This is a genomic window from Chryseobacterium sp. NFX27 (assembly GCF_049887855.1).
GTDB lineage: Bacteria > Bacteroidota > Bacteroidia > Flavobacteriales > Weeksellaceae > Chryseobacterium.
The window spans coordinates 115,344-230,686 of sequence record NZ_JAGEKK010000001.1 but is presented as its reverse complement, the minus strand read 5'-3'; the positions used below and the strand labels follow the sequence as shown (position 1 = coordinate 230,686).

Sequence of the window (115,343 nt, the reverse complement as noted above, 5' to 3'; positions counted from 1 at the left end):
TTCATTCAAAATAATGAAAAAGAAAATAGTATTCTTCCTGTTGATTTCGGGCTTATGTTTTTCTCAGCAGAAAAATGTAAAGATCAGTGATTTGCAGCCGAAATCTGAAGATACTGTTTTTCCGGTGGTTTCCTATCCTGGAAATCCTTTGGTTGAAAATAAGATCAATACCTTTCTGCAGGTCAGTGAACTGGAATATGTACCGAATTCCGGCTCTGATCCTTTTAAAAAGGCTTCCACTGCGACAAATTCCTATACCAATTATCTCTATTTTTACAGTTGGGAAAAATTAGAAACCCCTAAAAATATTCTAAGCATAGGTATGGATGGCGAGGCCTCGGGAGCTTATCCGGAAGGTTTTTCCAAATGGATTAATTTTGACCTCAGAACAGGGAATTTTATTAATTGTCCCGATTTATTTCAGCCCAATGCTGTTAAAACGATTGAAAACTTAATCAACCAGAAAATCAGGAAAAGAGTTGATGATTTTCTTAAAGAATTAAAAGCAGATAAACATCCTACAGAAGAAATTCAGGAGCAGATTGCAATGTATGAAGACTGTTTTTTAGAACATACCCTGGAATACATTGAGTTCTATTTTGGAAAGGATCAACTGACTTTCGTTGCAGGAAGATGTTCCAATCATGCGATGAGGGCATTGGATGATCTGGGAAGTCACAGCATTGAAATTCCTTACAAAGACCTTGAGAAATACTGGAGTCCTTATGCAAAAAACCTTCTGTCAGGCTCTGAAAAAACTGATACAACAAGTTTCCGGTATAAGCTGTTGAAAGGAAAAATTGCTCAATATCCCATTACGGTTCTGATTAAACATCTTTACACGGATCAGCAGGAAAATGCTTTTTCCGCGATGTATTGGTATGATAAAAATAAAAAACTGATAGCATGGGATGGGAAGATGAACGGAGATCATATTTCCATCACGGAGAATGATCACTACGATGAAGAATCGGGAAAATGGATTCCGAGGGCTTTTATTGAGGCCAATAAAAAAGGCAGCAAGATCACCGGAACCTGGCAGGATTACAAAACAAAAAAATATTTAAATCTAGAATTAGAAGAATTATAAAAAATGAAAACAATTACTTTAATTTTCGGTGCTGCGTATGGAATGCTGTCTGTTATTCTGGGAGCCTTCGGAGCACATGCTTTAAAAAAAATACTGTCTGTGGAAAGACTTGAAAGCTTCGAGACAGGGGTGAGATACCAGATGTATGCCGCATTTTTCTTACTGATCATCGGATATATTTTAAAATTTGAAACTTCGTCTGAAAAATGGACTTCCATTCTGATGATTGCGGGAACCATGCTATTTTCTTTCAGTATTTATTTCTTGAGCCTGCAGGATTATTTAGGAATGAACCTTAAATTTTTAGGACCTATTACTCCGCTGGGAGGTCTTTTTATGATTCTGAGCTGGGGGATGCTTATTCTTTACTTTGCTAAAAACAGAATTTAGACTTTTCCTCATTCATTAGTAGATGTCAATTGTCAATTGTGAATTTTAACAGTTTTATTATTCACCATTCACTTGTGAAACAAAATTGACCATCGAGCAGCAATGTATAAAATCAATTCAAATGAAAATCAATCGGAGAAGACGGTTAATAAAAACATTCAATCTCCTGGATCAACCGATAAGATTCAATCCTTTTGTATTCAGCCGGACTTTTTTCATGTGGGCTTTTACAGGTCTTGTGGGAGGAGCTATTGCAGGAGGATACTGGATTGTGCTGGAACATTTTACAGAATTTTTAGCTGAGTTTCAGGGGTGGATGGTAATTCCTACCATGGCTGTCTGCGGTTTGCTGGCAGGACTTGTGATCCATTTCATCGGAGATCCCGGAGAAATCCATCTGATCGTTAATAATATCAGGTTTAATAAAGGTAAACTAGAGCCAAAGAACAATCCTTCCATGATCCTTTCGTCCCTGTTTTGTGTAGCGTCAGGCGGAAGTCTCGGTCCTGAAGCACCCTTGGTTCAGGTCACCGGATCTACCGGAACCTGGCTTGGGAAGATCTTCAGACTGAAAGGAGAAGAGCTGCGTTCTCTGAGCATTGCGGGAATGGCTTCAGGGTTTACTGCCCTGTTTGGGGCTCCGCTTGGAGGAAGTCTCTTTTCACTTGAAATTCTGCACCACAAACATGCGGTGGAATATTATAAAGCTATTATTCCTGCACTGGTAGCGAGCTGTTTCAGCTATGTTATGTTTGCTCTTATTATTCATCTGGGTATTGGGGCAACATGGGACCTGAAAGCTTATCATTACTCGGGAGTGTATGATTTTATCTATGCCTTTTTATTCGGGGTGGTGGCTACCATTTTCGGATGGATCTTCATTTTCGTGGTGAAATTCTTCAAAAAAGTTTTCGAATACAGATCGTTTCCGATTTATATAAAAACACTGACGGGAGGAATTATCTTAGGAATTATTGCTTACAATTTCCCGATCACCAGATACTTTGGTCATCATGAGATCAACGAGCTCATTAACGGGAATTTTGCCCTGAATTTTTTGATCCTCATCCTTGTTTTTAAAATCATCGCCATTGCTGTTACCGTAACTTCAGGATGGAGAGGCGGTTTCATTATCCCATTGTTTTTTGTGGGAACCACTTTAGGACTGATCATTCATCAGCTGTTTCCTTCAGTTGATACTACTTTAGCGATTGTAAGCTGTATGGCCGCAATTAATGCCTGTGTAACCAGAACACCAATGAGTACCACAATTATTCTGGGAACCTTAACAGGATTTACTTATTTCGTTCCGATACTTTTTGCCAGTCTGACAGGTTATTTCCTGGCCCCGAAGATACCGTTCATCGGTTCGCAGTCTGAAAAATTGTCCGAAGAATAGAGCAAATTTCGTAAACATGTTAAAAATCAAGTTCACTGTACTTTAATTTTTAAGTCAATAAACTTGAACTTCCATGTCTTTTTAGTAAATTTGTCAACCTTTAAATTTTAAAATAAAATAATAAAAATAATATGAATCTTCACGAGTATCAATCAAAAGAGATTTTATCAAAGTATGGAGTAGCTATCCAACGCGGTTTCGTAGCGAATAATGTGGACGAAGCTGTAGCAGCTGCAGAAAAGCTTACTGCTGAAACCGGAGCTCAGGCTTGGGTAGTAAAAGCACAGATTCACGCAGGTGGTCGTGGTAAAGGTGGTGGTGTTAAGTTCTCTCCAAACATGGATAAGCTTAAAGAAAATGCACAGAACATCATCGGAATGCAGTTGGTAACTCCACAAACTTCTGCTGAAGGTAAAAAAGTACACTCTGTTTTGGTTGCAGAAGACGTTTATTATCCTGGAGAATCTGAAACTAAAGAATTTTATGTTTCTATTCTTTTAGACAGAGCTGAAGGTAAAAATACAATCGTATATTCTACTGAAGGAGGAATGGATATTGAGCACGTTGCAGAAGTAACTCCTCATTTGATCCACAAAGAAATCATTGATCCTGCTTTAGGTCTTCAGGGATTCCAGGCTAGAAAAATTGCTTTCAACCTAGGTCTTGAAGGAAATGCGTTTAAAGAATTCACAAAATTCATTGCATCTCTTTACAATGCTTACACTGGAATTGATGCTTCTCTTTTCGAAATCAACCCTGTGTTGAAAACTTCGGATAACAAAATTATCGCTGTTGATGCTAAAGTAACTTTAGATGACAATTCATTGTTCCGTCACAAAGACTTAGCTGAACTAAGAGATACAAGAGAAGAAGATCCAATGGATGTTGAAGCGGGTGAAGCAGGTCTTAACTTCGTGAAACTTGACGGTAACGTTGCCTGTATGGTAAACGGAGCTGGTCTTGCTATGGCAACGATGGATATCATCAAATTATCCGGTGGTAACCCTGCCAACTTCCTTGACGTAGGTGGTACTGCTGATGCTCAGAGAGTTCAGACCGCTTTCGGAATTATCCTTAGAGATCCTAACGTAAAAGCGATCCTGATCAACATTTTCGGAGGTATCGTAAGATGTGACAGAGTAGCTCAGGGTGTTGTGGATGCTTACAGAGCTATGGGAAGCCTTCCTGTTCCATTGATCGTAAGATTACAGGGAACTAATGCTGTAGAGGCTAAAAAATTAATTGACGATTCAGGTCTTCCTGTACATTCTGCAATTACTTTAGAAGAAGCTGCCAACAAAGTAAAAGAAGTTTTAGCATAAGCCTGAACTTTTAAATAATACAGAAAACCGTTTCATTTTTTGGAGCGGTTTTCTTTTTTTAACCACAAAAGTCACAAAAGCTTTTTGAAACTTAAATATTAAAGTTAAAAGAATGGTGTCGATAAGAGCACTTAAGTTTTTTAATCTTTGATTTTTCTCCCATTAAAGGTGAAAATAATTAAGGCATAAAAAAACCGCTTAAGAAAGCGGCTTATATTATTTATCCTGATTTTCTGAAGGAGAAGGTTCACCATTCGTAATACTGATGCTTGTAGGTGTTACAAGCTGTATATGATCAGCATCCAGGCGCTGCTTGATCTTAAGATAAGCGTCGCTTTTCAGCTGAAGCATATTGGCACCTACTTTCATCCAGAATTTTGCCTGAAGGTTAAAATTACCCTGCTTTAGATCTGTCAGGATAACTTCCGAAGTATCGAGACGATCTACACCATCCAGGGTTTTAATGACCTCCAGCATTCCCTTCTGGGCTTTTGTAATATCTTCATCTGCAGGAATTTCAAAATTCAGAATAATCCTGCGTTGTGGCGATGCCGTAATATTATAAAAAGGAGCATTGAAAATTACCTGATTGGGAATATAGGCTTTCTTCCCGTCATCAGTAATAATTTTTGTGGTTAAAAAACCAATTTCCTGAACCGTTCCCGAATGATTTCCAATAGTAATATAATCACCCACTTTAAAAGCTTTATCAATTCCGATCAGCATTCCTGAAAAAATACTGGATACCAGGTCTTTCAAAGCCACCCCGGCAATCACCCCGGCTACTCCTAAACTTCCGATAAACTTCCACAGAAAACCGCTGAAGCCCATGATTTCGAGCGCAATAAAGGTTCCCATCAGCATAATCAGAAATCTGAAAATACTGATCAAAGTAACAAGAGAGCCTTCTTTTTGGCTTTTCGGGAAAAATTTATGAAATAATTTTACAGCTCCTAGACTCAGGTATTTGCTGGTAATAAGAAAAAAAGAAAATACTAAAATTCCGACGATAAGTTTCGGTGTAAGCTCGGCAAACCTCATATACCAGCTCTCCAAAACCCTGTAAATAACATCTACGTAGCTGTATCCATTGTTCTGCATGAAAAAAAAATTTATTAAATATAAATAAAATTCAACAAAAATTTTGCCAGTCTCAAAAAGTCTACTAAATTTGTAGACTAACAAAGCAGAATATTATGTCACTTAAACTAGGAGATACAGCACCGGACTTTCAGGCCGAGACGTCTTTAGGCGATATTAAATTTCATGAATTCTTAGGGAATTCGTGGGGGATTTTATTCTCACACCCTGCAGATTATACTCCGGTATGCACTACAGAGCTGGGATACACATCAAAACTGAAATCAGAATTCGATAAAAGAGGAACAAAAGTTATCGCCTTAAGCGTAGATGGAGTAGAGGACCATCAAAACTGGATTAAAGATATTAATGAAACTCAGAATACGGATGTTCAGTTTCCTATTATTGCAGATAAAGACAGACAGATTTCGGAGCTCTATGACTTTATTCATCCGAATGCTTCAGCTACGGCTACCGTACGGTCTTTACTCATTATTGATCCTGATAAAAAAGTGAGGCTTATCATTACTTATCCTGCATCTACAGGAAGGAATTTTAATGAGATCCTCAGAGTGCTGGATTCTCTTCAACTGGTTGATTCCTATCAAGTAGCTACTCCTGTCAACTGGGAAAACGGGGATGATGTTATTGTTCCTCCTGCTATTTCAACAGAAGATGCCAGAAAGATATTTCCGAAGGGAGTTACAGAAATAAAGCCGTATCTGAGATATACGCCTCAACCTAATACATGATTTATTTGATTTTTTATAGTTTAGTTTTAATTTGTACGAAAATCGCCCCGAAATAATTCGGGGCGATTTCATTTTTTTATTCAAGTGATTATAAAGTGATTATTTTAAATCATTAGCTACATCTTTAGCTTTTGAAGTTGGTAAATAAATACTGAATCCTACGTTGAATGTAATATTAGAATTTAATCCTTCACTACCAAATCCAGCTTGACCCTGATATTTTACCAGTCCTTCTAAACCGATATTTGGAGTAATAAAGTAAGAGTAACCTGGGCCTACACCAAAGTCAAGACCTGTTGTAGAATTACCGTTTTCAACAGAAGATCCTCCGATTCCTACATTACCCTCAAAGAACCAACGTCCGTGATTTAATAAGTTATCCACTCCTTTTTCTCCCGGAGACAGATAATAACGACCCAATCCACCTACTGCATAATCAAATCTTGTCGGGCTGCCATTAGTAACTTTGCTAATTCCTAAATTAACATATCCACCCACTGCAACATTGTCTTCTATAAAATAAGCACCTTTAGGCTGAATAGCAATGCTATATCCTCCACCAGTATTTAAACCAAAATTACTTGATAAAAGGCTACTTCCTACCAGCCAGTTACCTTTTTGAATTTGAGCGTTAGCTGTTGCGGTTAAACCTGTTGCTGCCAATATTCCTGCAAAAATTAGTTTTTTCATAATTTATTATTTTAATAATTAAATGTTATCATTTGTAGATTAAAGAAAAAACAAGAAATGTGCCAAGCTTCTTAATTTTAGATAAAAACTCTGAATAAATGTTAATTTCCGGGTAATCGAAATGTGAATTATCTGGCTGTTTTTTTGATGATTTTATAATTTAAATACACAAAAGAATCACCGATATAATAAGGCCTGCAATAGTGAATTTTATTCCGCGTTTAAAAGCTTTTGTTTTGGGATTAAACATCCAGAAACTGGAGATCACAAAGAAAAATAAAGAGATCCCAAAAAATGTATTCAAAGGAGATAGGGTCTCTTTTGACTGGGATTTATGAAGTTTAACCATTTTGTCCAGTACAAAAGGAAGCTCTTTTTTTGAGTATTTTGCCTTTCCTGTTGTGGCATCATAAGTTCCCTGCTTAAAATAGAGAACAGTCCCTTCTGTTTTTTCTACTTCAAGGCCTTTGATCTTCAGTTCTTTTCCAAGTTCTTTTTCTTTAAGATTGACAGCAATGGTTTTATCATATTTTTTTTCTTTTTTAAGGAAATCGGTGTCCCTGTAAACAAGCAAAATACCGCTCACCGAATATACCGCCATTATTCCTGCAAGAAAAAACCCCAGATAACGGTGTGTAATCCTCATAAAACTTCTTGTGTCTTTGATCTTATCCATATCGTAATGTTTGTTTTTTATATTTAAAAATGGAAACTGCAAAAATGCAATTTCCACTTTGAATGATGAAATTATTTTAGTATTTAATTCTAAAGTCTGTAAGTAAGCGTAAAATAATAGTTTCTTGGCGTAATAGGGTTTACAGAATAATTTTCATGTACGTTGTAATTAACTACATCAAAAAGGTTACCCACTTTCCCCTGGATGGAGAATTTATTCCATTCGTAGCCTATAGATACGTTTACTGTTGTATAATCCTTTAATTCAAATACTCTGCTTACTCCGTTTCTGGCAGCTAAACTGTTGCTTCCGGTTTTTGTGTCGTTCCACCCTGCTAATCGGTCACCAATGAAATAAGCACCTGCCCCTACTTTTAGTCCTTTAGCAAAACGCGTGAATTTATAAAATACCGATGCATTAGCTGTTGTAGCGGGAGTTCTTACCAGTCTCTGCTCTTCTACGTATCCAAATTGTTCAGGAGTGTCAAGATATACTGAATTGTTGTAAGAGAACCCTCCGATAATTGATAGATTTTCTGTAGGATTTCCTGTGATATCCAGCTCCACACCGCGGCTTCTCATTTTTCCTGCAAAATCTTTTAAAAGTCCGTTAGGATCCAGCGGTGTTCCTTTATCATCTAAAGCAACCTGATAGTAATTTTTGTAAAGAATCTGGTAAACAGTAAGATTAATAGCCAAGGCATTATTCCACAGATTTTTCTTTGCTCCTACTTCATACTGATCAATATAAGTAGGTTTAAGAGCTTGATTTTGATCAAGTCTATTCAAGCCAACATTATTGGAGAACGAATTGGTATAGGTTGCGAATACAGATAAATTATCATTGGGCATATATATGATACCTGCTTTTGGTGATATAGCCATATCGGAAGAACTTGAATAGGGAACATAAGGGGTAGTATTGTCCTTGAAGTTTTCCTTTCTTGTGCTTTTGTTTTCTACATAAGACCATCTTAAGCCGGCAAGTACCTTAAACTGCTTTGAAATGCTGATAAAATCCTGAGCATATACCCCTATCCTTTGTGTAGGAATTCTTGAGCGCTCAAATTTTGCCACGTGTTCCGAAGTAGGCATACTGCCACCTGCCCATGTAGATGGATCATCTAAATAAACAAGACCGTTAGAATTTCCGTTCGTACCAAACAGATAAGAAGATCCATATACTGCTTTCTTAGGATCAGCAATAGTAGGATCATAATAAGTATAGGAATCAGCAATGCCATAATCAGCATCTGCCCCTATTAAAACTTTATGATTAACTTTTCCTGTGTTGAATTCACCATTGATATTAGCCTGAAACGATGTGTAATTTTGTTCGTTGTAAGTTCTGTTTAAAGGTCTTTTCCATGCCAATCGATTACCGGTTGTATATTCCCACTGTACTCTTTCTGTAGAAAAATAATCCTTAGTGTAATTTTGATAAGAAGCAGTCGCATTCAATGACCATCTTTCACTGAACTGATGATTAAATGTGATGTTAGTTGATAATTGCTCTACATTTTGGTACTGCCAGTCTGTTCCCAGGAAAGCATTTCTGGACAGCAGATTATTCATAGAGTAGCTTTTGTCAGTATTGGTAATAGAACCAATCCCAAAATCCGGAGTGAAATTATTTTTAAGATAATCCGCTTCTACAATCAGCTGAGATTTCGGACTTAAATTGAATAAAAATGAAGGATTGAAATAGTATTTCTCAGATTCTACAACATCTCTGAAACTTTCAGCATACTCATAAGCACCATTCACTCTGAATGCAATGTTTTTAGATAAAGGCCCGTAAATATCAACGGTTGGCTTATAAGAATTCCAGCTTCCGCCGTTCAGTCCTACACTTCCGCCAAAATTAAATTTAGGCTTTTTAGTGATCATATTAATGATCCCTCCTGCAGCTGTGTTTCCATACAGCATAGCATTAGCTCCTTTAAGTACTTCAACTCTTTCCAGACCGCTTACTTCAGGAAAAACACCACTGTTAACTCTTGCACCGTTTTTAAAAATATTATCATTTCCCAAAATAAATCCACGCCCTCCAAAACTGTCCTGAGAATTTCCTCTGGATGAGGTAATGTACATACCGTTTACATTCTGAAGAACATCACTCAACTGCTTTGCCTGTTGTTGCTCAATAATTTCATGAGTTACAATAGAGATTGGCTGAGGGGTTTCCATTACCGTAAGGGCAGACTTTGTAGACAGAGGTCTTGCCTGGTTCGGATTACCTGTTTTATGAAGATTAATATCTTCAATGGTTTGGGTTCTGATGGTATCTGTTTCAGTATTTTTCATTTGTGCCCCTAAAGACAGGGCTGCCAATAAAAATCCTACAGATGCAAGTTGTTTGTTCATTTTATTTTTATGTAGACTAGTTTTAAATAGCGGCAAAAGTAATGATTTTTCAAATATTAATTTAGAATTGATAAAAATAATAAAATGATTTAAATCATACTTTATGAATGCTGTAAAAATATCGATTGCTTCTGCATCCTCTTAAACTGAGGATTATTGAATATATTTGTTGAAAATTATATATTATGCAATTGATAAAAGCAGGGCTGTGCGCCTTTGGAATGAGCGGAAAAATATTTCATGCTCCGTTTTTGAAAGAACATCCCGGATTTTTTATGGCTGCCGTAGTAGAGAGAAGTAAGGAAGAGTCGAAAGAAAAATATCCGGAAGCTACCATTTATCGTTCTGTAGAGGAAATGCTTCAGAATGCAGATATAGAACTGGTGATCATTAATACTCCTGTACAGACGCATTATGAATATGCAAAGATGGCACTGGAAGCGGGAAAAAACATAATCGTTGAAAAGCCCTTTACCGTAAGTGTTTCGGAAGCGGAAGAGCTTGTAAATTTGGCAGAAGAAAAAGGCCTGTTTCTGAGTGTGTATCAAAACAGAAGATTCGACCGTGATTTTCTACAGGTTCATAAAATATTGAATGACGGAAAATTAGGAAATATTAAAGAAGTAGAAATCCGCTTCGACAGGTTCCGTACTACACCCAGCGGAAAACAGCATAAAGAAGATCCGCAGCAGACAGGTTCAGGTTCCCTGCATGATCTTGGTGCGCATCTTGTAGATCAGGCCGTCCAGTATTTTGGATATCCGGAAAAACTTTTTGCCGATGTATTTTCTATGAAAGGACAGGAATATGCCAATGATTATTTTGAAATTCTGCTCTATTATAAAGATAATCTGAGACTACGACTGAAATCATCCGTGTTTACTAAAGAGGCTCATTATGCCTATGCTATTCACGGAGAAAAAGGGAGCTTCCTGCAGGAAAGAACTGATAATCAGGAAAACGAACTGGTTGCAGGAGCCATACCGGTTTATGGTAAAGAATGGACAGAACCTTTACAAGGGACAGACGGAATTTTAAATTTCTTAAATGAAAATTCAGAAACCGAAAGAATGCTGACAGCCAGTGAGCCCGGAAACTATATGGATTACTACCAGCAGATTTATGAATATATCGTTTTCGGATATGCATTGCCATCTCAGGGAAGAGAAGTTGTCCAGAATATGAAGATCATAGATGCATCCCTGGAAAGCTCAAAAGAAGGAAGAATAGTGTATTTATAGGGAGAGGAGTTTGAGAGTAGGAGGGTTTGAGTGTTAAGGAAATTCTAAATCGAATACTTACACTCAAACCCTCCTACTCTCAAACCCCTTCACTTATTATATTTCCTGAAGCTCCAGCCATCTCATTTCATACTCTTCAAGCTTTTCAGAAATGGCCTCTAGCTCAGCAGAAAGTTTGGCTACCTTTTCATAATCCGTTTCGTTATTCAGCTGATCCATGATCTTCGCCCGTTGCTGTTCAAGCTCAGGCATTTCTTTTTCTATCGTTTCCAGTTCCCTTTGTTCCTTAAAGGACATTTTTCTTTTTTGAGAAACAGCAGGTTGCTGAACTTCCGGTACTGCAACAATTTCCTTTACAGGTTCCGGTTTGGATACTGCATTTTTTTCCAGTGCATCCTCACGGCTTTTGGCTTCCCTGTATTCTGAAAAGTTTCCGATAAAATCCCTGATCTTTCCTTGCCCTTCAAAAGCTAAAATGTGGTCAACAATTCTGTCCATGAAATACCTGTCGTGAGATACAATAATTAAACTGCCTTGAAAATTCAGCAGAAAATTTTCCAGCACCGTTAAAGTCGGAAGGTCAAGATCATTGGTAGGCTCATCAAATATCAGGAAGTTAGGATTCTGATACAGGATATACATCAAATGCAGTCTCCTTTTTTCACCTCCCGAAAGTTTTGAGATAGGCGAATATTGGGTTTGGTCATCAAATAAGAATAATCTCAAAAACTGAGAAGCGGAGATGGTTCTTCCATTGGCCAAAGGAAAGTTTTCAGAAATTTCTTTGATAAAATCAATAACTCTTTCATCTTCCTTATATTTCAGCCCTTTTTGTGAAAAATATCCGAATTTAATTGTTTCTCCCGTTTCAATTTCTCCGGAATCTTTGGGTTCAAGTCCCTGGATAATATTCAGTAATGTAGATTTTCCAGCTCCGTTTTTACCTACAATACCTACTTTCTCACCTCTTTGAAACTGATAGCTGAAATCCTTTAATAATAATTTGTCGCCATAGCTTTTAGAAATATCTTTAAGCTCCAGAATTTTATTTCCGAGCCTTTTCATTTCAAAATCGAGTTCCAGAGATTCTTTTCTGGTATCGGTTTTAGCTATTTTTTCAGTTTCGTAAAAGTCATCTTGTCTGGATTTCGATTTTGTAGTTCTAGCTTTGGGTTGTCTGCGCATCCACTCCAGCTCTTTCCGGTAAAGATTATTGGCTTTGTCAATGGTGGAATTCATATTGTCCTCGCGGATCATTTTATTTTCAAGATAAGTCGCATAAGAACCATTATGGAAATATAAATTTTTATCCTCCATTTCCCATATAATTCCGCAAACTGCATCCAGGAAATACCTGTCGTGAGTGACAAGGATCAATGTTATTTTTGCTTTGCTCAGGTAGCTCTCTAGCCATTCTACCATTTCCACATCAAGGTGGTTGGTTGGCTCATCCATGATCAGAAGAGTATGACGGTGTTCCGCTCTTGTTTCAGTCAGTAATTTGGCCAAAGCGACACGCTTGATCTGTCCTCCGGAAAGAGTTCCCATTTTGGCTTCCAGATCTGTGATTTTCAGCTGGGAGAGAATCTGTTTCATATCATTCTCAAGATCCCATGCTTTATGAATTTCCATTTCAGCCAAAGCTTTTTCAATGAAATCATAATCTGTAGAAAGCAGTGATTGATGATAATTCTTCAAGGCCTGAATAGGTGCAGAATCAAGAGTCATCATAAACTCGTCAATCGTTAGATCAGAATCAAATTCAATCTCCTGGTCAAATAAAACCACCTGGATATCTTTATTAATATTTACAGTTCCGCTGTCTGCAATTTCTTTCCCCATTAATATTTTAAGAAGGGTAGATTTTCCGCTTCCGTTTTTGGCGACAATGGCTATTTTGTCTCCTTCATTCACATGAAAAGAGATATTTTCGAACAAAACTTTGACGCCATAAGATTTAGTAAGATTTTCTACAGAAACGTAATTCATTGGAATTTAATGGTTTGATTTAAAAATTCAATTGAGCGGCAAAAGTACGAAAATGTAACTAGAAAAGTTTTATGGAATAAGGTTTGGGCGTTGAAATTTAATTTTTAAAAAATAGTCATCAGGACAATGTTTAAAATTTCTTAATCCAAATAATATGAATTTCCTAAAGCCATTTATTAATTTTGAATAGGCTGAAAGGCTTGATTTTTGATGCTAAAAATGCTAAATCTGATTTAAAATAATGAAAAAAGTAATTGTAGATATGGACGGGGTAATGGCAGATGTCTATCATCAGCTTGTGCAGTTTGAGAAAAGAGATTCAGGGAAAGAAATTGAGATTCATGGTCTTGCAGGAATGCCGGAAATTGAAGCATTCCCGAATGGTAAAAAACATGTTAATGAAATTGGATTTTTCAGAACGCTTCCTGTAATGGAGGGAAGCCGTGCCGCTTTAGAATATATTAACAGCAAATATGATCTGTATATTGTTTCAGCCGGAATGGAATTCCCCAACAGCTTAAGAGAGAAGTTTGACTGGCTGGCAGAACATTTTCCGTTTATCAGCTGGGAACAGATTGTTTTATGCGGCAGTAAAAAAGTAGTTCACGGAGATATTATGATTGATGACTATCCGAAAAACCTGGATCATTTTCCCGGAGAAAAATTCATTTTTACCCAGCCTCATAATGAGCTGATAGAAAATGAAAACTACAAAAGAGTGCATTCCTGGGAAGAGATCATGAATATCCTTTAAAAAAAGTTTATATATTTTTTAGAAGTATTGTCACAAATAAGTGATGTTTTAAAATAAATTTAACTAAACCGCTCTAAAATTTAATAAGGTATTGTGAGTATGCAAGACGGAAAACAAAGAATTTTGCAACAAACTTATACTATGAAAAAACTCAATACTTTATTCTTTCTTTTAGCAGCTTATTCTTTTAATGCACAGGTGATTTCGGGAACTGTAATTTCCAGGAATGAAAACCAGCCGGTTCCTTATGTGAAAATCGGGATAGAAAAAGAGAATATCGGTGCCGTTTCCGATGAGAAAGGAAATTTTTCTGTTGATCTTTCCGGATATGACTCTTCTAAAAAATTAAAAATAGAGGTTCCGGGCTATGAACCCTATGCTGAAACTGTACAGAATTTTAGGAAACAGGAACGACAGCAGATATTTTTAAAAGAAAAAGTTAAAAATATAAAAGAAGTCAATATTAAAGTAAAAAAGCTAGTTGATAAGAACTGGGGCGTGAATACAAAAACAAAAAGTGTTCTGTATTCCGTGAATCCCAAACTCAAAAAAGAAGATTTCCTGGGTGAAACCGCATTGGAATTTAATGCCAGCAAAAGATCCAAAATCAAAAATATCAACCTGAATATCGCCAGCTATACTTCAGACAAACCGGTGCTGTTGAGATATAGCCTTTATACAGAAAAAAATGGTTTCCCGGATCAAAATATCCTGGATGAGGAAATCACAGTGGAACTTACGGAAGATATGATTAAAGATGGAACTTATACACTGGACGTGAATGATCATCATATCTGGGTGCAGGGGAAATTCTTTATCGGAATTCAGTTTTTAAAAGAATTTGAAGGGAAAATCAATATCAGTGCGGCACTGTTCAGGACAGGATTTCTTAGAAAGTTTTATGGAGACTGGCAGAAAATGACCCTGGCTGCACCAGCCATTAATATCGATGTAAAAGTGGATAAAAGCGCAAAAAATAGTAAAGATGAAACCGCTGCTTCCGGAGGTGATCTTGAAGAAATGATTTCTGATGTTTCCCAATACAATATGGAATCAAAGAAATCTGTGTACGGAAAAAATGAATCTTCGGGCAGTTACCTTCAATTAAAAGATACAAAGCTTTACTATGAAGTTTATGGGGAAGGAGAGCCACTTTTTCTTCTTCATGGGAATTCAGGGAGTATCCAGGATTTTTATCAGCAGATTCCCGTTCTTTCCAAACAGTTTAAAGTAATTGTCGTAGATACCAGGGGACAGGGGAAAAGTGTCGATACTTCTGAAAGAGATTTTACCTATACCCAATTTGCGGAAGATATAAAAATGCTTGCAGAGAAGCTGGGATTGCATAAAGTTAATATTGCCGGATGGAGCGACGGTGGAGTTACAGGATTAGAATTTGCTTTAAAATATCCGGAAAGCCTGAACAAATTAATTGTTATCGGGGCCAATGCATTTCCTGAAGGCGTTGATGAAAGACTTATTTCCCATATGAAAAATCAGCTTCTTGTGCTGGATATAGAGAATAAACCTGAAAAGTTCAACGAACGACGACTGGTAGAAATTATGCTGAATGAGCCTCATATCAGCAAAAAAAATCTGGCAAAAATACAAAGTCCGGTTCTGGTGATTGCAGGTGATAAAGATGTGATTAAACAGGATCATACCGAAATGATAGCCAGGCAGATCCCGAATGCTGAACTTAAAATTTACAAAAATGCAACCCACATGATTCCTTTCGAAAATGCAGAGGAGCTGAATGCCGATATTTTAAAGTTTCTGGGGAAATAATCTAGGATGGAAGAGGGAAGATGAAGGCTGGGAGATCAGAACTTCCAGCATATAACTCCCTTCTATTCTCTATCAATCCAGCGTGAGCCTTTTTAATGACCAGGTGCTTCCGTTGTAAATATCGAGGTCTACCTTGGTGTTAATCCCGTGAACAATCCCGCTTTCAGTAAACTGCCAGAAATCCCAATGATCATTGGGAGTGGGAGAGGGTACATCATTATAATTTGCCAGCCAGAGGGGATAATCATCAAATTCTCCTTTCAGGAAGTCTTTATAGTAATGGTAATAGGTATAGATGATTGGTTTTTCCCCATATGTTTCCTCTACGATCTTGCACCATACTTTTAGATCTTCTATCAGTTTTTTGTTTGTTTTTCTTTTTGGGATCTTTTCAATATCTAAAATAGGGGGAAGATCACCGCTTTCCAGTTTTACATTGGCTAAAAAATTATTGGCCTGAATCACAGGGTCCTCATCTGCCCTGTAAAAATGATAGGCTCCACGGATCAGATTATGCTTTTGGGCTTTCATCCAGAACTCGTCGAAATGTTTGTCGGCATTACGGTTTCCCATCGTGGCACGCATGACTACAAATTCCAGTGGAATTGTTTTGTTTCCGATGCTCAGGCTGTCCCATTTGATATCCTCCCTGTTCTGGTAATGAGAAACATCAAAACCATAGGTTTTGTCGAGATTAGCCGTAAGGATTTTCTGGATTCTTGCTGTCTCTACTTCGCTGTTGTGCAGTTTTTTATGTCTGAATTTATTAAAGTACAGTGCGTAATAATAACTGACAGACTGTTTCAGGTAAAATCCCGTTCCTATTAAAGCAAGAATTAAAACAGCCAATATTATTTTCCGGCGAAAAAAATAATTCTTCCGACGGTTCTCATGTACTTTTTTGGCAGTTTTTTTGGTGTACTTTTTTGGTGTCATAAAGTTTTGCAAAACTAACTTATTTCACTACTAAATGCTAAATAAAATCAGTAAATTTGTGTATTATGGAAACACGCGAAAAGGTCATCATCATAGGAGGGGGATTTGCGGGGCTGCAGCTTGCAAAAACATTAAATAACAGAAACAAAAAAGTCATTGTTCTGGACCGGGTGAATCATCATATGTTTCAGCCGCTTTTTTATCAGGTTGCCTGCGGAAGGATAGAGCCATCCAATATTTCCTTTCCTTTCAGGAAGATTTTTCAGCAATCCAGAAATACACAGTTTCGTCTTACCGAAGTTAAAGAGATTGATCCCGCCAACAATAAAGTGATCACGGATGAGGCCGAGTTTACCTATGATAAACTGATCATCGCTACAGGATGTAAAACCAATTTCTTTGGAAACAAAGACATGGAATCAAGGGCTTTTGGGATGAAAAATACCCAGGAAGCGATCAGCATCAGGAATCATGTACTGATGACCTTTGAAAAGCTCATCCTTGAAAAAAGCAGGAGCGATGACGGCAACTGGAATATCGTTATTGTCGGAAGCGGGCCAACCGGTGTAGAACTGGCAGGAGCTTTTGCCGAAATGAAAAAAGAAATTCTCCCGAGAGATTATCCATACATGAATTTTAACCAGCTTAAGATTATCCTGGTAAGTTCTACAGAAAAACCGCTTGCCGTAATGAGTACTGAAGCACAGGAAAAATCTGAAAAATATCTTAAAGATCTGGGCGTTACTTTTCTGAGTGGCGAGGTCGTTACGGATTACGATGGCAATAAGGTTTACACAAAAAGCGGAAAAGATATTCCGTCCAATAATGTGATCTGGGCAGCAGGTGTTACGGGAAATATAGTGGGAGGGTTTCCGGAAGAAAAATTAGTGAAAAACAGGTATATAGTAGATAGATTTAATAAAATAAAAGGTTACGATAATATTTACGCGGTTGGGGATATTGCCTACATGGAAACACCAAAGTATCCGAAGGGACATCCTCAGGTCGCGAATGTAGCCATTAATCAAGCAAAAAATTTAGGTAAAAATTTTCTGAAGAAGAACGAAAGTGAGTGGGTAGAGTATGAATATAAAGATCAGGGCTCACTGGCAACCATTGGAAAACACAGAGCTGTGGTAGATCTTCCGTTTATGAAGTTCCAGGGATTCCTGGCATGGTATTTCTGGATGTTCCTTCATCTGATGCTGATCCTGAGTGTAAGAAATAAGCTAGCCGTCTTTTTCAACTGGATGTGGAGCTATTTCAACAAAGATTCTTCTTTAAGATTAATTATTTCACCTAATAAGAAAAACGAGACATTACAATGAGAATTGATATCATAAGCGTGCTTCCCGAATTAATGGAAAGTCCGTTTCAGACTTCTATTTTAAGAAGAGCAATGGACAAAGGTTTAGTGGAAGTTCATTTCCATCAACTGAGAGACTGGTCCATCAACAAACACAGACAGATCGATGATGAACCCTATGGAGGAGGAGCAGGAATGGTAATGATGATAGAGCCGTTGGATAAATGTATTTCTGAACTTAAATCTCAGAGAGCATATGATGAAGTCATTTATCTTACGCCGGACGGCATCACCTTAAACCAGAAAATGGCCAACACTCTTTCCATAAAAAATAATCTGATCTTCCTTTGCGGACACTACAAAGGCATTGATCAGAGAGTGCGGGACCTGCATATTACCAAAGAAATTTCAATTGGTGATTATGTACTTACGGGAGGTGAGCTGGCGGCATGTGTTCTTGCTGATTCTATTATCAGACTGCTTCCGGGAGTTTTGAATGACGAGCAAAGCGCACTTACAGACAGTTTCCAGGATGACCTTCTTTCGCCCCCTATTTATACAAGACCTGAAGTGTATAAAGGATTGGAGGTGCCAAAGGTATTACTCAGTGGAAATTTTGCTCTGATTGAAGAATGGCGTCATGAGGAAGCGGTAAGGATTACACAGGAAAAACGCCCTGATCTGCTCTGAAAAAAATGATACAAAACGACTAAACAGACATTTTTTTTTCATGGTTGTGAGGATCTATTGACAGAATGGAATAAGAATTGACATAAAGCGGAAATGCATGAAAATTATCAATTGTAATTCATAAACAACTATAATTTTTTCCTGTTAATTAGACAACCATATATTGTTTTGATTTTGTTTTATGTGTCGATAATTTTAAATGCTTAATGATTTGGTTACAGAATGGTGTTTTTTATTGATAATATTCGTTAAATATTTTATATTACTTACATAATATTAATAGGAAAATAGTATAAATAAATGAATAAAATTTGAAAAAAAATAATAAATTTACAACGAAAAAGAAATTCATAATTTTAAGATAGCAATTTTGCAGATGGAGATGTTCTCTTTTTATAATGTTGAAAATTTATTTTTACCTGACCCCAAACCTCTTCATAGATTAGATCCTACAAAATCCGGCTTGAAAGGGTGGGATGAAAAAAGATACAGGAATAAACTTTTTAAAATTTCACATGTTTTTCAATTAATAAAAGAGGAAAACGGTGCCCTTCCATTTTTAATTGGGCTTTCTGAAGTTTCCGGAAGGAAAGTCTTAGAAGACCTGGTGGAAATGGAACCTTTTAATTCGGAATATGGAATTGTTCATTACAATTCTATGGATGAGAGAAAGGTAGATGTAGCTATGTTATATCATAAAGACAAAGTAGAAATAATAGACTCAGAAACTATTACCTTCTTCTTTGAAATTATAAATAGAAAAAACACAGAAAATTACGACACAACCAGAGACGTACTGTTTTCTAAAATTAAGTATAAAGAAACTGTTGTTAATGTTTTTATCGCCCACCTTCCCTCTAAGCGAGAAAAAGATGTTAATAAGCCCAAAAGAGACTTTATTCTTAATGAAATCCGGAACCGGATTCTGAAAATTGTAGGTAGCGAAAAAGAACATGTAATATTGTGTGGTGATTTTAACGAAAACCCTGATGATGAAAATTTAGTAAAAATTCTCTACGACAACAAACAAGAGAAGGTATTGGTAAACCCTTTTCAAGAATTGTTTAATACAAGAAATTATTCTACTTTTCATTATAAGTCTGGACTGCTGTATGATCAGATTATCATTTCAAAATCTCTTTTTGATAATGATGCTTTGAGTTTTCAGAGTGCCCATATTTTTAATTCTGAAAAAATAAGCAGCCAGGTGAGAAATTTTGAAGGACGTCCCTTCCGAACTTATGCCGGTACACGGTATTTAGGAGGATACAGCGACCACTTTCCGGTTTTTGTAAAATTTGAAGAAAACAAAAACATAAATAAAAAAGTAGAAAATGAAAAATTCAAGTAACACAAGCTATCATTTAGACTCGATTGACAAGGAAATCATTTACATGCTGATGGATAATGCTAAAACGTCCTTGGCCCACATTTCGAAAAATGTTGGAATTTCCACAACAGCAGTACATCAGAGAATTAAAAAGCTCGAGCATGCGGGAGTTATTGAAAACTCTATTTCGTTTCTTAATCCTAAAAAAATTGGATATAAAGTAATTTCGTATATCGGAATGTTTCTGGACCAGCCCAGCCATTATTCGGAGGTTGTAAAATCTCTGCAAGACGTGAATGAGGTAGTGGAAGCCCATTATACAACAGGAAATTATACCATATTTTTAAAGGTTCTTTGTAAAGATAATGACCATCTTATGCAGATTCTAAACAAACTTCAGAAGCTGAAAGGGGTGACAAGAACAGAAACTTTCATATCTTTGGAACAAGGTATTTACAGACAACTGAAAGTATAAAGATTATGAAGATTGCCCAATATTTGGATTCAACCTATTTGAAAACACCTGCACAGTCAGGTATTTCAAACGAAGAAACATTACAGATAAATAGAGAGCTTGCGCAGGAGGCCATAGACCATGGTATTTTTGCCGTAATGATCCGTCCGGATTATGTAGCCGATATCAAAAAGTATATTCGGGAAAGACATTCAGATGTTGCGGTAGGAACTGTAATAGGTTTTCATGAAGGAACCTATTCTGTTGATGAGAAACTTGCTGAAGCTTCAAAAGCAATTGAAGACGGAGCAGATGAACTCGATTTTGTTATTAATTATAACGCTTATCTCAACGGAAATCTTGCATTGGTAAAAGACGAATTTGTACAATGTACAAAATTGGCTCTGCAGAATCAGAAGATCGCAAAATGGATCATTGAAATTGCTGCACTGACCGATGTACAGATTGCAGATATCACTAAAAATATCTCAGACTGGTCAGTAGAAAATTTCTCCGAAAATGATCTGCCACATATCTTTGTTAAATCTTCTACAGGCTTTTACCAGACAGAAGGCGGAAAACCGAACGGAGCAACGTTTGAAGGTATACAGATTATGCTGGATAACGCAGGAAAACTTCCTGTAAAAGCAGCCGGAGGAGTAAGAACACCCGAAGATGCTGAAAAGATGATCAGCATGGGAGTAAAAAGAATCGGAACCTCTTCTGCTTTGAATTTAATAAAAAATGAATCTTCATCAGGAGGATATTAAAACATAAAAAAAACCATCAGATATGATGGTTTTTTTATTTTATACCTGCGCCTGATATTCTTCGTAGAATTGCTGCGTTTCTTTAATCAAAGCATCCATTTCTTCCAAAGTAAAAACCTCAAGGAATTTTTTTCTGAACTCTTTAAAATGAGGAACCCCACGGAAATAATTGCTGTAATGCTGTCTCATTTCAATAAGACCCAATTTTTCACCTTTCCATTCCGCACTCCATTCCGCATGCTGGCGTACAGCAAGTAAGCGGTCTGCAATAACAGGTTCCGGAAGATGTTCTCCGGTCTTGAAAAAATGCTTGATCTCATTAAAAATCCATGGATATCCAATTGCTGCACGGCCGATCATAATTCCGTCACATGCATATTTTTGTTTGTATTCAAGAGCTTTTTCAGGAGAATCAATATCACCGTTTCCAAAAATAGGAATCTCAATATTAGGGTTCTGTTTTATTCTGGAAATATGTTCCCAGTCCGCTTCGCCCTTGTACATCTGTGCACGGGTTCTGGCATGGATTGTTAAAGCTTTGATGCCTGTTTCCTGTAAACGTTCCGCCACTTCATCTATATTGATACTGGTGCTGTCCCATCCCAGGCGGGTTTTAACCGTTACCGGCAAATGAGTAGAGCTTACAACAGCTTTGGTAAGGCGTACCATAAGGTCAATATCCTTAAGAACTCCTGCTCCCGCTCCTTTACAGACTACTTTTTTTACAGGGCATCCGAAGTTAATGTCTACCAGGTCCGGATTTACCGTCTCTACAATCCTTGCAGACATCGCCATTGCCTCTTCATCTCCACCGAAGATCTGAATGCCAACCGGTCTTTCATAATCGAAAATATCCAGCTTCTTACGGCTCTTCATTGCATCACGAATCAAGCCTTCAGAAGAAATGAATTCTGAATACATCAGATCTGCCCCGTGCATCTTGCACAGACGTCTGAAGGGAGGATCACTTACATCTTCCATCGGAGCCAGCAAAAGCGGAAATTCCGGCAGTTCTATATTGCCTATTTTTACCATGCGGCAAATTTACGAAATTATAAACATTTGGAAATATGATAATATCTATGACTGTAAATGGTGGGTATCTATTTGGGTGAACAGTGAATTTTGCTTCGCAAATGAATAGTGAGGTTTAAATGACAGATATTAAATTTCATACAAAAGATAAGAGACGAGAGGCTTTAGGAAATTTGATGATGATAACAAAAGTTTGCAGCCCATAACTAATGCCCACCCACAAAACTCTCATACCCTCAAACGCTCTCACTCATTAAAAGCTCGCCTTTACCTGCATGCTTCCGATATGAATAGTTCTGTCTCCGGAATTTCTTCCCTCGTAATTTAGATTAAGCTGAAGGAAAGAATTGATCGCCTGCTGAATGAAAACACTCCATACCTGGTTTTTGCCGGGTTTAAGACCGTCCAGCATCTGGTTTCCTACGATACTGAAATTGTTTCCGGTAAAATCATTATTAATGAAAGAGAAATTCCCACGGATAGAAGTTTTTTTGCGCTCCCATTGAATGGTCCCCGTGACATCAAAAGCCTTCAGAAGCTCTTCACCATCTATTCTTTTCTTCTGGCGGTAGGCAGAAGAAAGTTCGGCCTGAATGGCGTCTGTAAATTTATAAGTAGCCTTTGGCTTTGTTTCAATATTATTCAAACGGTAATCTCTTGTGGCAAATAGCTGAGATGAATTTTTAAGATCATGGATCGAGTTTTCCCAATCAACTCTGAATTCTTTGTTAAACCAATACCCAATATTGACAAAATGCGAAACCTGCTCACGCTCTTCATTACTGAAATTGGCATTGATGAGGTTATCATTGGTAATAAAACGGTAGTTTCCGTTCCATCCGGATTTTTCTGTTGGATTAAACTGGACAGAAGCCAGAATATTCTGATTTTTTAAGATCTGATCACTGTTTTTCTCAAAAGGATTCAGGACCAGAACCTTGTCCTTTTTGTAGAAAGAGTTTTGTGAGTTCAATGAAACATTAAAATTCCAGCGTTTTAAAAATGCATTTTCAGAATTGAAAACAATCGCCGGATTAACGAATAATGCCAACTGGATTTTATTTTTATTGGAGGGAATATAGCGAACGGAATTTGTATAAATCCTGATATACTGTGCCAAGTCAGAGTATTCTGCAATTTCAAATTCATCGAGCTGCTGAATGCCGTCACCGTTATAATCGGTCCATTTATAAACGCCCTGGCCGTCTGTGACCTTAAGATACTGGAATTCCCTTTGTGCTTCCTGCCCGTTTCCAAGTTCATAAAATGCCTGAAGACGCATCCCGTTTCTGAATAATTGCTGGTTATATAGAATATTTCCTACTACAAAATCGTTATTCCGGGTCATGTCTGCTTCGTCATTCTTGTAAAAGAATTTTCTATAATGTATCAAGGCATTTAAAGTAGTTCTTTCGGTCTTAATAAGCTGGCTTTCTGCCATGATCCCCAGGATATTATTCATGCTCTCCAGCCTGTTGTTTCGTACAGAGTCATTATCTCTCATGTACACTTTTGCAAGAAGCTTTGTACGCGTACTGTCACCGATCTTTTTCTGAACGAAGATTTCTTTCCAGCTGAAACTGGTAACATCCATAAGCTGCGTATCATTATACTTCTTCTCATTATGTTCCATGCTTCCTCCGATAGCCCAGCTTCCTTTTTTGCCGGTAAATTCCGTAGAAACTCCACCCCGGATAAATTTTGTGTCCTGAAGTATAGCATTCGTATTAAGGTATGACAGGTTTCCTTTTGTAAAGAATTTTCCTGTGATCCAGCTAAGATCAAGATCATTTTTTATCCCTTTGTAGGTGTCCTGCTCATCCAGATAGTTCATCCGGTAATTCAGAGTTGATTTATTGTTCCACTTATTTAAAAAACTGAATATAAATCTGTTTTGAGTTCTCTGGCTGAATTCCTGTACCAGGTTAAAATCTCTCGAGAATTCCACATCATTGATACGGTCTAGAATATGGAATTGCTTGTCAATGTATTGATATTCAAAGCTTGGAGTTCCTTTCCAGTTGTTTTTAGTAAAACTTTTATTCCCAAAGATACGCCATGCATACCCTATATTCTGAGCTGCGTCTTTTGAAGAAAATAAATTCAGATCATAATTGCTCAGTGAGAAATCAGCGCCAATTTTTCCCTCCTTTAAAAGATACTCGGAATTTACTGAATAAACCTGCGATTTCTGAGGCGAAGGAAGCTTTCTTACCGCTTTATAATCCCCCATATTATTCCCGACATATTCAAACACACGGCCATTATTGGTGGTCTGCGTAATTTTGTAATCCCCTTGATTAATACCAAAATAAGTAAAAGAAACCTGATAAAGTGTTTCATTCTGATCTGTCGAAAATTCGTAGAAGTTTCCGGCTGGGTTTAAGCGGTACAGGATTTTGTTAACATCATATGGAGTAACCACTCCTGATGGCGCATACATCAGATCAGGATCATTACCTGCATCGGCAAGAATCTGTTCATCTTCTTTGGTGAGATTTAGAGAAAGCGGCGCATTTTTGTTGTCATTTTCCATGAACCAGTTCAGCCCTACTTTAAACTTCTCCCTCTGATGCTCTAGTTTTCCGGTAAATAAATATCTGGAGTAATTCCTGTTCGTATAGTTATATGAAATTGTAATAAAATTCTGCTGGAAAATCGGGCGGAAACTGGTAAATGTTACCTCTCCGGTATTATAATTAATGATATAATCCTGGTTTTCACCACGCTTCATCAAAATACCATCAATAAATACCTGTTCAGAGCCGGAAATAAGGGTGATGAACTGTTCTCCGTTCTTACCGGTTAAACGGTAAGGTCCCTGGTTACCTTCCACTCCCTGAAAGCGGACCCTGTGAAATTCACTTCGTGCAACGCCCATGGAAACATCTGCAAAAGTTTTGTTATCCTTTCCAAATTCAGTCTGAAACTCAAGCCCCATACTTCGTCTCTGGAATTTTGCAAAATAATTTTTAGATTCTACAAGATCAAGATGCCCTGCTCTTAGGATCGACTTATCTTTAATATTCAGCTGCATATAAATCTTGTCAAACTCTTCCAGGGTTTGCGTATAGCCATCAGCCTGAATAGGGAGGTTATGATCCGAAATACTTGCCAGAATAGTGACATCCTTGGAAAGCCTGCCGGAAATCTGAAGATCCATGGAACTCTGCACCGACTGTCCCTGATTGTTACCGAATGTAATTCCGCGGATGATAGAACCTTTAGAGTTCAGTTCTCCTAAAAATCTTTTTTTATCATTTCTGACTAGTACCGCTTCATCTACAATTATTTTATTGTTCGTTTTTACAAAATCAAGCGTGTCTTTAGCAAATATATCCTGTTCAAAACGCGCAGCAAGAATACTGTCTTTTTTAATACTGTCTTCAGGAATGTTTGGATTTTTCCACGAAAATATTTGCGCATGGGCCGAAAATATGCCCATGAAAAACAAACCGATCAGAAGAAAAAGATTGCGCAAGTGTTTAAAAATAATTCGTAAAAATAACTAAAAAATGTTAATGGAAAGGAGTTTAGCATTATTAACAGAAATTTAATCTAATTATTGTAAATCCATAAAAATTACAGATGATTTTATCATGTAAATTATTAATCATTGAATTTAATATCATTGAATTTTTATTCACAGTAAAATTGATATTAATTACAGGAAATATAGTTTTAAACAGAATAAATCTTTAAAATGGGAATTATTTAACAATGTAAAATATGAATAGTAATAAGGTTTCCAAGGGAATTGTTAAAAAGCAATTTTAATTAATTGTTAATTATATGCCACCATTTTTATATGGTGATGGTTTTTTTGTACTTTTATCCCATAATTTAAAAACTTTTTATAATGAAAAAAATCTTTACTATTTTAGGAATCACTTCATGTGTTTTCGGATTTTCTCAGAACTTAGTTCAAAATCCAAGTTTTGAAAGTGGGCTTAGCAACTGGACAGCTGGTACAGGAACATCTTATACGTTACCTACTGTTGAAACAGATACTCCATATCAAGGAGTAAATTATACTAAATATGTAGCAACAGCAACAAATGGCTTTTATCAAAACATCCCTATCACGGCCAATACTCAATATGTAGTTAGCTTTTGGTATAAGTCTTCTGGTAGTGGGAATGGAGCCAGAATTTGGTCTTGCTTTTTAGACTCTTCTGCAGCACCTGTCTATTTGACAAGTGATGCATCAACAGATCCATTGAGAAATAATAATGGTTATTTGCCTAAAGTAAGTGTTTGGACTCAAAAAACTGTAACTTTTACTTCTCCGGCATCTGCAGCGCAGTTCCAATTGCAAGTACGTGCTTATAATAATTCTACTGCTAGTTTTGATGAGTTTTCTTTAATGCAAAACGGATCATTATCTACAGTTGATTTCTCAGCATCAAAATATAGCTTAGTTAAAAATACCTTTGTTAAATCAGAGATTAATTTTGCGAAAAACTGTAAAGATGTAAAAATCTTTAATATGTTCGGACAAGTGGTAAAATCTCTTTCTGTAAAAGAAAACGAGACTGTGAATGTTGATGGACTAGCAAAAGGAAACTATATCGTTACAGGAACTGTAAATAACGAGCCTGTATCTCAAAAGATTTTAAAAGACTAATTTTTTAGCTTCTTTAAATTATAAACTCCGGCCATTTCGTAGAAATGGCCGGAGTTTCTTTATATCATTTTCAATAATGGAATTCAAAAAATATTGAACTAAGATTCAAGAACGCATGTTATTTTTCAAATATTTTAATTTTGGTTCTTTATTTGATGTATATTTAACAAGAGTAGTAAATGTCATTATAGCGATTTAATAGTTAGTTTTCAATATAACATGTTAAGAGAAGCAGCTGTTTTACAGTTGCTTTTTTATTTTAATACCATCCCCTTCTCGCAGCATTGATAACGGCACCAAGATTAAGTACCAATGTATATCTGATACGTTTTGCGTAATCTTTGAAAGAAGGTTCAAAGCCTAATGAGGACTGGATAGGAAAATAAATTTCAAGAAAATCAGGGATAAGCCTTACTTTAATGCCACTGTCCCAGATAAACTCTGCAGGACGGTTTTTATTCTTATAGATCCCCGCATCTGCATACACATGAAATATTTTCCATACACTTGAATCTACATTAAAAGAAGTGATCCACTGATTAACAGATCCAGGAATAAAGGATTTAAAACCTCCGTCAGCCAGGATAAACTGTTGTGACAGAAGGCCGCTGTTAGCACTTTCCCCCAACAGATTATAAGAGAAAGAATAGTTTGATACCCTGGATATTCCGTAGTTAAACGTATTATTTCGGGTCTCATTTCTTATAAAATAACCGGCAAATAATCTAACGCTTAGTTTTTGTTTTGGAGCAAATTCCCACCTGTAAAATCCTTCCGCAGTTATTTTATTGAAGTCTTCCATGCCCTGAGTGCTCAAGCTTAAACTTTTTTCATGGATCATCTGGCTGTCACTATATCCATAGCCTGCACTCCATAGATTATACTTGTCATAATCTTTGTTGGCGATCATTTTAGGACTGAGATCCCTTTCTAAATAATTGTAAGAAAACCCTAAACTTCTGCTTACCGTACTTCGGGGATTTTTTCTGAAATTGAAATTGGAAAATATTGATCCTTTTCTGTAGGCCAGACCGTAATCATAATGGAAATAGGAACCTGATACTCCAAAAGTAATACTTCTGAAAACACTTTCAGCCGGGAGGAAAGAGTAGGAGATAGCACCAGATCCTGTCAGTTTACCGGTCCCGGTACTGTAAGTAGGCGTAAATGAATACAGAAACTTCTGATCGAAGAAAGACTGATTTTTTAAGTTAACACCCAAAAGGAATTTATCATACGTATTATTAAAACGTACCCTTGGGGTGACGTATATTTCGTTGTATTCAGGATTTGGAATATCCTTGATAAGCTTAAATTTTATTTTTTTAGCATTTGAAAACAAACCTTTTGCGTATAAAAAATTATCCCGGTATTTAGATTCTGGGAAAATGTAATCCGAATTTAGAGTTACTTTATGAATATCTTCTGAGGCAGGAAGAGCGAAATTGGTGATTCTTTCGTTTTCTTTTGTTTCTATCCAATAAGATTTTACCTCGCCTTCACTGGTCTGCGTTTCAAGCCGTACCGGAATGGGAGAATCCATATTTTTACCAATTTTGATAGTCAAAGAATCTTCCTGCTTCCTGATATTTTTCAGTCTGAAATTAGCTCTGTTCTTTTGTTTTAAAAAATTGGCGAGATAGTCTGATGTTTTATCTTTTTCAGCCAGTTCTTTAAGGAATTCCTCCGGCTCAATTTTCTTGTCTGTATTTTTGGAAATATAATCTTTCAGAACACTGTTGAACTGATCATAACCCACTTTTTCGGCAGTATAATTAAAAAGGCTTCCCGTTTCGAAACTGCTGATTGCCATGTCATTAAAGTTGCTCAAAACCGTAAAGTTTTCGCTGATCTTCTGGTCCAGATTCTGAGACATGATATATTGATAAGCCAGTCCGTAACGGTCGATCAATTTTACTTTAGACGCGTGGAACAGTTTTAATGGCTTTACTCCAAAAATACGCGTCTCCGGCAAAGTCCCCAATAACTTGGTATCTTTGTAGAACTTTTGAAGATACTGGATTTCAAGATATGATTTTAAACCGTTTTTAAACCAGTGGTTTTTCTGCTTATCTGCAATAATACTTTCGTCAAGTATTTTTTTTGCAATGATGCCAAAATAATCAAGATCTGTCTTCTCTGACTCCGTGAATAGCTGAAATCTGAATTTCCAGAAAGCGATATCATTACTTCCGAAAAAATCTTCCGAAGTTTTGAATTTTTCCGAAATAAAAAGATTTTTTGGAAGAAAGCCTATTTTTTCTTTTATGAACTTCAAGTGCAAAGGCAGGTAAAATTCAAGATTCTGTTTTTCTTCCGGTTTCAGATTATATCCGAATTTGATTTCAGTATCAGATCCATCTACATTTATTTTTATGGAAGGAAGCCCGTTCTGTGAGATTACAAATTCAGGATCAGAATCAAGATAACCTTTAAATGTATTCATCTGAATCTGCGGCAGATTACTTTCGATGAAACTGTTAGGAGGAAGATCAAAGTTGACCGTCCAGAAAGTATTGAAACTTACCGATTCTTCAATATCGTGGTAGTTTCTTTTGGAAATATTGTCCGGATCAAAATGATCCGGAACAATAAAGAAATATTTTAATGCAGTGAGTTTATCAGATGTACCGTAGCCTGTAAATTTCTTATCGGGGAGGTGCATTCTGTACTGAAGCTGTAATTTTATGCTTTCACCGGGTTTCAAAGCCTCCTTCAGGGGGAGAAAAAGATTCTCATCTGATGTGGAATTCACGGCAACAGGCTGCGCTGAATTTTTAATTTGCAGGTCCAGAAGTGTACCCAGCTGATCATTTTTAGCAAAATGAAGGTCACTGTTCCTGTCTTCCAGTTTTCTGTATACCAGTGATGTTCCTTTTTTCTTATAAGCAGAAACCCAATTGAGAAGCTTTACGGACTGCAGGTCTTTGCCGGAGTGATTGTAATATACAATTTCCTGATTAACCTCCAGCGTTTTTCTGTCCGCAGATAGTTTAGCTTCAATGTATATGCTGTCTTTTTGTCCAGAAACCTGTACAATTCCCCAAAACAAAACAAGGCATGTCGTAATCTTTTTCAAAATCCTGTGATAAAGCCCAAATATAAACTTATTTTGAATATATCCAGTAGGATTTTAGCCCTGAACGATGTTTTTTTGCAAAGAATTAACATACGCATTCCAGCCCTCATTCTTATAGGTAACAGCAGCGGTTTCAGGATCTTCAGATTGATAAATTCCTCTTCCTACGATAATGAAGTCGGAGTGAAGCATTTTGAAAACATGTTCAGGAGTATTGTACTGCTGTCCTTTTCCGTCTCCTGAATCTGCAAGATTAACACCAGGAGTGAAAAGCAATAGCTCTTCCGGAATCTGGTTCTGTGATACTCCTCCGATTACATTTGGATGTGATAAGGCTACTTTCAGAGCTTCTTCACGGTAGCTTGCTGTAGTCAGGGCTCCTTTGGAAGACATTCCTACAATAGCAACAACGCCTACGTTTCTGAAGCAGTCCAGAGATTCAAACCCACCAATTACCTGTGAAGTAACGAAATCTGCCCAGTCTGTAATTTTAAAGACGCCGCTGGTGAACTGCAGTTCCTGGGTATTACCAATATCTGCAAACTTTCTGTCCTCCATCAATAAAAACTGATGTTTTTCAGCCAATGCCTTTAAAGGAACAATTGTTTTTTCATATTCAAAATCTGAAATGATATCAATATGTGTTTTTAATGCAATAACATGAGGCCCTACTTTTTCAGCAAGATCAAGAAGCTCCTGTGTCGTGGTAACGTCTGCAGAGGCAATCAGGTTTGATTTTTTTGCCAAAGCAGTTTCCAGCAATTTTTTAGAAACCGAATGTTGTGCATGCTCTAATTTCTGTTCGTAAGAACTTCTCGTTTTTTCTTCAAACTGAATATGGTTACCCTGAAGAAAATCCTGGATTCTTTTTACTTCTTCATCAGACAGTTCTCCGTTTTCCTGAAGAATAGCGCAAACTTCTGAAATATTGAAAAGAGTATGAACCCTGTAGCCTTTACTTTCCAGTAACTGTTTCCCGCCCTGCTCTCTGTCTAGAACCACAACAATATCAGCTACTTTAAGGTCTTCCTGCTCTACCTCTGCAATAGTTTCTACAAGAGATTTTCCGGAAGTGATCACATCTTCTACCAAAAGACAGTTCTGGCCTTTCTGGTAAATTCCCTCGATCAACTTTTTAGTTCCGTAGCTCTTGGCTTCTTTTCTTTTAATAATTAATGGAATATAACTTTCCAAAGACATCGCAGTAGCCATCGGAAGCGCTGCATAAGGCACTCCGCAGATTAAATCAAAATTATCCAGTGGAAGCATTTCCAGTAAATAATTAGCCAGATTCTTTAAGATTTTAGGGTCTGAAGCCAAAGGTCTCAGGTCTACATAAAACGGACTTTCAATACCGCTTTTTAAGGTAAACCTTCCGAATTTGATGATGCCCAGCTTGTAGCACTCTAAGAAAAATTCTTTTTTACTTTCCATTATTTTTTATTAGATACTGCAAATTTAATGATTTGAAACAAGGCTTAAAAATTTATCAACCATTTGTCAATAAAAAACCACCCTGAAATGTTCAGGATGGTTTAAAGAATATTTTCTGTAAATTATTATTTTACAATTTCTGCATCAATAATTTTAGTGCCATTCAGCCTCTGTTCTGCTTCCCACAGCAAAAATTTATCCACTTCTTTGATCAGTTTTGGAATTGTAAGTGACAATACTGCCAGATCATCCATAACTCCTAAAACAGGAACGGCAAATTCAGGAAGTATATCAATAGGGGAAATTACATATAAAAGTCCCAGAAGAGGAAGAATAATATCCATGGATCTCATCGGATATTCTCCCTTTCTCCATAATTTGACCATCCTGAAAATATCAGGAATTTTTTTTACGAAGCCTTTATGGCTGATCGCTTCTTTTGCAAGATTCAATTTTGAATATTTCATTTTGTGTTTAGTTTAATAAATTTTTCAACGTAGTAAATTTCGCAAATTCTATACCAATAAATTATAAAATTTAGTTAAAATAATTACTTGATGATGTTGTCAATAAACTGATGCACAGTCTCTGTGTTCCAATCTCTTGAAGCATCCTCCTTAATAATGATTCTTCCGTGCTGGTCAATAAGAAAAGTGGTAGGGAATACTTTCGGAAGAATTTTTTCGGAAATAGGGCTTTGTGCAATATAAACAGGAACGGAATAATTATTCTCTTTTAAAAACTTTCTGACATCCTCTTCCTTGTCGTTCATAGCAATAAGAATAAAATCTACATTTCCTTTTCTGGAATCATATAATTTCTGAATGCTGGGCCATTCTTTTCTGCATGGCGGGCACCATGTTCCCCAAAAATTAAGGAAAACAGGCTTATTTTTAAAAGTTTTAAGATTGGTACTTGGTACATTGATTCCTTTCAGCTCAATGTCATAATCTTCTTCACTTACATGTACGGCATTTTCAATCGTGGCGATCGGGAAGAACTGATCTCTCAGGTATTCCTTTACTCCCGGAACAAAAGCTATGACACCGATAATGATGATAAGGACAAGATAAATGATATTCTTTTTCATGTGATGATCTTTACTGTTATTTTTTACCGATGGAATTCAATTTATATTATAATAGTTCCAAAATCTCCTGGACTGCATCCTTGCCTCTGTTTTTAGCATAATACAGCTGCAGGTCGTTATAGAAATTATCTTTTGGATAAGCTTCAGGGTCTGCTTTATGTTTCATTAATAATTCATATCCGTATTTCGGACGTGGTCCCCATGAATTTTTTACATTAAAATCTTTATCCAGGATGATTACTTTTGGGATAGATTCTGTACCGTTAGTCAGGTATTGATTGATCAGGCTTTTATCACGGTCTCTAAGGAAAATCCTCACTTCATTGTGTCCTTTAAAGAAAGTAACAAGAGCTGGCACCGTAGCGCTGGCATCGCCACACCATGCTTCTGAAATAATCAGGATTTTTCCGTCAAAATTCTTAGAAGCCAATTCTTTTAACTGTTCTTCATCCGGAACATATTTTTTTAATGTTCTGTCCATTCTCTGCAATCCTAGCTCATAGTATTGCTTATATTCGGTTTCCTGCTGACTGGAAGGGTTTTCCAATCTTTCTTTTCCGATGCGGACATATTCTTCAAAAGAAATTCCCTGATCCCAGTAATTCTTCATGATCAAAAATATTTTTTATGTTAAAAATTATTGATGTTTCTTGTTTTGTTGATTAAAAACAGGTCAGCCAGTACAAATGCAGCCAGGCTTTCCACAACAGGAACGGCTCTGGGCACTACACATGGATCATGACGTCCTTTTCCTTCGACTACTGCCGGATTTCCATATTTATCTACGCTGTCCTGAGGTCTCAGAATAGTTGCAACCGGCTTGAATGCAGCACGGAAATAAATATCCATTCCATTGGAAATTCCTCCCTGGATTCCTCCCGAAAGATTGGATTTTGTGGTGAAATCTGTATTGAAAGCATCGTTGTGCTCTTTTCCTGTCATTTTAGCACCGCAGAAGCCACTTCCATATTCAAATCCTTTGCAGGCATTGATATTCAGCATGGCTTTGCCCAACTCGGCCTGAAGTTTGGAAAAGATAGGCTCTCCAATTCCTACAGGAACGTTTTTGATAACGCAGGTAACAGTTCCACCGATGGTGTTGCCTTCTTTCTTGATCTCTTTAATTCTTTCGATCATTTTCTCAGCCGTTTCGGCATCCGGGCAACGTACATCATTACTTTCCGTTTTTGAAAAGTCTAAAGCCTGATAAGGCTTTTCACAGAAAATATCGCCCACCGAAGAAACATAGGCATTAATCTCGATGCCGGATAAAAGCTGTTTTGCCAATGCTCCTGCAACAACCCAGTTGATGGTTTCCCTTGCCGAAGATTTTCCGCCGCCGCGATAGTCTCTGATGCCAAATTTCTGGTCATACGTGAAATCTGCATGACTCGGACGGTATGAATCTGCGATATGATCATAGTCCTTAGACTTCTGATTTTCATTTTCTATAATAAAGCCGATTGGGGTACCCGTTGTTTTTCCTTCAAAGATCCCGGAAAGGAACTTTACCGTGTCACTTTCTTTCCTTTGAGTGACAATCGCAGACTGACCTGGCTTTCTACGATCCAATTCATATTGAATTTTATCGAAATCGACCGTTAAACCTGCCGGAAAATTATTGATGATACCGCCGTAAGCCACGCCGTGACTTTCTCCAAATGTTGTAAGACTAAGAAGATTACCTAATGTATTGAACATGATACAAAATTACCTATTTTTCTTCAGATAATAAAGTTTCTGGATTTGTTCTATTTATCAGTGTTTTTGATAGTATGGATAATGTCCTGTACTTCTTTTTCTTCCTCCGGTGTGAGTTTTTTCCAGAAGAATCCTTTTCTGATGTTTTTTCCGTCAATATATTGAGGGAAGATTCCTGCTTTTGCATCATCAAAAATGTAGCCTGCAGAGATGGCAGGAATGGGCGTGTCAAAATTAAAAGGATAATTCTTTGATACATTGAATTTTAAATTCCCAGTTTTGAAAGTTTCAAATTTATTGTAATGATAAGTTGAAGGCTTATACAGCTGTTCTTTTTTCAATCCGGCCATAAAGTTTCCCGGTCTGAAACTCGGAACATACTGACGGATGAAATTGGGAAAACTTAAAATCCCGATCACCAATATACCGGTTACAGAGAAAATAGCAAGTGAATTTCTTTTGCTAAAGTGTATTAACAGGATAAAAGCAATTACAAAAAATACATCAATAAAAAAACGGTACTGTGCCGAAAAAGCCAACACCAGTATACTTTTTATTAATATGGAAATGCAGATCAGGCTAATGATTTTTTTCTTTTTAATGAAAGCAAAAACAGAGAAAATAGCCAGACTTAAAATGAAAATTATATTGATTTTTGATTTAATGCCTTCCAGTGTAAACCAGTTTCTGACCGCATCATAAGAAGAGAACTTTTGAATGTCCCCGTAGCTGTACTGCATATCGTATGTTTTCTGAACAGCATATTGTGATGAAATTTTTAAGACTTCCGGATTGGGTTTCCAGCTGAATCCAAAATCAATTATTGCTACGGGAAATACCGGATATCCGAATGTCCATATATTTTTAATAAAGAACAAAATAAGAATCCCAGTTCCCAAAATCCAGTTTTTATAAGTAGGTTTAAAAACAAATACAGAACATAGAAATACCAGTAACGGAAGCCATATCATAGTAGGTTTTATGGAAAAAACAAAAACGGCATAAGCAAAAAGAAGGCTGATGTTTTTGTTTCCTGTCATGATTTCATTTAAGATAATCAATGATAAAGTAATAACAGGAAGGTCGGGGCTTGGCGACTGTGAAAAAAGTAACAGGATAGGAATAAAACACAGTTGGATCCAGCTCTTCTTCTCAACAATATAAAAAGTATAGGCGATCAGAAGAATGGCATTAATTCTTAAAAAGGGATCTGAGAATCCGGAAAATCCCGACTGAAAAATATGCCATACGGACATTTGCCCCAATGTAAAATCCAGATTGGAAATACCTTTTACCAAACCATATTCTGTGAGCCATCTGATGGTGGGAACATAATACCCGAAATGATCCAATATATAAGGATAGAAGGAGCTGCTGTATAAAATAAGCAATGAAATACTGACAATCAGAAGAATATCTTTCTTTGAAAACGAATTGATTTTCTGGTATAATTTCTTTTTGAAGAAGAAAAAAACTCCGGATACTATAAAGGGAATCTCTACATATATATTAATAGGAACGAAAAATGCCAGAACAGTCCATATAAGGCTGAGTCCTAAAATTCCGGTTAAAATATTGCCCGAAATCCCACCAAACGGGGAGCCGGTGAAGCTTTCCATGATTTTTCCCCAGCCCGCAAGTACTGAAAGAATAAGAACTGATGAAAGTAAAAGTAAAATCATAAAAAAAGATTGCCTAAAAATAAGCAATCTTTAAATGTTATCGTGAAAATATTAATTACTTGGCTGAACTCTTCCGTCTCTTCTGTCTCCAGCTCTACCGATCGTATAGCCGGTTGCACCACCTACTACACCTCCGATTACGGCTCCGAGACCTCTGTTTTTCTTGGCAACAATAGCTCCTACTGCGGCACCGCCTACAGCACCAATAGCGGTTCCTTTGGCTGCTTTACTCCATCCTTTCTTTTGGGTGGTTGTTCCCTGAGAAGAAGTATTTCCATTGTCTGCATACGTTCCGCCTCCTGAATTAGAGTTTGATCCTCTGTCTCTATATACTGTTCTTGTTTCTCTTATGACCTGAGGCTTTGAATTATTGGCTGCAGCTGCCTGTGATTTTTTACTTTCAGCAATGCTGTCTGCTTTTTTCTGTGCTTCGTACACAATTTTTTCTTTCTCGATAGCCAGCTTTTGCTTTTCTATTTCAAGCTGTCTTGCCTGAAATTCAAGTTTCTGCTCTTCCAGAGATTTTTCAGCTGTTCTTTCATCCTTTTTGCAGGCTGTCAGTAAAAAGACTGATAAAAAACCTGCTAATACTATCTTTCTCATAATTCAAATTTTAATAAATAGTCTTAGCCAAAACGGCAGCAACTTTCTATGTATTTTCAATTATGAAGCCAAAATTAGTTAAGGAATGTTAAAGTGATGAATTTTCTGATAAAACTGAATGTTTTTCAGATGTAATTTTAAGTTAATTAAAAGTTTTTATTCAATTCATATGAATTGGTTACTTTTGAAATACCAAAATTACTTAATATGAAAATATCAATTTTTAAAACAATGGCTTTTGTAGCGATGTCAGTTATTGCCGTTTCGTGTTCTTCGAATGATGATCTGGTAACAGATATTCAGTCTCAGCCTCATTCTCAAACCTCTAAAGAAGCTTCAAAAACGCAAACCTATAAGGTAAGATTCGGTCTTATATCTTTGGACGGAACAAAAACGCTTTCAGGAAGTTATGACGTAGGAAGTTTCCTTGCTGAAAATACAGTTACAGGTGAGGTTTATGATACCTATTATGGGGGAGGTTTCCAAACATTGCCTGCCTATTATGAAGGGATTCCCGCGGGAACTTATACTTTCTCTGCGATGCAGGGGCAGGGAGGCTGGACAGGCTACGGGTCGGTAACAGGAACTGTATCAGATGCTCAGGTAGATGCTGACGGATACGTTACTGTATATATTCCTGTGACCTGGGCAGAGTAAATGAATGGATTAAATTAAATCAACTTTAATAATTCTCACAAAGGATTTATTATTTATGTTCTTAAGCTTCCTGATTCGGAAGCTTTTTGTTTTAATGAACTGCTAGAAAGAAAAAAGCTCTCATTTCTGAGAAGCCTTTCGGTTATATATTTAAAGTTACTTTTACCTTATTGATAAGCCTGTAAATTTTGCGGGTCTGGTAGTTCAGGAGCTCGTAGATTTCCTGTGAGTTAGTATAGATTTCAGGCACTATCTTATTATTGATCATTCTGATTCCTCTTCTCTTCATAGTGTCGTGAATCACTCTGGCAAATGACTCTTTTGCTCCCTGCTTAAAAGTCTGCTGGGAGATACCGTTAGAGTGCAGACGGTAAAAATAAAGAGGTTCTCTAATGTATTTTATATTGCCATGTTCCAGTATTTTTAAATAAAGATCCTGGTCTACAGCACTTTTTAGATGGGGGTTGATGCCGGAAGTTTTCAGGTAGGTTTCTTTTTTGAAGGCGAAGAAATGAGCAAACTGTGTAGGACAGTTGAAGAAATATCTGCTGTTATAGATTTGTTTTGTGCCTGCAAATACTTTATCCGGAATAAGATTTTCGTTGCAAAGCATCATTTGAGAGTATGCTGCTATAATATCCTCTTTGATAAATTCGTGTATGGTTTTTTCCAATGCGTCTTCGTATAAGGCATCATCGGGATCAAGGTAGGCACATAGTTCGCCTTTTGCATATTTCATGCATTCTCTTTTGGTATAGCCGCATCCACGATTGGATGTATTATGGTAGATGCTGAATCGTGGATCATTTTTTATAATAGCTTCAATTATTTTCACAGAATCATCTGTAGAATCATCATCAACAATTATAACTTCCCAGTTCTTGTGGGTCTGGGCTATCAACGAATTATAGCAGTCTCTAAAGTACTTGCCATTATTATAATTGGCTATAAGTATAGAGAATTTTATCACGTTCTAATGAGTTAAGTTTTTTGTAAAACTAAAAAATAAATTATTAAAAAAAGATAACCTAAATCATGTTATTTTTAAAGTTTTTTTATTATTTTAATAGTTTATATTTTTAATATTTCTTTATAAATATTTATAGATGTTGATTTTGTAATTTTAAATACAGCATTTCATTGGCTTGATGTTGTTTATTGCATCTCTGAATATTGGTTATGAGAATTTAACCGAAGATAGATTTAAAAAGATCTTTTATGACTTAACTCATAAAATAGAAAAAATAAAAGGTATTATTTTTATACTTAGAATTAGAATAACAATTCTTCTCTTTTAAATTATAAAAATTATTATAAATTTTTTTCATCATTTGTGTTTTTGAGGTCTCCATTAGGAGGCCTTTTTTTATTTCTATACTGTATAAAACAGATGAGGAAACATGATATTAATCATGATGTACGATTGAACTTCACTTGTAAAAAGCTTCCATTGTTTTGCTATTGTGTTGTAATTATTTTTGTATGAGGGTTTTAGCTGGGTTTTTCTGTTTAACATAGCACATAATGAAGAATTATAAGAGTGAAAAAAAATTAAAAAAGTAGGAGGCATAAGAACAACTTTGGCACGATTTTTCAATATATGAAGCAACTCATGTTTAATTTGAGTTTTCATGGTTATTAGTTTTTATCCCCGAAGCAATTCGGGGATTTTTTTTTGATCATACTTCACGTGGTACTAAAGGCTGTTGGAAGTTTTGGTGGCGGTTTCAGGAACAAAAATATCCTTACTTTTGGAAAAGGATATCATAGAATACATGTTAAATATTCTAATAGGATCGGAAGATAAAGCATTGACTACTTCATATCATTTCCAATTAAAATCCCTGCTAAACTTTTCATTATTTAATATTGAAAAGTATACACATGAACTATTCCGTTATCATAACTGATTTTCACAATATTTTGATCTACAGTAAAAGGAAGTTATAGAACATTCAAAGTAATTCCTGAAAGAAGATATTTTTATGTTGACACAAAAATAGACACATTTAAAAACAAAAAACCCTAAACTATTTGTAATTAATAGAATAGGGTTCAATGTGAGGTACCTAGCGGATTCGAACCGCTGTAGATGGTGTTGCAGACCACTGCCTAGCCACTCGGCCAAAGTACCATTTTTACCATTTTTGAGGTGTGCAAATATAGCAAAAAAAATTAATGAACAAAAATTTTTAAATCATTTCTTTCGCTCCAATGCTGCTTATTTCCTCTTTTAATTGTCTTTCAGCAACATAGTCTTTACCGTTGATTACTCTGGTATCACTCCAGCTGTCATGCCAGCCGTTATTTCCTAAAAAAGAAAGAGAGTCAAAAGGTACGGCACGGGAAAATGTACGGGCAATAATCTGTTGGGATGTTGGTTTATTTCCATCTATACTGATTACTTCAGTTCCTGTAATATATTTAGCAATAGTTTTGCCCAGATAATATTCCATAAAAAAGAAATAGGAAAAAGACAGGGCCAGATAAATAAAAAACGTGATCAGGTTAAAAGTAAAACTTTGATCCTCATTTTCAGCAGAAAACCCTTCTCCATACACTATCGCGTATGCTATTCCAAATAAAAAAAAGAATGCATAATAAATTGCCTGTATAAAAAGTCTGTCTAAAAAGAAATTAAGAAAGCGTTTGCCGGATGTGGCCTTATGTCTGTCGACAACTGCCAGGTATTTTCTCATGTGGTTGTGTTTAGTTTTTTTGTATTAATTTAAATTCCGTTAAGTATTAATTTTAAAGTAGCATTCGTTTCAATAACTGCAGTGATGCCGGATGGGTTTAACAGGACGCTTCCGGGCTTCAGATTGAACACCCTTCCGTTCATTTTTAAGCCTTTATAATATTCTTTATTGAATGCTTCCTCTATACTTTTTTTTGAGGCCAGTTCCAGTTCCTGTGTAGGAATTCCGTATTCCTCTTCAATCATCTTGACAATTTTTCCTTTAAAAAGCAGGGTAGCGGTTTTCTGCAGAACATTGGCTGTTCTCAGATTGAATTTTGTATTGGACAGCACAATTTTTTTTTTCGTTTCGTCATATACAGGAATCCCGGAAATAATGGCTTTCCCCTTCACGTAGCCTTCTGTTTCAGCTTCAATGATCACTCTTCCTTCGGCACCATAAACCCGGATGTCTTTGATCTTCACCTTGGAACCTCTGACATCATATTCCTTGTTCATGAACATATTTCTGGCAATATTGGTTGCTTCAGAGAAAGGAACATTTGCTGTGGTCTGCAGAAGAAATTTATCGGCCAAAACAGGAATGACATTGAAGTTTGTAGCTGATTTTACCGTTGGTGATGCAGAAGGTTTACTTCCTGTAAACGTTTCCGAATAAATATCCATTCCTATATTCGTGGTGATCTCGTTTCCATAGAATTTCAGCGGAGTGATATTCACACCGACCGGGCTTATTTTCAGCCACGTATTATATTCCTCGGAAATATTAAAAGGTTGCGAGAAAACATTCCATGCCATTACGGCGTACTGTTGGAAATTCAGCTGGGTAGCCATCTGCTGATCAATCGTCTTGGCAAATTTTCCCTGCTGTTCCTTCAGGCTTTTCTCTACCAGCGAGGTAATAGGAATCTGTATTCTGCCATAATCCAGAACTGGTTTCGTTACCCATCTGAAACCATTGGGCTGTGTATTGGTAGAAATTGTCCAGTTATTGTTAAAATTAATCGTGGTATTGAACGACATAACCGTTTCAAAAGTTGTATTCTGATATGAATATACTCCCAGCGTACCAATCCCTTTCTCGGCCCATATTTTTAAAGGAACCTCGATCAGAAGATTTTGGCTTGTTCCTCCTACCAGACGGATAGGACGGGTCTTCCACACCTTTACCTTAAACTGGTCATTGTTATTATCCGTATAAGAATCATCCTGAAATACCAGCTCTTTTACCGAAGCATTGATCATATTGCTGATTTCAGAAAGCGGAATCGTTACCGGCATGGTAATGCTGGATCTTATTTTTGGAAAATTGTAAACAGCAGATTGATTATCAACAGCAGTCTGGCCAAAAACCATGGCGAAGCTTAATAGAAATAATAATTTGATGGATTTCAATTCAGTATGTTTTTTTGTAAATAAATTTAAAAATCGTCAGGTTTAAAGCTTCTTTCCAGTTCGATACTTGCGCCTTTCATTTCACCCTGCATCGGGGGAGAAGTTTTTGTGATTTTCAGCTTAATATAAGAAATTTGGGGAAAATGTTCATGAATCTTCATGATAATTCTTCCTGCCACATGCTCCAGTAACTTGGATTTAACGGCCATCTCCTGATGAATGATCCCATTGATATCAGCATAGCTTATCGTATCTTTCAGGTCATCTGTTTCTGCAGCTTCCCAAAGATCCGTATGCAGTTCTGCATTTACAATATAATAGGTACCGATGATATTTTCTTCGGGAAGTACACCGTGGTATGCATATATTTTTACATCTTCAAGAAAGATCTTGCTCATTGTTCCTGATTTTTATTCAGCAAAAATCGTTTTAATTCTTCAAAATCTGCATTTATTTCTACAGTTTTTTTCTCCTTTTTCATAAGATCATTCAGTGCTTCGGGGATATCAATTGTGATATGCGCTGCTTTTTCTACTGCTTCAGGGAATTTCACAGGGTGGGCCGTTCCTAATATAAATCCTTTTTTGCCGGGGTGCTCATTCAGATACTGTTCCATAGCAGCAAATGCAACTGCACTGTGAGGGTCGAGGATATATTTATATTTTTCGTGTACCTCTTTTATGGTTTGCAGTGTGGATTCATCATCAACCGAATATCCTGAAATCATATTTTTCAGATGGTTAAACTGATGCCCGAAAAGTTCCAGAATTCTGGCGAAATTACTTGGATCTCCAACATCCATAGCGTTGGACAGAGTGGCTACAGCGTTTTTAGGACGATACTGATGATTTTTCAGATAGTCAGGAACCACATCATTTTTGTTGCATGCAGCGATAAAATGCTCAGCAGGAAGTCCGCGGAAATAAGCAAGAAGTCCCGCACAGATATTTCCGAAATTTCCACTCGGGACACCCATTACCGGATCCAGGCTTTCGTGTTGTTTCCATTGTTTTAAAGCTAACAAATAATAGATCTGCTGAGGCAGCCACCTTGCAATATTAATAGAATTAGCTGACGTTAAAAACAATGCTGAGTTAATACTTTCATCTGAAAAAGCCTGCTTGACAAGATGCTGACAGTCATCAAAATTTCCGTTGACTTCCAGTGCCGAAATATTTCCTCCCAGTGCTGTAAGCTGTTTTTCCTGAACAGCACTCACTCTGTTTTTTGGGTAAAGAATAACTACACTGATTCCCGGAACATTATAAAATCCATGGGCAACAGCTCCACCGGTATCGCCGGAGGTGGCAACAAGGACCGTTACTTTTTTATCCTGATCTTTTAGAAAATACGACAGACAGCGGCTCATAAACCTGGCTCCCACATCTTTGAATGCTAAGGTTGGTCCATGAAAAAGCTCCAGAATGGATATCCGCTCATTGATTTTTTTCAAAGGAATCTCAAAGCTGACCGTTTCTGCAGCAATTTTCTTTAATACCTCTGAAGGAATTTCATCCCCCACAAAATCTTTCATGCATCTGAAAGCAATTTCTTCGTTGGAATACAGATGCAGATTCTGAATGAACTCTTTATCAAACTGAGGAATCTTTTCAGGGAAAAACAGTCCTTTTTGGCTGCCCTGACTTTTTATAGCGGCTGTTTTGAAATTAACGGTTTCCTGCTTGTCTTTTAAATTATAATAATTCATTGTTTTTAATTTATTTGGTTATCATCATGATCTTCTTCAACAATCTCAATTCCTGAAGGATTTATTTTTGATACATACACAAGGCTCTCGATTTCAATTTCATCGTATACAGATTTCATCAGCCGGGCAATCTTTTCTGCTGTTTCTTTTTTTTCTGCCAACATAAAAATTGAAGGTCCTGAACCTGAAATACCGCCTCCAAGAGCGCCTGCCTCCAAACTTCTTGTCTTAATCTCATCAAACTTCGGAATCAGAATGCTCCTGACAGGTTCTACAATGATATCGTTCAAGCTTCGTCCGATAAGAGAAATATCATTTTTAAGGATTCCGGTTACCAGTCCTGCGATGTTTCCCCACTGTTCAACAGCGTCTTTCAATAAGATATTTTTCTTTAGAATCTGTCGTGCATCAGAAGTTTTAACCTCGACCTGCGGATGTACTGCAGCGACAAACAGATTGGGAGTACTCAACGGAATAATATCAATAGGAGAGGAAGATTTCACCAAAGTGATTCCTCCATAAATACATGGAGCAATATTATCAGCATGGCGTACTCCGGAAGCAAGCTCTTCACCGAACATGGCAAAGTAAATCATTTCTTCACGGGATAAAATATTTCCTAATAAAGCATTGGCTCCAAAAGCGGCTCCGGCGGCACTTGCCGCACTGGATCCGAGCCCGCTGCCCGGCTTTATATGTTTACGAATCGTTACTTCAAAACCTTTTGTCAGCTTCAGATGCTCCATGATATTTTGGAGAACAACACCCGCTACATTTTTCGACGGATCTTGTGGAAGCCCAAAATGATCTTCGTGTCTGATAATGACCTCAGGACTGTCCAGTAATTTAAATTCCATTTCGTCATAAGGCTCATGGATAGCCATTCCCAGGATATCAAATCCGCAAACAAGATTGGCAACAGTAGCCGGAACTTTTATTTTTATTTTTTTCATATTATTTATTTTAAACTGACCGTATAATATCTGCAAAAACACCGCTGGCAGTTACTTCAGCTCCTGCACCGGCTCCTTTTACAACAAGTGGCTGCTCGGAATATCTTAAAGTTTTGAAGATGACAATATTATCTTTGCCGTACAGATGATACAGATCGCTGTCCGGAGCAACATGCTGAAGACCGACCTGAGCTTTACCATCTTTAAATTCAGCAGTATATTTCAGGATCTTGCCATTTTTTTGTGCCTCACTGACTAAATTTTTAAAATGACTTTCGTATTCAGTAAGCTTCTCATAGAATTTTTCTACACTGCCATGGAGACATTCTTCAGGCAGAAAACTTTCATTTTCTATATCTTCAAACTGAAGAGGATATCCAGCTTCTCTGGCCAGAATTAAAATCTTTCGGGCTACATCAGTTCCGGTCAGATCCAGCCGTGGATCCGGTTCAGTAAAACCTTCTTTCTGAGCCTGGGCAACCACTTCTGAAAATGTTCTGCTTCCGTCATAATTGTTAAATACGAAATTCAGCGTTCCGCTTAATACAGCCTGGATAGACGTGATTTTATCACCACTTTTCATGAGATCATTAATGGTCCCGATAACCGGAAGTCCGGCTCCTACATTAGTTTCAAAATAGAATTTGCAGTTGTGATTCCGGGCAGTACTTTTTAAGTTTTTATATACTTCAAAATCTGAGGAGGCTGCAATTTTGTTGCAAGCCACAATATTGATGCTTCTTTTTAATAAGTTTTCATAGATCTCCGGTACTGAGGAGCTTGCAGTTACATCAATAAATACTGAATTCCGAAGATTCCGGGAAATGATTTCCTCTGCAAAGCCATGAATAGATGCTTCTATGCCCTTTTCACTCCAATTACGGTATTCGCTTTCAGAGATACCATGGTCAGAAAAAAACATTTTCCGGCTGTTGGAAATCCCTGCAATTCTTAAATTAATCAAATTGTTTTCCCGGAGATATTCATTTTGTTCAAAGATCTGTTCTACCAGCTTTGATCCTACATTTCCGACTCCACACAGATAAAGGTGTACTTGTTTGATTTCGGATTCAAAAAATTCTTCATGAAGAACATTAACTGCTTTTCTAGTGTCCTTTTCTGAAATAACAATACTGATATTCCTTTCTGAAGATCCCTGCGCAATAGCTCTGATATTAATCCCGTTACTGCCCAGGCATCCAAACATTTTGGCACTGATTCCGCTTCTGTTTTTCATGTTTTCTCCTACCAGCGCTACAATTGAAAGCCCGGTTTCTATTTTTACAGGAGTCACTCTCTGTAGTTTTATGTCATCTTCAAAAGAAGAATTCACAACATTTTCTGCATGAAACACATCTTTTTCATTGACGGCAATGCTAATGGAATGTTCTGAAGAACCCTGGGTAATAAGAATAACATTAATCCTTTCAAGGCTGAGACACTGGAAAAGCTTTGCGGAAGTTCCGGGAATTCCTACCATTCCGCTGCCTTCCAGAGTAAGAAGGGCAATATGGCTCATATTGGAAACTCCTGCAGCGATCTGTTGTGTTTCAACAGCTGAATTGTTTAATTTATGGGAAACTAGTGTTCCACGTGATTCCGGATCAAAAGTATTTTTAATCTTAAGGTCAATATTTTTTGCCATAACAGGTTGTATGGATGGCGGATACAGAACCTTGGCTCCAAAATGGGAAAGTTCCATGGCTTCATGATAAGAAATTTCAGGAATAGGTTTAGCATTGGAAGCCAGTCTTGGATCTGCAGTCATCATTCCGTTTACATCGGTCCAGATCTGAAGTTCTTCAGCAGAAACAGCTGCTGCAATAATGGCCGCCGTGTAATCTGAGCCGCCTCTACCTAATGTAGTGGCATTCCCGTTTTGATCTTTGGCAATAAAGCCGGGTGCAACGATGATCTGGTTTTTATGACCGGCTGCAAAATTCTTTACGTTTTCTTCAGTGATGTTAAAATCTACTTTTGCATTGGTAAAGCTGCTGTCTGTTCTGATCTGTTCTGCTGAATTCATCCATATACAGTCCAAGCCTTCATACTGTAACCTGGCTACGATAAGATTTGAAGACAGAAATTCTCCGTATGAAGTAATTCTGTCCCGGATCTTATCTGTAAATTCACCTAATACAAATATTCCGCTGTAGATATCTTCCATATCATTAAAATGCTTTTTAACGAAGCTTAGCCATGAGCTTTGGGATAAAACAGGAATCAATTCTTTGACAAGTTCCAGATGATTTTCTTCCAGATTTTTAATGATGGGAATATAGCTTTCATCTTTAACAGAAGCATATTCAGCTGCTTTTATCAAGGTGTCAGTAACCCTGTGAAGGGCTGAAACTACAACAATTACTCTGCTCTGTAAAGATTCTTTTTTAATAATATTTTCTGCCAAAAGGATATTTCCGGCATTGGCGACGGATGTACCGCCGAATTTTAAGACTTTCATCTAATAAATTTTAAGGTTATGTAAAACGAATGGTTACTCTTTAAAAAAAGAGTACGGGTGCAGGAAATGATATGTGAAAATGTACCCCGCTAAGGGGTAGTTGTTGTAGTTGTGAATGTAGAAACAGAAGATAGTCCCGAAATAAGTGATTCCGGTGCAGAAATATCTGATATGTTTCTTAGAAAGTTCATTCTTTACCAAACAAATGTACAAATTATTTGATGATATCAAAATTAATTTACTGTATAATCTGTTTTCTAATTCATTATTAAGAGAAATATATCGATTTGAAATTTCACTTTTCCTTTAAAATAGATATCTTTAAATTCTAAAACAAAATAAAATTACTATGAAAAATTTAAAGAAAATGTCTCGGGAAAAATTAGGAAAGATTAACGGAGCAGTTTCCGACTGTAGTGGATGTCCGACTGGTGGATTTGGCCCTGGTGGACCTTCCGGAGGATATGATTATTCATGCGAGACCTATCATGCGCTTCCGAGCCGATGCAAAAGCTGTGTTTTTGTTAGTTCAGAATGTTTTCAATAATCGTTACTGAAAAGAATTGTAGGACTGTCTGTATAGGCAGTCCTTTTTTATTATATAGATCAGAAATCTTTCAAAATGCATCACTTACTTAATATTTAGCTACACCTGCTAATTCTGGTTTTGTTTTGATGGTATCGAGTTTCATCTTTGTTAAGCATATCAAGAGTGTGTAAAATTCAATTATTATCGTAAACGTAAATTCAAAATATTATGAAAAAGATTAAAAAACTTTCAAGCGAAGAGAAAAGTAAAATCAGTGGTGGGATTACCCAGTTTCAAATCGATACATGTGGCGGTGCTGCCTATGTCTGCCACCGCAGCAACGGCGCATGGGGCTGCTGGAGAGCTCCGGGAATCTGTTATGCTCCTATGTTTACATAAATAGTTATTAATAATAAAAAAAAATATTATGAGAAAATTATCAAAACAACAGTTGAAAAAAATAAACGGTGCAGCATGCCCAGGAGGCTGTCCCTATCCTGCAGGAACTACTTTTGGGCCTCCGGGATCAGGAGCAACACGCAGCTGCCAGCAGTATGCTGCTTTGACAGATTGCTGCAAAGGGCAGTATCTTGTAATGATGAGCTGCATAGGGCCAGTGGTAAATTAAAATTTTATTCTTCATCGTGTGATATTTTTTTCCACAATAATGTTTAAAGCATTATATTTATTAACAAAATAAAATTAATATGAAAAATTTAAAAAAACTTTCAAGAGAAGAAAAAAGTAAAGTCAGTGGTGGGTTTACCGATTTTCAAATCGAGACATGTGGCGGTGCTGCTTATGTATGCTTCCGTGGGGGCGGTGCCTGGGGCTGCTGGAGAACTCCGGGAAGTACATGCTATGCTCCCATGGTGTAATAATTTAAAATCAGTTTTTATTTTATTAATATGATTTCATAGATGAGGTTAAAAATGCTATATTTAGAAACCAAATAAATCAATATGAAAAATCTAAAAAAATTAGACAGAGAGAATCTGAAACTGATTAACGGAGGAGACACTTGTTTTGAGTACTGCCCTCCAGGGCCTTATGGAGTAGGTCCGGAGTACCCAAAGTCATGTGAGGATTTTAATGCCTTGCCTGAATGCTGCAAATTAAGGGTGAGAGTAGATTATTTCTGCTTCGGACCCATTTAAAAAATAAGGCACTGTGAAAACAGTGCTTTTTTTATTTTATTTCACCAATTTTTAAGGCTAATTGTTATGTATTTAATGCTTCGGGAATTAAAAAGGCTGCCTCTTTGCTTTGAGACAACCTTTTTTTAATTACTAAAATTGATTAATTCATCAACTTTTTAAGACGTGGCTAAACATTTTGGCGGGCTACCACATACTCCCGGAATGCATACTTCATCGGGCTTACAATAAGTTGCACATTCTGTTGATGTTCCGCCATTGATGCTTTTTAGACATACTTTGTCTAATTTTTTTAGATTTTTCATATGTAAGATTTTGGTTTGAACCTTAAATATATAAAAATTATTTTATACTTTTCGAAAGATCGAGCATTGCCTCAATTGGTTTCAGAGCTCTTAAACGAAGCTCTTCGTCGATAAGGATTTCAGGAAGCTCATATTTCATACACAGATATAATTTTTCCATGGTATTACGTTTCATATAGAAACATTCTGAACAGTTGCAGCTTTCGTCAAAAACCAGCGCCGGAATCAGTTTCTTGTGCGGAGCACGTTTTCTCATTTCGTGAAGAATCCCTTCCTCAGTGGCGATAATGAATTTCTGACAGTCGTCTTGTTCTACAAAATTCAGCAGGGCAGAAGTAGAACCGATGAAATGAGCCAATTTTAAAACGGCTTCTTCACTTTCAGGATGGGCAATTAACTTCGCATCAGGATTGTCTGCCATCTGCTGGGCAATTCTTTCCATAGAAAATGCTTCGTGTACGATGCAGCTTCCATCCCATAGAATCATATCACGACCGGTTTTTTTAGATAAATATCTTCCCAGGTTTTTATCCGGAGCAAAAATGATAGGTCGGTCTTTTGGCAGGGCTTCAATCACAGTTTCAGCATTTGAGCTGGTGACGATGATATCACTTTCTGCTTTAGTTTCTGCGTTGCAGTTGATGTAAGTGGCGATAAGAGCATTAGGATGCTGTTCGCGCATTTTTCTCAGTCCTTCTCCTGAGCATCCGTCTGCCAGAGAACATCCGGCCATCGTATCAGGGAGAACTACTTTTTTAGTCGGATTCAGAATTTTAGCGGCTTCCGCCATGAAGTGTACCCCGCAGAATACGATCATGTCTGCACTGGTATCTTTAGCCTGTCTTGCCAGCTGCAGAGAGTCTCCCAGGAAATCAGCGATATCCTGAATTTCTCCAGGCTGATAATAATGGGCAAGGATCACCGCGTTTTTTTCTTCTTTAAGTTTCAGAATAGCTTTCACCAATTCTTCTCCTTGAGGGATCGCTATGTCTTTTATATCCAGGAATCCTCTTACAGGAATCGCAGATTTAGCTTTTTCTAATGTTTCGGTACTCATATCAACCTCAATTTTTTAATTATAGAAGTTAGAGATTAGAAAATAGAAGTTAGGGTTAAGTGCAACTTAAAAATAGTTATAACAGTACAACTCTAACTTCTAATTTCTAGTTTCTTTCTATAAATTTTTTTATTAAACTTTCTATTTCTCTTTTTGCTACGTCAAGATCGGTATTAATGACGATCCTGTCAAACTCTTTTGCAAAGGTCATTTCTTCGCCTGCCTTTGCTACGCGGGTTCTGATGGTTTCTGCATCGTCCGTGTTTCTGGAGATCAATCTTCGTTCCAATTCTTCTATGGAAGGCGGTTCAATGAAAATAGACAGGGCTTTCTCTCCAAAATATTTTTTTAAAGAAATTCCTCCTTTTACATCTACATCAAAAATAACTACTTTCCCCTGATCCCAGATTTTTTCCACTTCAGATTTTAAAGTACCGTAATATTTGTCAGTATACACTTCTTCATATTCTACAAAAGCATCTTCCGCTATTTTCTGTCTGAATTCATCAGGGCTCAAAAAATGATAATCCACAGCATGGGCTTCACTTCCTCTTGGCTGTCTTGTGGTGCATGATATGGAGAATGCCAGTTCCGGAAATGTTTCCAGAGAATGCTTTACTAATGTAGTTTTTCCGCTTCCAGACGGTGCTGAAAATATGATAACTTTATTCATTTAAATTAGAGATTTTTAGATTAGAGATATAAGAATAAACTCTCTGATCTCTTGTCTATAGGTCTATGGTCTATAATACGTTTAACGTCTGTTCTTTTATTTTTTCCAAATCATCTTTCATCATGACCACCAGCTTCTGGATCTCTGCATGATTGGCCTTTGAGCCTAAAGTATTGATTTCCCTTCCGATCTCCTGAGAAATAAAGCCAAGCTTTTTCCCGTTGAAATCTTCATTATCCATTACTTCTTTGTAGTATTTCAAATGCTGGGTCAGTCTTACTTTTTCTTCTGCAATATCAAGTTTCTCCGTGAAATAAGCCATTTCCTGGTAGAAACGTGTTTCATCCACATTTTCGAATTCCTTTAAAGATTTCTGATAGCGCTCTTTTACAGCAGTGATTCTTTCCTCTTCAAAAGGAATTACTTCAGAAAGATATTTATCAATATTCTGGATGTTTCTCTCGAGTTCTTCATGTAAAATAGTTCCCTCTGTCTTTCTGAATTCCATGAAACGGTCCACAGCTGCATGAACGATCTTGGCCAAAGCCTCCCATTCACCTTCCGTAAGCTCATCAGGTCTTGAAGTGATGGCATCAGGAAGCCTTACCGCCATTTTCAGGTATTCAAAGTCTGGACCGTCAGAAGCAATGTTACGAAGTTCACTGATATAAGAATCAATCAGGCTTCTGTTGATCTTCACATCGTTAGTCTCTTCAAGGTTCTCCAAATTAATGTAGCAATCTACCTTTCCACGGATAATTCTGTCATTAAGGATTTTTCTGATCTCAAATTCTTTCTCTTTATAACGTAAAGGGACTTTGATATTCAAATCGAAACTTTTGCTGTTCAGAGATTTAATATCTATTGAAATCTTTTTTCCTTCAAAAACACCTTCGGCTCTGCCGAATCCCGTCATTGATAAAATCATAGTTTTTTATTGTTGTACAAAGATAAACATTTAAATTAGCACTGTGAAATCGCAGTGATTTGGAAACCACAATTAATGATGAAGATTTAATATTCCATATGACCTTTAAAAAAATAAATAGATAAACTACATATGAAAAATCTGATTTCTATTGTAGGACCCACTGGAATAGGTAAAACGAAATTGGCAATTGATCTGGCAAAACATTTCGATACTGAAATTGTTTCTTGTGATTCCCGCCAGTTTTTTAAAGAAATGAAAATAGGAACAGCGTCACCTTCGGAAGAAGAGCTGGCGGAGGCACCCCATCATTTTATCGGGAATCTTTCGGTTCAGGAATATTATTCCATCGGGCAGTATGAGGAAGATGCTTTGAAAAAGCTCAATGAACTTTTCTTGAATCACGACACCGTTATTTTAGTGGGTGGAAGCATGATGTATGAAAAAGCAGTGATTGAAGGTCTGAATGATCTGCCTGAAGCTGATGAAAACAATCAGAAAAAATTGCAGGAAATTCTTGATACCGAAGGAATCGAAAAGCTTCAGCAAATCCTCAAAGAACTCGATCCCGAGTATTTTGAAGTCGTAGATTTCCACAACCACAGAAGACTTTTACGGGCTATTGACGTGATCTGGCAGACGGACAAAAAATATTCCGAACAGATTGCTGTTTCCCAGGATTCCAGACATTTTAATGTGATGCGTATCGGAATTGAAGCTCCGAGAGAAGATCTTTACGACAGGATCAACAGAAGGGTAGATGTCATGATGGAAAAAGGACTTTTGGCGGAAGCGGAAAGTTTAGAAAAGTTTAAAGATCTTACGGCTTTGAAAACTGTTGGATATGCAGAATTATTCAAATATTTTGATGGAGAATGGGAGCTTGAATTTGCTGTTTCGGAAATCAAAAAAAACAGCCGCAGATATGCAAAACGCCAGCTGACATGGTACAGAAAAGCAGATGATATTCACTATTTACCATTGGGTTATTCAAAAGAGGATTTTGATGGGCTTCTTCAATGGATCGCGGAGCAGTTCCAAAAATAAATCTCAGGATATTTAAACCATTAAGGATTGGTTAAGTTTTAAGAATATTAAGATGAGCTGCACTTTAAGTAGTACAGGCTTAATAATCCATTGATTTTCTTCTAACTTAATTGCTTCAATGAACTTAATGGTTAAAACAGTAATTTATAAGTGCTAATTCGGTGGAACGCAAAGTTTTAATTATTATAGCATATATTTATTTAAGGAGCAAAGAGAGAATCAATTTCAATTGATTCGATTAAGCGGGCGTATCAGGTCGCTTAATCAACGGCTCTGCCGTAATCTTTGCAAATCTCAAAATGACACTTTTTCACAGTAAGCCTACGTTAAAAAAACGGTCCCCGAAAACCAGAGACCGTACTAAAAACAATATAATTAAATTTACTACTTCCAACCGCCGCCAAGCGCTCTGTAAAGATCTACAATGCTGCTCAGTCTCTGTCTTTTTACGGACGCAAGATTCAGTTCAGCCTGTAAAGAATTTCCCTGAGCTGTAATCACTTCTAAGTAATTGGCCATACCGCCTTTATAAAGCATTTCGGCACTTTTTATTCCGTTTTTTAACGTGGTTACCTGTTCTGTAGCTTTTTGTTCCTGAACTTTTAAGCTTTCATTAGAAACCAAAGCATCGGAAACTTCACCCACTGCATTTAAAACAGATTGACGGAACGCCAGAACGTTTTTCTCTCTTTGGATTTTAGCCACATTCAGATCGGTTTTCAACTGTCTTTTCTGAAAAATTGGCTGGGTAATTCCTCCCAATACAGATCCGAAAAGAGAGGCAGGAATCTGGAACCAGTTATCAATTTTAAATGAATTCACACCTCCGCTTGCTGTAATTTTCAAGGCAGGATACATATTAGCCTGTGCAATTCCCACCATTGAATTGGATTCCAACAAAACAAGTTCCTGCTGACGGACATCCGGACGACGGCTTACCATGGCTGCCGGAAGTCCTGCCGAGATATCCTGTGGAAGAGAAGTGTCGGACATTTCAATCGTTCTGTTGATTTTTGTTGGATTTTCACCTACAAGAATGCTCAAAGCATTTTCCTGGATCGCAATATTTTGTTCCAGTTGAGTAATCAGTAGCTCCGTTGACTGTTTCTGGGCCGTAGCCTGCTGAACGCCTAAAGAAGACGTATCGCCGCTTTGCCACATTTTTTCAGTAATTGATAAAGTATTACTGCTTAATTCTAAATTTGATTTTGCAATAGTTAATTGTTTGTCAAGCATCAGCAGGTTATAATATCCCTGGGCAATCGCTGCTACCACCTGGGTCTGTACTGCTTTCGTAGCTTCATAAGTCTGCAGATACTGCATTCTTGAAACTTCCTGCTGGTTTTTGATCTTTCCCCAGATATCAGCTTCCCATGAAAGATTGAATGCCGCATTATAATCTTCAACGTGGCTCTGACCTAAAAATGAATTTAAGCTTTTCCCGTTCATGCTGTTTTCCGAAGGCTTTGAAATTTGCGCGGAAACCGCAAAACCCACATCAGGATACTGAAGATATTTTGCCTGTTTTAGTTTTTCCTGTGAAGAAGCTACCTGTTTTAAAGCAATCTGCAGATCATAGTTATTTTTTATTCCTTTTTCAATCAATCCCTGTAAAATAGGATCGCTGAAAAACTGTTTCCATTCCAGGTTGGCAACACTTGCTGTATCGGCAGTTGCTGTGTATTGGAATTTTTCCGGGAGCTGAAGGTCCGGCTCCGTGTATGCCAGTTTTGACACACACGAAACCGCGCCCAAAGCCAATATAAGTGTTAGAAGAAAATTCTTAATTCTTTTCATAGTTTTAAATAGAATTTTTATTGAAAACAAAACTTTGAGAAGTTTTTATTGCAAAGAGGTCTTTAGTAGGAGAGTTACTTTGCTTGTTTTTGAACCATTAAGAATATTGAAGAAATTAAGCTTGGTTAAGAAAATCAAATGATTTTTAAGTCCGCATCACTTAAAACGGAGCTCATCTTAATATTCTTAATCTCTTAATAAAAACCTTAATGGTTATAAAAAATATGGTTTTAATATCTCAAAGTTTTGTATATCATATGTATTAATGAGCTGTTACCAAAAGTTCTTCCTGCTGTTTTTTCAGAAGTCTTCTTTTTTTTCTGCTCGGCATTTTTTCATGCAGATATTGGAAAATCACATACATTACCGGAATGATGAAAATCCCGAATACCACTCCTGTAAACATTCCCCCTACGGTACTGATACCGATAGAGTGGTTACCTTTTGCCGCAGCACCCTGTGTCCAAACCAACGGAAGCATACCGATAATGAAGGCAAATGAGGTCATCAGAATAGGTCTCAAACGTAATCTTGAAGCCTGAAGAGCTGATTCAATCAGTGTTTTTCCTGCTTTTCTCCTCTGAACGGCAAACTCTACAATCAGGATCGCATTTTTCGCTAACAGCCCGACCAGCATGATCAAACCTACCTGAACGTAAATATTATTGTCAATTCCCGCTAGTCCAGTGAAAGCAAATACTCCGAAAATCCCTGTAGGAACTGTTAAAATAACAGCAAACGGAAGGATGTAACTTTCATACTGGGCAGCCAATAAGAAATACACAAATAGTATACTTAACATGAATACAAATGCAGTCTGGCCACCTGTTTTGATTTCCTCACGGGTAATTCCCGTCCATTCGTATCCGAAACCTCTCGGAAGTGATTTCTGAGCCACTTCTTCTACAGCTTTAATGGCATCTCCGGTACTGTAGCCAGGTTTAGGAGTTCCATTGATGGTTACTGCATTGAAGAGGTTATTTCTTGTTACGGTTTCAGGCCCGAAAGTTCTTTTTAAAGTAACCAGAGTCTTTACAGGAACCATTTCACCTAAATTATTTTTAACATAAATTCCTTCCAGAGAATTAGCATCTGTACGGTAAGGAATATCTGCCTGAGCCATTACTCTGTAATATTTTCCGAACCTGTTGAAATCCGAAACAAAGCTACTTCCGTAATAGATCTGCATGGTCTGCATCAATTCTGTTATGGAAACTCCCAGCTGATTGGCTTTATCCGAATCCACATCAATTGTATATTGCGGGTTTCCGGCAGCATAAGTTGTAAAGGCAAACGCAATTTCCGGACGTTTCATCAGTTCACCGATGAAGGCTTGGGTTGTTGTTCCCAACTGTTCAAAAGAACCGTTCGTTTTATCCTGAAGCATAAATTCAAATCCGGAAACGTTACCAAATCCCTGTACTGTTGGGAAATTGAAGAAGAAAGCATTGGCATCTTTCACCTGTGACACTTTCCCTGTCAATGCAGCAGCAATTTGGTCGGGATCTTTCATTTCGCCGCGGTCTTTATAATCTTTCAGTTTGATAAAACCGGCAGAATAAGGGGAGGCGTTGGCATTACTGATAAAGTTCATCCCATCGGCTACCCAAAGGTGATTCATGGCTTTTTCAGCATTTACAATTTTATCAATCTGTTCAGTCGCTCTGTTCGTTCTGTCCAGTGAACTTCCCGGAGGAGTATTCACGGCATACAGAACAAATCCCTGGTCTTCTGTTGGAATAAATCCTGTAGGAGCTTTATTAATCAAGAAAATACTTGAAGCAATGATCAAAGCAAGACCTCCAACTGCAACCCATTTATTTTTGATCAAAAACTTCAGGCTGTAGATATATTTTCTGGTCATATTATTAAAGGCCACATTGAATGCGTTGAAGAATTTCGCTCCAAAACCTTTTTTATGACCGTGCTCGCCATGTTCTCCCTGAGGATCATTAAGGAATAATGCACATAAAGCCGGGCTTAATGTCAATGCGTTTACTGCTGAAATCATGATTGCAATCACCAATGTAAAGGCAAACTGTCTGTAGAAAACTCCCGCAGGACCCTGCATGAAACCAACCGGAATAAATACAGCACACATCACCAGTGTAATGGAAATAATGGCTCCGGAAATTTCACTCATGGAATTTGTAGTGGCCTGCTCTACAGGCATACCTGTCTGTTCCATTTTGGAATGTACCGCTTCTACCACCACGATGGCATCATCTACTACAATACCGATGGCGAGTACCAATGCGAACAATGTCAACATATTGATACTGAATCCAAATAACTGCAGGAAGAAGAAGGTACCGATAATGGCTACCGGAACTGCAATCGCAGGAATCAATGTAGATCTGAAATCCTGAAGGAAGATGTACACCACAATAAATACCAGGATAAATGCAATGATCAGAGTTTCCACTACCTGATGTATAGAGGCGTCCAGGAAGTCTTTGGAGTTGTACATGATAATCGGCTTTACTCCTTTTGGAAGGGTAGTCGAAAACTGATCAACCTGTTTTTCAATTTCAGTTAAAATTTCATTCGCATTGGAACCTGCAGTCTGAAGGATTGCGAAACCTGCTACAGGTTTACCGTCCACTCTGTTGGCTGCTGTATAGGTATAGGAACCGAATTCTACTCTGGCTACATCTTTTAATCTCAAAAATGAACCGTCATTATTGGCTTTAATAGCAATATTTTCGTAGTCTTCGTTTTTGCTTAATTTTCCTTTATACTTTAAAATATACTCGTAAGTTTCCTTACTTCCCTGTCCGAGACGTCCCGGCGCAGCTTCAAGGTTATGGTCTTTGATAGCAGCCATTACTTCCTGTGGAGAAAGGTTATTGGCGGCTAATCTGTCCGGTTTTAACCAAATTCTCATCGAGTAATCCCTCGTCCCGAAAACCTGAGCCTGCGCAACACCCGGGATACGCTGTATCTGTGGAATGACATTGATCTTCAGGTAGTTTTGAAGAAAAAGCTCGTCATATTGTTTAGGATCATCACTTGACAGCCCCATGAACATAATCATACTGTTCTGGACTTTCTGTGTAGAGATCCCGGCCTGAACTACTTCCTGAGGAAGCTGGCTCATCGCTTTGGATACACGGTTCTGGACGTTTACTGCGGCATTATCCGCATCTGAGCCCTGTTTGAAGAATACACTCAGGGTCATGGTACCGTCATTACTTGAGTTGGAGGTCATATAAGTCATATTCTCAACTCCGTTTACCGCTTCTTCAATAGGAACAGCAACCGAACGGGCTACAACTTCAGCGTTCGCTCCCGGATAAAATGCCGTTACCTGAACACTGGGAGGTGCAATATCCGGAAACAGGGTAATCGGCAGGTTGAAAACCGAAAGTGCTCCCAGCAATAGCAGTATGATGGAGATGACCGTTGAAAGTACCGGTCTTTCTATAAATTGTTTTAACATAAGAAGTTTATTTTTTTAAGTCTTCTGTATTAGGAACAGTTACAAAGGTTTAGCTCTCAATAAGCTGTCAGATGAAATTACTTTCGGCTTGATAGAAGCTCCGTCCTTTAAGTTTCCGATTCCGGTGTATACGATTTTCTCACCCGGAGAAAGTCCTTCAGAAATAAAGTAATAGCTTTCGGTTTTTCCTGAGATTTTTACCGGTTTGCTGGTTACTTTGTTGTCTTTGCCTAAAATATAGACATAGGTTTTGTCCTGAATTTCAAAAGTAGATTCCTGCGGGATCACCACAGCATTGGAAAGCATCTGTGGCATGCGCACTCTTCCTGTGTTTCCTGTTCTTAGAGCACCTTTTGCATTAGGAAAAACCGCACGCACGGTGATGGCTCCGGTGGTTTTATCAAACTGGCCGTCTACAATACTCATTTTTCCTTTTTCAGGATACGTACTGTTGTCTGCGATCACCAGGTCTACCATTGGCATATTTTTCAGTTTTTCGTCTAAGCTGGCTCCTGAATATTTATTCTGAAACGCGATAAAATCCAGTTCACTTAAAGAAAAATAGGCGTAGATTTCGCTGATGTCCGATAATAGGGTCAATGGATTAGGATCTGCTCTTGAAATCAGGCTTCCTTTTTTATAAGGAATTCTTCCGATATATCCGCTTACCGGTGCTGTAATGGTGGTAAATCCTACATTAATTCTGGCACCTCCTACAGATGCTTTTGCCTGTGATGCGGCGGCCACGGCAGCTGCATAATTGGCTTTTGCTGTTTTCATCTGTACATCAGAAACCACTTTTGCCTCTACCAGCGGCTGAAGTCTGTCAACTTCCACTTTAGCCTTTTGAATATTGGCATTGGCCACCTGTAAATTAGCCTGAGCCATATTCATTTGCTCGCCATAGGCTCTTGAATCTATTTTAAATAATGGCTGTCCGGCTCTTACGTAAGCGCCTTCTTCTACGTAGATTCTGTCCAGGTACCCATCTACCTGAGATCTGATCTCTACGTTGTTTTTACCTTCCAGTGCGGTAGGGAATTCCTGATATGTTGTAGCTGGAGAGGTGATCACGGTGTAAACCGGAAGTTCCGGAGCAGGCGGTGCTGCATTGGAACCTTCTGCTGCTTGGGTACAGTTCTGCAAAAGGATAATACTTGATATAAGTACAATAAACCTTATTTTTCCAGGTATTTTCATTGTTGGTTTAATTTTTTTAATGAAGTGTTAGATTTAAGTAATAGTGTTCTTTTAATAAATTCTGTTATTTTTCCTAACGGTGTTAATATTTGGTTCAAAAAAAATTCCAGAATTTTTAATAAAGGAGTCAGATCGTCATTTTCATAATTGCTGTCTGTTTTTTAATGTTGAAGTTGATATAAATGAGGTGTATTAAATGTGTGTTAATTTATCTAACAGTGTTAAGTGGTTGGAAAAATTATCCTGAAATATAGAGTGATAGTTTTCATGTTACTTTTTTTAGTTTTTAACTGATAATTTACTGATATTTGATGTTATATTTCCTAACGGTGTTAATTTTTGATTCAAAAAAAAATTACAAAGACTTAACAAAAGCAGAAACTGTTTCGTCTAAAGTCGTTTTATTCATTGTAGAAGGAATATCCGTATTACGCATCATCATAATGGAGATCAGTCCATGCACTGCCGAAAATAAAGCATGTGACATATGGCAGGCATTGTCCGGATTAGATCCGTTCTTTTTAATAATATTATAGGTACACTCGTAAATAAGGTCCTGGAATGATGAAAACTCTTCCTTCATCTGACCTTTTCCACTGCATTGCATTCCTAAACCGAACATCAGCTGATAGTATTCTTTATTTTTAAAAGCAAAATTCCAGTAGGCATCTACTATGGCAATAAGCTGCTCTTCAGGGGTGTCAAATTTTCTCTGGGCTTTTAACAGTTCTATGTGAAGACAGTGAAAGCCATTTAAAGAAATTTCATACAAAATTGCTTCTTTGTTTTCAAAATAATCATAGACTACAGGAGCACTGTACTCAATAGCATCTGCAATCTTCCGCATCGAAAGTGATGCCCAGCCCTCTGTTTTAGCCAAACCGAAAGCCGCCTGCAAAATATTTGCACGGATGGATTCTTTCTCTCTTTGACGACGTTCATGTAGGCCCATGATTTTTTATTTACTAACAGTGTTAGCAAAACTACAAACTTTTTGATATATCTTCCAAATATTATTTAAAAATTAACATTTAACGCAAGTTTATAAATTCCTGAATTGGCTTTATATTAAAAGAAACTTTATCTTTGCGGATAAAGAAAATAAAGGATATGAATACTCCCTCTAATATGCTGGCTCTAGGAACCAAAGCTCCGTTTTTCGAACTTCCTAACCCTTCAAAGACTAACGAGATCCAATCTCTGGAAGAACTGAAAGGTGAAAAAGGAACACTGGTGATCTTTATGTGCAACCATTGCCCGTTTGTTCTTCACGTGATCGACAAGATCAACGAACTGTATGAAGATTATAATGATAAAGGGATTGAATTCATTGCGATCAATGCCAATGATGTAGAAAAATATCCGGCTGATGCTCCGGAGAAAATGATAGAATTCCAGATCGAAAGAAATTTCGATTTCCCTTATCTGTATGATGAAAGCCAAGCCGTAGCCAAAGCTTATGATGCTGCCTGCACACCGGACTTCTATTTCTTTGATGATAAGCTGGACCTTATCTATAGAGGACAGATGGATGATTCAAGACCTGGGAACAATAAAGATGTAACCGGAGAAGATCTGATCATCGCTTTTGAAAACCTTTTGTTGGGAGAACCGCAGGAAGAAATTCAAAGACCAAGCATGGGTTGTAATATCAAATGGAAATAATATTATAGTGAATGGTTGATTTTAACCATCATATATATATGTATAAGCTGTTCTTTTCAAGAGCAGTTTTTTTTTTATAAACCTCTGCATAATCAGTTTGATTTGCGGGGAATATTCATGATATTCTATAAAAATATGCTCCGACTTCGCTCAGTATGACTTCGCTAAAAAATTCAAATTGTTTTTAAAAACCAGCCTTAACCTTAACCTCATTTTCAACCTTGAAATCCACACTCACCTTATTATGCGAATAATTCTTAATAAACTCCGAAGGTGTCTTTTCAGTATACTTTTTAAACATCCTGTTAAAATAGGTTACGTTATTAAAGCCGCAGCTGTAACTGCATTCTGAGATACTCATATCCTGAGCCATCAGCAGACACGCCTTATTGATACGGTATCGGTTGACAAATTCCGTAAACGTGATCTGGGTAGCCTTTTTGAAAAAATTACAGAAAGCCGGAAGCGTAAGGTTGGCGAGTTTCGCAACATCTTCAATATTGATTTCCTGATCATAGTGATGTTCAACGTACGTAAAGATATTTTCCAGCCTTGTTTTGTTTTTTGAGATAATGGTATATGGCATAATTTCTTTGTTCAAAAGATCATAATCCTTACATTTTGAAAGTTCAAATAAAATTTCAAGCAGGAGCAGATATCTTTTGTAGCCTTCTGATTCCAACATCAGTTTCAGTTTGGGAAGCAATACTTTTTTAGTCTTATGATGAAAGTGAATTCCGTATTTTGAAAGTTCCAGGAGATTTTTGATCGATCGGGCTTCCACTTCCTGCTGTGGAAACTGAAGAATTTCCTCTCTGAACTGAAGAACAATTTCTTCATGAGGATCGGTAGAATTTAATCCAAATCCTGAATGCGGAATATTGGAACCGATTAATACAAGATCACCGTTGGTATAATTGCTTTTGTGATACCCAACATGGCGGGTTCCGTTCCCGGAAACAATGCAGACAAGCTCAATTTCGGGATGGTAATGATATTCCCATTTGAATTCTGAAATCGGTGAATTGTTGTGCAAAGTGCGGAAAGAGCTCTTTTCATCCGGAATTATTCTTTCAAAACTAACTTTCATCTGATTAATCGTATTTACCCTATAAAAATACTAATTATATTAATATAGTTCAAATATTGATTTATTGTGTTAAATTAATGTTAAGTGAAATGCTTCTATCTTAGCCGACAAGAAATGATCTCCATGAAAAATTTCAATATCAAAGCTGTCTTATTTTTGAATTATTTTGTTTTCGCGATTCTTTTGAATTCCGTGGGAACAGTTATTCTGCAGGTACAGCAGAACTTCGGAATTTCAAAATCCTCAGCCAGTATTCTGGAAGGATTTAAGGACCTTCCGATCGCTATATGTTCATTTATTCTGGCATCATTCCTTCCGAAAATAGGAATCAAAAATTCTATGTTGGTGGCCCTTTTTCTGGTAAGCTGCATGTGTTTTGTAATGCCTTTTGCCAATGATTTCTGGTTTTTCAAATTATTATTTACCATTGTAGGAATTTCATTTGCCTTAATAAAAATCTCAGTATTTACATCGATTGGTCTTGTCACAGAAACAGATAAAGAACATTCCAGCTTCATGGGATTTCTGGAAGGGTTTTTCATGATAGGGGTGCTTGCAGGAAATGTACTTTTCAGTTTATTTATTGATGATCACAATCCGAAATCTACCCGGTGGCTGAATGTATATTGGGTCCTGGGAGCAGTTTCTGCATTATCATTTCTGTTTTTATTCTTTTCAAAATTAAATGAAAAAGAAGCGAGAAGTGAGAAAACCGATTGGTTGGGAGATCTGAAGAACAGTATAAGCTTATTCAGTTATAAGAAAGTTTTGTTTTTTCTTTTGTGTGCTTTTCTTTTTGTACTGGTAGAGCAGAGTTTTCAGACGTGGACGCCTACTTTTTATAAAGAAATACTGAAGCTTCCAACTTCTATGAGTATCCAGGCGGGAGCAGTTCTGGCGGGAGCTTTTGCACTGGGAAGATTTTTATCAGGTTTTTTCTCTAAAAAATTCAGCTGGATCTACGTGGTTTCTTTCTGCGTAATCGGTTTTGCCATCAGTATTGTATTGGTTCTCCCACTGACCCATAATATTCAGATTGATGAAGGAACGGGATGGTTCAATGCTCCGCTTGTGGTGTATTTATTTCCACTGATGGGAGGTTTGCTGGCACCGATTTATCCAAGCATCAATTCTGTGATTCTGGCCTCTATTCCAAAATATTTACACAGTGCAATGTCCGGACTGATTGTCGTTTTTTCTGCAATTGGAGGAACAATTGGTTCCATGATTACCGGTTTTGTTTTTCAGGAATTCAGCGGACAGCAGGCATTTTATCTTTCACTGATTCCGCTTTCACTGCTGATTATCTCAGCTATTTTCATGAACAAATTAAAAATAAATCCTAAGAAATAATAATGAATAAACAGCTTTACATAAAGGAAATTCAGGCTCTTTTTGATGATGTGCAAAGAGCTCAGATCTTTGAAGACCAGAAGATGATGACCGATGCCGTTCCGATGTTTCCTGTCTCGGAGATTAATGCAGAATATGAAAAGAAAAAGAATAGTGAAGGATTTGATCTGAAAGATTTTGTAATGGCGAATTTTGATTTTCTGGGAGCGAAAATATCAATCCAGAGAGAAGATCAGCTGCCGATTGAGCAGCACATCGAAAAGCTTTGGGATGAACTGACCCGCACTGCCTACGAAGAAAAAGGAACATTACTGAAGCTTCCGAAGCCATACATCGTCCCGGGAGGCCGTTTCAATGAATTTTTCTATTGGGACAGCTATTTTATTATGCTGGGTCTTCAGGTTTCGGGAAGAACAGAAATGATGGAAAATATTATAGAGAACTGTTCTTACTTAATTCAAAATGTAGGATTTGTTCCCAATGCCAGCAGAACGCACTTTCTGAGCCGTTCACAGCCTCCCTATTTTTCGCTGATGCTGGATTTGCTTTTTGAAACCCAAAAAGATGAAATAATTTATACTCAATACCATGATACTTTAGAAAAAGAATATGCTTTCTGGATGAACGGGGAAGAATGGCTGGAGAATGATTCCAGTGTAAAAAGAGTGGCGAAAACGAAGAACGGAGATATTCTGAACCGTTATTATGATGCAGAAAATTCACCGCGCCCTGAAAGCTATCTGATTGATATTGAAGACAGCGAAAATGCAGGAGAAGAATTTTACAGAAATATAAGAAGTGCCTGCGAATCCGGCTGGGATTTTTCCAGCAGATGGTTTGCAGACGGAGAACATATACAGACCATAGAAACGCTGAACATTGCGGAGGTAGATCTGAACTGTCTTTTATGGCATTTGGAGAAGACACTTGCAAAATCCTCAGCGCTTCTGAACCTGGCAGATAAAGAAAATTATTTTACTGAAAGAGCAGCAAGACGCAGACAGATGATCAATACCTACTTTTGGGATGAAAACACTGAATGTTATAAAGATTATCACTTAAAAAAACACAAAAACACACCGTCTGAACATATTGCTGCTCTTTACCCTTTATTTCTTGAACTGGCAGACCAGACCCAGGCAGAATCTGTTGCTAAACATATGGCTGAAAAGCTTCTTTATCAGGGAGGCCTTGTAACCACCACAAAAAAAACCGGACAGCAATGGGATCTTCCGAATGCATGGGCGCCATATCAGTGGTTAGGCTTTAAAGCAATGAAAAACTATGGGTTTGATGAACTGGCTGAGAAAATAAAAAACAACTGGTGTGGGAATGTTGAAAGGGTATACAGCAACACCGGAAAATTAATGGAAAAATACAACGCGTTAGACACTGAAACAATTGCGGGAGGCGGAGAATACCCGAATCAGGACGGATTCGGATGGACAAACGGGGTCTATCTCAAATTAAAACAAAACTAACTATATAAAAATCATGCTATGAAAAAAAGATCGATATTTTTAATGGCTGCCACCGCTACGCTTTACTTTAACAATGCGTATGCCCAGGAAACCCCTCAGGACACCATCAAAACGTCTTCTATAGACCAGATCGTTATTACCGGGAGCTCCGGCCCGAAAAAGAAAATAGAATCCAGTACGGCTATTTCTACCTTTACGGCCAAAGAGATCCAGAAACAGAATCCTATCAGTGCTGCGGCGCTTTTACAGAGAGTTCCCGGTTTTGCCGTGGAAACTTCCGGAGGTGAAGTAGGCAACAACCTTTTTGCAAGAGGTATTCCTTCTGCGGGAGCTTACGAATTTGTGCAGGTTCAGGAAGACGGACTTGCCGTTTTTGAAGATGGAGCACTTCAGTTTGCCAATGCGGATAATTTCTTCCGTGTGGATAATTCTGTAAGCAGGCTGGAAGCATTAAGGGGAGGGTCCGGTTCCATTTATGCAACCAATTCTCCGGGAGGTCTGATCAACTTTATTACTAAAGAAGGAAGCAATGACTTTAAAGGGACGGCTAAACTGGAAACCAGTACTTATGGATTGATGCGTACAGATATTAACGTAGGAGGTGCTTTGGTCCAGGATAAGCTTTTCTTTAATGTTGGCGGTTTCTACAGAACAGATAACGGAATCAGAAAGACAGGTTTCAGAGCCAACAATGGAGGCCAGATCAGAATGAACCTTAAATATGTCTTTGATAAAGGCTATGCAAAAGTATATTACAAAAAACTGGATGACAGGAACACATTCTACCTTCCGATTCCTCTGTTACAGGATGGAAACGACCTGAAAGAATTTCCTGGTTTCGATGCCAATTATGGAACATACAGCTACAGAGCGATTAGCCAGTTAAGTATTCCACAGGCCGGCGGAGGTTTTTTCAAAAGAGATCTTGAAAACGGAATCCACCCGAAAGTAGATGTGGTAGGTGCAGAATTTAAATATGATCTTGGGAATAATTTCAGCGTTTTGAACAAAACGAGATACACCAATATCAATATGGAATATACCGGAATGTTCCCTGCCGGAGCCCCTAAACTGGCTTCTGAATTTGCTCAGAATATGGGGATGTCCAATTACCAATACGCTCTGGTGAGTAATGGTGCCGTTATAAATCCTCAATATGTACAGAAATTAGGATTCTGGGCTATTGATAAGCAGATGAATAATTTTGTAAATGACCTTCAGCTGAATTATAAATTTGATAAAGGAAATGTGACCGCAGGTTTCTACAAATCAAACTGGAAATCCCACCAATACTGGAACTGGAGCAATATCTTAACGACAGCTTCAGACAGACCCCAGCTTTTAAATTTGGTTAATCCATCAATGAGTCCTTCAGATATTGGATATTCTAAAACCTACAATGGTGTTACGGATATGTCCTTCCTTATCAGGGATTCGCAGATTCAGGGAAGTCTTAATGATCTGTATTTAAATTTAGATTATAACATTACAGATGCCTTAAGCTTAAATGGTGGAATGCGCTACAGCCGCGACTATTATAAAGGATACGGAGTGAATACAACAACTGCGAATCTTAATAATTCAGGCTTAACGACCGACGGAACCCACGGTTTTGAAACAACAACAGCTGACGATAATATGGCGGTACTGGGCAATAAGTACACTTACTGGTATTATGATATCAATAAGGTTTCCTATACATTGGCTGCAAACTATAAGATCAACAAAGGGAATGCTGTATATGCACGTTTTTCTCACGGTTTCAGATCCCCGAATGAAGAAGCTTACTATAATAATATGTCAGATCTGAGTGCTATCAAAGCCGTTGATACCAATCAGCTTGAAGTGGGATACAAATATTATTCGCGTACTTTTGATATCGGAATTATTCCTTTCTATTCTACGCTTAAAAATCTTTCATTCACGGATGTATTTTCAGATGGGACTTCAGAAAATAAATTCGCCAATACCACCAATTTTGGGGTAGAGATCGAAGGATATACAAGACTCTTCAATAATATATTGGAAGTGACGTTCAACGGAACTATCCAGAATCCGAAATACAAAGATTTCGTAGGGAAAAATGCGGATGGAACTACATTTGATTACGATGGAAACACCGTAAGAAGAATGCCTAAATTCTATTTCAATATTTCTCCTGCAGTGAACATCACAAAAGAATGGAGAGCTTATGTAAGCATGAACTACTACGGAAAACGTTTCCAGAACGAAGGTAATACGGATGATAATATTCTGCCTTCATTCACTGAAGTTGGGGCGGGAATGTCTTATCAGCTAGGGAAAATACGTTTTGCAGTAGACGGAACGAATATCTTTAACACGATTGGAATTACCGAAGGAGATCCTAGATCCCAGACTGCAGCAGGAACAAATATCAGAATGGCAAGACCAATTATGGGAGCCGCGGCAAGAGCGTCTGTCACATTAGATTTCTAAACTTATATTATTTCTTCATAAATGAACCGCCAGAGTTGATTATCTCCGGCGGTTTTTATTTTTTATTGAAAGAGGCAAAAGACAAAATTTCAGATATAAGATATTGAATTCAGATATGAGACTTTTAGTAGTAATTTTAGCAACCAGCAACTCAAAGCTAAACTCATATACCCTAATACTCTCAAACTCTCCAACTCCAAAACCCAACCTTATTTAAAAAACGGATTATACTGTTTCTCAAATCCTATTGTAGTAGGATTGCCGTGGCCTGAAAAAACCTTTGTCTCATCATCCAGAATAAATAATTTATTGGTGATGCCGTCGATAAGCTGGTCATAATTTCCTTTGTAAAGATCAGTTCTTCCAATGCTTCCTTCAAAAAGAACATCCCCTGAAATCATAAATTTCTGCTCTTCATTATGATAAACTACGCTTCCCGGAGAATGCCCGGGAACATGATAGATTTTTAATTTTTCTCCGTCCAGCTCAAGAACTTCGCCTTCGTTAATGTATTTGATATCTGCTTTTACGGATTCAACAGAGAATCCGAATCTTATTCCGCTGGCCTGAAGCATGTCCAGCACTTCCTGATCTTCCTGATGCATATGAACGGGAACTTTGAAAATGTCAAAAGCCCACTGCAAACCCAGAACGTGGTCAATGTGAGCATGAGTCAGAAGAATCTTATCGATTTTCAGACCGTTTTCGGAAATAAAGCTTTCTATAGCTTTGGTTTCCTGCTCATTCATATTTCCCGGATCAATCAGCCAGGCATTTTTATTTTCGTTGTAAAGGATATAAGTATTTTCGCTGGCAAAATTGAATACGAAGCCTTGGATCTGAAGCATAACTGATATTTTTTTATTTCAAAAATACGATATTATTAAGAAAATCCCGATTTTTCGTTATCTTCGTCATAATGAAAACTTTGCGAATACTTTTACTTTCTTTGGGCGGAATGGTTTTTGGACAAAACATCCAGAGTATACAACTATTCAACCCTCAGACAAACGATGAAACGCCTGTTATAAAATTCGGAGAACAACTGGTTTTAAGCTTTGACGACCTTACCAATGCCAGCGAGATCTACAGGTATACGATCAAACATTATGACCGGAACTGGAATGATGACAACTTGTTTTTTACAGAAATTGCCAATGGAAGTTTAAACGGGCTTTTGGATAAGTTTGAATATTCTTTTAATACCATACAGGCTTATACCCATTACAAGCTTACCTTCCCTAATGAGAAAATGCAGCCAAAGATTTCCGGAAATTTTGAGCTGATTGTTTATAAAGATTCAGCTGACAGACCTCTTTTCAAAAAACGTTTTTATCTGGTGGAAGATGCTGCCACGGTTGCTTTGAATGTCTCAAGAATTGCAGATGCCAAAAAACCGAATATCAACCAAAGGATAGAGGTGAAAGCGACTTCAAAGGCGGGAGACCTCTCTTCCAATGTCAATTCCATGACTTTGAACGTGATGCAGAACAACAACCCTAATGAAGTGGTTAATAATCTGAAACCAAGTGCAACATTAGGAAACCAACTTCTTTTTCAGCAGATGAACTTAACATTTCCCGGCAATAACGAATTCTATTATTTCGACAATAAGAATATGAATATGGCTGCCGATATGGTAAGTGCTACAGAATTGAAGGACGGAGTGAATCATACGTATCTCCATCCGGTATGGGCTTTTCCCCTGAACTATCAGTATCAGCCCGATGTAAACGGAGCATGGTTCTATAGAAGAAATGATCTGGGACTGGAAAGAAATGCCGAAAGGGAAGCCGATTATTCATGGGTGTATTTTTCTCTGGATTCTGATCCTGTCGATAAAGAGATCTATGTGCTTGGAGGTTTCAATAATTTTACACCTGGCAAAGAAAATCAGATGCAGTACGATGCAGCCAGTAAAAAATATATTGCTAAAATATTCCTGAAACAAGGGTTTTACAACTACATACTTGCCACAAAAGAAAGCAACGGATCTCTGAATTTTGGAGAAATAAACGGTAATTTCTGGCAGACGGAAAACCTTTATCAGGCATTTTTATATTATGCACCTTTCGGACGCAATTATGACGGACTTATGGGATATGGAGAATTCAGAACTCCTATTGGTAAATAATTGGGAATAAATTGTCCTTTTTTTATCAAATATTCTGCGCAAAGTGATTTATACAAAGTAAAAATAATTTTTAGAAAAAACTGTCTCATAAGAGATGGTTTTTTTTTGAAGTTATGATGAATAAACAGTTTAGAAGGAATTAAAGGGATTGTAAGTTAGTCTTTTGCTATGCAAAGCATATTGAAAAAAATATTTCATAAAATGTTGAATTATATAAAAATTATTAGTCTATAGTTTTTGTAGGAATAAAAATATTTTCAATTAATTATAATGTTTTAAAAAATATTTTTAATTTAAAACATTTGTTCTATTTATTTATTGAATTTTATTTATGTATTTAATTGTTTTATTACGAAAAACATATAAATTCGTCTCACATTAAACAAATTTTTTATGAAAACGAAATTTATCTTAGCAGTAAGCGTTGCAGCTTTCTCTTTTACTTTTGGACAGGAAACTCCATCAAAACTAATTCCGGGTAAAAGCGGCCTTCATGCAGAATTCATGCGATTTGATAAAAATGGTCCTGCTTTTAAAGGGGAGCCTGTGTTATTTAATGAAACATCTCAAAGGCTTTCACCAGGACAGTCGCTTAAGTTGGGATTGGAAAAGGATCAATTAGGTTTTGAGACTCATAGATTCCAGCAGACCATCAATGGTATTCCTGTAGAATATGGAATGATGGCTGTACAGACTAAGGGTGGGAAAATAGTAGGAGAAACCGGGAAATGGATACTTAAGGAAACTGCTGCAGAGAAAAAAGCAAATATTTCTGAAAGTACTGCATTACAGAATGCCTTATCTTTTGTAGGCGCCGACTCTTATAAATGGCAGAACAAAGAAGAAGAGGAATTCATTAAAAATGAATCTAAAAATGCTCATGCAAGCTTTGCTCCAAAAGGGGAGCTGGTATATTATTCAGATCCTTCTGATGAAAAGATAGGAGACGTAAAGCTTGCATACAAATTTGATATCTATGCAGAAAAGCCATTAAGCAGACAATATGTTTTTGTAGATGCTAAAGATGGTAATGTTTTGGGAACAAATGCTTTGATTCATGAAACCAATGCTCCGGGAACGGCTACAACGGCTTATAGCGGAAATAGATCTATTGTTGCCGATTCGTATAGCGGAAGTTATAGATTAAGAGAAGCCGGAAGAAATGGAGGAACCGCTGTAGAAACATATAACCTGAGAAAAGGAACCAGCTATTCATCAGCCGTAGATTTTACGGACGCGGATAATAACTGGAATAACGTAAACACAAATAAAGATCAATATGCTACCGATGCCCACTGGGGAGCTGAAATGACTTTGGATTATTTATATACGAAATTTGGAAGAAAAAGTATAGATAATAATAATTTTGCCATAAAATCTTATGTTCATTACTCAACGAATTATTTTAATGCGTTTTGGGATGGAGCAAGAATGACTTACGGAGACGGCAGCTCTACTACAAACGGAGGCAAGCCATTAACAGCTCTTGATGTTTGCGGACACGAGATTACTCACGGTTTAACCACTAAAACAGCAAATCTTGCTTATCAAAGAGAGTCCGGAGCTCTGAATGAAGGTTTTTCCGATATTTTTGGGAATACCATAGAACTTTGGGCCAGACCAACACAGGCAAACTGGAAATTAGGGGAAGATTTCAGCTATGTAATCAGAGATATGGCCAACCCGAATGCTTACAGCCAGCCTGATACTTATAAAGGAACTTACTGGAAGGATGCGAGCAGCACCTGTACTCCCCAGGGAAATCCAAATTTACCAGGATATAATGATTATTGCGGTGTACATACCAATTCAGGAGTTCTTAACTTCTGGTACTATTTGCTGGTAACCGGAGGTTCGGGAACTAATGATAAAGGCTTTGCTTATAATGTTTCCGGAATAGGATTGGATAAAGCCGGAGCTATTGCTTACAGAACACTTACCAGCTACCTTGTTTCTTCTTCTACTTTTGCTAATGCCAGAACGTATTCACTTCAGGCAGCAGCAGACTTATATGGAGCCGGAAGTAACGAAGTAACGCAGGTTACCAATGCATGGAATGCAGTAGGTGTTGGAGGAGGTACTTCGGCAGCAGGAAAAATGGCAGCTCCTGATACTTTACTTTACACGATCAGTCCAAATCCGGCTACCGATAAATTTACGGTTGAATTCAACGGAAAAGAAGGAAACGGAATTGTTGAGCTAGTTAGCCTGACAGGAAAAAGAGAGCTTTCTGAAAAAATCAAGATTACTGAAGGTAACAATAAAATAGATGTTAGGCTTCCGTCTAATATACTTTCAGGAGTATATGTAGTAACGGTTAACGGACAAAAAGCCGGAAACCTAATCAAAAAATAATTTTAATATATTTCTAAAAAGGGCCGCAAAATTTATTTTGCGGCCCTTTTGCTTTATGTATTGAGAAATTATACCAGATAAAAATCATTCAGTTTTTCCTCACAGAGTATCTTTACTACATCGATCCAGCGGTCTTCATCATTCAGGCACGGGATATAATGGAAATTTTCTCCGCCTCCATGCTGAAACTGTTCCTTACCTTCTACCGAAATCTCTTCCAGGGTTTCCAGACAATCGGAAACAAAAGCAGGACAGACAATGGCCAGATTTTTTACCCCTTTCTTAGGAATCGTTTCTAAAGTCTCATCCGTATAAGGCTCTATCCATTTATCTTTTCCTAATCTCGACTGGAAAGAAACAATTGTTTTTTCTTTGGGAAGCCCTATCTTGGCAATAACAGCTTCTGTTGTTTTATAGCACTGATGGCGGTAACAGAACTGGTGGCTCGGATTAGTGTCCCTTGAACAGCAGTCATTAAGATTACAGGTCTTTGTAGGATCTGTTTTATAAATGTGCCTTTCCGGTACCCCATGATAAGAGAACTGTAAAACGTCAAAATTTTCAGGCAATTTTTCTTTAATACTTTCCGCAAGACAGTTGATGTAGATTTCCCGGTTGTAAAAGGGCTGTATATAATTGATCTTTACATTCGGAAATTTCTTTTTCCGTACTTCCTCTGCTTTTTCAATCACCGTTTCCGTAGTACTCATCGCATATTGCGGGTACAGTGGGAACAGAACGATCTCAGAAACTCCCTGATCAACTAACTTTTGAATTCCAGTTTCAATGCTCGGTTCCGCATATCTCATTCCGATTTCCACAGGAACATCAACTACTTTCTGCAGTTTCTTTTGGATTTTTTCAGTAATGACAATTAAAGGTGAACCCTCATCAGTCCAAACTGTTTTATAGGCTTCTGCAGATTTTGCAGGTCTTGTTTTAAGAATAATTCCCTGAACTAAAAGAGCGCGGAAGATCCAGCGGTAATCGATGACCTTTTCATCCATCAAAAATTCATCAAGATATTCCTTTACATCATTTACAGCCGTAGATTTTGGAGAACCAAGATTTACCAGTAAAATTCCTTTTTTATCCAATATTTTTAATTTTAATTATGAAACAGCGTTTTCGAAATCTGTTATCAATGTTGATACTTGGGCAAAGGTATTATTTTCAACTAAGCCGTTATCATTAAATTTACCCTTTATCCCTTTTATTAAAAGCTGATGCTGATCTTCTGTACCGGCGCCAAGCGTTTTCAGAATCATTACCAATTCTTCATGCCCTTTTTCTCCGTTGGCAGATGCTGTAATTACAGCAACCGGTTTTTCAGAAAAAACAGTGGTAGAAACACACCATTCCAATAAGTTTTTCAGTCTGCCCGGAATACTGAAAATATATTCCGGAGTAGAAAATAAGACCCCTGCCGAATTTTCAATTTCTTCCCTGATCTTCAATACTTCGTCTGGTGTATCAGTATCAGTTAATGAAGTGTCAAAATGCGGAAGAGCAGAAAGATTATCATATATGCGGAAATCGGTGTCCGGATGTTTTTCCAGAACCTGTTCTATTAATTTCAGATTGCTGGAATTTTTTGTGGCACTTCCAATAATGACCAAGATTTTCTTTCCGGGTACCATTGACGAACAGTTATCCGTTTACAGCTTCTACTTTTTCCACTAAATCCGGAACGAACTGTTTTAAAATATTCTCAATTCCGTTTTTCAAAGTAGCTGTAGAGCTTGGACATCCTGAGCAGGCTCCCTGTAACAGCATTTTGGCAGTTTTACTTTCCTGGTCATACTCCATAAGGGAAATTTTACCACCGTCATTCTCTACTGCAGGAGCAACATATTCATTTAAAATATCTGAAATTTTCTGCTCGTCATCGGTATAGTCTCTGTTGATGATCTTTTCAACAGGGTTTTCATGATTCTGAGGCTCAAGATTTGAAATTTCGCCGCCACTCTGAAGATACTCAGCAATAAAACCTCGTACAGCCATCATTACCTGGTGCCATTCCACAGAATCATCTCTGGTTACGGCAACAAAATTATCTGAAATAAAAATTTCTTTTGCAAAATCAAATTCATTAAAGATAGCCTGAGCCAAAGGAACGCCTTCGGATTTATCTCTCGATTTTACTTCCACAAAACCTTCCATAAGCAGTTTGCTGGAAACAAACTTCATCGCATTAGGATTAGGAGTCATTTCAGCATAAATCTGATACATTTCCTTTCTTTTCTGAAGGTAAATTCTTGGATTGGCCAATAATTCATCCTCAATGACATTTTTCAGGCTGTCAGCTACATGTTCCCATTCTACAGTATCCTGTTTTGCTACAGCCACAAAATTCGCTGTAATAAAAACTCTTTCCACAAAAGGATAGTTGAAAAGTTCCTGAGCTAAAGGAATTTCTGAAATATCTGAACTTCTGTCCAACTCTAAAGAGCCCGGGATCAGGTTATAATCCGCGACAAATTTCATCACTTTCGGGTTTTCAGTTGGTTCTATAAGTATCGTACGCATTTTTTCGTTAAATTTGAGATACAAAAATACGCAATTAGAAATTAGAAGTTGAAGATTAGAATTTAGATTTTTGCTATCACGGTTATTTAAAATTAGAAGTTAAAAGCGACCGCTGCAAAAATTATTACTTTCAAATTGACTTATTTTCAAATTATCAAATTAAAATTATGGCAATTGTAAAAGAACTTTTAGGAAAAACTCCTCAGATAGGAGAGGGTACATTTTTGGCAGAAACGGCAACCATTATCGGTGACGTTACGATGGGAAAGGAATGCAGTATCTGGTATAATGCAGTGATCAGGGGAGATGTACATTACATCAGGATGGGCGATAAAGTAAATGTTCAGGACAATGCTATGTTGCACTGCACTTATCTGAAACACCCTTTAAATATTGGAAATAACGTTTCCATCGGACATAATGCAATCGTTCATGGCTGTACCATTAAAGATAACGTACTGATCGGTATGGGAGCTATCGTTATGGATGACTGCCTGGTAGAAGAAAATTCTATTGTAGGAGCAGGTTCTGTAGTGACACAGGGAACCCATATTAAATCAGGAGAAGTCTGGGGGGGGGTTCCGGCAAAGAAAATTAAAGATATTTCTGCCCAACTATTGGAAGGAGAAGTCAACAGAATTGCTGATAATTACGTAAAGTATTCTTCTTGGTATAAAGAAAATCTGGAAGTGGGAAGCTAGTTGAGTTACAGGGTTTGAGAGTATTAGAGTAAAGAGTTGCTTGTTGACAGTTGCTCAATTTACTATCAAAAAAGTTTTATGTCAGATATCTACTCTCAAATTAGTAATACATTATACTTTTTACATTTTACAAAAAAACAAAATAAAAGCTCCATCATACCGATAGAGCTTTTTTCAATCCTTAGTATAAACTCCTGAATGAGATTTATATGTTGATTTTTCAACAGGATATATAACCTTTGCTTTGATTTTTTCTTTTTATTGCTCTGCTGTTATAAGCTGGGCTTTTCCATTGATACATTTAACAGATGTCGCAGGCATCACCAACATACAGTCAGAAGTGATATTATACTTTTCATTAAAGGCTTTTACTTTCTGCGTATATTCCTCAATTCTTGGGAGAATGGTCGTCTCTGTTTTTTTAGGATAAGCGATGTATTGCTGAGGTCCGCCACAGGCTTTGGCTCCCATTGGGGCAAACGTCCATTCCGAAGCAGCCGTACATTTTTCTTTGGATGCTTCAGATTCAATAGATGCTTTTAATCTATCCAGCTGAGCCTGTTCATATTTTTGACTGTCTTCATCAGCGGGTCTTTCAGAAATATCTTTAGGCAGATTGGTATTGACATTTTTGGATGTATTGCACGAAACCAGGGTAAATGTAGCGCATAATAGTAATAGTGGAGTATAAATGAAACTTTTTTTCATCATAAATTATTTTCTGTTAAAGAATTTTCAAAAGTTGTGCCAAGGTAAGAAAATCAAATTCATTTCCGTAATTTTGAAGCACAATGAATAATCATTTTTTTGACTTAATAGAGCACACGAACAGAAGCGTTTTTCTTACGGGAAAGGCCGGAACAGGTAAAACAACCTTCCTTAATGATTTTGTAAAGAAAACGAGGAAAAAGTATATTGTGGTTGCCCCTACCGGAATTGCCGCGATTAATGCAGGGGGAGTTACCATCCATTCCATGTTTGGACTGCCTTTAAGGACTTTTTTACCGACCACAGACCGTATTGATGGCAGCTTGGCAAATAATATTGCCGACCTGATGCCTCATTTCAAATACAGAAAAGACAAGCTTAAACTTTTAAGAGAAGTGGAGGTGCTTATTATCGATGAGGTTTCCATGCTGAGAGCTGATGTTCTCGATATGATGGATTTCTCGCTGAGATTTATAAGAAGAAATAACCAGCGGTTCGGCGGGGTGCAGATGCTGTTCATTGGGGATCTTTACCAGCTTCCACCGGTGGTGAGAGATGAACATATTTTAAAGATCTGTTATCCGTCACCGTTCTTTTTCGACAGTCATGCCATTAAAGATATTCCTCTTTTGACGATTGAATTAACGAAGGTGTACAGACAGTCGGATGAAAAATTCCTGGATATTCTGAACGCGATCCGCGACGGTGATGTCGCCAATATCAATTTTGAGGATCTTAATAAAAGGTATGACCCCGATTTTAAGGCAGGAACTGAATCTTACGTTTATCTGTGTTCACACAATAAAATGGCAGATGAGATCAATCAGGAAAAACTTGAAGAAATTGATCTGACCGTTAAAACCTATGAAGCAAAGCTCTTTGGAGATTTTAAAGAAAACCAGTTTCCGAACGAGCAGTTTTTAGAACTGAAAGTAGGGGCACAGGTCATGTTCATCAGAAATGATATTACCGGTGAGAAAAAATATTTCAACGGAAAACTGGGAGAAATTTCTGCTTTGGACGATAATGAGATTAAAGTTGTTCTTGATGGCAGTGAAAGAGAAATTACCGTTAAAAGAGAGGTCTGGGAACAGAAAAAATATTTCCTGGATACCGAAAAAAATATCAAAGAAGAGGTTTTAGGAAGCTTCGAACAGTTTCCGATAAAGCTGGCGTGGGCGGTTACCATCCATAAAAGCCAGGGGTTAACGTTTGATAATGTGATCATTGATGCCGGAAAAAGCTTTACGGCCGGGCAGGTTTATGTTGCACTGTCCAGATGCCGTACACTGGAAGGGATCGTTTTGAAATCTAAAATTACCCCTGAAGTTATTTTTAAAGACAGCAGAATTCTGCAGTTTCAGGGAAGTACCCTTGCAAATGATAATGTAGAAGCCATTCTGAACCGCGAAAAATACGACTACAGCATCAAAAAAGTACTTCGCACCGTCAACTGTCTGTGGTTTCTGAATGAAGTGGAAGAGTGGAATAAACTGTCTATTACCACAAAAAGTATTGATCATGTAAAAACAAACCAGCTGTATCTTCAGCTGAAGCACGAAATTGTCAACCTTGGGAAGATCTTTGAAAAACTGGAAAGGGTAATTTCCCAGAAGGTGAATAATTTCATTGAAAATAAAGAAGAATGGTCCGAGATTGAAAGCAAAACCAAAGGGGCAGTTAATTTCTTTTTCACAGAAATCAGAGACAAAGTATTTAATCCGCTGAAAGAATTCTATGCTGAAATTAAAGGAGCAAAAGGTCTGAAACAGTATAATGAAGAATTCAGGAACTGGCTGGAAGATACAGAAGAATACCTGAACAGCCTGAAAGAGGTGCATCTGCTGGAAACGAAGCTTTTAGATGAAAAAAATGACAAAGAAATCAATTTAAAGATCGCAAAAGTTCCTTCACAGGTTCTGACCTTTCAATTATTTGAGCAGGGAAAAACCATCGGAGAAATTGCCATGGAAAGAGGTCTGGTAAAAGAAACAGTAATCGGGCATTTGGCAAAATTTGCAGAACAGGGATTGCTGGACATTTCAAGAGTGATCACTTCGGATAAGATCAAAGCTTTTGAAAAAGAATTCTACGAAAACCCTCATGAAACCTTAACGGAATGGAAAAATGCATTGCCCAATGATTTTGAATTTAATGAGATCAGAATTCTGATCAATCATTATAATTTTAAAAAAGAGAAGAACGATTCAGTATAACAAAAAAGACTGTCCCAAAAGTGAGACAGTCTTTTTTATTTATTCAGTAGATCCTGGTTGACCCGGTATCCAACGATCTTGATGTCTCCGTTTTTATCTTTTTTGCATAGAAAAAGTCTCTTCTGTTTTGGCTGTAGTACCTCTTTTAACGTCGTATACCAATAGATACTCACTTTTGGGATTAGACCCTTTTACAATAAGAGTTTCCCATTTTACTAAATTATATTCTTCAACCCGTCCAATATCATTTTGGGATGTATTGATGATCTGAAGTAATTTATCTTTGTCCGTTACTTCAAAAAACTTATCACCGAACAGGTTGTAAATTGTATCCATATTACCACCATATTTTAGTTCCCAGAAGAATTTTTGTGAAATTTCTTCTGCATCCTTTTTATCTTCCTCTCTGTTTGAAAAAGTCTGATTAAATGAACAGCTGGTCAGGAAGAAGGAAATAAGAATAAGATATAAGTGTTTCATAGTAATTTTACTTAGAGTTTTTATGAAATAAACTTCGGCTTTTTATGGGAGGAAAGCAAATAACCTTGAAGGAAATATCAAAGTATATCAGTCGCATTTTAATAGTATTCATAATTTCCATAATGAAAAGCTTGTGCTCTCTGCAAGTAGAAACTGTTTGTAATTTGCTCATTAAGTTTATCAATCAGGGTGTTCATTTTTTTTGATCTGTCAGCTTTCTGTTGGTCAGTTGCTTGATGATCAATTTTAATTTCATCATCTATAATTTGTCTCAGAGATTTTATGTAGAGTGCTTTTTGTTTTGAAATATCGTAAGTTTTTTGATTTTCATCATTTTTTTTTGAATATAGATAAATTGAATACTCAGCATATCCTAAGATTCTTGATTGCTGATGCCCGAAATAAGTTCCTCCATATTGAATGTCGCTGAACAGAGTGTTAATATTTGAATAAATGTCAATGAGTTTTTTTCTTTGCTCTGAATATTTTTCAATACCATTTTTTTGCTTCACAAAATAAGCGTACAAAATATAATATTCATCTTTTCCCTTTTCGCTTCCAAAATTTAAGCTGTTTCCAAACTCTCTGTATAAATAATCGGGATTTTCAGGAATCTCAAAAAGAAATTCACTATGATTATCTATTATTGTGTTAAAATCTTTTCCCTTAAATTGTAAAGTATCACCAATTTCGGTAGCTATTACTATTGTATTCAGCGTTGTATAATATTTTGAATTGCGATTGGCTTTATCTTTATCTGAAGTAGAATTTTGCTGAATTTCTGTAGGAGCTTTATCTTTTATATTTTTCTGCTTTGTACAGTTTACAAAAGATAATATTAATAAAGCAATAATAATATTTTTCATAGGGTTGTTTATAATCAAATATACAAAGTCTGTTTACATCGTATGAAAAATCATTTAATTAAAAAATTATTTCAATAGTTTTTTCCTGAACTAGCTAATCCATCCTATCAATTACAAAAAGTAACTAATGCAATTTATAAGGTTTAAATTTGTTTGGTTTTAAACCTAAAATTTGAAATATGAAAAATTTTGAAATATCGGTACTTGATCTTGCTCCCGTAAAGCAGGGAAAAAGTATTCATGATACCTTTCAGGACAGTCTGTCTTTAGCAAACCATACTGAAAATTTAAATTATAAAAGGTTCTGGCTGGCCGAGCATCACAATATGGAAAGTATTGCGAGTTCCGCCACTACAGTTCTGATTGGTTTTATTGCCAACGGGACAAAAACAATTAGAGTAGGATCCGGTGGAATTATGCTTCCGAATCACAGTTCGTTAATCATTGCAGAACAGTTCGGTACTCTGGAATCTCTTTTTCCGGGAAGAATAGATCTTGGCCTGGGAAGGGCTCCCGGTACCGATGGTCTTACTGCCCAGGCTTTGGGAAGAAACCCTGCCATCATCAACCAGCAGTTTCCGAGACAGATTTTGGAGCTCCAGACATATTTTTCGAAAAATAATTCTGATGCTTTAGTCCGTGCAATTCCGGGGGAAGGTCTCGATATTCCGCTTTATATCCTGGGGTCCAGTACAGACAGTGCGTGGCTGGCTGCGGAACTTGGACTTCCATATGCTTTTGCAGGCCATTTTGCGCCCGAACAGATGGAAATGGCTTTTAAAATTTACAGAGAACATTTTCAGCCTTCGGAACAGCTGGATAAACCTTACGTGATGGCGTGTGTTAATGGTGTGGCAGCAGAAACTTCCGAGGAAGCGCATAAAATTTCCACCACTTTATTTCAGGCATTCATCAATATCATCAGAAATGACAGGAAACCTTTTGCCCCGCCTGTAGATGATATGGATGACATCTGGTCTCCCATGGAGAAATCGATGGTGCTTCAGAAACTAAAATATACATTGATAGGAGACCAGACAGAAATTGAAGAAAAACTGAAAGATTTTCAGGAAAAATTCAATGTAGATGAATTAATTATCAACTCGCATATCTACGATCATCAGAAGAGACTGAGATCTTACGATATTTTCAGAGAGGCGGCAAACTCTTTATCCAAAGCCTAACAAACCCTTCATATTAATTGGCAGATGCTTATTTTTATAAGTATCTTTGCACAAATAAAAAGTAAACATGTCTGATATTAAATTGAATACTATTCCAGAGGCCATCGAAGACCTCAAAAATGGTAAAATAATCATAGTAGTAGATGATGAAGACAGAGAAAACGAAGGCGATTTTCTTTGTGCTGCAGAACTGACAACGCCGGAAATTATTAATTTTATGGCTTTTCACGGAAGAGGGCTGATCTGTATGCCGCTTCCTGAAAAAAGATGCGACGAACTTGGCCTTGAAGTCATGGTAAGCAGAAGCAGTGATCCTAAAGAAACAGCTTTTACCGTTTCTGTTGACCTGCTTGGAAATGGAACATCTACAGGTATTTCTGCCGGTGACAGAGCTAAAACCATCTTAGCTTTGATGGATGAAAAATCCAAGCCTACAGATTTCATGAGACCCGGCCATATTTTCCCACTTCGTGCAAGAAAAGGAGGGGTTTTAAAAAGAGCAGGACATACTGAAGCTGCTATTGACCTTACAAGCTTAGCAGGATTAAAGGAAGGAGGAGTGATCTGTGAGATCATGAATGATGACGGTACCATGTCACGTTTGCCGGAACTTCATGCTTTCGCTCAAAAACATGATATGAAGATTGTTTCTATCGAAGATCTTATCCATTATCAGCTTAAAAAAGGAAACCTTATCGAAAGACTGGAAGAAAGAAAAGTAAAAACAGCTTATGGTGAATTTGACTTTTTTGCATTCAGAGAGACATCAAATGACCAGATCCATTTTGCTTTGACAAAAGGTTCATGGACGGTTGATGAGCCTGTTTTGGTAAGAGTTCAGTCTTCGGATTCATATTTTGATGTACTGACAAGACTGAATAACGGTGAAAAACCTTTATTGGAGAAAGTAACCAATATGGTGAATGAAGCAGGAAAAGGAGCTGTTATTTTTATCAATAACGTTTCAAATTCTGAAAATACACTGAGAAAGCTTCAGCAGTTCCTGAATTATCAGGACGGACAGGAGCAGCATCCTACATTAGCATACAATTACAGAGATTACGGTATCGGAACACAGATCCTGAAAAATCTGGGTATCAATAAATTTAAAGTGATCACTCAGAATCCTAGTATTAAACCACAGGTTGGAGGATATGATGTAGAGGTGACAGAACTGGTTCAGCTGTAAAAATGAATTGTAAATGGTCAATAGTGGATAAATACTAGAGACTATTTTATAGAGATAAAGTCAATAAAAGGTTTAGATTTTTCTAAACCTTTTTGATTTTTAAACCGCAATAAAGCTTTTAACGAAAAACATCAGTGAATATATTGGAGTTTAAGAGTCGGATCTCAGACTATTTAAATCTTCAACTTATATTTGCTCTAAAACCTTAGACGATCTCCAATTTTTCCCCCGCAACCTTACAGGCTTATTTCATCAAAATTTCTGAATCCATTCAGAAAATCCTTTACAGTCATTCTTTTTTTGCCTTCAAGCTGAAGTTCCAGTGGGAAATAAACGCCGTCTTCTGTATATATTTTAAATTCGTTCTTGGAAATATCCAAAGTTCCGGAAGGTTTTCCATGATCCGTGGCTTCAAATTTTCCTGCGAATATTTTTAGTCCTTTTTCCTCGTCTCCAATTTTTATAGTCGTGAAAGCTGCCGGATAAGGTGACATTCCAAGGATAAACTGATGGACTGTTTTTGACGGAGCTTTCCAGTTGATTCTGGTATCTTCTTTAAATATTTTATAAGCATTTTTAGGATGCTCCACATGAGGCTGAGATCTTTCAGTAATGGCGTTTTCTGCTAATCCGTCAAGTGTTTTTACCACCAGCTTTGAACCCATTACCATTAGTCTGTCGTGGAGACTTCCCGCGTTTTCATCAGGTAAAATTTCCAGTTCTTCCTGAAGAAGAATATTTCCCTCATCTATTTTTTCATTAATAAAAAATGTAGTTGCACCGGTTTTTTCTTCGCCGTTAATCACAGCATAATTGATAGGAGCAGCGCCTCTGTAATCAGGAAGAAGAGAAGCATGAAGATTGAAGGTTCCCATTTTAGGCATTTCAAAAAGAACCTTGGGCATCATTCTGAAAGCTACGACTACAAATACATCAGCATCCAGTTTTCTAAGTTCTTCTAAAAATTCAGGGTTTCTCAACTTTTCCGGCTGAAAAACAGGAATATTATTTTCTGAAGCATATACCTTTACCGGTGACTGATTTATTTTCTGTCCGCGGCCACTTGCTTTATCGGCCACAGTAACAACACCTACAACTTCATGATTCGACTGATGGATAGCTTCCAAAGAAGTTTTTGCAAATTCCGGAGTTCCTAAAAAAACAACTTTCAATGATTTCATACTGCAAAGATAAGGGTTTTTGGCGTTTGAGCGTTTTAGGGTCTGAGAGTTTGAGAGTAAATAATTGAATAGTCTTAAATCTGAAGTCTCTTCATCATTCTCCATTACTTATCACTCATTACCCATTACTCATGATTCAACGCGTATGTTCTGAAATTCAGCATTTTTATTTTTCCTGAATCTAAAAGGAAAATAAGGTTTTCTAAAATGTTGTTTTTAGAATGGTAGTTAAGCTGGACAGAAAGATCTTCGATGGTTGAAGGTTTTTTAGCCAGCAAATTAATGATTTGCTGGGAAATGTTTTTTCCGAAAATGGATTGCTTATTCTTTTCACAAACTGAGCATTGCCCACAGTTCTTTGTGTTCTTTTCCCCAAAATAGGCGAGAATAAGTTTCATTTTACAGTAATCATTATTTTCTATAAAGAATTTAATCTCTTCCCACTTCTGGATTTTATTTTTTTGAATGTGTTCAAAAAGTTTCCAGTAGGCTGCATTAATTGCTCTTTCATCACGTGGTTTCAGAAATTTGATGCTTGAGAGGGCTCCGTCTACATATTCCAGATATTCTTTTTGCCGGAGTTCTTTAAGTCTTTCTTTAATAAGAGGAACACTTACCCCGATCTTATTACTGACCTGCTGCTCGCTGAACATTACCTTATGCGTGGTAATTCCTGATACGGTACGGAGCAGTAGCTCTATGAAATAGGCGTCTTTCTGTGGCAGCTGGTCTATTTCCTCAGCATTGAAGAGAAGCTCCAATGAAGACAGGCTTTTGTTGTCATTATGATAGATGATCTCCTGATTGTGCAGAAAATTAAGGACATTGCTGATCTTAGCTTTCGACAGCCTGGTAAAATTCTGTATCCCCTGGATGTTCAGCTGAAAAGCTTTTTCAGGAAGCTCATATTCTGCTACCTGGAAAATAGAGTAGAGGTAGGTGATGATCTTCAAAAATTCAGCTTTGTTTGGGGTCTGGTTTTTTAGGATCTCATCAAAATTGAGTAGTTCCTGTTTATTCCAAAGAAGAAAGGCAAAACTGTCTTTACCGTCTCTTCCTGCTCTTCCGATCTCCTGGTAATAATTTTCCAGTGATGGAGCAGGGGAGAAGTGAATCACAAAGCGGACATTATCCTTATCTATTCCCATCCCGAAGGCGTTGGTTGAAATAAGAACGTGGCTGTCACTTTTATTCCAGATGGCCTGTCTTGTATTTTTTTCTTTCGTTGTTAAACCGGCATGAAAATAATCTACATTGTTTACCTGGTTTTTTTTGAGGAATTCTGCCAGCATTTCTGCATCCTTCCGGGTTCTTACATACACAATCCCGGAATCGTTATTGTGTTTTAAAATATCAAAAACACGCTGGAATTTATCAGAAACTTCATCCAAAAAGATCCTGATATTTTCTCTCCTGAAGCTTTTCTGAAAAACAAACGGATTTTTAAGTTCCAGTTTATTCCTGATCTCTTCCAAAACTTTAGGCGTTGCAGTAGCTGTTAAGGCAAGGCAGGGAATCTTCGGATGATTTTTTCTGAATTCTTTGATATTCTGGTAGCTGGGACGGAAATCCTGTCCCCATTCTGAAATACAGTGGGCTTCATCTACAGCTATAAATGACAGCTGGATCTCATCAATATTCTGGAGAAACTGTTTATTGGTCAGTCTTTCCGGAGATACATACAGCAGTTTGGTAAGCCCGTCTTTACAGCGGTCATAGATGGCTTCTGCATCATACTCATCCAGTTCAGAAGAGAGATAGTCCGCTTCAATACCCCGGTGTTTAAGCTGGCCTACCTGATCTTTCATCAATGCAAGAAGGGGGGAAATCACCAGGCAGGTTCCTTCCTTCAATAAGGCTGGAAGCTGGAAGCAGAGAGATTTTCCAGCGCCGGTAGGCAGAAGAACGAGGCTGTCTTTTTCATTAATGACTGCATCAATAATTCCTTCCTGAGAATCTCTGAAAGTATCATAACCCCAAAAATATTTGAGGGTATCATATTTTAATTTTTGGAAATCCTGCTGAGAAATCATAAGGTAAAAGTAATAAAACTATTACAACAAAAAAAGCCGTGCAAGGCACGGCTTTGATATATTTACTAATAATTATATTATTTAGCTTCGAAATATACTCTTCTGTTAGCTCTGTTTTTCCATTCAGGACATTTAGTAGCTGGTTCACACTCAGGGTATTTAAGGTCTTTTTCACCTCTACCGATTGCGTTCAGTTTAGAAGATTCTACTCCGTTTTTGATCAAATAGTTCTTAACGCTATTCGCTCTTCTTTCAGATAGCTTTTGGTTATAAGCATCAGAAGCTCTTGTATCTGTAGCTCCAATTACGTTATATGCACCGTTTGAAGAGTTGATATATGAAACAGCATTATTCAAAATTGGAGTGTTTGAAGGTAAAATTCTGTCAGAATTTAAATCAAACTCAATTCCTTCAAGCTTAGTTTCCGTTTCTACTACAGGTCCTGCAGTTGTTGTAGGACATCCGTTGTTTTCAACAGGTCCAGGAACAGTTACACACTTGTCGTAAAGGTCAATTACACCGTCAAGGTCAGTATCAAGAGCAACACCAGCACCATCCACTCTTGCACCAGCAGGAGTATCAAGCTGTCTGTCCCAATCGTCACAAACTCCGTCGTTATCAGCATCACCTTTTTTACATACTTCAATATCCTGGTTTTTGTTAGCCAAAACATCAAGCTTGTAATAGATTTCCTGAAGCGGATCGTGCCACATTAGGTGAGATTCGTGTTTTCCTAACTTCAAGGTAAGACCTAAAGTCGCATTGAAGAAGTTATCTGATACCTGCTCTTCACGTTTGTTGATAGCACTGTATTTGTCACCTCCTCCATCGAATTCATCATCACCGGTAACTACATACATTACTCTACCTTCAAGGTCAAGTCTGTTGTTGATTTTGTATTTCAAACCGGTACCAGCCTGCATAAACATAGATCCTAGTTTGAAAGGTTTAACTTCCGTAGCCAGTCTCTGTCCTTTACTGTCTTTTTGGTAAGCCCTGTAAGCAATAGTACCTATACCTGCATACCCGTGAAGTGCCCATCTGAAAGGTGAATGGTTATCAACTCTTCTCAATAGATTAGAGAAGTTGATGTCTCCTAATAAAGAGATTGCATCATATTGAGTTCTTGCACCTACAGCTTTTGCATCTGGAGCAGCATCTTTAGTGTTGAACCATCCTTGTCTTGTTTCACCTCTGTCATATTGTAATTTTAAACCGAACGCATGAGTGATCGCTTTATCAATACTTACATAAGCAGAGTATCCGAAAAGGTTTTTACCGTTACCATTCTTGATAGATGTTAAATCAGCTGACTGTACAAGTGGTACACCTGCACCGGCTGAAATAGACCAGTCATTGAATCTTTTTGACTGATTGGTAAACGGAGAAACATTGGCAGAACCAGAAGAAAATGTGTTTGGATATTCTCCATTTGAAACTGCTGTTGAGTCTTGCGCATAGCTAGCGGCTGGAATTGCCATTGCTAATGCTACAATTGCTAAACTTAATTTCATAGTGTATTTTTTTATTTTAGTTAATTAAATGATTTTATTTTGTAGGACATCCGTTGTTTTCAACAGGTCCGGGAACCGTTACGCATTTGTCATACAGATCAATAACTCCGTCAAGATCCATATCCAAAGCTACACCGGCACCATCTACTCTTGCCCCTGCAGGAGTGTCAAGCTGTCTGTCCCAGTCATCACATACACCGTCATTATCTGCGTCTCCTTTTTCACATACTACAAGTTCTGTAGCTGCATTTTCTAAAACGCTAGTTCTGTAGTATGCTTCCTGAAGTGGGTCATGCCATGCTAAGTGTGATAATTTGTTTCCTAACTTGAAAGAAACTCCTAAAGTCACAGTCCATGCATTATCAGATCTTGAATCACTGATCATATTATACTTTGATCCTGGAGTTGCTGGATCGTAATCGTTGGGATCACCCCATCCGCCACCATCAAATTCATCGTCACCACTTACAATATACATTGTTCTTGCTTCGATGTCGATAAGTTTTGATACTTTGTATTTTACTCCTGTTCCGAACTGATAGTATAGAGAGTTAATGTCAAACTCTTTTTTGATAAACAAAGGAATTCTTTTAGGACTTTCGCTCCATCTGAATTCATTTCCGTCATGCAAAGAAGTGTTGTAACCTTGGAACCCAATTCCTGCATAACCGTGTAATGCCCATCTGTAAGGAGAATGATTATCAACTCTTCTCAACAGATTGGAAAAGTTAACATCTCCCATTAAAGCAACCTGATCAAATTTAGTTGTTGCTGTACCTACTCCGGCTGCAACACCTGCTGAACCTGGTAACATTGCTTTTTGTTTCGTTTCACCTCTCTGATAGATAAGGCTTAATCCAAAAACATGAGTAATCTGTTTGTCAACACTTACGTAAGCATTATACCCCCAGTTTGCCTTTTTGTCATAAAAAGATCTAAGATCAGAGTGCGCCATGAATGCAGCACCTCCACCAACGGAAATAGACCAGTCGTTGAAACGTCTGGCTTTGTTGTCAAAACGCTGTACATTAGCAGAACCTGAAGAGAAGGTATTAGGATACTCACTAGAAGAGTTTACTGCGGTACTATCCTGGGCATAAGCCGCGATAGGTAGTGTGGCCAATAATAATAAACCTAATTTCATATATGTTTTTTATGTTTTACTTAGATAAAATCTTTCAATAATATTTTAGAAAATTCCCTTTCAAATAAATGCTTTTGATGGGGTATCTCTAATTTCTTTGACCTGAATTTCAGATCGTTATATTTAATGATATCAATATCTATTATTCTATCGCTATAACCGCCGGATGCTGATGAATCCTTAGTTCTTCCCATCTCAACTTCTATATTTTTAATAAAATCAAGCAGTTGAATCGGCGAGAGACGCGTGAATATTACTGATGCAATATTACAAAAAATATTGGAACTGACAAATTCTACAGGTTCGGTTATTAAAAATTCGCTTAATTGTGAAATGTAATTACCGCCCTCACTGATTTTCTGTAAGGCCAGCTCTAAATTTTTTTTTTGATCTCCAAGGTTACTTCCTAGTAACAAAACTACCTTATGCTGCGACATATTGGAAAATTGATTGATTTATGAGAAGTTTCTTTAAAAACGTACTGGCAAATATAGTGGCTATTGTCATATTATGTGCCTTATTTTTCGTCTTTTTCATTATGATGCTTGTGTTCAGTTCTATGGGGAATGACAAATCTGTTGTAGTGAAAAATAATTCCGTTCTTACGATTAATTTAAAGACCAATATAATAGACAGCCCTACTGAAGAGGAGATGGGACTGTTCAACATCAGCGATAAGAGCAAGAATGTAATGCTTTACGATGCGCTGGAAGCTATTAAGAAAGCAAAGACCGATGATCATATTAAAGGGATAAGTATTGAAGCTGACGATGTACATGCCGGAATGACGCAGATAGATGATATCAGAAATGCTATTGAGGACTTTAAAAAGAGCGGGAAATTTGTGTATGCTTACGGTAATGCTGTTTCGCAGTCTTCTTATTATTTAGGATCTGTTGCAGACAAGTATTATCTTAACCCATCAGGAATGATAGAGTTGAAAGGACTGGCTACAGAGGTTACATTCTTTAAAGATTTTGCTGATAAATACGGTATCGGCATAGAAGTGATAAGACATGGAAAATTTAAGTCTGCAGTTGAACCTTTTTTGAGAAATGATATTTCTCCGGAAAATAAGGAACAGCTGGGAACCCTATTAAATGACATCTGGAAAAGCACATCCACTAAAATGGCTGTTTCAAGAAAAATTGATACTGCTCAATTTAAAATGGTGGTTGACAGTTTATATGGGATGATCCCTGAATTAGGGTTAAAATATAAACTTGCTGATCAATTGATTCAGAAAACGGAGTATGATCAGATGATAAAATCGAAGCTTAGCCTTAAAGAAAAAGAAAAGCTGAATAAAGTATCATTGGCAGGCTATATCAGTTCTTATGCAGATGAAGATAAGTCCGGAGAAAAAATTGCGGTATTGTATGCTTCAGGAGGAATTAACAGTGGTGACAATTACAACGAGATCCATTCTGAGAAATATGTGAAATACATCAAAGATCTTCAGGATGATGATAAAGTTAAGGCAGTTGTTTTCAGAATCAATTCCCCGGGTGGAAGTGCTAATGCTTCAGATGAAATTTTATTTGAATTGCAGCAGCTGAAAAAGAAAAAGCCATTAGTGGTTTCCTTTGGAGACTATGCTGCCTCAGGAGGATATTATATTGCAATGGCAGCAGATAAAATTTATTCAGAGCCTAATACACTGACGGGGTCTATCGGAGTTTTCGGCGTAATACCTTATTATAAGGATATCGCAAACAAAAACGGTATCCGTTCAGATATTGTCGCAACCAATGCTAACTCCCAGTATTATTCACCTCTGAACGGCGTTACCCCTTACGGAGTAAACCTGATTACCAGAAGTGTAGAAGGAACTTATAAAAGGTTTGTACATTTTGTAACACAGAACAGAAAACAGACTTTCGAGCAGATCGACAGTATTGGTGGTGGAAGAGTGTGGAGTGGGGTACGTGCTAAGGAAATCGGTCTTGTTGATGAACTTGGAACACTGAATGACGCTGTAAAATTTGCAGCACAGAAAGCCGGATTGAAATCTTACCATGTGTCTTCTTACCCTAAAAAAATGTCTCCATTTGAGCAGATCTTCAAAGACCTGAATGAAGAAGATATTTCTGCGAGGATCATTAAGAATAAAATAGGTAAAGCCAACTATGAAATTCTACAGCAGATTACCAATGAAAAGCTGCAGTCTGAGGTGAAAATGGAAATGCCTTACCAGATTAAGATCAACTAAACTAAATTATATTGTACGAAAAATCCCGGGACTGAATTTCAGTTCCGGGATTTTATTTTTTATTTACCTGTATTAGCCTTTCCTAGTAGCCATTCCGTAGATCCAGAGAACTATAAGTGCTCCTCCTACAGCTAAAAGCATGCTTCTGAAATCAAAACTGTCTGTAGTTCCCCATCCCAAAAGACTGCCTATAAATCCTCCTACGAAAGCTCCAACAATACCTAAGATAATCGTCATTAGCCAGCCGCCGCCTTGTGTTCCAGGCATAATAAGTTTTGCAATTGCGCCCGCGATAAGACCAAATATGATCCAAGTTAAAATTCCCATAGTCTTAAATTTTTATGTTAATAATGTATAAAATTTGATGTCTAATTTAAAGATAAATATGATAAAAATCATCTTTTCTTGAAAAAAGAATCTACAAATTCTGTACCATTAAACAATTGGAGGTCCTGCATCTTTTCACCTACCCCTATATATTTTACCGGAATCTGGAACTGATCTGATATACCTATAACCACACCTCCTTTAGCTGTGCCGTCGAGTTTTGTTACTGCTAATGCATTTACTTCCGTAGCTGCTGTAAACTGTTTTGCCTGCTCAAATGCATTCTGTCCTGTAGACCCGTCAAGAACCAGAAGGATTTCATGAGGAGCATCAGGAATCACCTTCTGCATTACCCTTTTGATCTTGGAAAGTTCATTCATCAGGTTGATTTTATTATGAAGCCTTCCTGCAGTATCAATGATCACTACATCTGCACCTTGTGCAACAGCACTTTGTACAGTATCAAAAGCTACAGAGGCCGGATCTGAGCCCATATCCTGTTTAACGATAGAAACTCCCACTCTTTCGCTCCAGATCGTCAGCTGATCTACCGCCGCCGCCCTGAAGGTATCTCCTGCACCAAGGACAACCTTTCTGCCCTCAGATTTGAACTGGTGAGCCAGTTTTCCGATCGTAGTGGTTTTCCCAACACCATTTACGCCCACTACCATTATTACATAAGGTTTTTTTGAAGCGTCAATGTTTCCTGTTCCGGCATGAGGGTTTTCAAGAAGCAACCCGGAGATTTCTTCACGGAGAATATTGTCAAGTTCACCTACACCCACATATTTATCACGGGCAACACGTTCTTCAATCCTTTCGATGATTTTTATAGTTGTGGATGCGCCAACGTCAGAGGCAATCAGTATTTCTTCCAGGTTATCCAGTACTTCATCATCTACTTTGCTTTTACCGACTACGGCTTTCGTCATTTTTTCAAAGAAACCCTGGCTGGATTTTTCCAGACCTTTGTCTAAAGTTTCTTTTTCTTCTTTTTTGAAAATATTTTTAAACCAACTCATAGTTCATTCTTATTTGTTTTTTATAACTGCCGTAGCCTCTACTTCTATAAGTACATTATCTCTGAAAAGACGTTTCACTTCCACAAGGCTGCTCACGGGAGGATTTTGAAGGTTGATATATAAGTCACGGATTTTTCTAAAGTCTGGTGTTTTGGAAATGTCGGTGATGAATATTCCCAGTTTTACAATATCCTTTCCGGTAGCTCCATATTCTTTCAGAATGAATTCAATGTTTTTAAAAACCTGCTGGGTCTGTTTCTCGACGTCGTTTCCTACAACATGACCCGCGGCATCCAACGGAACCTGTCCGGAAAGCAAGATCATTTTAGAAGTTCCACAGTCGATACTTACTGATTGTGAAAGCCCTTTAATAGTGAAAACCTCTGAGGAGCCTTTATATTCTACATTGCTCATTTTTTCCTGACCGAATGAAAATAGAAAAATTTCTGTGAAAACCAGAATAAAAATCTTTTTCATATGAATATATTTAATTGATTAATGATCTGGTGAGCAAAGATAACAAAAAAACTACCCAAAATCTGAGTAGTTTTTTATATTGTAAATAAAGTGGAGATTATTTCTTCAAATAACCGTCTACTTCGTCTGCATTCATTACTTTTTCTTCGAAAACGTAAGCACCTGACTTAGATGACTTAATCATTTTCACAACTTTAGTCATTTTTTTTGACTGACCGCTTTGTAGGGTTGCTACTACTTTCTTTGCCATGGTAAATTATATTTATAAATTACTTGATTTCTTTGTGAACTGTAACTTTCTTAAGAACAGGATTGTATTTTTTCAACTCCAGTCTCTCAGTAGTGTTCTTTTTATTTTTAGTAGAAATGTATCTTGACATTCCCGCCATACCACTCTCTTTGTGCTCTGTACATTCAAGGATTACCTGAACTCTGTTTCCTTTTTTTGCCATGATTTATTAATTCTTTTTAATCAATCCGTTTCTAGTAGCTCTTTCAATAGCTTCCTCGATTCCAATCTTGTTAATCACTCTCAATCCATGAGCTGATACTTTCAGTGTTACGTGCTTATCTTGCTCCGGAAGGTAAAACTTCTTCTCCAATAAGTTAATTTCAAAACGACGCTTCGTTTTGTTATTAGCGTGAGAAACGTTGTTACCAACCATTGCACGCTTTCCTGTTATTTGGCAAATTCTTGACATATCTCGATGTTCTTATTTGTATAATATTTGAGGTTGCAAAATAACGAAGAATTTTTTAGATAGACAAATCTTTTGAAAAATATTTACAAATAACTGACTGATTAATAATCATGAATTTTAAAATAAAAGAATCCCTGAGATACGCTGAGCCAAGTGACTGATATATTTCATGTAAACTTTCCGGCAAAAGCAGATCCTAATGTTTTATCTTTGTTTTTAATTAATCTAAATAAAAATAATATGAGGAGAATTTGTATTCTTTTATCTATGCTTCCGGTTGGTCTGATGGCTCAGGATTATACTGAAATCCAGAGCGGTATGAAAAATTTCTACTACGGATCGGCTGCAGCAGCTGATATGGATGGGGACGGAAAGCAGGATGTAGTGATCAACGGAGCCATTGATACGGACCATGATGGAAATGTTGATACGTCTTTTAATGAAGTATACAAAAATAACGGAATTTCACTGGAGCCTTATGCTCACCTGGGAGTGAATGCAACGCATCTGGGAGATATAAAATTCATGGATTTTGATAATGATGGCCTTCTGGATATTATTTCTACAGGATTAAGTTATAATGATGTTGTGAATTATAAACATTACAGATTCCGGAATTCAGGGACAGGTTTTACTAAAGATGCTGAGCTTGACGGGAAAATCTATGGGTCTTTAGAGGCTTTTGATTTTAATAATGATGGTAAGATAGATTATGCTATTAACGGAACACAATATGTAGAAGGAGCTGGCTTTCTGAATAATCTGGATTTTTATAAAAATACCGGAACTGATTTCGTAATCTTTAAAGGTTGGCAACCAGGGACACAGAACGGAAGCTTTAAGTTTGTGGATCTCAATAATGATCATCTTCTCGACCTCGTTATTCTGGGAATGGAGCAAGGTGATATTCCGGTCTGTAAAGTGTACCTGAACCAGGCAGGAATCCTGACGCCTTCGCAGGATCTTACTGCTCTGACGGGTGGAAAAATGGATTTTGCAGACTTCAATGCGGATGGCTATCAGGATATTGTTATCACAGGTCAGGATGACAGCTATTCCGGATTTCTTGCCGTACTGATGAATGACGGGACCGGACATCTGAACCCACAACAGATAAACGTTGCTGAAATCTCAGATTCATCTGTCGCCACAGGTGATCTGAATAATGACGGATACTATGATTTTATCGTTTCCGGAAACGATGAGAATAACGATGCTGTAGTAAAAACTTTTTTATACCATCCTTCCACTCAGAATTTTATTGAAAATATACCTACAGGACTGTATACTTTAGGAGGTCCGGGTTTTGTGAATTTACTTGACTTTGACAATAACCACCGTCTGGATATTTTATTGGCCGGATTTGATTGGGCAGATCCGGACATGCCTTCACTTACCAAAATTTTCAAAAATACTTCTACGGAAGTTAACCTGAAACCTGTACCTCCTGCAGTCCTTAATGTCACAAAGTCCGGAAACCGCTTTAATTTCTCATGGAGCGGTGCCTCTGATGACAAGACCCCAACCAATGCCCTTCGTTATGAGATTAAAGTTGGATCTACTCCCGGAGCCGCCAATATTGCAAAATATATCGTAACAACACCATCATGGTTCCTGGATCTGGATCCTTCTGTTCAGAATGTGTATTGGAGTGTAAAATCAATAGATGCTTCAAAGGTGTTTTCTGATGCTTCAGTACAGAGCACATTGGGAACGCGTGATGTAAAGGTAAACAGCAAGGTTTCAGTATATCCGAATCCGGCATCAGAAAAGGTATTCATTAAAGGAGAACAAGTTTCGGATGTTGAAATATATTCTATAGACGGAAGAAAACAGAATGTTGTTTTAAACAATGATCAGTCGATCAATATATCACACCTTGCCAAAGGAGCTTATCTATTAAAACTGAAAACTAAAAACGAAATAACCACTCGAAAACTTATGATTAAATAAAACTGAAGAGTTCTATTAGTAAGAAAAGCCAGACGTCCAGCTGGCTTTTCTATTTTTTAAGCAGAAGATTTGATTGAAAAAGAACTTTATCCCAGCGGATAAAGTTCTTTTTATTTTGTTAAAAGCCTATGTGTACTTTTTTATACACAAAATATTAAACTAAAAACAGAATATTTTCTTTTGTGACTGTTGTGGTTGATATTATGCTTTCTTAGTCCTGTTCCTGAACTTTTCAATCAAGAAGTAAAACAGTAAAAAGCCCAGTGCAAAAATGGAAAACCTTGATAACAGGTCTCCGGCTCTTGTATAGAAGGTCATCGTTTCGTAAAGATTCACTTTGGCGAATAATGTCGTTTTATCCCCATAGAAAGTATCTGCTTCTACTTCTCCTTTAGCATTGATATGAGCGGATATGCCACTGTTGGCAGCACGCGCAATTTCTCTTCGGGTTTCTATAGCTCTTAGCTTTGCGTACGAAAGAAGCTGTTTGTGTCCTTCTGTGACGCCCCACCAGGAATCGTTGGTCATAATCGCTAAGAAGTTGGCGCCTTTTTTTACATAATCCGTAGTAAATTCTCCGTAGATGCTTTCGTAGCAGATAATAGGGGCCAATCTGCCTTTATTGTAAGGATTTGAAAAAGATTTTCTTTCCTCATCTATTCCTAAAGAAGCCACAGTTCCGCCCAGGTTAAGCATTGCATCGCCTAAAACTGGCTTTAAAACACTCATGTACGGGAAGATCTCAACACCAGGAACAAGTTTTCCTTTGTGATACACCTGAGCTTTCTGTTGTGGTGCAAGCTGAATAGCCGTGTTATAGCTTTCTACCCAAAGTTCCGGATTAACCTGATAAGCTTCCTTCGGGATATTTTCCTGGCTTTTATAGAAACGGTGTGAAGAAATTCCTGTTGCAAAAACAGCTCCCGGATGTTTTGTTAAAAATTCTTTCACATTATTTAAAAGCAGGCTTTTCTCAAAAGCAGTTTCGGAGATTGATCCTCTTCCGGGAAGGGCTGTTTCAGGAGCGATATAATAATCAATCTTTCCTTTTGAATTATCTTCAGCTAAAGTTAAAAGATCATTTTCAATAGTCAGGCTGTCCTTTGAATATTTTTCGGCGTAAGGATCGAGATCCGGCTGCAGCATCAGTACATTGACCTGTCCGGAAGGTTTTTCATCGAAATTATTGTATTTGATCAGTGAGATGATCATCGGAAGAATGATTAAAGCAGTAACAATTGAAGTGTTTTTAATCAGATCTTTTCTTTTTCTTCCTGCTTCCCAGGTTCTTAAAGTATAGAAAATTAAAACATTGATCAGTAAAATCCAGAAGCTTCCACCGGTTGCTCCCAAAGTGTCGTACCATTGTATTAATTTAGGATAATCTGAAAATACATTTCCTAAATTAAGCCACGGCCAGGTCAATTCCCAGTTCATGTGGAATTTTTCAAAACTCATCCATATGGCAATCAGAAATCCTAAGCCCCAATACGTTCCCTGTGCATTTTTGTACCAGTGATAGCACTGGAAAACAAGAGAATAAAGAAAAGAATTAACCAAAACAGGAAATACAACGGCCATCATGGAATGGCTTCCGTCAGGGTTTCTGGAGCCATATAACCATCCTGTCGTTACAATATTCCAGATTACAAAACAAAGATAGGAAAGCCCGAAAACCATCCAGCTTTTTCTTTTATACGATGAAAATTTTGAGATTCCGTGTTCCATCATTAAGAGCGGAACAAGAGCAAAAAATATAAAGAACGGAACTCCGTAAGTAGGCCACGAAACAGACAGCAGCATTGCTGAAATGAGCGTAAGTAAAATGTATTTCATTAAATTAATTTAACACACAAATTTAATGTTTTTGAAATGAATAAATTTGTACCTGATGTTAAAGAAATCTTATAAAATCATTATTATTCCGTATACGCTGTTTTTGCTGTATCTCATGTTCTGGGGGATGGGCAGATTTCAATATGAAGATAACCAGATTACCATAGAACCCATTTTCTCAACCATAGAGTTTATCCACAATACTATTGAGTGGAAATATATTGTCATTATTGTTTTGGGCAATATTGTTATGTTCATTCCTTTCGGCTTTCTCGGTTGGATATTTCCCCGGCTTAAAGATCTGAAAGTGCTGATCTATACATTTATTTCCTTTATTGTTATGATTGAAGCACTTCAGTATTTTACCCGAATGGGAATATTCGAGGTAGATGATATCATTCTTAATACGTTTGGTACTTATCTTGGATGGCTGCTCTGCAGGTTGGTTGAAAAAAGATTTAGCCGTTTAATTCTTTAGCCCGTTTTTCAGCATTTAAAATTCCGTTTTTTAAAATTTCTTTAAAACTGTTGTCCTCAAATGTTTTTAAAGCCGCTTCAGTGGTTCCGCCTTTGGAAGCTACGTCTTTGATGAGCTCTTCCAGATTTTTCTCCGAATTGTTGATCAGATGATAAGCTCCCAGCATAGTCTGCTGTACAAACAGTTTGGAAAGATTTTCATCGATACCCATTTCTACGCCTGCTTTGATCATTGCGTCCACGATATAATAAAAATAGGCCGGTCCGCTTCCTGAAAGTGCGGTAACGCCGTCCAGAAGATCTTCGTTTTCGAGATAAACGGATCTTCCCGTACTGTTCAGCAGCCGTTCAATATTGATCAGTTGGCTGAAAGAAATACCTCCCGCGGCAGTATAGCCTGTAATTCCCATTCCCAAAAGGGTAGGAGAGTTGGGCATGGCTCTCACCACCAGTGGATGATTTAGTAATTTCTGAATTTTTTCAATCTTAATCCCGGCCATAATAGAGAGGACCATCTGGTTTTCTTTCAGGGTAAACTGAAAATGCTGAGTAACATGCAGAAAGTCCTGCGGCTTTACAGCCACAATAATAAGATCAGCATCCAGTTCTTTGGTTTCTTCGAAAGTAGAGATCTGTGATTTGGGAAACTCTTCGGCTATTTTAGAAATTTTGGACTGACTTCGTGTGATCAGATGTAAATCTTGCGGCTTGATCAGTTCGTACTTTAAAAATGATTTGGAAAAGGAAAGGCCCATATTGCCGGCTCCGAGGATGGCTATTTTCATGTTTGTGGTCTTTTTTTTAGCTAAAATAATATTTTTATTCCTTCACGAGGTGGTTAATTCATAAAAAAGACTGTTTCATAAAAACAGCCTCTTTATATTAGATAATATTTACTTCCCGTTCCAGCTCTATCCCAAACTTTTCTTTTACAGAATTGATAATCTCTGTAGAAAAATCGAAAATTTCTTTTCCGGTGGCATTTCCTGTAGCGTTCACAATAACTAAGGCCTGAAGTTTGTGTGATGCCGCATTGCCAATCTGTTTCCCTTTCCATCCGCATTGTTCAATCAGCCATCCGGCAGGTACTTTTACAACATCTCCGTTCGGATAGCCCGGGATATTTTCAAATTTCTGTTTTAAATCTTCAAACTGGATCAGAGGAATGGTTGGATTTTTGAAAAAACTTCCCGCATTTCCCATTTCTTTAGGATCCGGCAGCTTGCTCCGTCTGATATTGATCACCGCTTTGGAAACATCCTGAATGGTAGGATGAGTGATGCCTAAATTTTCGAGCTCCGTTTTTATCGCTCCATATTCTGTTTTAATGTGATGATTCTTCTTTGTCAGTTTAAAACTCACTTCCAGAATTACATATCTTCCTTTTCCTTTCTGCTTGAAAACAGAATCCCTGTAGCCGAAACGACATTCTTCAATATTAAAAGTTTTAAGCTCAAGATCTTCAAGATCTAAAACAGTACAGCTGACAAAAACATCTTTTATTTCCGTTCCGTAGGCTCCGATATTCTGCATCGGTGAAGTTCCTACATTTCCTGGAATTAACGATAAATTTTCCAGTCCGCCGTAATTTTTTTCAAGGCTGTACATCACAAATTCATGCCAGTTTTCCCCGGCTTTTGCCGTTACAAGCACTTCATCTTCATTAAGGTCTTTTTCAGAAATTCCCTTTAAGCTGAGCTTAATGGCGAGACCGTCAAAATCTTTCGTCATCAGTATATTGCTTCCGCCACCTATAAATAAGATCTGAAGATGGTGATCTTTGGAATATTTGACGGCAACCCTGAGCTGTTCAAGGCTTTGTACTTCAGTAAAATATTTTGCTTTGGCATCAACACCAAATGTATTGTAAGGCTTTAAGGAAAAATTTTCTTGCATGTTTTTATCGGTATTCTGTGGGAAGAATGAGATGAAGTTGTTCTTTAAACTGTTTCAGCTGCCTGTAATGCAGTGTGTCAGCATAAGAATTGACATAAATATGTGACTTTTTCGGAGTCCTGATCTGAAAAGTTTCATCGATGCCGTCCAAAGGCTGTTGGCTTGGAGAACTTTGTATCACATCCAGCTCTTTAATATTGATCGGTGAGATGAGGTTGTTCCAGGTTTGTCCACTGATAGCTGAATCCCACTCCTGATGGACTTGGCGGGCTGTGATGCCCTTTTCTGCATGTATGGAGTCTTTTGTGATTTTGATGATCTTATAATCACCCTGGTCACCACCGATATTAGATAAGCTGATGAAGGTTATTTCATCCGGACTTTTATGACGGACAGAAGTTGGTTCTTTCTTTTTATCACAGGAAAAAAATGCCGGCAGCAAAAATATTGAAAACAGGAGTTTCAGGGAAGTATTTTTTATTGCCGGCATCATACATTGTATTTTAGAGACTGAATTCTTCTCTGTATTTTTTTAAAGCTTCTTTAAGGATCTCTGCACTTCTTTTAAGATCTTCCTCTTTCAGAACGTAAGCAATTCTCACCTGTTTTTTTCCCAGTTCAGGATCACTGTAGAAGCCTCCTGCAGGAGCTACCATGATCGTTTCCTTATTAAGGGAATATTTTTCTAAAAGCCACTGTGCAAATTTCTCAGTATCATCTACCGGAAGCTCTGCTACACAGTAGAAAGCACCTTTTGGTTTAGGACAGATAACTCCGGGAATAGCATTGAGAAGATCTACCAGAATATTTCTTCTGTGTGTATATTCTTCTCTTACTGCTCTGATGTAGGCTCCGTCATTCTGGTGTGCTGCTGTAGCTGCGATCTGGCCCAAAAGAACCGGGCTCAGTCTTGCCTGTGCAAAAAGCATGGCTGCATCATGAATCTTCTTAGAACGTGTTACCATACACCCGATTCTTACTCCGCACATAGAATAACGCTTGGATTCTGAATCAATGATAATGCAGTTGTCACTCAGTTCAGGGAAATCAAACATAGAGATCTGCTGCTTTCCGTCATACACATATTCTCTGTATACCTCGTCGGAGATAACAACGATATCATATTTCAAAGCAATTTCTGCCAGCTGCTGAAGCTCTTCACGGGTGTAAAGATATCCTGTAGGATTCCCAGGATTGCAGATAATGATTGCTCTTGTTTTTTCTGTAATTTTTTTCTCAAATTCTTCGATCGGAGGAAGAGCAAAACCAGTGTCAATAGTAGAGGGAACCGCTACCACATTAACATTGAATGTGCTGGTGAAACCATTATAATTGGCATAATAAGGCTCAGGAATGATTACTTCGTCGCCATCATCACATAAAGTGGAAATGGCAAAGTTTAATGCTTCAGATCCTCCATTGGTCACAATGAAATTATCAGGCGTCAGATCTGAAAAGCCTAAGGTGTGATAATAGTCTGTAAGGGCTTTTCTGTACTCTATATTACCTTCAGAAAGTGCATATTCCAATACTTTAAGGTCGATATTCTTTAAAGCATTTAAAGCTGTTTCCGGTGTTTCAATATCAGGCTGACCGATATTGAGATGATATACTTTTATTCCCTGTTGTTTAGCTTTTAAAGCATAGGGAACCAGTTTTCTTACCGGCGATGGCGGCATATGCTGTGCTCTGTTTGAAATATTTGGCATTGTTCAAAAAATTTGTATGGCAAAAATAAGATTTAATTTCTCAATATTAAAATAACCTGTTGCCCATTTTGGGAGCTTTTTAATTGTTTTGAAAATCAGTGAATTAAAATTGATGATTGACAGTCCTTTTACCTGCATTTCTAATTATTTCTATTAATGCTTGGTACTGGCCGCCAGTTTGTTAAAAATGTTGACATTGAAAATCAATTATATGTCCAAATGTTTGAGATTGTCAAAATAATATATTAAAATGCAAATAAAGCATTTGGTAAGAAAATAATGTTTTTATATGAATAAAAATATGGTTATTTTAAAATTATTAACCAATTATTGTTTATTTAATAAAAAAATCATCTTAGTGTTGGTTTTTTTATTAAATTTAAGCAATAATAAAAAATAATTATGAAAACAAATTTACCATTTAGAGTTTTACCTGTGATGACTCTTTTTGCGGCAACAGTGATGAATGCCCAAAACTTTCAGACCATGCCTGTCCAGTCCGGATATACGGCAGATGTCATTGCTAACGGTGTAGGCCCGTCGATGGCCTCCACTACAGAAGATGTTGACGGGGTATCTTTTGCATTTGTAGCAAGGGATTTCCAGCTTACATCCAGCAGCACACCGATTACTTACGGACTTCCGGTTAATGGGATTATTAATTCGGCTGTGGCTTCCACTCCAGGACTGAATTTCAAACTGGGAGATCTGTTCGGAAACAATTCCTTAAAGATATCAAGCAATACAGCCGGCAGTAACAGCGGAACGCTTTCATTTGTAACTCCGGCAGCTGCTTTTAAGGTATATATGCTTTCTACCGGCGGGAGCGGAACATGTACAGTTAATGTAACAGTTAATTTTACGGATAATACCTCCCAGGCGTTTTCAGGGGTAGCAATTTCCGACTGGTATGGCGGATCAAATTATGCGATTCAGGGAATCGGAAGAATCAACAGAACGAATGATGTTTTAGAACCGAATTCTTCAAATCCAAGGCTGTATCAGTCTGTCTTAGCTATCGATGCCGCCAATCAGACCAAACCTATCCAGAGTGTTACGGTAACCAAAACTAGCGGTACGGGAATTGCCAATGTTTTTGCTTTTTCTGCCGATGCCTATACAGATTGCGTGGCGCCAACACTTCAGCCTGTAGGTACGCTTACTTCAAGCTCTGCTCAGGTTTCATGGACAATACCTAGCAGCGTTCAGGCGGTAAGCTATGATATTTATTACAGCACGAGTAATACAGCGCCTACTGCCGCAACAGTACCTAACCATCCCGGAGTTACCGGAACTTCTTTTACCATTCCTTCTTTATCACCAAGTACGGCGTATTATTATTGGGTAAGAAGCAATTGCAGCACGGCAACGTCTCAGAGCGGCTGGTCGTTATCAGGAACATTTACCACTTTGTGTGGTGCAGTGGTTCCTGCCTATACGAATGATTTCAGCACTTTCCCGGGAACATGCTGGGCTGGTGGACTTTCCGGAGGAACACCTGCTACAGGGCCTACAGGAACTACTTCTTATTGGGAGTCAGGCGGGTTCTTAGGGACTGGGTCTGGAGGGTCAGCAACGATTAATTTATACAGTACAGGAAGAACCGGCTGGTTAAAAACAGTTCCTTTCAATCTTTCTGCAGGAACATATAAAGTGAAGTTTGATTATGGTGTTACAGAATATCTGGATACTACTCCTTCACCAATGGGATCTGATGATTCCGTCCAGTTTTTAGTGTCCAATGATGGTGGAACTACATGGACTGTTCTGGAAACCTGGAATGAGACTAATGCACCTACCAATACATCAACTCAATATGTGTACAGCTTAACAGGATACAACGGTGCCAATACCGTATTTGCTTTTTACGGAACAGACGGAACCGTGAATGATGATCCTGACTATAATTTTTATGTAGATAATTTTACCGTTGAAAGTGCGCAGCTGAGTACTTCAGAAGTAAAAGACGGTATTAAAAAAGTATCGGTTCATCCGAATCCGTTTAAAGATATTCTTTATATTTCAGATAATAGAGAAGTGAAATCGGTAACAGTAGGGGATTCTTCCGGAAGAACAGTAAAAACATTTACAGGAGGTGTGAAAGAACTTGATTTAAGTACCCTGAATGCAGGCCTGTATTTTGTTACGATCTACTTCAAAGACGGATCACAGTCTACTGTGAAAGCTGTCAAAAAATAATTTTTTAATGTCAATAAAATTGAGCGGCAGTGCATTGATGTACTGCCGTTTTTTTTGTGGATTAAATTTTCGGTTATGGTATTTATAAATTTTGTTATTTTGGTAGAAATTAAAACGTACTGAAAATGCAAATTCCAGCGGATTCTATAGCCGATTATATCTCAAAAGTTCCTGAAGAAAGGCAGGAAGTATTCAAAAGACTATTCGATGCCATAAACGATAACCTGCCAAAAGGCTTTCAGGAAAATATCAGCTATGGCATGATTGGCTGGGGCGTTCCCCTCGACACTTATCCGGCCGGATACCATTGTGCACCGGGTACACCATTACCGTTTATGGCTCTGGCTTCCCAGAAAAATTTTATCGCATTTTATCACATGGGAATTTATGCAGATCCTAAATTATTAAACTGGTTTGTGGCAGAATATCCCAAATATTCAAAGAGAAAGCTCGATATGGGAAAATCCTGCGTAAGGTTCAAAAAAATGGATGATATTCCTTTTGAACTCATTGCTGAGGTCAGTAAAAAAATGACGGTTGAAGACTGGATCAATACCTATGAAACACAGTTTAAAAAAAAGTAAGGAATCTGTTTTAAATAATACGATGATTAATTTTAAACAAAATCTGTTTCAAAAAGTTCCAAAAGCTTTAGCTTATGTCATTTTCTTCAGTGTGATTATGTTATTGCAGCAGTGTGCCCCTCAGGCTAAATCCGGGAAACTGAAGAATGGAGACCTGCTGTTTGTGACAGCAAAAGAAACCGGACTCTCAGGAGCGATTAATAATGTGACGCAAAAACAGAAAGAAGCATCATTTGATCATATTGGAATTGTAGAAAAAGAGAATAATCATTGGTATGTACTGCATGCAGCTCCCAAAGGTGGTTCTCAAAAGCAGGAACTGCAATATTTTCTCGCAGATCAGGCTGATGACGGTCAGAAAGTAATAATTTACCGTCTCAAGCCGGAATATCAAACCTCTATTCCCATTGCCCTTAAAAAAGCAGAATCTATGATAGGAAAGCCTTATAATTTCAATTATATCCTGGATGAAAATTCTTATTACTGTTCAGATTATATAGAAAGAGCATTCAGGGACGACCATATATTCAAGCTGGAACCAATGACATTCATTGATCCCAAAACGGGTAAAACCAATGATTTCTGGACTGAATTTTACAAAAAGAAGAATCTGAAAGTTCCGGAAGGTGAACCCGGATGCAATCCAAACGGGCTGGCTGCTTCAGAGAAACTGGAAAGAGTAGGAGAATTGTAAATATGTATAATGTATAATGTATAATGTATAATGTATAATGTATAATGTATAATGTATAATGTATAATGTATAATGTATAATGTATAATGTATAATGTATAATATTGCCCCTAAAGATCATTTAATCTTAGGGGTATTTTTTTAAACTCAGGTAAGATCAAAAGTTTGATGAGATAATTGTTCCAGTATTAATTTAAATGAATTTAGTTAAAATTTAAAATTATTAGTCCACTAATTTGGTGGACTAATAATTTTTTATATTTTTGTCAAAGATTTAACGCAATAAAGCAACCATGATCTAGAAAATGTTTAACCAAAAATTGTTTAGTGATGATAACACCTAATCCTACGCTGCAGATCCTGCCTAATAAAATCAGCCTGCCAAAAAAAGAACTGATACTGGAAATAGAATTAAATGGGAAAATGAAATTTGAACATTTAATGAATACCATCTATAATCAGTTCGGGATCTGTCACAGAGTGCTGTCTGCTAACGTAGAATATGTCAACGGAAACAGTTTTGGTTCAGTACAGTTATACATTAATGTCAATTCAGAAGATTACCAGCAGCTGGAATTTTACCTGAATAAAAATAAACTTTTAAATACCATGGTGGAATATAACTGCCGTAAGTATTTTTAGGGGAGATTCATATAGTTTTAATTACAAAGAAAGTATCCGGTTTTATCGGGTACTTTTTTATTATAATAACCTGAATTGGAATAAGAATTAATAAATTATCCATGATAAACCGTCCAGCTCAGGCAGCGGTTCCGGTGGTGGATTCTCCGGCGGCGGAGGTGGCGGCGGTTGGTAACCTGCAGTCCTAAAAATAAAAGCGTTCAAATTAATTTGAACGCTTTTTTATTACGGTAGAATATAATCTAAATTCTTTCAATATCAGCACCAATGGCCTTCAGTCTTCCGTCAATATTTTCATAACCTCTGTCGATTTGTTCAATATTGTGGATGATAGATTTTCCTTCTGCAGAAAGTGCTGCGATAAGAAGGGCATTTCCGGCTCTGATATCCGGGGAAACCATAGTAGTTCCTCTCAACGGAGTTTCCTGATTCAGTCCGATTACTGTGGCTCTGTGTGGATCACATAAAATAATCTGTGCCCCCATATCGATCAGTTTATCCACAAAGAATAATCTGGATTCAAACATTTTCTGGTGAACCAGAAGGCTTCCTTTCGCCTGAGTGGCGACCACTAAGATAATAGACAACAGATCCGGGGTAAATCCAGGCCACGGAGCATCTGAAATGGTAAGAATAGAACCATCAATGAATTTCTGAATCCTGTAATTTTCCTGGGCAGGAATAAATATATCGTCATTGCTCTGCTCAAGCTCAATTCCTAATTTTCTGAATGTGTTGGGAATAACACCAAGCTGGCTCCAGTTTACATTTTTAATAGTGATTTCAGATTTAGTCATGGCAGCAAGACCTATCCATGATCCGATTTCTACCATATCCGGAAGCATCGTATGCTCAGTACCGTGAAGATATTCAACTCCTTCAATCGTTACCAGGTTGGAACCGATTCCGGAAATGTTGGCGCCCATTCTGTTCAGCATTTTGCAGAGTTGCTGAAGATAAGGTTCGCAGGCGGCATTATAAATTCTAGTTTTTCCTTTGGCAAGAGCTGCAGCCATCACAATATTGGCTGTTCCGGTTACAGAAGCTTCTTCAAGAAGAATAAACTTCCCTCTCAGCTCCTTAGCTTTCAATGAATAGAAATATTCATCTTCGTCATAATTAAATTCAGCGCCAAGTTCTACAAGTCCTTGAAAATGAGTATCTAATCTTCTTCTTCCTATCTTGTCGCCACCGGGAGTCGGCATATATGCTTCACCGTAACGTGCTAGCATCGGCCCCATCAGCATAATAGAACCTCTCAGTTTGGCCCCGTCTTTTTTAAATTCGTCAGACTTAATATAATCAAAATTGACCTTATCAGCTTTGAATGTAAAATCGCCCTGTCCGTTCTTGGTTACCTTAACCCCGAAATCGCCGAGAATTTCAATCAGTCTGTTTACATCATGAATGTCCGGAATATTTTTAATTCTTACCTCCTCATCTGTTAACAAAACAGCACATAAGATTTGTAAAGCTTCATTTTTTGCCCCTTGTGGAGTGATTTCACCATGCAGTCTTTTCCCTCCTCTTATCTGAAATGTTCCACTCATTACTTTCTGTTTTTATGATTATTGTTATGCCTTCTCTTATTGGTCTGGTTGTTCTTATTATTGTTATTATTGTTGCTGCTTCTGCTGCTGTTACTGTTGTTCCTGCTGTTGTTGTTATTGCTGGTATAGTAGATCTTGCTCTTTTCCAGAGATTCTATTCCTGTAAGATCAAGTCTGTTTTCAGAAAGCTCCTTCAGGTGACGGAAAATAACATCATCTGTTACATGTTCCTTATTATATACATTATAGGACTTCTTCATGTTGTTGGCAATCACTTCTATCAGAGCTTCCTTTTCGTCACCGGGCTCCAGTTCGATGGCTTTTTCTATCAGTTGAAGAATACTTTTTCCGTAAAATTTAAAATCTCCCTGAAGTTTAGGATATTCCATTCTTTTAGGCTTTTCAGCAAGCTGTTCTCTGGTAGGAAAGGGGTATGGGGAATCCACGTCAAGATCATATTCTGCTAAAATGAAAAGATGATCCCAAAGTTTATGTTTATAATTTTCTTCGTCACGGAGCTGAGGGTTTCTCTGACCCATAAAATCGATAATGGCCATGGCCATTTCACTCCTTTCCTCTTTGGTAGGGAGCTCTTTGCAGCGTTCAACCAGCTGCTGTATGATTCTGCCGTATTCCGGCATATGAAGCTGAGTTCTTTGGGTGTTATATTCCATAATATGCAAATATATGGATTAAAAGAAAAATTGTTTTGAAATTATTAAAAGTTTATGATTTTTTAATGAAATTTTTATAAAGCTGTTGACCGGAATTATTCACTGAAAATGAAAATATTTTATATTTTTTGTGCTTTATTTCAATAAAATTGTAATTTAGTTAATAGATTAACAATTAAAATACACGTATGAAAAAAACACATTTCTTAGTTTCGATGCTGGCTTTAGCATTTTTTAGTTCCTGTCAGAATGGTGATGAAAACGATAATGAAAATCTTCAGAAAGAGGAAGTTCATGCCAAAACAGTAAATGTTACCAAGCATGATGGACGCCCATTTAGTACCGGAAGCGGATCTGCTGCCGGTAAATATGTATCCGGTCCCGGAGGTGGAGTGATGATGCAGGGATTCTACTGGGATGTTCCCGAAGGCGGAACCTGGTGGAATACTGTGAAAGACAAGCTGACAGCCTGGTCAGATTCCGGAATTAGTGCAGTATGGCTTCCACCTGCCTCAAAAGCTCAGAATGGCGCTTATTCTATGGGATATGACCCAACAGATTATTATGATTTTGGAAATTTTAACCAGAACGGAAGCACAGAAACCCGTTTTGGGTCACGCACCGAGCTGGAAGCACTGATTACAAAAGCCCATGCAGAAAATATGCAGGTGTACGCAGATATCGTCATCAATCATAACAGTGGCGGGCAGTCTCAGGCCAATCCTTTTACAGGAACAAACACCTGGACAGATTTTTCAGGAATCGCTTCCGGAAAATTTCAGCGGAGCTATAATGATTTTTACAAAAATTCTTACGGGAATAATGATGAAGGTGCTTTCGGTGGATTTCCGGATTTATGCCATGCTAATCCTTATGTGCAGGACTGGCTGTGGGGGAGAGATGATTCTGTCGGAAAATATTATAAGAATGTCATGAAATTTGACGGATGGAGATTCGATTACGTCAAAGGCTTCGGACCTTGGGTTGTTAATAACTGGAATTCCAACGTAGGCGGATTTTCTGTTGGTGAACTGTGGGATTCCAATGTGAATACCTTAGAATGGTGGGCCAATAATGCCAACAGCTCTGTATTTGATTTTGCAGCATATTATAAAATGGATGAAGCTTTCGACAATGGGAATTTAAATATTCTGAATGACGATATGATGTGGAAAAGAAATCCATATAAAGCAGTCACTTTTGTGGCTAATCATGATACCGATATCATTAACAATAAAATGCCGGCCTATGCCTACATTCTTACTCACGAAGGCTATCCCACCATTTTTTACCGGGACTACGAAGAGTGGCTCAACAAAGAAAGGCTGAATAATCTGATCTGGATCCACAATAACAAAGCTACGGGAACGACTTCCATACTCTATACGGATAATGATGAATATATCGCAAGACGTAACGGGTATAACGGGAATCCCGGACTGGTAGTCTATATCAATAATTCATCGAGCTGGCAGGAAAGATGGATAGAAACTAATTGGAGCAGTCAGCAGATAAAAGATTTTACAGGTAATTCTGGCTGGTATCCAACGACACAGGGAGATAAATGGGTAAAAGTTCAGGCACCGCCAAACAGTTATTCAATATGGTCATTGAACCAATAAAATTTAAGAGAGCAAGGATGAATTTCATCTTTGCTTTTTTATTTCTACTTTGGCAATAAACTGGGCAGAGTCTACAAGTTCATGATTAAATCATATTTCGATAAATTTCTTCTTTTGCTCACGATCCGGAAGAAAACATTTCTGGTTAGCCAGTTTCATTCTGTTCCTTGAGATAAGGTCATATATTGGGTCACTTAAAAATGCAGGAATTATTTTTCCGGGAGCCAGCAGTTTGTAAGCGCCGCCCAATACAGTAGCGATCTGCAGTACAGCACGTGATTTAATGAAGTAATACTGTCCCGGTTTCCAAAGATAAAGGGTATTGAATACTTTAGTCTCAAGACCTCTTTCAGACAGGAATTTCTGTCCGAAATCAGACTGCAGGGATGCAAACATAAACCGGTCATTCTTATCCCGTTCAAGGATCCACTGCACCCAAAAATTACAGAAACCGCAGTCGCCGTCATAAAATACGATATATTTATCTTCCCATTTCTCCTTCATAATATTGGTTTTTAAAATAACATTTTCCTTTCGGTATCTTCTTTTACTCTTTTGAAGTATTTTACCAGCTCTTTACGCTGTTCAGATGTTAGTTTGGCACCCTGATGGCCTACATAATAAGACTCAAGAGGCATTTCCTCTTTTTCAGTCATTTCTATACATTCTTCCAGTTTGTGGGCCTGCCTCTTAGGTTCATATACTGCAAAAGTAGAGAAATTAAGATGCTTTCTGCCTTCCTCTATATGATTTTTAACAAACCATGAAGCCGGAGAAATGCTGGCATACCAAGGATACTCTGTTTCATTGGAATGACAGTCATAGCAGGAAGTTCTGATAATCTTTGCAATAGGTTCCGGTGTTTTTTTGATCTTCAGAAAATCCATGCCCGGTGTTGGCGGAGGATTAGTCTTGTCGACCGGGAAAAACTGTATAATAATAAATGCAACAAGCAGAACAACCAGTATTTTTTTCATATCAATCATATTCTTGAATATAAAAATAATCAAATTTTATTAAATCGAATGAACTGATTATCAAAATATAAATGTTTATTTGAATCATTCTAAATATGACAACTTGCTCTTGCTTTTTATATATCTGTTCTCGAATTTTCATTAACTTAATTGCATTATTAGAAGTTTTAATTTCACGCTTTCAAACACTTGCTAAAACTGAATAAATTATAGTTTTTAACTATCGTTTAAATAAATATTAATAGATTGTGTTTATGAATTGAGCTTTGTAAGTTTGTCATGTCTTTAAAAAGAAACTGTATTAATCAACATAAAAAATTAAACGATAAATGGAAAAAGATTTGAATGACATCAGTAAATGTCCGTTCCATAACGGAACAATGAAAAAAGAAGCTGTAGCAGGCGGGGGAACCAAAAATCTTGATTGGTGGCCTGATCAGCTTAGAGTTGATATCCTGCGCCAGCATTCCTCCCTTTCAGACCCTATGGATAAGGATTTTGATTATGCTGAGGCATTTAAAAGCCTCGATCTTGATGCTGTAAAAAGAGATCTTCATGCATTAATGACAGATTCTCAGGGCTGGTGGCCTGCCGATTTTGGCCATTATGGGCCTTTATTTATCCGTATGGCATGGCACAGTGCCGGGACATACCGTGTTGGTGACGGAAGAGGGGGAGCCGGTTCAGGACAACAGCGTTTTGCTCCTCTGAACAGCTGGCCGGATAATGTGAGTCTGGATAAAGCGAGAAGATTGCTGTGGCCCATCAAGCAGAAATATGGCAATAAAATCTCCTGGGCAGACCTTTTGATCCTTACCGGGAACATTGCTCTGGAATCTATGGGCTTTAAAACATTCGGCTTTGCAGGAGGGCGCGAAGATGTTTGGGAACCGGATATGGATGTTTACTGGGGAACGGAAAAAACATGGCTGGGAGGTGACCTTCGCTATGCTCACGGTTCGGAAGGAGTGCCTGAACAACATGGAGTACTGCCAACTGATGATGATGCAGACGGTGATATTCACTCCAGAAACCTTGAAAAACCCCTTGCTGCCGTACAGATGGGACTTATTTATGTAAATCCTGAAGGTCCGGACGGAAATCCTGATCCTATTGCAGCTGCCAAAGATATCCGCGATACATTCGGTCGTATGGCAATGAATGATGAAGAAACCGTAGCTCTAATTGCCGGTGGACATACTTTTGGGAAAACCCATGGGGCCGGGCCTGCCGATAACGTTGGAAAAGAGCCGGAAGCAGCAGGAATTGAACTTCAGGGACTAGGATGGAGCAGCACTTATAAATCAGGAAAAGGAACAGACGCCATTTCCAGTGGTCTGGAAGTTACCTGGACGGAAACACCAACTGAGTGGAGTAATTATTTCTTTAAAAATTTATTTGAAAATGAATGGGAACTGACCAAAAGCCCTGCCGGAGCTCACCAATGGGTTGCCAAGGACGGAGCAGAGATCATTCCTGATGCCTTTGATCCGGCAAAAAAACACAGACCTACGATGCTGACAACAGATCTTTCCTTAAGGCTGGACCCTGTGTATGAAAAAATATCAAGACATTTCTATGAAAATCCGGATGCATTTGCAGATGCTTTTTCAAGAGCATGGTTTAAGCTTACTCACAGGGATATGGGTCCTAAAGCAAGATATCTGGGACCGGATGTTCCTCAGGAAGAGCTGATCTGGCAGGATCCTATTCCTCAGGTTGATCATGAACTGATCAATGATGCAGATATTGACCTCTTAAAAGAGAAAATATTATATTCAGGATTAAGTGTTTCAGAATTGGTATCTACTGCGTGGGCTTCCGCTTCTACATTCAGAGGAAGTGATAAACGCGGGGGTGCCAACGGAGCAAGAATCAGGCTGGCTCCTCAAAAAGACTGGGAGGTAAACAATCCTGCTCAGCTTCAGAAAGTTTTAGGAGTTTTAGAAAACGTTCAAAAAGAATTCAACGAAAATCAAACTGGCGGTAAAAAAGTATCATTAGCAGATGTCATTGTTCTTGCGGGAAGTGCAGGAGTGGAAAAAGCGGCAAAAGATTCCGGACAGGATATCAAAGTTCCTTTTGCACCCGGAAGAATGGATGCTTCACAGGAACAGACCGATGTAGCATCCATGAGCTATTTAGAGCCTGCAGCAGATGGATTCCGTAATTATCTGAAAAAGAAATTCAGTGTATCTACAGAATCCTTACTGATTGATAAGGCACAGCTTTTAACATTAACAGCTCCTGAACTTACAGTACTTATAGGCGGAATGCGCGCACTGGATACGAATTTTGACGGATCAAAACACGGGGTATTTACCGACCGTCCGGGAGTACTTACCAATGACTTCTTTGTTAATCTTCTGGACATGGGAACACAATGGAAAGCCATTTCCGAAGATCAGGAACTGTATATGGGAACTGATCGGTCCACAGGACAGCCAAAATGGACTGCTACCCGTGCAGATCTCGTTTTCGGATCCAACTCTGAATTGAGAGCTATTGCAGAAGTATACGCCAGCTCTGATGCTCAGAGAAAATTTGTCAGCGATTTTGTTTCTGCCTGGGTTAAAGTGATGAACTCTGACAGATTTGATTTAAAATAATTGTCAACTAATATAATATTATCCAAGACAGCTTTTACAGCTGTCTTTTTTCATAGATATCTATGAATGGCAGATGAAAAATTTTTATTGGTTATTAGTGATAAAGTTTTCAATTATTACTTTAAAAATAGTTGTACCTATAAATTTAATACGCCATGTTCTGTCGTTTTGCAAGAGTAGATTTGCCTGTAAAATTCAGCACGTGATAACACTGAAAAGATAAATTTTAGATTAAATCACATTAACATGACTTGGGTGTGTTAAAAAAATGTTAAATTTGAAAAATTATAAAAACTAAATACACAAGCAGATGAAGAAATTCTACTCTGGTGCATGTATTCTATGCACGGTCCTAGGGCTTTCTGCCCAGGAGGTATTATGGCAGAAAGACATCAAATCCTCTACTCAGGATTTCTTAAGCCAGGTGACCACAACCATAGATCAGCAGTATCTCATTACAGGGAGCAGTATCCAATCCACGACCCTTCGGGAGCCTCAGGGTACAGCTGGGAAACAAAACAACGGCTACGATTTCCATCTAGTAAAACTAAACCAACAAGGCGAAGAGGTGTGGGAAAAATATTTCTCGGGAAATAACCACGACTATCTTTCCGCTTCCATCGCTACTCAGGAAGGAGGCTTTCTTTTGGCCGGGACTTCTTATTCAGAGAAAGGACTTGATAAAAAAGAAGATTCCAAAGGCGGATCCGATATTTGGCTGATTAGGCTTAATGAATTCGGAGATGAACTTTGGCAGAAAACTTTAGGAACTTCTTCAGACGAAGAAGCCAGATCCGTAATTCAAACAACAGATTTTGGTTTTTTTGTGGCTGGGAATGTTCAGAACTCAACTAAAGGTTACGGTTCAAAAGATGTTTTGGTTGTAAAACTTGATAAGAATGGAAAAGAACTGTCTCAGTCTATTTTAGGTGGGAAAGGTTTGGATGAAGTTGAAAAGATAATTCCTACCAAAGATGGTGGAGCCTTGTTAGGCATCTATTCCAGAAGCAACCTGGGCGGCTCAAAGAAAACAGAAAACTTTGGAGAAGGAGATTTTTGGGTGATCAAGTTTGATAAAACCGGAAAAACAGAATGGGAAAAGAATTTTGGAGGAAAAGGAGATGATCATCTAAGAACTTTGGCTTTAACTTCAAATGGATACATCATTGGTGGCGAATCAAGATCCGAAAGATCAGGAAATAAAACAGCAGGCATAGAAGAAGGAACAGATTTATGGCTGGTCTCTTTAAACGAAAGAGGTGAAGAAACCTGGCAGAAGTCTTATAATTTTGGAAACAGGGATATTCTGATGGGAACAAGTGTTCTTCATTCAGCAGATGACAGGTCTTTCAAAGGAATTTTGTTAGGGGGCTATACCCAAGCAGAAGGTTGTATAGAAACAAATGATGAAACTTTCTGGATGCTCTATCTCAATATCGATGGTAATGAGCAGTGGAGAAAGCATGTGAAAGGTGAATCCAGAAAGAGAGAAGAAAGACTTTCAGATATAAAATTAAACAGAGACGGCTCAATTATTCTGGCAGGAACCAGTGCAGAAGAGCTTGGAAAAGAAAACTGGAAGATTGTAAAGCTGGGAGATAAGCAGCTTGATCAGCTGATTGAAAAACAGGACATTAAGATTTATCCTAACCCAGTATCAGATTATGCTTATGTTGAAATCGGTTTTGATTTTAAAGAGGCAGAAATCCTGTTGTATGATATGGGCGGAAGACAGCTTCAGAATTTGAAAACCAAGAATAAAGTGACAAAGATTAATACCCAAAATTTAATTCAGGGGGCTTATCTGATTACAATAAAAACTGATGCCAATAAAACTGCTAATGCCAAAATAATTAAGAAATAAAACAAAAACCAAATGAAAAAAACAATAATTTTAGTTTCTGCTCTTTTAGCCATGCACACTTTTGCTCAGCAGGATGAACGTGTAAACAATCCGGCAGAATTTCAGGTGAATATAACCCCACCAAGCCCTGAAGCTTATAAGCTTGGAACTTACGGAAACATTCCGGTGGGCATGTTTACTGGAACACCCAATATTGACATTCCAATTATTAATTATGCTTCTGAAATAAATGACATTCCTATTAAGCTCAATTATTCCAGTAGTGGAATACGGGTGGATGAACAATCCGGTCTGGTGGGCCTGGGATGGAAGTTAGCTGCGGGAGGAGTAATTACGAGGGTTGTAAGAGGAATTCCTGATGAAAAGACCAATCCAAACATCAGCTTCAGCAATCCACCCGATCTGGATTCGATTGGGGTAGAAGATAATAATGTAAGGACCTACCTGCAAGCCGTAAGTGCAGGCTCTGTAGATTCCGAACCTGATATATATTATGCAAGTTTTGGAAATAACAGCTTTAGTTTTGTCGTTGATAAAAGAGGATTCCCGGTCATGATTTCCCAGCAAAATGTGCAGATAGAAAAAGACACTGCAAATTCACAGTTTATTATAACCATTGAAGATGGTACAAAATATTACTTTGCTGAAAAAGAAATCACCACCAATTCACAAACCGGAGGAGCACATAGTATCCCTAGAACCAATATTTCAGCCTGGTATTTAACCAAAATAAAAGATACTAAGGATCAAGAAATATATTTTGAATATGAAGAAAGAATCTATACGACCGTATTGTCAAGATCCCAGACCATGACCATGACACCTGTTGGTGCTACTTATTCCTGGGTAGACGAACATGGGAACTGTGTTAACAGCTACAATATGCCTCCTATAGTATCATCGGCTATGACCAATCTTCAGAATGTAAAAGGAAAACGGTTGAAAAGAATATATAGCAGCAGCGTCTCTCTAGGAGAAATTCTGTTTTCATACAGCCAGCTGGTAATCGATGAATCAGGACAGGTTTCAGAAATCAAAAAGATGCTTAACAACACAGTGGTTGAGTCCTATACTTTCAACTATACAAAAACTACTAATGGAAGGATCTTCCTGAATGAAATTACAGAAACAAAATCCTTAAAAAAATATTCTTTTGAATATATAGCTCCCGAGCAGGCACCAGAGAGGCTTTCTTACAGCAGGGATATATATGGTTACTTTAATGGCAAAAGTAATTCGACCCTTGTGCCTAAGGTGGATGATTTATTGGTAAGAGATGTAATTTATAATTGGGCTGATCAAAGTATCGTTGAGGAAAATGCTAAAAAGGGTCTGCTGAGAAAAATTATTTATCCCACCAAAGGCTACACCTTGTTGGACTATGAAAGTAATACTTATGGTGGAACAAGAGTCGTTACCCCTCCAAAAACTGCAGCACAGCTTTTCGTCCATAGAAAGCTAGTCAGCAGTCCTGATGATAAACTCTTAGACGAGACCATAATTGATAACAAGAGGGCACAGTATATGCTCGCGGTTATGTTCAGTGGTTATAATGATGAATGTGAGGGGATAAGTGCTGAAGTACCAGGCCATCACACCTCTGCCTTCTGGGCGGTAGATCAAAATAACCAACCCGTTCCACAAAACGCTGCAAGTAACTGTCCGGGATTCGCAAACATGCCAACTCCGGTAAATGGAATGAGATCAGAATGTTATGTAGTGCCAAAAGGTATGCAGGTAAAATTGAAACTTCAGGCTAACTTCAGATGTACGGTAGGTTCCCTGAATGTCCATTATATTCCAGAAGAAGACCAAGAAATACCCGATAACATTCCTGTTGGCGGATTAAGGGTAAAAGAAATAGCCTCTTATGATGCGGCAGGCAGTCCACCTATCATAAAAAAATATAATTATAACACTGGAACTGCGGGGATGTCATCAGGAATTCAGGTACAAAAACCTTATTATCTCGACAGATCTACAAGCGGAAGATTCTGCAAGTTGGACAACTCACTTTTTGATGATTTTCCCTATATCAATATTTCATCGGATAATCTCAACCCCCTTTATCCTTCGCATCCGGCATTTTTTTATAAATCTGTCATTGAATCTACAGGTACAGATGGAGGGTATACATTTCACGAGTTTTCAACGGAAGTGGATAATTATGGAAAGATCATGCAGGGAGCGGATATTAAAAGTGCACCCTGGACGAACTTCGGCTGGAATAACGGAAGAGAACTTGTGTCAAAATATTACGATAAAAACAACAGCTTACTAAAGAAAATAGTTAACGAATATGAGAAGGATGACAGTCGCCAATATTCGGTACGAGGCCTGAGAGTAAGAACAGACTATGATCTGCTTACTTTTATTCCCGATCCTACAAGGGTCTGTACCACTGAAGATGCTAATAAAAAATATACAGAGACCGACTGTCTGGCTGTCCATTACCATACCTTTTATAATGGCAGATGTATTGCAGACGGAGCAAATAATGTAGACAGAACTACATATGATGAGTGTTTTGGGCTTCCAGGGGCAAGTTTTACCCATTCCGAGATCGTGAATAACCTTTCTATCATCCAGTATGAAAATATATCCTATTTTACTTTTCTAAAATCTCAAAAAATAACAGATTATCTGAATGGACAGGAACTGAAATCTGAAACCCAGTATTTCTATAACAACCCTAAACATGTTCAGCTTACTTCTAAAAAAACAATTGACCCAGAGCTTTCGGCTAATGAGACTTCAT

The 115,343-nt window shown here is 37.6% G+C and carries 101 protein-coding genes, 1 tRNA gene and 1 pseudogene (2 of these 103 cut by a window edge); 43 read left to right on the top strand and 60 right to left on the bottom strand.

The annotated features are described in order from the left end of the window. The 5 genes from J4Q03_RS01080 to sucC form a co-directional block, all read left to right on the top strand. A protein-coding gene (locus J4Q03_RS01080) for a hypothetical protein (RefSeq protein ID WP_426046400.1) crosses the window boundary here: on the top strand, positions 1-14 show its final stretch. Its footprint begins 154 nt before the window's first position; only the last 14 of its 168 coding nucleotides appear in the window; its start codon lies beyond the left edge, outside the window; it ends in the stop codon at positions 12-14. Beyond that, positions 14-1,090, top strand: a complete 1,077-nt coding sequence (locus tag J4Q03_RS01075; protein WP_426046399.1) for a hypothetical protein — start codon at positions 14-16, stop codon at positions 1,088-1,090. The genes J4Q03_RS01080 and J4Q03_RS01075 overlap by 1 nt, the downstream gene beginning before the upstream one ends. 3 nt (positions 1,091-1,093) lie before the next feature. Next, the gene (locus J4Q03_RS01070) at positions 1,094-1,480 is read left to right on the top strand and encodes a DUF423 domain-containing protein (RefSeq protein WP_426046398.1); all 387 of its coding nucleotides are present in this window, start codon (positions 1,094-1,096) and stop codon (positions 1,478-1,480) included. 121 nt (positions 1,481-1,601) lie between these two features. Beyond that, positions 1,602-2,879 (top strand): chloride channel protein, encoded by a 1,278-nt coding sequence (locus J4Q03_RS01065; protein WP_426046397.1) that lies wholly within the window; start codon positions 1,602-1,604, stop codon positions 2,877-2,879. 131 nt (positions 2,880-3,010) lie between these two features. Further along, positions 3,011-4,201, top strand: coding sequence for an ADP-forming succinate--CoA ligase subunit beta (gene sucC / locus J4Q03_RS01060; RefSeq protein ID WP_111955165.1), 1,191 nt, complete (start codon positions 3,011-3,013; stop codon positions 4,199-4,201). 216 nt (positions 4,202-4,417) lie between these two features. On the opposite strand, the gene J4Q03_RS01055 is transcribed toward sucC, so the two are convergent. After that, complete coding sequence (locus J4Q03_RS01055; RefSeq protein WP_426046396.1) at positions 4,418-5,302, bottom strand: mechanosensitive ion channel family protein; 885 nt, start codon at positions 5,300-5,302, stop codon at positions 4,418-4,420. 95 nt (positions 5,303-5,397) lie between these two features. Here J4Q03_RS01055 and J4Q03_RS01050 point away from each other — a divergent pair, with 95 nt between their 5' ends. After that, the gene (locus J4Q03_RS01050; protein WP_426046395.1) at positions 5,398-6,033 is read left to right on the top strand and encodes a peroxiredoxin; all 636 of its coding nucleotides are present in this window, start codon (positions 5,398-5,400) and stop codon (positions 6,031-6,033) included. A 99-nt stretch (positions 6,034-6,132) separates the two neighbouring features. Here the strand turns inward: J4Q03_RS01050 and J4Q03_RS01045 are convergent, their stop codons facing one another. From J4Q03_RS01045 to J4Q03_RS01035, 3 genes are all read right to left on the bottom strand, one after another. Further along, positions 6,133-6,723, bottom strand: coding sequence for a hypothetical protein (locus J4Q03_RS01045; RefSeq protein WP_426046394.1), 591 nt, complete (start codon positions 6,721-6,723; stop codon positions 6,133-6,135). A gap of 160 nt (positions 6,724-6,883) precedes the next feature. Then, a complete protein-coding gene (locus tag J4Q03_RS01040; RefSeq protein WP_426046393.1) occupies positions 6,884-7,399 on the bottom strand; it encodes a hypothetical protein in 516 nt (171 codons plus the stop codon). An 89-nt stretch (positions 7,400-7,488) separates the two neighbouring features. After that, positions 7,489-9,765 carry a TonB-dependent siderophore receptor gene (locus tag J4Q03_RS01035; protein WP_426046392.1) on the bottom strand — a complete coding sequence of 759 codons (2,277 nt, stop codon included), beginning with the start codon at positions 9,763-9,765 and terminating at the stop codon, positions 7,489-7,491. Positions 9,766-9,950: 185 nt separating this feature from the next. Between J4Q03_RS01035 and J4Q03_RS01030 the strand changes: the two genes are divergently transcribed. After that, positions 9,951-11,006: a Gfo/Idh/MocA family oxidoreductase gene (locus J4Q03_RS01030; RefSeq protein ID WP_426046391.1), complete on the top strand. Its 1,056-nt coding sequence runs from the start codon at positions 9,951-9,953 to the stop codon at positions 11,004-11,006. 96 nt (positions 11,007-11,102) lie between these two features. Here the strand turns inward: J4Q03_RS01030 and J4Q03_RS01025 are convergent, their stop codons facing one another. Further along, the gene (locus J4Q03_RS01025) at positions 11,103-12,995 is read right to left on the bottom strand and encodes an ABC-F family ATP-binding cassette domain-containing protein (protein ID WP_426046390.1); all 1,893 of its coding nucleotides are present in this window, start codon (positions 12,993-12,995) and stop codon (positions 11,103-11,105) included. A gap of 241 nt (positions 12,996-13,236) precedes the next feature. Between J4Q03_RS01025 and J4Q03_RS01020 the strand changes: the two genes are divergently transcribed. Both J4Q03_RS01020 and J4Q03_RS01015 read left to right on the top strand, forming a co-directional pair. After that, positions 13,237-13,749, top strand: a complete 513-nt coding sequence (locus J4Q03_RS01020) for a 5' nucleotidase, NT5C type (RefSeq protein WP_426046389.1) — start codon at positions 13,237-13,239, stop codon at positions 13,747-13,749. Between the two features lie 141 nt (positions 13,750-13,890). After that, entirely contained in the window at positions 13,891-15,537 is a 1,647-nt protein-coding gene (locus J4Q03_RS01015; protein WP_426046388.1) for an alpha/beta fold hydrolase, read from the top strand. Between the two features lie 72 nt (positions 15,538-15,609). On the opposite strand, the gene J4Q03_RS01010 is transcribed toward J4Q03_RS01015, so the two are convergent. After that, entirely contained in the window at positions 15,610-16,473 is an 864-nt protein-coding gene (locus J4Q03_RS01010) for a glycoside hydrolase family 25 protein (RefSeq protein ID WP_426046387.1), read from the bottom strand. A 65-nt stretch (positions 16,474-16,538) separates the two neighbouring features. Between J4Q03_RS01010 and J4Q03_RS01005 the strand changes: the two genes are divergently transcribed. From J4Q03_RS01005 to deoC, 5 genes are all read left to right on the top strand, one after another. After that, positions 16,539-17,801 carry an NAD(P)/FAD-dependent oxidoreductase gene (locus J4Q03_RS01005; RefSeq protein ID WP_426046386.1) on the top strand — a complete coding sequence of 421 codons (1,263 nt, stop codon included), beginning with the start codon at positions 16,539-16,541 and terminating at the stop codon, positions 17,799-17,801. After that, positions 17,798-18,469, top strand: coding sequence for a tRNA (guanosine(37)-N1)-methyltransferase TrmD (gene trmD / locus J4Q03_RS01000; protein WP_426046385.1), 672 nt, complete (start codon positions 17,798-17,800; stop codon positions 18,467-18,469). Before J4Q03_RS01005 ends, trmD begins: the two co-directional genes overlap by 4 nt. Positions 18,470-18,845: 376 nt before the next feature. Beyond that, positions 18,846-19,820: an endonuclease/exonuclease/phosphatase family protein gene (locus J4Q03_RS00995; RefSeq protein WP_426046384.1), complete on the top strand. Its 975-nt coding sequence runs from the start codon at positions 18,846-18,848 to the stop codon at positions 19,818-19,820. Then, positions 19,804-20,274, top strand: coding sequence for an Lrp/AsnC ligand binding domain-containing protein (locus tag J4Q03_RS00990; protein WP_426046383.1), 471 nt, complete (start codon positions 19,804-19,806; stop codon positions 20,272-20,274). Before J4Q03_RS00995 ends, J4Q03_RS00990 begins: the two co-directional genes overlap by 17 nt. A 2-nt stretch (positions 20,275-20,276) precedes the next feature. Continuing rightward, a complete protein-coding gene (deoC, locus tag J4Q03_RS00985; protein WP_426046647.1) occupies positions 20,277-21,023 on the top strand; it encodes a deoxyribose-phosphate aldolase in 747 nt (248 codons plus the stop codon). Between the two features lie 39 nt (positions 21,024-21,062). Here the strand turns inward: deoC and dusB are convergent, their stop codons facing one another. Both dusB and J4Q03_RS00975 read right to left on the bottom strand, forming a co-directional pair. Further along, complete coding sequence (dusB, locus tag J4Q03_RS00980; protein WP_426046382.1) at positions 21,063-22,058, bottom strand: tRNA dihydrouridine synthase DusB; 996 nt, start codon at positions 22,056-22,058, stop codon at positions 21,063-21,065. Positions 22,059-22,311: 253 nt separating this feature from the next. Continuing rightward, entirely contained in the window at positions 22,312-25,503 is a 3,192-nt protein-coding gene (locus J4Q03_RS00975) for a hypothetical protein (RefSeq protein WP_426046381.1), read from the bottom strand. Positions 25,504-25,917: 414 nt separating this feature from the next. Between J4Q03_RS00975 and J4Q03_RS00970 the strand changes: the two genes are divergently transcribed. Beyond that, positions 25,918-26,685, top strand: a complete 768-nt coding sequence (locus J4Q03_RS00970) for a T9SS type A sorting domain-containing protein (protein ID WP_426046380.1) — start codon at positions 25,918-25,920, stop codon at positions 26,683-26,685. 259 nt (positions 26,686-26,944) lie between these two features. Here J4Q03_RS00970 and J4Q03_RS00965 read toward each other — a convergent pair whose 3' ends face one another. The 8 genes from J4Q03_RS00965 to J4Q03_RS00930 form a co-directional block, all read right to left on the bottom strand. Then, the gene (locus J4Q03_RS00965) at positions 26,945-29,764 is read right to left on the bottom strand and encodes an aminopeptidase (protein ID WP_426046379.1); all 2,820 of its coding nucleotides are present in this window, start codon (positions 29,762-29,764) and stop codon (positions 26,945-26,947) included. 54 nt (positions 29,765-29,818) lie between these two features. Then, a complete protein-coding gene (gene pyrF, locus J4Q03_RS00960) occupies positions 29,819-31,198 on the bottom strand; it encodes an orotidine-5'-phosphate decarboxylase (RefSeq protein WP_426046378.1) in 1,380 nt (459 codons plus the stop codon). A 125-nt stretch (positions 31,199-31,323) separates the two neighbouring features. Continuing rightward, positions 31,324-31,665, bottom strand: coding sequence for a YkvA family protein (locus tag J4Q03_RS00955; protein ID WP_426046377.1), 342 nt, complete (start codon positions 31,663-31,665; stop codon positions 31,324-31,326). A gap of 83 nt (positions 31,666-31,748) precedes the next feature. After that, positions 31,749-32,288 (bottom strand): TlpA family protein disulfide reductase, encoded by a 540-nt coding sequence (locus tag J4Q03_RS00950; protein ID WP_426046376.1) that lies wholly within the window; start codon positions 32,286-32,288, stop codon positions 31,749-31,751. 46 nt (positions 32,289-32,334) lie between these two features. Then, a complete protein-coding gene (locus tag J4Q03_RS00945) occupies positions 32,335-32,898 on the bottom strand; it encodes a thioredoxin family protein (RefSeq protein ID WP_426046375.1) in 564 nt (187 codons plus the stop codon). Between the two features lie 20 nt (positions 32,899-32,918). Then, positions 32,919-33,989, bottom strand: coding sequence for a chorismate synthase (gene aroC, locus J4Q03_RS00940; protein ID WP_426046374.1), 1,071 nt, complete (start codon positions 33,987-33,989; stop codon positions 32,919-32,921). A gap of 50 nt (positions 33,990-34,039) precedes the next feature. Then, positions 34,040-35,671, bottom strand: coding sequence for an LIC_10190 family membrane protein (locus J4Q03_RS00935; protein ID WP_426046373.1), 1,632 nt, complete (start codon positions 35,669-35,671; stop codon positions 34,040-34,042). A gap of 51 nt (positions 35,672-35,722) precedes the next feature. Beyond that, a complete protein-coding gene (locus J4Q03_RS00930) occupies positions 35,723-36,274 on the bottom strand; it encodes a glycine zipper domain-containing protein (RefSeq protein ID WP_426046372.1) in 552 nt (183 codons plus the stop codon). Between the two features lie 207 nt (positions 36,275-36,481). Here J4Q03_RS00930 and J4Q03_RS00925 point away from each other — a divergent pair, with 207 nt between their 5' ends. Then, positions 36,482-36,931 carry a hypothetical protein gene (locus J4Q03_RS00925; protein ID WP_426046371.1) on the top strand — a complete coding sequence of 150 codons (450 nt, stop codon included), beginning with the start codon at positions 36,482-36,484 and terminating at the stop codon, positions 36,929-36,931. Positions 36,932-37,073: 142 nt separating this feature from the next. On the opposite strand, the gene J4Q03_RS00920 is transcribed toward J4Q03_RS00925, so the two are convergent. From J4Q03_RS00920 to thrA, 8 genes are all read right to left on the bottom strand, one after another. Next, positions 37,074-37,901, bottom strand: coding sequence for a glycosyltransferase family 2 protein (locus J4Q03_RS00920; protein WP_426046370.1), 828 nt, complete (start codon positions 37,899-37,901; stop codon positions 37,074-37,076). A gap of 1,093 nt (positions 37,902-38,994) precedes the next feature. After that, positions 38,995-39,065, bottom strand: a tRNA-Cys gene (locus tag J4Q03_RS00915). 58 nt (positions 39,066-39,123) lie between these two features. Continuing rightward, complete coding sequence (locus tag J4Q03_RS00910; RefSeq protein WP_426046369.1) at positions 39,124-39,630, bottom strand: RDD family protein; 507 nt, start codon at positions 39,628-39,630, stop codon at positions 39,124-39,126. Positions 39,631-39,659: 29 nt separating this feature from the next. Beyond that, positions 39,660-41,024 (bottom strand): DUF4403 family protein, encoded by a 1,365-nt coding sequence (locus tag J4Q03_RS00905; protein ID WP_426046368.1) that lies wholly within the window; start codon positions 41,022-41,024, stop codon positions 39,660-39,662. A gap of 26 nt (positions 41,025-41,050) precedes the next feature. Continuing rightward, entirely contained in the window at positions 41,051-41,422 is a 372-nt protein-coding gene (folB, locus tag J4Q03_RS00900; protein ID WP_426046367.1) for a dihydroneopterin aldolase, read from the bottom strand. Further along, positions 41,419-42,732: a threonine synthase gene (gene thrC, locus J4Q03_RS00895; protein WP_426046366.1), complete on the bottom strand. Its 1,314-nt coding sequence runs from the start codon at positions 42,730-42,732 to the stop codon at positions 41,419-41,421. The genes folB and thrC overlap by 4 nt, the downstream gene beginning before the upstream one ends. 5 nt (positions 42,733-42,737) lie before the next feature. Beyond that, positions 42,738-43,685: a homoserine kinase gene (locus J4Q03_RS00890; protein WP_426046365.1), complete on the bottom strand. Its 948-nt coding sequence runs from the start codon at positions 43,683-43,685 to the stop codon at positions 42,738-42,740. Between the two features lie 10 nt (positions 43,686-43,695). After that, positions 43,696-46,146: a bifunctional aspartate kinase/homoserine dehydrogenase I gene (thrA, locus tag J4Q03_RS00885; RefSeq protein WP_426046364.1), complete on the bottom strand. Its 2,451-nt coding sequence runs from the start codon at positions 46,144-46,146 to the stop codon at positions 43,696-43,698. 349 nt (positions 46,147-46,495) lie between these two features. Here thrA and J4Q03_RS00880 point away from each other — a divergent pair, with 349 nt between their 5' ends. From J4Q03_RS00880 to J4Q03_RS00860, 5 genes are all read left to right on the top strand, one after another. Then, on the top strand, positions 46,496-46,693 hold the full coding sequence (locus J4Q03_RS00880; protein ID WP_426046363.1) for a bacteriocin-like protein: 198 nt from the start codon (positions 46,496-46,498) through the stop codon (positions 46,691-46,693). A 210-nt stretch (positions 46,694-46,903) separates the two neighbouring features. Beyond that, positions 46,904-47,074: a hypothetical protein gene (locus J4Q03_RS00875; RefSeq protein ID WP_426046362.1), complete on the top strand. Its 171-nt coding sequence runs from the start codon at positions 46,904-46,906 to the stop codon at positions 47,072-47,074. Between the two features lie 28 nt (positions 47,075-47,102). After that, positions 47,103-47,303: a hypothetical protein gene (locus J4Q03_RS00870; RefSeq protein WP_426046361.1), complete on the top strand. Its 201-nt coding sequence runs from the start codon at positions 47,103-47,105 to the stop codon at positions 47,301-47,303. A 79-nt stretch (positions 47,304-47,382) separates the two neighbouring features. After that, on the top strand, positions 47,383-47,553 hold the full coding sequence (locus J4Q03_RS00865; protein WP_426046360.1) for a bacteriocin-like protein: 171 nt from the start codon (positions 47,383-47,385) through the stop codon (positions 47,551-47,553). Positions 47,554-47,637: 84 nt separating this feature from the next. After that, positions 47,638-47,832 (top strand): bacteriocin-like protein, encoded by a 195-nt coding sequence (locus J4Q03_RS00860; protein WP_426046359.1) that lies wholly within the window; start codon positions 47,638-47,640, stop codon positions 47,830-47,832. A gap of 158 nt (positions 47,833-47,990) precedes the next feature. Here the strand turns inward: J4Q03_RS00860 and J4Q03_RS00855 are convergent, their stop codons facing one another. The 4 genes from J4Q03_RS00855 to J4Q03_RS00840 all read right to left on the bottom strand — a co-directional run bounded on the left by J4Q03_RS00855 (position 47,991) and on the right by J4Q03_RS00840 (position 50,795). Next, on the bottom strand, positions 47,991-48,137 hold the full coding sequence (locus J4Q03_RS00855) for a bacteriocin-like protein (protein WP_306844923.1): 147 nt from the start codon (positions 48,135-48,137) through the stop codon (positions 47,991-47,993). A gap of 37 nt (positions 48,138-48,174) precedes the next feature. Then, positions 48,175-49,194: a quinolinate synthase NadA gene (gene nadA, locus J4Q03_RS00850; protein WP_426046358.1), complete on the bottom strand. Its 1,020-nt coding sequence runs from the start codon at positions 49,192-49,194 to the stop codon at positions 48,175-48,177. Positions 49,195-49,300: 106 nt separating this feature from the next. Continuing rightward, the gene (gene gmk, locus J4Q03_RS00845; protein ID WP_426046357.1) at positions 49,301-49,867 is read right to left on the bottom strand and encodes a guanylate kinase; all 567 of its coding nucleotides are present in this window, start codon (positions 49,865-49,867) and stop codon (positions 49,301-49,303) included. A 70-nt stretch (positions 49,868-49,937) separates the two neighbouring features. Further along, positions 49,938-50,795: a YicC/YloC family endoribonuclease gene (locus tag J4Q03_RS00840; protein ID WP_426046356.1), complete on the bottom strand. Its 858-nt coding sequence runs from the start codon at positions 50,793-50,795 to the stop codon at positions 49,938-49,940. A 132-nt stretch (positions 50,796-50,927) separates the two neighbouring features. On the opposite strand from J4Q03_RS00840, the gene miaA reads away from it, so the two are divergent. Continuing rightward, a complete protein-coding gene (gene miaA, locus J4Q03_RS00835; RefSeq protein ID WP_426046355.1) occupies positions 50,928-51,842 on the top strand; it encodes a tRNA (adenosine(37)-N6)-dimethylallyltransferase MiaA in 915 nt (304 codons plus the stop codon). A 384-nt stretch (positions 51,843-52,226) separates the two neighbouring features. Here the strand turns inward: miaA and J4Q03_RS00830 are convergent, their stop codons facing one another. From J4Q03_RS00830 to J4Q03_RS00815, 4 genes are all read right to left on the bottom strand, one after another. Beyond that, positions 52,227-53,639, bottom strand: a complete 1,413-nt coding sequence (locus J4Q03_RS00830; protein WP_426046354.1) for an efflux transporter outer membrane subunit — start codon at positions 53,637-53,639, stop codon at positions 52,227-52,229. A gap of 262 nt (positions 53,640-53,901) precedes the next feature. Then, positions 53,902-57,081, bottom strand: coding sequence for an efflux RND transporter permease subunit (locus tag J4Q03_RS00825; protein WP_426046353.1), 3,180 nt, complete (start codon positions 57,079-57,081; stop codon positions 53,902-53,904). A 39-nt stretch (positions 57,082-57,120) separates the two neighbouring features. After that, complete coding sequence (locus J4Q03_RS00820; RefSeq protein WP_426046352.1) at positions 57,121-58,281, bottom strand: efflux RND transporter periplasmic adaptor subunit; 1,161 nt, start codon at positions 58,279-58,281, stop codon at positions 57,121-57,123. Between the two features lie 355 nt (positions 58,282-58,636). Then, positions 58,637-59,233, bottom strand: a complete 597-nt coding sequence (locus tag J4Q03_RS00815; RefSeq protein ID WP_111960491.1) for a TetR/AcrR family transcriptional regulator — start codon at positions 59,231-59,233, stop codon at positions 58,637-58,639. Between the two features lie 158 nt (positions 59,234-59,391). On the opposite strand from J4Q03_RS00815, the gene J4Q03_RS00810 reads away from it, so the two are divergent. Beyond that, positions 59,392-59,946 (top strand): thioredoxin family protein, encoded by a 555-nt coding sequence (locus tag J4Q03_RS00810; protein ID WP_116012744.1) that lies wholly within the window; start codon positions 59,392-59,394, stop codon positions 59,944-59,946. 184 nt (positions 59,947-60,130) lie between these two features. Here J4Q03_RS00810 and J4Q03_RS00805 read toward each other — a convergent pair whose 3' ends face one another. After that, positions 60,131-61,036: an AraC family transcriptional regulator gene (locus J4Q03_RS00805; RefSeq protein WP_426046351.1), complete on the bottom strand. Its 906-nt coding sequence runs from the start codon at positions 61,034-61,036 to the stop codon at positions 60,131-60,133. Positions 61,037-61,159: 123 nt separating this feature from the next. Here J4Q03_RS00805 and J4Q03_RS00800 point away from each other — a divergent pair, with 123 nt between their 5' ends. Genes J4Q03_RS00800 through J4Q03_RS00790 form a run of 3 tightly spaced genes read left to right on the top strand, consistent with a single transcriptional unit; the run spans position 61,160 to position 66,327 of the window. Then, the gene (locus J4Q03_RS00800) at positions 61,160-62,389 is read left to right on the top strand and encodes an MFS transporter (RefSeq protein WP_426046350.1); all 1,230 of its coding nucleotides are present in this window, start codon (positions 61,160-61,162) and stop codon (positions 62,387-62,389) included. A gap of 2 nt (positions 62,390-62,391) precedes the next feature. Continuing rightward, a complete protein-coding gene (locus J4Q03_RS00795) occupies positions 62,392-63,870 on the top strand; it encodes a trehalase family glycosidase (RefSeq protein ID WP_426046349.1) in 1,479 nt (492 codons plus the stop codon). Between the two features lie 18 nt (positions 63,871-63,888). Next, a complete protein-coding gene (locus J4Q03_RS00790; protein ID WP_426046348.1) occupies positions 63,889-66,327 on the top strand; it encodes a TonB-dependent receptor in 2,439 nt (812 codons plus the stop codon). A gap of 209 nt (positions 66,328-66,536) precedes the next feature. Here J4Q03_RS00790 and J4Q03_RS00785 read toward each other — a convergent pair whose 3' ends face one another. Next, complete coding sequence (locus tag J4Q03_RS00785) at positions 66,537-67,175, bottom strand: MBL fold metallo-hydrolase (protein WP_426046347.1); 639 nt, start codon at positions 67,173-67,175, stop codon at positions 66,537-66,539. Between the two features lie 71 nt (positions 67,176-67,246). Between J4Q03_RS00785 and J4Q03_RS00780 the strand changes: the two genes are divergently transcribed. Both J4Q03_RS00780 and J4Q03_RS00775 read left to right on the top strand, forming a co-directional pair. Next, complete coding sequence (locus J4Q03_RS00780; protein ID WP_426046346.1) at positions 67,247-68,461, top strand: type IX secretion system plug protein domain-containing protein; 1,215 nt, start codon at positions 67,247-67,249, stop codon at positions 68,459-68,461. A gap of 393 nt (positions 68,462-68,854) precedes the next feature. Then, the gene (locus J4Q03_RS00775) at positions 68,855-70,816 is read left to right on the top strand and encodes a M4 family metallopeptidase (protein ID WP_426046345.1); all 1,962 of its coding nucleotides are present in this window, start codon (positions 68,855-68,857) and stop codon (positions 70,814-70,816) included. 68 nt (positions 70,817-70,884) lie between these two features. Here the strand turns inward: J4Q03_RS00775 and hemH are convergent, their stop codons facing one another. The 3 genes from hemH to J4Q03_RS00760 are packed head-to-tail and all read right to left on the bottom strand — an operon-like array spanning position 70,885 to position 73,345. Then, entirely contained in the window at positions 70,885-71,913 is a 1,029-nt protein-coding gene (gene hemH / locus J4Q03_RS00770; protein WP_426046344.1) for a ferrochelatase, read from the bottom strand. A gap of 15 nt (positions 71,914-71,928) precedes the next feature. After that, positions 71,929-72,456 carry an NADPH-dependent FMN reductase gene (locus J4Q03_RS00765; RefSeq protein ID WP_426046343.1) on the bottom strand — a complete coding sequence of 176 codons (528 nt, stop codon included), beginning with the start codon at positions 72,454-72,456 and terminating at the stop codon, positions 71,929-71,931. A 10-nt stretch (positions 72,457-72,466) separates the two neighbouring features. Then, positions 72,467-73,345: a NifU family protein gene (locus J4Q03_RS00760; RefSeq protein ID WP_426046342.1), complete on the bottom strand. Its 879-nt coding sequence runs from the start codon at positions 73,343-73,345 to the stop codon at positions 72,467-72,469. Positions 73,346-73,512: 167 nt separating this feature from the next. Here J4Q03_RS00760 and J4Q03_RS00755 point away from each other — a divergent pair, with 167 nt between their 5' ends. Continuing rightward, the gene (locus J4Q03_RS00755; RefSeq protein ID WP_426046341.1) at positions 73,513-74,046 is read left to right on the top strand and encodes a gamma carbonic anhydrase family protein; all 534 of its coding nucleotides are present in this window, start codon (positions 73,513-73,515) and stop codon (positions 74,044-74,046) included. A gap of 258 nt (positions 74,047-74,304) precedes the next feature. Here the strand turns inward: J4Q03_RS00755 and J4Q03_RS00750 are convergent, their stop codons facing one another. Then, positions 74,305-74,757 carry a hypothetical protein gene (locus J4Q03_RS00750; protein ID WP_426046340.1) on the bottom strand — a complete coding sequence of 151 codons (453 nt, stop codon included), beginning with the start codon at positions 74,755-74,757 and terminating at the stop codon, positions 74,305-74,307. Positions 74,758-74,837: 80 nt separating this feature from the next. Here J4Q03_RS00750 and J4Q03_RS00745 point away from each other — a divergent pair, with 80 nt between their 5' ends. Next, positions 74,838-76,970, top strand: a complete 2,133-nt coding sequence (locus J4Q03_RS00745; RefSeq protein WP_426046339.1) for a helix-turn-helix domain-containing protein — start codon at positions 74,838-74,840, stop codon at positions 76,968-76,970. 93 nt (positions 76,971-77,063) lie between these two features. Here J4Q03_RS00745 and J4Q03_RS00740 read toward each other — a convergent pair whose 3' ends face one another. Then, positions 77,064-77,450 carry a hypothetical protein gene (locus J4Q03_RS00740; RefSeq protein WP_426046338.1) on the bottom strand — a complete coding sequence of 129 codons (387 nt, stop codon included), beginning with the start codon at positions 77,448-77,450 and terminating at the stop codon, positions 77,064-77,066. Positions 77,451-77,548: 98 nt separating this feature from the next. Then, positions 77,549-78,316 (bottom strand): hypothetical protein, encoded by a 768-nt coding sequence (locus J4Q03_RS00735; RefSeq protein ID WP_426046337.1) that lies wholly within the window; start codon positions 78,314-78,316, stop codon positions 77,549-77,551. Between the two features lie 179 nt (positions 78,317-78,495). Between J4Q03_RS00735 and J4Q03_RS00730 the strand changes: the two genes are divergently transcribed. Further along, complete coding sequence (locus tag J4Q03_RS00730; protein WP_426046336.1) at positions 78,496-79,500, top strand: LLM class flavin-dependent oxidoreductase; 1,005 nt, start codon at positions 78,496-78,498, stop codon at positions 79,498-79,500. A gap of 67 nt (positions 79,501-79,567) precedes the next feature. Next, on the top strand, positions 79,568-80,689 hold the full coding sequence (gene ribB, locus J4Q03_RS00725) for a 3,4-dihydroxy-2-butanone-4-phosphate synthase (RefSeq protein ID WP_426046335.1): 1,122 nt from the start codon (positions 79,568-79,570) through the stop codon (positions 80,687-80,689). Between the two features lie 236 nt (positions 80,690-80,925). Here ribB and fmt read toward each other — a convergent pair whose 3' ends face one another. The 5 genes and pseudogenes from fmt to folK form a co-directional block, all read right to left on the bottom strand. Continuing rightward, positions 80,926-81,870 carry a methionyl-tRNA formyltransferase gene (fmt, locus tag J4Q03_RS00720; protein ID WP_426046334.1) on the bottom strand — a complete coding sequence of 315 codons (945 nt, stop codon included), beginning with the start codon at positions 81,868-81,870 and terminating at the stop codon, positions 80,926-80,928. A gap of 125 nt (positions 81,871-81,995) precedes the next feature. Further along, positions 81,996-83,903, bottom strand: a complete 1,908-nt coding sequence (locus tag J4Q03_RS00715) for a RecQ family ATP-dependent DNA helicase (RefSeq protein ID WP_426046333.1) — start codon at positions 83,901-83,903, stop codon at positions 81,996-81,998. 77 nt (positions 83,904-83,980) lie between these two features. Next, positions 83,981-85,417, bottom strand: a complete 1,437-nt coding sequence (locus J4Q03_RS00710) for an OmpA family protein (protein ID WP_426046332.1) — start codon at positions 85,415-85,417, stop codon at positions 83,981-83,983. Between the two features lie 43 nt (positions 85,418-85,460). Next, a pseudogene (locus J4Q03_RS00705) lies at positions 85,461-86,561 on the bottom strand (OmpA family protein); the annotation flags it as partial. Positions 86,562-86,581: 20 nt separating this feature from the next. After that, positions 86,582-86,998 carry a 2-amino-4-hydroxy-6-hydroxymethyldihydropteridine diphosphokinase gene (gene folK / locus J4Q03_RS00700; protein ID WP_426046331.1) on the bottom strand — a complete coding sequence of 139 codons (417 nt, stop codon included), beginning with the start codon at positions 86,996-86,998 and terminating at the stop codon, positions 86,582-86,584. A 20-nt stretch (positions 86,999-87,018) separates the two neighbouring features. Here folK and sppA point away from each other — a divergent pair, with 20 nt between their 5' ends. Next, the gene (gene sppA / locus J4Q03_RS00695; RefSeq protein WP_426046330.1) at positions 87,019-88,773 is read left to right on the top strand and encodes a signal peptide peptidase SppA; all 1,755 of its coding nucleotides are present in this window, start codon (positions 87,019-87,021) and stop codon (positions 88,771-88,773) included. Positions 88,774-88,845: 72 nt separating this feature from the next. On the opposite strand, the gene J4Q03_RS00690 is transcribed toward sppA, so the two are convergent. From J4Q03_RS00690 to rpmB, 6 genes are all read right to left on the bottom strand, one after another. Beyond that, on the bottom strand, positions 88,846-89,100 hold the full coding sequence (locus J4Q03_RS00690) for a GlsB/YeaQ/YmgE family stress response membrane protein (protein ID WP_111960539.1): 255 nt from the start codon (positions 89,098-89,100) through the stop codon (positions 88,846-88,848). 68 nt (positions 89,101-89,168) lie between these two features. After that, positions 89,169-90,122, bottom strand: a complete 954-nt coding sequence (gene ftsY, locus J4Q03_RS00685; RefSeq protein ID WP_426046329.1) for a signal recognition particle-docking protein FtsY — start codon at positions 90,120-90,122, stop codon at positions 89,169-89,171. Between the two features lie 9 nt (positions 90,123-90,131). Next, entirely contained in the window at positions 90,132-90,599 is a 468-nt protein-coding gene (locus J4Q03_RS00680) for a RidA family protein (protein WP_426046328.1), read from the bottom strand. A 97-nt stretch (positions 90,600-90,696) separates the two neighbouring features. Next, a complete protein-coding gene (locus J4Q03_RS00675; protein WP_073175385.1) occupies positions 90,697-90,849 on the bottom strand; it encodes a DUF4295 domain-containing protein in 153 nt (50 codons plus the stop codon). A 19-nt stretch (positions 90,850-90,868) separates the two neighbouring features. Further along, positions 90,869-91,051 carry a 50S ribosomal protein L33 gene (gene rpmG / locus J4Q03_RS00670; RefSeq protein ID WP_007841812.1) on the bottom strand — a complete coding sequence of 61 codons (183 nt, stop codon included), beginning with the start codon at positions 91,049-91,051 and terminating at the stop codon, positions 90,869-90,871. A gap of 6 nt (positions 91,052-91,057) precedes the next feature. Then, on the bottom strand, positions 91,058-91,300 hold the full coding sequence (gene rpmB, locus J4Q03_RS00665) for a 50S ribosomal protein L28 (RefSeq protein WP_002976757.1): 243 nt from the start codon (positions 91,298-91,300) through the stop codon (positions 91,058-91,060). Positions 91,301-91,540: 240 nt separating this feature from the next. On the opposite strand from rpmB, the gene J4Q03_RS00660 reads away from it, so the two are divergent. Beyond that, entirely contained in the window at positions 91,541-93,253 is a 1,713-nt protein-coding gene (locus J4Q03_RS00660) for a T9SS type A sorting domain-containing protein (protein WP_426046327.1), read from the top strand. Between the two features lie 201 nt (positions 93,254-93,454). Here the strand turns inward: J4Q03_RS00660 and lnt are convergent, their stop codons facing one another. After that, positions 93,455-95,089: an apolipoprotein N-acyltransferase gene (gene lnt, locus J4Q03_RS00655; RefSeq protein ID WP_426046326.1), complete on the bottom strand. Its 1,635-nt coding sequence runs from the start codon at positions 95,087-95,089 to the stop codon at positions 93,455-93,457. Positions 95,090-95,144: 55 nt separating this feature from the next. On the opposite strand from lnt, the gene J4Q03_RS00650 reads away from it, so the two are divergent. Then, positions 95,145-95,567: a VanZ family protein gene (locus tag J4Q03_RS00650; protein ID WP_426046325.1), complete on the top strand. Its 423-nt coding sequence runs from the start codon at positions 95,145-95,147 to the stop codon at positions 95,565-95,567. On the opposite strand, the gene proC is transcribed toward J4Q03_RS00650, so the two are convergent. The 4 genes from proC to J4Q03_RS00630 form a co-directional block, all read right to left on the bottom strand. After that, on the bottom strand, positions 95,548-96,378 hold the full coding sequence (gene proC / locus J4Q03_RS00645) for a pyrroline-5-carboxylate reductase (protein WP_426046646.1): 831 nt from the start codon (positions 96,376-96,378) through the stop codon (positions 95,548-95,550). The genes J4Q03_RS00650 and proC overlap by 20 nt on opposite strands. A 70-nt stretch (positions 96,379-96,448) precedes the next feature. Beyond that, a complete protein-coding gene (gene murB, locus J4Q03_RS00640; RefSeq protein WP_426046324.1) occupies positions 96,449-97,462 on the bottom strand; it encodes a UDP-N-acetylmuramate dehydrogenase in 1,014 nt (337 codons plus the stop codon). A gap of 4 nt (positions 97,463-97,466) precedes the next feature. Then, a complete protein-coding gene (locus J4Q03_RS00635; protein WP_426046323.1) occupies positions 97,467-97,955 on the bottom strand; it encodes a hypothetical protein in 489 nt (162 codons plus the stop codon). Positions 97,956-97,965: 10 nt separating this feature from the next. After that, positions 97,966-99,171, bottom strand: coding sequence for a pyridoxal phosphate-dependent aminotransferase (locus tag J4Q03_RS00630; RefSeq protein ID WP_426046322.1), 1,206 nt, complete (start codon positions 99,169-99,171; stop codon positions 97,966-97,968). 402 nt (positions 99,172-99,573) lie between these two features. Between J4Q03_RS00630 and J4Q03_RS00625 the strand changes: the two genes are divergently transcribed. From J4Q03_RS00625 to J4Q03_RS00610, 4 genes are all read left to right on the top strand, one after another. Further along, positions 99,574-101,370 (top strand): T9SS type A sorting domain-containing protein, encoded by a 1,797-nt coding sequence (locus tag J4Q03_RS00625; RefSeq protein WP_426046321.1) that lies wholly within the window; start codon positions 99,574-99,576, stop codon positions 101,368-101,370. Positions 101,371-101,495: 125 nt separating this feature from the next. Further along, a complete protein-coding gene (locus tag J4Q03_RS00620) occupies positions 101,496-101,954 on the top strand; it encodes a DUF1801 domain-containing protein (RefSeq protein WP_426046320.1) in 459 nt (152 codons plus the stop codon). Then, positions 101,929-102,648 (top strand): YiiX/YebB-like N1pC/P60 family cysteine hydrolase, encoded by a 720-nt coding sequence (locus tag J4Q03_RS00615; protein ID WP_426046319.1) that lies wholly within the window; start codon positions 101,929-101,931, stop codon positions 102,646-102,648. The genes J4Q03_RS00620 and J4Q03_RS00615 overlap by 26 nt, the downstream gene beginning before the upstream one ends. Positions 102,649-102,977: 329 nt before the next feature. Further along, the gene (locus J4Q03_RS00610; protein ID WP_426046318.1) at positions 102,978-103,289 is read left to right on the top strand and encodes an NIL domain-containing protein; all 312 of its coding nucleotides are present in this window, start codon (positions 102,978-102,980) and stop codon (positions 103,287-103,289) included. A gap of 242 nt (positions 103,290-103,531) precedes the next feature. On the opposite strand, the gene murA is transcribed toward J4Q03_RS00610, so the two are convergent. Together murA and J4Q03_RS00600 are read right to left on the bottom strand one after the other, a co-directional pair. Next, on the bottom strand, positions 103,532-104,839 hold the full coding sequence (gene murA, locus J4Q03_RS00605) for a UDP-N-acetylglucosamine 1-carboxyvinyltransferase (protein WP_426046317.1): 1,308 nt from the start codon (positions 104,837-104,839) through the stop codon (positions 103,532-103,534). After that, complete coding sequence (locus tag J4Q03_RS00600) at positions 104,839-105,513, bottom strand: DUF4290 domain-containing protein (RefSeq protein WP_426046316.1); 675 nt, start codon at positions 105,511-105,513, stop codon at positions 104,839-104,841. The genes murA and J4Q03_RS00600 overlap by 1 nt, the downstream gene beginning before the upstream one ends. A 188-nt stretch (positions 105,514-105,701) precedes the next feature. Between J4Q03_RS00600 and J4Q03_RS00595 the strand changes: the two genes are divergently transcribed. Continuing rightward, positions 105,702-107,135, top strand: coding sequence for an alpha-amylase (locus tag J4Q03_RS00595; RefSeq protein ID WP_426046315.1), 1,434 nt, complete (start codon positions 105,702-105,704; stop codon positions 107,133-107,135). Positions 107,136-107,225: 90 nt separating this feature from the next. Here J4Q03_RS00595 and J4Q03_RS00590 read toward each other — a convergent pair whose 3' ends face one another. Both J4Q03_RS00590 and J4Q03_RS00585 read right to left on the bottom strand, forming a co-directional pair. Continuing rightward, entirely contained in the window at positions 107,226-107,639 is a 414-nt protein-coding gene (locus tag J4Q03_RS00590) for a thiol-disulfide oxidoreductase DCC family protein (protein WP_426046314.1), read from the bottom strand. Positions 107,640-107,650: 11 nt separating this feature from the next. After that, positions 107,651-108,112 (bottom strand): heme-binding domain-containing protein, encoded by a 462-nt coding sequence (locus J4Q03_RS00585; protein WP_426046313.1) that lies wholly within the window; start codon positions 108,110-108,112, stop codon positions 107,651-107,653. Between the two features lie 329 nt (positions 108,113-108,441). Here J4Q03_RS00585 and katG point away from each other — a divergent pair, with 329 nt between their 5' ends. The 3 genes from katG to J4Q03_RS00570 form a co-directional block, all read left to right on the top strand. Further along, complete coding sequence (katG, locus tag J4Q03_RS00580; RefSeq protein WP_426046312.1) at positions 108,442-110,721, top strand: catalase/peroxidase HPI; 2,280 nt, start codon at positions 108,442-108,444, stop codon at positions 110,719-110,721. Positions 110,722-111,031: 310 nt separating this feature from the next. Continuing rightward, on the top strand, positions 111,032-112,585 hold the full coding sequence (locus J4Q03_RS00575; RefSeq protein WP_426046311.1) for a T9SS type A sorting domain-containing protein: 1,554 nt from the start codon (positions 111,032-111,034) through the stop codon (positions 112,583-112,585). A 12-nt stretch (positions 112,586-112,597) separates the two neighbouring features. Then, positions 112,598-115,343, top strand: the 5' portion of a protein-coding gene (locus J4Q03_RS00570; protein ID WP_426046310.1) for a hypothetical protein. The gene runs 674 nt beyond the window's last position; the window shows 2,746 of its 3,420 coding nt (coding positions 1-2,746); its start codon is at positions 112,598-112,600; its stop codon lies off the right edge, out of view.

Bases quoted from the DNA above. Each gene is read 5' to 3' on its own strand.
- J4Q03_RS01075 (WP_426046399.1), top strand. From the start codon at position 14: ATGAAAAAGAAAATAGTATTCTTCCTGTTGATTTCGGGCTTATGTTTT.
- J4Q03_RS01070 (WP_426046398.1), top strand. From the start codon at position 1,094: ATGAAAACAATTACTTTAATTTTCGGTGCTGCGTATGGAATGCTGTCT.
- J4Q03_RS01065 (WP_426046397.1), top strand. From the start codon at position 1,602: ATGAAAATCAATCGGAGAAGACGGTTAATAAAAACATTCAATCTCCTG.
- sucC (WP_111955165.1), top strand. From the start codon at position 3,011: ATGAATCTTCACGAGTATCAATCAAAAGAGATTTTATCAAAGTATGGA.
- J4Q03_RS01055 (WP_426046396.1), bottom strand. From the start codon at position 5,302: ATGCAGAACAATGGATACAGCTACGTAGATGTTATTTACAGGGTTTTG.
- J4Q03_RS01050 (WP_426046395.1), top strand. From the start codon at position 5,398: ATGTCACTTAAACTAGGAGATACAGCACCGGACTTTCAGGCCGAGACG.
- J4Q03_RS01045 (WP_426046394.1), bottom strand. From the start codon at position 6,723: ATGAAAAAACTAATTTTTGCAGGAATATTGGCAGCAACAGGTTTAACC.
- J4Q03_RS01040 (WP_426046393.1), bottom strand. From the start codon at position 7,399: ATGGATAAGATCAAAGACACAAGAAGTTTTATGAGGATTACACACCGT.
- J4Q03_RS01035 (WP_426046392.1), bottom strand. From the start codon at position 9,765: ATGAACAAACAACTTGCATCTGTAGGATTTTTATTGGCAGCCCTGTCT.
- J4Q03_RS01030 (WP_426046391.1), top strand. From the start codon at position 9,951: ATGCAATTGATAAAAGCAGGGCTGTGCGCCTTTGGAATGAGCGGAAAA.
- J4Q03_RS01025 (WP_426046390.1), bottom strand. From the start codon at position 12,995: ATGAATTACGTTTCTGTAGAAAATCTTACTAAATCTTATGGCGTCAAA.
- J4Q03_RS01020 (WP_426046389.1), top strand. From the start codon at position 13,237: ATGAAAAAAGTAATTGTAGATATGGACGGGGTAATGGCAGATGTCTAT.
- J4Q03_RS01015 (WP_426046388.1), top strand. From the start codon at position 13,891: ATGAAAAAACTCAATACTTTATTCTTTCTTTTAGCAGCTTATTCTTTT.
- J4Q03_RS01010 (WP_426046387.1), bottom strand. From the start codon at position 16,473: ATGACACCAAAAAAGTACACCAAAAAAACTGCCAAAAAAGTACATGAG.
- J4Q03_RS01005 (WP_426046386.1), top strand. From the start codon at position 16,539: ATGGAAACACGCGAAAAGGTCATCATCATAGGAGGGGGATTTGCGGGG.
- trmD (WP_426046385.1), top strand. From the start codon at position 17,798: ATGAGAATTGATATCATAAGCGTGCTTCCCGAATTAATGGAAAGTCCG.
- J4Q03_RS00995 (WP_426046384.1), top strand. From the start codon at position 18,846: ATGGAGATGTTCTCTTTTTATAATGTTGAAAATTTATTTTTACCTGAC.
- J4Q03_RS00990 (WP_426046383.1), top strand. From the start codon at position 19,804: ATGAAAAATTCAAGTAACACAAGCTATCATTTAGACTCGATTGACAAG.
- dusB (WP_426046382.1), bottom strand. From the start codon at position 22,058: ATGGTAAAAATAGGCAATATAGAACTGCCGGAATTTCCGCTTTTGCTG.
- J4Q03_RS00975 (WP_426046381.1), bottom strand. From the start codon at position 25,503: ATGGGCATATTTTCGGCCCATGCGCAAATATTTTCGTGGAAAAATCCA.
- J4Q03_RS00970 (WP_426046380.1), top strand. From the start codon at position 25,918: ATGAAAAAAATCTTTACTATTTTAGGAATCACTTCATGTGTTTTCGGA.
- pyrF (WP_426046378.1), bottom strand. From the start codon at position 31,198: ATGGAAAGTAAAAAAGAATTTTTCTTAGAGTGCTACAAGCTGGGCATC.
- J4Q03_RS00955 (WP_426046377.1), bottom strand. From the start codon at position 31,665: ATGAAATATTCAAAATTGAATCTTGCAAAAGAAGCGATCAGCCATAAA.
- J4Q03_RS00950 (WP_426046376.1), bottom strand. From the start codon at position 32,288: ATGAAAAAGAATATCATTTATCTTGTCCTTATCATCATTATCGGTGTC.
- J4Q03_RS00945 (WP_426046375.1), bottom strand. From the start codon at position 32,898: ATGAAGAATTACTGGGATCAGGGAATTTCTTTTGAAGAATATGTCCGC.
- aroC (WP_426046374.1), bottom strand. From the start codon at position 33,989: ATGTTCAATACATTAGGTAATCTTCTTAGTCTTACAACATTTGGAGAA.
- J4Q03_RS00935 (WP_426046373.1), bottom strand. From the start codon at position 35,671: ATGATTTTACTTTTACTTTCATCAGTTCTTATTCTTTCAGTACTTGCG.
- J4Q03_RS00930 (WP_426046372.1), bottom strand. From the start codon at position 36,274: ATGAGAAAGATAGTATTAGCAGGTTTTTTATCAGTCTTTTTACTGACA.
- J4Q03_RS00925 (WP_426046371.1), top strand. From the start codon at position 36,482: ATGAAAATATCAATTTTTAAAACAATGGCTTTTGTAGCGATGTCAGTT.
- J4Q03_RS00910 (WP_426046369.1), bottom strand. From the start codon at position 39,630: ATGAGAAAATACCTGGCAGTTGTCGACAGACATAAGGCCACATCCGGC.
- folB (WP_426046367.1), bottom strand. From the start codon at position 41,422: ATGAGCAAGATCTTTCTTGAAGATGTAAAAATATATGCATACCACGGT.
- thrC (WP_426046366.1), bottom strand. From the start codon at position 42,732: ATGAATTATTATAATTTAAAAGACAAGCAGGAAACCGTTAATTTCAAA.
- J4Q03_RS00890 (WP_426046365.1), bottom strand. From the start codon at position 43,685: ATGAAAAAAATAAAAATAAAAGTTCCGGCTACTGTTGCCAATCTTGTT.
- thrA (WP_426046364.1), bottom strand. From the start codon at position 46,146: ATGAAAGTCTTAAAATTCGGCGGTACATCCGTCGCCAATGCCGGAAAT.
- J4Q03_RS00880 (WP_426046363.1), top strand. From the start codon at position 46,496: ATGAAAAATTTAAAGAAAATGTCTCGGGAAAAATTAGGAAAGATTAAC.
- J4Q03_RS00875 (WP_426046362.1), top strand. From the start codon at position 46,904: ATGAAAAAGATTAAAAAACTTTCAAGCGAAGAGAAAAGTAAAATCAGT.
- J4Q03_RS00870 (WP_426046361.1), top strand. From the start codon at position 47,103: ATGAGAAAATTATCAAAACAACAGTTGAAAAAAATAAACGGTGCAGCA.
- J4Q03_RS00865 (WP_426046360.1), top strand. From the start codon at position 47,383: ATGAAAAATTTAAAAAAACTTTCAAGAGAAGAAAAAAGTAAAGTCAGT.
- J4Q03_RS00860 (WP_426046359.1), top strand. From the start codon at position 47,638: ATGAAAAATCTAAAAAAATTAGACAGAGAGAATCTGAAACTGATTAAC.
- J4Q03_RS00855 (WP_306844923.1), bottom strand. From the start codon at position 48,137: ATGAAAAATCTAAAAAAATTAGACAAAGTATGTCTAAAAAGCATCAAT.
- nadA (WP_426046358.1), bottom strand. From the start codon at position 49,194: ATGAGTACCGAAACATTAGAAAAAGCTAAATCTGCGATTCCTGTAAGA.
- gmk (WP_426046357.1), bottom strand. From the start codon at position 49,867: ATGAATAAAGTTATCATATTTTCAGCACCGTCTGGAAGCGGAAAAACT.
- J4Q03_RS00840 (WP_426046356.1), bottom strand. From the start codon at position 50,795: ATGATTTTATCAATGACGGGATTCGGCAGAGCCGAAGGTGTTTTTGAA.
- miaA (WP_426046355.1), top strand. From the start codon at position 50,928: ATGAAAAATCTGATTTCTATTGTAGGACCCACTGGAATAGGTAAAACG.
- J4Q03_RS00830 (WP_426046354.1), bottom strand. From the start codon at position 53,639: ATGAAAAGAATTAAGAATTTTCTTCTAACACTTATATTGGCTTTGGGC.
- J4Q03_RS00825 (WP_426046353.1), bottom strand. From the start codon at position 57,081: ATGTTAAAACAATTTATAGAAAGACCGGTACTTTCAACGGTCATCTCC.
- J4Q03_RS00820 (WP_426046352.1), bottom strand. From the start codon at position 58,281: ATGAAAATACCTGGAAAAATAAGGTTTATTGTACTTATATCAAGTATT.
- J4Q03_RS00815 (WP_111960491.1), bottom strand. From the start codon at position 59,233: ATGGGCCTACATGAACGTCGTCAAAGAGAGAAAGAATCCATCCGTGCA.
- J4Q03_RS00810 (WP_116012744.1), top strand. From the start codon at position 59,392: ATGAATACTCCCTCTAATATGCTGGCTCTAGGAACCAAAGCTCCGTTT.
- J4Q03_RS00805 (WP_426046351.1), bottom strand. From the start codon at position 61,036: ATGAAAGTTAGTTTTGAAAGAATAATTCCGGATGAAAAGAGCTCTTTC.
- J4Q03_RS00800 (WP_426046350.1), top strand. From the start codon at position 61,160: ATGAAAAATTTCAATATCAAAGCTGTCTTATTTTTGAATTATTTTGTT.
- J4Q03_RS00795 (WP_426046349.1), top strand. From the start codon at position 62,392: ATGAATAAACAGCTTTACATAAAGGAAATTCAGGCTCTTTTTGATGAT.
- J4Q03_RS00790 (WP_426046348.1), top strand. From the start codon at position 63,889: ATGAAAAAAAGATCGATATTTTTAATGGCTGCCACCGCTACGCTTTAC.
- J4Q03_RS00785 (WP_426046347.1), bottom strand. From the start codon at position 67,175: ATGCTTCAGATCCAAGGCTTCGTATTCAATTTTGCCAGCGAAAATACT.
- J4Q03_RS00780 (WP_426046346.1), top strand. From the start codon at position 67,247: ATGAAAACTTTGCGAATACTTTTACTTTCTTTGGGCGGAATGGTTTTT.
- J4Q03_RS00775 (WP_426046345.1), top strand. From the start codon at position 68,855: ATGAAAACGAAATTTATCTTAGCAGTAAGCGTTGCAGCTTTCTCTTTT.
- J4Q03_RS00765 (WP_426046343.1), bottom strand. From the start codon at position 72,456: ATGGTACCCGGAAAGAAAATCTTGGTCATTATTGGAAGTGCCACAAAA.
- J4Q03_RS00760 (WP_426046342.1), bottom strand. From the start codon at position 73,345: ATGCGTACGATACTTATAGAACCAACTGAAAACCCGAAAGTGATGAAA.
- J4Q03_RS00755 (WP_426046341.1), top strand. From the start codon at position 73,513: ATGGCAATTGTAAAAGAACTTTTAGGAAAAACTCCTCAGATAGGAGAG.
- J4Q03_RS00750 (WP_426046340.1), bottom strand. From the start codon at position 74,757: ATGATGAAAAAAAGTTTCATTTATACTCCACTATTACTATTATGCGCT.
- J4Q03_RS00745 (WP_426046339.1), top strand. From the start codon at position 74,838: ATGAATAATCATTTTTTTGACTTAATAGAGCACACGAACAGAAGCGTT.
- J4Q03_RS00740 (WP_426046338.1), bottom strand. From the start codon at position 77,450: ATGAAACACTTATATCTTATTCTTATTTCCTTCTTCCTGACCAGCTGT.
- J4Q03_RS00735 (WP_426046337.1), bottom strand. From the start codon at position 78,316: ATGAAAAATATTATTATTGCTTTATTAATATTATCTTTTGTAAACTGT.
- J4Q03_RS00730 (WP_426046336.1), top strand. From the start codon at position 78,496: ATGAAAAATTTTGAAATATCGGTACTTGATCTTGCTCCCGTAAAGCAG.
- ribB (WP_426046335.1), top strand. From the start codon at position 79,568: ATGTCTGATATTAAATTGAATACTATTCCAGAGGCCATCGAAGACCTC.
- fmt (WP_426046334.1), bottom strand. From the start codon at position 81,870: ATGAAATCATTGAAAGTTGTTTTTTTAGGAACTCCGGAATTTGCAAAA.
- J4Q03_RS00715 (WP_426046333.1), bottom strand. From the start codon at position 83,903: ATGATTTCTCAGCAGGATTTCCAAAAATTAAAATATGATACCCTCAAA.
- J4Q03_RS00710 (WP_426046332.1), bottom strand. From the start codon at position 85,417: ATGAAATTAAGTTTAGCAATTGTAGCATTAGCAATGGCAATTCCAGCC.
- folK (WP_426046331.1), bottom strand. From the start codon at position 86,998: ATGTCGCAGCATAAGGTAGTTTTGTTACTAGGAAGTAACCTTGGAGAT.
- sppA (WP_426046330.1), top strand. From the start codon at position 87,019: ATGAGAAGTTTCTTTAAAAACGTACTGGCAAATATAGTGGCTATTGTC.
- J4Q03_RS00690 (WP_111960539.1), bottom strand. From the start codon at position 89,100: ATGGGAATTTTAACTTGGATCATATTTGGTCTTATCGCGGGCGCAATT.
- ftsY (WP_426046329.1), bottom strand. From the start codon at position 90,122: ATGAGTTGGTTTAAAAATATTTTCAAAAAAGAAGAAAAAGAAACTTTA.
- J4Q03_RS00680 (WP_426046328.1), bottom strand. From the start codon at position 90,599: ATGAAAAAGATTTTTATTCTGGTTTTCACAGAAATTTTTCTATTTTCA.
- J4Q03_RS00675 (WP_073175385.1), bottom strand. From the start codon at position 90,849: ATGGCAAAGAAAGTAGTAGCAACCCTACAAAGCGGTCAGTCAAAAAAA.
- rpmG (WP_007841812.1), bottom strand. From the start codon at position 91,051: ATGGCAAAAAAAGGAAACAGAGTTCAGGTAATCCTTGAATGTACAGAG.
- rpmB (WP_002976757.1), bottom strand. From the start codon at position 91,300: ATGTCAAGAATTTGCCAAATAACAGGAAAGCGTGCAATGGTTGGTAAC.
- J4Q03_RS00660 (WP_426046327.1), top strand. From the start codon at position 91,541: ATGAGGAGAATTTGTATTCTTTTATCTATGCTTCCGGTTGGTCTGATG.
- lnt (WP_426046326.1), bottom strand. From the start codon at position 95,089: ATGAAATACATTTTACTTACGCTCATTTCAGCAATGCTGCTGTCTGTT.
- J4Q03_RS00650 (WP_426046325.1), top strand. From the start codon at position 95,145: ATGTTAAAGAAATCTTATAAAATCATTATTATTCCGTATACGCTGTTT.
- murB (WP_426046324.1), bottom strand. From the start codon at position 97,462: ATGCAAGAAAATTTTTCCTTAAAGCCTTACAATACATTTGGTGTTGAT.
- J4Q03_RS00635 (WP_426046323.1), bottom strand. From the start codon at position 97,955: ATGATGCCGGCAATAAAAAATACTTCCCTGAAACTCCTGTTTTCAATA.
- J4Q03_RS00630 (WP_426046322.1), bottom strand. From the start codon at position 99,171: ATGCCAAATATTTCAAACAGAGCACAGCATATGCCGCCATCGCCGGTA.
- J4Q03_RS00625 (WP_426046321.1), top strand. From the start codon at position 99,574: ATGAAAACAAATTTACCATTTAGAGTTTTACCTGTGATGACTCTTTTT.
- J4Q03_RS00620 (WP_426046320.1), top strand. From the start codon at position 101,496: ATGCAAATTCCAGCGGATTCTATAGCCGATTATATCTCAAAAGTTCCT.
- J4Q03_RS00615 (WP_426046319.1), top strand. From the start codon at position 101,929: ATGAAACACAGTTTAAAAAAAAGTAAGGAATCTGTTTTAAATAATACG.
- J4Q03_RS00610 (WP_426046318.1), top strand. From the start codon at position 102,978: ATGATAACACCTAATCCTACGCTGCAGATCCTGCCTAATAAAATCAGC.
- murA (WP_426046317.1), bottom strand. From the start codon at position 104,839: ATGAGTGGAACATTTCAGATAAGAGGAGGGAAAAGACTGCATGGTGAA.
- J4Q03_RS00600 (WP_426046316.1), bottom strand. From the start codon at position 105,513: ATGGAATATAACACCCAAAGAACTCAGCTTCATATGCCGGAATACGGC.
- J4Q03_RS00595 (WP_426046315.1), top strand. From the start codon at position 105,702: ATGAAAAAAACACATTTCTTAGTTTCGATGCTGGCTTTAGCATTTTTT.
- J4Q03_RS00590 (WP_426046314.1), bottom strand. From the start codon at position 107,639: ATGAAGGAGAAATGGGAAGATAAATATATCGTATTTTATGACGGCGAC.
- J4Q03_RS00585 (WP_426046313.1), bottom strand. From the start codon at position 108,112: ATGAAAAAAATACTGGTTGTTCTGCTTGTTGCATTTATTATTATACAG.
- katG (WP_426046312.1), top strand. From the start codon at position 108,442: ATGGAAAAAGATTTGAATGACATCAGTAAATGTCCGTTCCATAACGGA.
- J4Q03_RS00575 (WP_426046311.1), top strand. From the start codon at position 111,032: ATGAAGAAATTCTACTCTGGTGCATGTATTCTATGCACGGTCCTAGGG.